Raw genomic sequence first — 115343 nt, 5'->3', positions numbered from 1 at the left:
ACCGACGAAGAGCAGGTCGGAGCCCTCTTCGACTTCGTGGAACAGTGCCACGGCCGGCTCGACATCGTCGTCAACAACGCCGGCCTCGGCGGCACCGCCGACCTCGTCGACATGACCGACGACCAATGGGACAAGGTCCTCGACGTCACCCTGGGCGGCACTTTCCGCTGCACCCGCGCCGCGCTGCGCCGGATGCGGGCCACCCCGGGGGAGACCGGAACCGGCATCGCGCCCGGGACCGGCGCGGCACCCAGGGGCAACGACGCAGCGGGCGGCGTCATCGTCAACAACGCCTCCGTCGTCGGCTGGCGCGCACAGCGCGGACAGGCCCACTACGCCGCCGCCAAAGCCGGCGTCATGGCGCTGACCCGCTGCGCCGCGGTCGAGGCCGCCGCATACGGAGTCCGGGTCAACGCCGTCTCCCCGAGCCTCGCCATGCACCCCCACCTCGCCAAGGTCACCACCGACGAGCTGCTGACCGAGCTCACCTCCCGAGAGGCGTTCGGGCGCTACGCCGAGCCCTGGGAGGTCGCCAACGTCATCGTCTTCCTGGCCAGCGACTACTCCTCCTACATGACCGGCGAGGTCGTCCCGGTCAGCAGCCAGCACGCCTGAGACCGGGCCGATGCGGAGCGACAATGGGCAGGTGCCAACCGCCAAGAAGAAGACGACGACCGTGAGCGCGCCCCCGGAGCGCCGCCGCGAACTGCTCGACACCGCGGCGGAGGTCTTCGCCGCCCAGGGCTACAACGCAACGACCGTCCGCCGCATCGCGGACGAGGCCGGCATGCTCGCCGGCAGCCTCTACTACCACTTCGATTCCAAGGAATCGATGGTGGACGAGATCCTCTCCACCTTCCTGACCGAACTGTGGGACGGCTACGACGCCGTACTCGCCGCCGGCCTCGGCCCCCGGGAGACCATCGAAGCCCTCGTCACCGAGTCCTTCCGGGAGATCGACCGGCACCGCGCGGCCGTCGCCATCTACCAGAAGGAGTCCGCGCACCTCGCCGCCCAGCCCCGCTTCGGCTACCTCACCGACTCCCAGCGGAAGTTCGAAAGGGCCTGGCTGGGCACGCTGGAGCGAGGTGTGAGCGACGGCGTCTTCCGCGCCGACCTCGACATCCGGCTCACCTACCGCTTCGTCCGCGACACCGTCTGGGTGGCGGCGAGCTGGTACCGGCCCGGAGGCCACCACAGCCCCGAGGAGATCGCCCGCCAGTACCTGTCGATGGTCCTGGACGGGATCGCCCTGCGAAATGAGACCGCCCTACGGGAATGAGCGCCCCACGGCCACGGGAGCGCTCCAGCCCAGGGAACCACCCACCCACGACCGAAGGAGCCGTCATGGCCGCGCCCTACGAGCGACGTGAGGCCTACATCGTCGACGCCCTGCGTACCCCGGTCGGCAAACGCAACGGCGGACTCGCCTCCGTGCACCCCGCCGACCTCGGCGCACACGTCCTCAAGGCACTGATGGACCGGACGGACGTGGACCCGGCGGCCGTCGAGGATGTCGTCTTCGGCTGCCTGGACACCGTCGGGCCGCAGGCCGGGGACATCGCCCGCACAGCCTGGCTCGCGGCCGGGCTGCCCGAAGAGGTGCCCGGCGTCACCATCGACCGGCAGTGCGGCTCCTCCCAGCAGGCCGTGCACTTCGCGGCGCAGGGCGTGCTCTCCGGCACCCAGGATCTGGTCGTCGCCGGCGGCACCCAGAACATGTCGATGATCCCGATCGCCTTCGCCGGCCGGCAGGCCGCCGAACCGCTCGGCCTGACCGAGGGCCCGTTCGCCGGCAGCGAGGGGTGGCGCGCACGCTACGGCGACCGCCCCGTGAACCAGTTCCACGGCGCCGAACTCATCGCGGAGAAGTGGGGCATCTCGCGCCGCGACATGGAGGAGTACGCGCTGCGCTCCCACCAGCGGGCCATCCGCGCCCTCGACGAGGGCCGCTTCACCCGTGAGACGGTCCCCTACGGAGACATCGCCCTGGACGAGGGCCCGCGCCGCGACACCTCCCTGGAGAAGATGGCCGCCCTCAAGCCACTCGTCGAGGGTGGCCGGCTGACCGCCGGCGTCTCCTCGCAGGTCTCCGACGGCGCCGCCGTGATGCTGCTGGCCGGTGAACGCGCGGTCCGCGAACACGGGCTCACCCCGCGCGCCCGCATCCACCATCTGTCCGTCCGCGGCGAGGACCCCATCAGAATGCTCTCCGCGCCCATCCCCGCCACCGCGCACGCGCTGAAGAAGACCGGTCTCACCCTCGACGCGATCGACCTGATCGAGATCAACGAGGCGTTCGCCTCGGTGGTCCTGGCCTGGATCGAGGAAACCGGCGCGGACCCGGACAAGGTCAACGTCAACGGCGGCGCCATCGCCCTCGGCCATCCCCTGGGCGCGACCGGAGTCAAACTGATGACCACGCTCCTGCACGAACTGGAACGCACCAACGGCCGCTACGGGCTGCAGACCATGTGCGAGGGCGGCGGCCAGGCCAACGTCACGATCATCGAACGCCTCTGAGCCGGCGATTTCCGGATGGGACGCCCTGTGAGACGACCGTGCCGCCCGGCTCATGGGCGGGCGGCACGGTCGGTAGGTCACGGAGGGCCGCCGCGAGGGGCGGCGGCCGATGCGGCGGCGTTCAGCAGTGGGTGTTCTTGACGTACAGGGCACGCGGACCCGACGTCTTGCCGTAGCGAACGTCCTTGGTCGCGCCCTTCGCCAGCCGGCCGCGCGGGTCGCGCTGATGCGGGATGACGATGGTGAAGCAGGAGCTGCGCTTGGCGCACAGATTGGTCAGCCGCACATAACGGTGGTCGCCCTTGTCGAAGTACTTGCGCACCTTGACGCACTGCGGCGACCGGCCGGCCGCCGCCGCTTCCGAGCTTGTGGCAACCGTCAATGAGGCGCCGCACGCCACCGCCGCCATCACTATGGCCATGATCTTCCGCACGTGATCTCTCCCCCGGCGTAAATCCCCCTGCGAAGGCCGTCCGGCATTCGCACGTTCATGCCCCATTCTCCATACCGGCCCCGGGAAATTCAGCCCCGGGGCACCCCGCAGCCGCGCCACGGAGACCGTTCAAGATCAAAGCCGTGGTCGATTTCCCCGGAAGCCGCAGGTGGGCGCAGGCAGCCCCGGGTGGACGCCCGGTGGCGCGGGCGGGGCTTGAACCTGCCGCGACGGGAGGTTCTGGCGTTGCGGACATGACCGGGAGACACGACGCCGGCCGCCGGTGGAGCATCGGCGAGGTGGCACAGGCGAGTGGGATGACCGTGCGCGCGCTGCACCACTACGACGAGATCGGCCTGCTGCGCGCGAGCGAACGCACCGCATCGGGGCACCGCCGCTACACCGAACGCGATGTGCGGCGGCTGTACAGGGTGCGGGCCCTGCGCTCGCTCGGGGTGTCCCTGGAGGAGATCACGAACGTACTGACGGACTCCTCCGACGATCTCGGGGCCATGCGCGACCTGCTCACAGCCCAGCTCCGCGGGCTGGAGGACCACGCCGGTCGGATCCAGCAGCTCACACTCCGGATCCGCGGACTGGTGGGCCAACTGGACAAGACGTCGATGCCCGATCCTGACCAGTTCATGACCACCTTGGAGATGATGTCGGTGTTCGAGACCTCCTTCACGCCGGAGCAGAGGGAACAGCTCGATGGCCTCCGAGCCGCACTCGGCCCGGAGGCCATCGAGGTGGCCAAGACCGAATGGGCCGGACTCGTCGAGCGGCTTCTGCGGCACGTGCAGGACGGCACTCCCGTCGATGACCCGCGGGTGCAGGACCTCACCGGCCGGTGGGACGCGCTGGCGGACCGCTTTCACGCCGAAGGCGCCGACGGTGAGCGGACCAAGGCCGCTGCGCAGCGGATGTGGGACAAGAACAGCGAAGAGATCGGCAACACTCTGCCGCGGCCCGCCGACCGGATGCGCGAACTGGTCCACTACCAGGAGCGAGCCCGGGAGGCCCGATAGCCGCCGCGGCCCCAGCAGCGAGAGGCGGTGAGGGCTGGTGTGCCACGACGACGCGAGGACCAGGGTGCTGCCCCTGCGGCGGTCCACCGGAGTGTGGGAGCTCATGGCGGCCCCCCTCCCGCACCACGACCCTCACCCGCCACCCGGCGCACCGACGACCGGCCTCCCCGGTGCTCCGGCCACGGGGAGGCCGGCCAGCGTCCCGTACGCCTCGGTCATGATCCGGTCCACCAGCTCGGCGCACGATGGCAGATCCTCGATCAGCCCGGCGATCTGCCCCGAGGCCATCACCCCCAGATCCGGCCTGCCCTCGACCATGGCGGCCCGCAGCAGCATCGGCGTATTGGCCGCCAGAAGGACCTGCCCCCACGTCAGATCCTTGCCCCGCTTCATGGCGAGCGCGTCGCGCAGCAGCTGCGACCAGCTCGTTCCCGACTGCTCGCGGAAGGCCACGGCATGCCGGAGAGCCCGTAGTAGGCCAGCCGAACGACCGCTTCGCTCAAGCGAGTTGACGAGTTCCGTGCGCAACATCCGGTGCGGGAGGCCGTCCACCTTCGTGGTGACGACGATGTCCTTGACCGACGCCGCCAGATAGCGCTCCTTGACCGCGTCAGGGACCGTGCTGTCCGAGGTGAGCAGAAACCGGGTGCCCATGGCGACCCCGGACGCGCCGAAAGCGAGCGCGGCAATCAGCCCCCGGCCGTCGCGAAAGCCGCCCGCCGCGATCACGGGAATACCGACCGCGTCCACGACCTGCGGCAGCAGCACACTCGTGGCCACCTCACCGGTGTGCCCACCGCCCTCACCACCCTGCACGAGGACCGCGTCGGCGCCCCACGCGGCCACCTTCTCGGCATGCCGACGCGCCCCGATCGACGGCATCACGACGACTCCCGCCTCCTTGAGCCGTGTGATCAGCTCGCGGGACGGAGCCAGCGCGAACGAGGCCACCCGCACCCCCTCCTCGATGATCACGCGCACCCGCTCCGCCGCGTCGCCCGCATCCGCCCGCAGATTCACGCCGAACGGTGCCTCGGTGCGGGACGCGACCTCGCGGATGGCCGCCCGCAACTCCGGGACGGTCATCGTGGCGGACGCCAGGATCCCCAGCGCCCCGGCGTTCGCGGTGGCCGAGACCAACCGCGGCCCGGCCACCCAGCCCATTCCGGTCTGGACGAGCGGATGCCGCACACCGACAAGATCGGTGAACGCGGTCCGCAGGCACGGCGACGGCCCAGGGGCACCCTGCCCTGACCCGGAGGGAGCGGGGGGTTCGCCGCCGACTGTGGAGGAAACGGCGGGTTCGAATGAGGCGGGGGATGCACCCGAGGTGAGGGGAGCGCCGGTGTCGGACCCGTCGGCCGTCATGCGCGCACCTCGCTGTCGCGCAGCCCACGAGGGTCGATCACCTCGCGGATCAGCCGCAGCTCCGCAGCCGTCGGCTCACGGGTGAGGGGCACCTCCGACGCGTCAGCCGGCACCGTCAGAGCGAACCCGGTGGCCTCCCTCACCTGCCCCATGCTCACTCCGGGATGCAGGGACCGCAGCCGCATGGAACGGTCCGGAGTGGCGAAGTCGAACACTCCCAGGTCGCTGATGACTTCAGGGATGCGGTGATACCGGGACGCGGCGGGGCCGGCGGACGCGGCCCGGTCGTAACCGACACCGCAGACCATGTCGACCCGTTCCACGAAGGTCCTTGGGGAGTGCCGTGGAACCCAGTAACTCGTCGGGTTGTTGGCGGTGTTGACGGGCGCACCGCGCACCCCGAGCAGCTGGCGGTCCGGCCGGGACCACTCGCCGATGCAGGAGATGTTCTGATTGCCGAACCGGTCGATCTGGCTCGCGCCCATCATGACGTGCCGGCGGCCGGTCGCCACCAGGGCCAAATGCTGCCGGTACGGCAGCCAGCCCTCGACCACCTGGGCCTCGGCGCCGATCGCCGGTACGTCGCCGATCAGCAGCGCGGCACCATCGGTCAGCAACAGGTCGGGGGAGAAGGTCAGGCGGGCCAGCCGCGCGCCGATCGAAGGGACGGTGCCCATCGGGCTGGCGAGCACCTCGCCGGCGTCCCGCCACGCCTCCGCACAGGCCAGCACGCAGTACTCGGCGCGGGTGACCGCAGGACCCTCCGCGGGCCCGGAAACCGGGGTGGCATTCATGCGCTCATCCCCTTCCCGTTCTTCTTCCGCTCGGTCACAGTCGCCGACCTCTCGCCGTCGTTCCCTCCGCCGTTCCCTTCTTCCTCCTCCTCGCCCTTCTCCTCGCCGTGGAAGGCGGCGACGGCGGCCTGGTACGCACCCTCGTCACCATCGAGGTAGCGCTTGACGAACGCCGCCCACCGCTCGGGATCCGCCGCCTCCGACGCGTACGCCCTCTGGAATGCCTCGTCCCTCCCGTAGTCGGGATCACACGAGGTGAAGTGCGCACCGTTCGGCGCGGCCACAACCCCGGTGACGAACGCCCGCTTGACCAGCAACGTCTGCGGACCGCCCGCGGACAGCAACTCCTCGCCTCCCACCACCCGTTCACACGAGACGTACGCGGCGTCCGCGGCCTCGCAGAACAGATCGTCGAAGTACGGATCGGGCCCCAGATACTGGCCGTTGCCCCGGACGTCCGCCCGGTGCATGTGGACCAGCGCCGCGTCCAGGCGCAGTGCGGGGACCGCGACCAGCTCCTCCCCGTCCCCGTACGGCGATATGACCGTCCGGAGTTCGGGGTTGACCCGCAGCACGTCCGACCCCAGCCCGGCGCGCACCGGCAGGAACGGCAATCGCTGACCGGCCGCGATCAGCCCCCACATGAACATGGCCTCGTCGAGTTCGGTCAGCTGCAAGGTGCCGTTCTGGCGGGCGGCACGGAAGTGCGGTTCGAGGGGGATGGAATCGAGGGTGGCGAAGGGGGCGATCAGACGCCGGATCTTGCCCGCGGCAGCCAGCAGCCCCACATCCGGGCCGCCGTAGGCGACGACCGTCAGATCGGTCAGTTCGGACCGCAGCAGGGCCCGCACCAGCGCCATCGGCTTACGGCGGGACCCCCAGCCGCCGATCCCGATCGTCATGCCGCTCGCCAGCCGGCCGACAACGTCGTCGGCGGTCATGGTCTTGTCGCTCAACTCTCCTCCAGCGGAACATTGTTGGCGGACGACTGCTCCTGGCGGCCGGGCTGGACGGACCCGGATGGGCCCGCCTGCGGAGGCCCGTTCGACTGCGAAGACCCGTTCGACTGCGCAGGCGGGCACGGCTGTGGAGGTTCGGGCGGCTGCGGGGGCTCGTGCTGCTGCGGTGGCGCGTACGACTGCGGATCCGTGGGGGCGGGCGGTCCGACAACCGGGGGAGTGCGGCCCGCCGGCTCCTCGCGGGCGTCGGCCCCGGCCCCCTTGCGTGTGCCGCCCCCGCTGGACCCCTCGCCTGCGCCCACGGCAGATCCCTCGCGTGAGCGGGAGGTCTCGCCGACGAAGGCTTCGCGGTGCCGGTCGGCGATACCGCTCAGATTCGCCTCGTACGTGAAGCCCTGCTCGAAGCGGTAACTGCGACGCACGTCGACCGGATCGATCCCGTTGATCGCCGCTTTCGCCAGCCGGATCAACTGCCCGTCCTTCGCGGCGATTTCATGCGCGAGCGCCAACGCCGCGTCCCGCACGCGCTCCCGCGGCACCACCTCCCACACCGCCCCGTGATGCTGGAGCTCGCGCGCGGTGACGGTGCGCGAGGTGTAGTAGAGCGTGCGCATCAGGTGCGGCGGCACGAGCCGGGCGAGATGGGTGGCCGCGCCCAAAGCGCCACGATCCAGCTCGGGCAGCCCGAACGTCGCGTCATCACTCGCCACGATCGCGTCCGCGTTGCCCACCAGCCCGATGCCACCGCCCAGACAGAAGCCGTGCACCGCCGCCACGACCGGAACCTCGCAGTCGTAGACCGCCGCGAACGCCTCGTAGCAACCGCGGTTGGCGCCGATCAACGCCGAGTGGCCCTCGGCCCGTTGCATTTCCTTGATGTCGACACCGGCGTTGAATCCGCGCCCCTCGGCGGCGAGCACCACGCACCGGACCGCGGCATCCCGACCGGCGGCCCGCACGGCCTCGGCCAGGTCGTACCACCCCTGCACAGGAAGCGCGTTGACCGGCGGGAAGTCGACCGTCACCAGCGCGACGCCGGCCGAGACGCCACCGTCGCCCGAGGCATGGACGGGGTGAGAGGTGGAGACACCCATCAGCAGATCAGCTACCTTTCCACCAAACGTTTGTTAGGTGCTGTGATGGAGAAGGTAGCAGCGCAGTGCGCGCTGCGGGAGGTGTCGGATGGCGCTCACGATCGACCTGGCGGGCCGCGTCGCGGTCGTCACGGGAGGCACACGCGGTGTCGGCGCAGGCATCACCACCACGCTGCTCGCGGCCGGCGCGCAGGTCATCGCCTGTGCACGCAGACCCCCCGACCGGCCGCTGGAGGCCGCTGGCCGGACCGCGGACCACGCGAAACTGGACCTGCGGGACCCCGACGCGGTCAGTACATTTTTCCGGCAGGTACGCGACGAACGCGGCCGCCTCGACGTCCTCGTCAACAACGCCGGCGGCACGCCGTACCGCCCTCTCGCCCAATCGACGCCCCAACAAGCCGCCAGGGCAATTGAGTTGAACCTCACCACCGCGGTGACGGCCTCACTCGCGGCACGCGAGGTGATGGCGGACCAGCAGAGCGGCGGCTCCATCATCATGATCGGCAGCGTCAGCGGGTCCCGCCCTTCGCCCGGCACCGCCGCTTACGGGGCGGCCAAAGCCGGCCTGGACCACCTCGCCCGCTCCATGGCGGTCGAATGGGCTCCGGCGATCCGCGTCAACACCCTCGTGCTCGGCATGGTCCGTACCGAACGGTCCCACCTCCACTACGGCGACGAAGAGGGTCTCGCCGCCGTGGCCCGCACCGTGCCGCTCGGCAGGCTGGCCACGCCGGCCGAGGTCGGCGAGGCCTGCGCATTCCTCGCCTCCGACCTGGCGCGCTACGTCAGCGGCGCGAGCCTGCTCGTCCACGGCGGCGGTGAACGCCCGGCATTCCTCGACGCCGCGCAGACCAACCCCCAACCTCCAGCCGACCCGGGCTTCCAGCTGCCCCCTACATCACCCGACCCCGGCGCGACCTGACTCCGGCGCGACCTGACCTCGGCGTCGCTCGACTCCGGCGTCGCCTGACCCCGGCACCAACCGGCCCCGCCCGCTCCCTTCCAGCCACTGCCCACACACGCCTGTTCCAGGCCCGACCACTGTCCCCTTCCCCGCCCGCCCCACCCTCACGACTGGCCAACTGCCGTGCGTCTCATGAGCTATGGACCACCACCTCGCCGTACCCCCCGCCGACCCCTCGCGCCTCCCAATGTCCCCGTCGCGTTTCCCTGCCCCGCTGGCCGCCCTCCCCCCTCCCCCTCCGCCCCTCCCTTCCCTCCTCCCTCCCTATGTCCCATGTCTCCCACTGTCTGACCTCGTCGATTAGCCACAAGGAGAGCTGAGATGAGCCGAACCAGCGGTAGCGGTAGCGGTAGTGATGGCGGTAGCGGTGGCCGTGGCGGTATCTGCGACGGGCGCGTTGTGGTCGTCACGGGCGCAGGACGGGGGTTGGGCCGCGCACACGCCCTTGCCTTCGCCGCTGAGGGCGCCCGAGTGGTGGTCAACGACCTCGGCGTGGGCCTGGACGGCACGCGGGACGACGACACGCCCGCAGCCCGCGTCGTCGCGGAGATCCGTGCCGCGGGCGGCGACGCCGTTGCGCACGGCGGCGATATCGCCACGAGCCAAGGCGCCGCATCCCTCATCTCCACCGCACTCGACACCTACGGGCGCCTGGACACGCTGGTGAACAACGCCGGCTTCCTGCGTGACCGCATGCTCGTCAACCTGGAGGAAGACGAGTGGGACGCCGTACTGCGGGTCCACCTCAAGGGCCACTTCCTCCCGCTGAAGCATGCCGCGACCCACTGGCGGGCGGAGGCGAAGGAGGGCCGGATGCCGCAGGCCAAGGTCATCAACACCAGCTCAGGCGCCGGCCTGTCCGGCAGCGTGGGGCAGGGCAACTACTCTGCCGCCAAGGCCGGAATCCTCGGCCTGACCCTGGTAGCCGCAGCAGAGCTACGCCGCTACGGCATCCAGGTCAACGCCATCGCGCCGGCCGCTCGCACCCGAATGACCGAGCAAGCCTTCGCCGAGACCATGGCCGCACCGGAGGCGGAAGCCTTCGACGCGATGGCCCCCGAGAACGTCTCGCCCCTGGTGGTATGGCTCGGGTCGGCTGCTTCCGAGGGGGTGACGGGGCAGGTCTTCGAGGCGGAGGGCGGCCGGATCACCGTGATGGAGGGCTGGCGGCCTGGCCCGACCCTCGACAAGGCCGCCCGCTGGACCCCGGCCCAGGCAGGCCGAACCGCCCGCGAACTCCTCGCCGCTGCCCGTCCTCCGCAGCCGGTCTATGGCGCCCAGCCGACTGAAGGGGCCTGACAGAGCCCGGGAGAGGGAGCCCGGGGGAGGGAGCGCGGGAGAGAGGAGGTGAGGGACGTGCGCCGTGCTCCCTCGGGCCGATCGTCCTCGGGCCGACTGTCCTCAGATCAATCGTTCGCAGCTCAGGCGCCCTCAGGTCAGGTGCCCTCAGCTCAGACGCCCTCAGGTCAGGCGCCCTCAGGTCAGGTGCCCTCAGCTCAGGCGCCCTCAGGTCAGCTGTCCGCAAGTCATTTGTCGGCGCCGGCCGGGTGTGCCGTTACGACCTTCAGCCCACGATCCGCGAACTCGCGGCGGGTTGCCTCCTTCGCGCCGTTGTCCGTGATGAAGGTGTCGAAGACGTCCGCGTCACCGACCCGGGCGAAGCAACGTTCGCCGATCTTCGAGGAGTCGGCGACGACCACGGCCCGTCGGGCGCGTTCGGCCATGAGTCGGTTGACCCGAGCCTCGGCTTCATCGTGCACCGTCGCGCCCATCACCGGGTCCATACCGTTGGCGCCGATGAAGGCGGTATCGATGGAGATCTGCTGGAGCACCAACTCGCTGAACGGTCCGACCAGTTCGAACGACCGTGAATGCGCGACACCGCCGGTGAGCACGATCTTGATCTGCGGCCGCACGGCCAGCTCGTTGGCGATGTTGAGGGAGTTGGTGACGATCGTCAGATGGGGCTGAGGCCCTGCCTCCGCGAAATCCGGGCGGGTGGCGAGCACGCGGGCGATGGCGGTGGTCGTCGTGCCGCCGCTCAGCCCGACCACGTCTCCGCGCTCGACCAGCTTTGCCGCGGCCTTCGCGACGGCCTCCTTCTCGCCGGACCGATGTGCGTGCTTGTAGCGAATCGGCAGGTCGTACGCCACGGAGCTGAGCACTGCGCCACCCCGCGTTCGGGTCAGCAACTGCTGTTCGGCCAGGGCGTCCATGTCGCGCCGCATCGTCGCGGCCGAGACCTCCAGCTCGGTCGCTGCCTCCTCGACATCCACTCGGCCTCTTTCCCCGAGCAGCTCGAGCAGTGCGTTCATCCGTTCATGGCGCTTCATGCCGAGAGCCTAATTCGTCCCGGCGTGACCCGGCACGGCCTGGTGGCCACCAAAGGCCTCAGCAATTCATCGGCCCCTTTGACCTCCCCCCGGGCCCCTCCCCCCCCGCCCCACCCCACTCCACCCATCCCCGCTCCCGTCGACGCGGTGGGTCGCCCCACGTCCACCTCGCATCGCCCGCCACCGGGCAGCCCCTCATCATCCCCACGACGGAGCCCACCAGCCCAACGGGCCCCAAAGTCCAACGGAGCCCACCAGCCCCGGGCAGCCCGCAGCAACCCGAGGGTGCCAAGCTCACCACCCAGCCCGGCTGCGGCCTCGGCACCCCGACAGCGCCCTTCAGCAAACGCTCCGTCGCCGGCTCTCCCTCGACGCGGCCTTCGCCGGCGCCCGCCCGACGGAGCCCGGTGCCGCACCTCCGCCCCTACTCCCCGCCGACAGAGCCCAGTGCCACACCGCCACCCCTACTCCCCGCTCGACAGGGCCGACGTCCCACGCCCCGTGCCACAGCTCCCGCTGACAGCGCGCCCACACCCGTCGTGGGGCACGCGCCCAAGAGCACCCTCACTGCCCGCCCCGCCCACGACAGCTTCCTCGCCACACGCTCCCTCGCCGGGCCGCCCGCGTGACAGCTCGCATGCCCCACGTTCCCCGCTCGGCAGCTCCTCCCCGCCGGCGTACGCCGGCGCCCCGCCCGAGCTCGAACCGACTCCCCGCCCACCTCGCACCCGGTGCCCCGCCCCCGGACAGGGCGGGACAGGGCACCGCGGCGTCGTCCTACCCCCGGGCCGGAGCCTGGGCGGTGAGCTGGTCCGGGACCGTCGCCGGGGTGGTCAGTACGCCCAAGAGCCTCGCCGCCTCCTCGGCCACTGCCTCGCGGGCCGGTTTGACGTACTTCCGGGAATCGACGAGTGAGGGGTTCTCCGTCAACGTCTCTCTGATGGAGTGGGTGAACACCGAGACCAGGTGCGTCGAGATGTTGATCTTCGTCATGCCGGCGGCGATCGCGCGGCCCAGCTCGTCGTCCGGCACCCCCGAGGAGCCGTGCAGCACCAGCGGCACCGGAAGCGCTGCCCGCAGTGCCGCGATCAAGTCCTTGTCCAGGACCGCGGTGCGCCGGTGCATGGCGTGCGAGGAGCCGACGGCCACGGCGAGAGCGTCCACCCCCGTCGACCGGACGAAGGCGAGCGCCTCGTCCGGGCCCGTGCGCACTCCCGGCGCGTGTACGCCGTCCTTGCCGCCGACCTCGCCGAGTTCCGCCTCCACATAGACATCCCGCTCATGGCACCAGGCCGTGAGATCGGCGGTGGCGGCGACGTTCTCCGTGTAGGGGAGGGCCGAGGCGTCCACCATGACCGAACCCACCCCCGCTGCGACGCCCTGGTGTACGAGCGTGGCATCGGTGATGTGGTCGAGATGGACGGCGATCGGGGCGCTGGAGATCTCGGCGAGGGCCAACGTCGCCCGGGTGATGGGCAGCAGGCTGCCGTGGTAGCGGATGCAGTTCTCGCTGAGCTGCAGGATCAGTGGGGTGTCCGTGCGCTCCGCGGCGGTGACCAGTGCCTCGGCGGTTTCCAGGTGGATGACGTTGAAGGCCGCGGCACCGATCCGCGCCTCACGCGCGGCATCGACGATCGATGAGGTCGAAACGAGGGGCATGGGGTCCTGACTCCCTTGCGAGCGGGGCGGGTTGGCGTAGGGGGAGTGGGCGCCTCACGTCGCCGCCGGCTCCTTGAGCATCACCGAGCGGGTCAGGCTGCGGGGGTTGTCCGGGTCGAGGCCGCGCGCACGGGCCCGCTCCAGAGCCACCCGCTGCACCAGGATGAGATCGGCCAGCGGGTCGCGCGCATGGCACACGAATCGCGCGCCGGTCCGCGCCACGTCGGCCTCCAGCCCCTCAGGCGCCGGTCCGAACACCCACGTCACCCGGCCCGGTGCCGCTATCGCGATCGGGCCGTGGCGGTACTCCATCGCCGGGTAGGACTCCGTCCAACTCTGCGAAGCCTCCCGCATCTTGAGGGCCGCCTCATTGGCCAGCCCGTACGTCCAGCCCGTGCCGAGGAAGGAGAACTGCTCCGCCTCCACCCACGCCGGCTCCAGGTGCGCCGACAGGGCCTCCTGCGCGTCCCGCACCGACCCGGTGACGTCCTCGCCCAGGTGTGCGCGCAGCAGCGTCAGGGCCGTCGTCGCGAACCGCGTCTGGACCACCGACTTCTCGTCGGCGAACGGCAGTGCCACCGTCTCGTCGGAGAGCTCCACGGCAGGTGTCCCGGGATCACCGATGATCGTCACGGTCGGGATGCGCCCCTTGACCGCGTCCAGCACCCGCAGTACCTCGGTCGTGGTGCCGGAGCGGGTGATCGCCACTACCGCGTCATAGCCCCGGTCACTGCCCAGGAACGCCTCGGAGGCGGCGAACGGGTCCGTCACACCGAGCCCGGCGCCCTCGCGCAGCGCCGCATACGACTGGGCCATGAACCACGAGGTGCCGCAGCCGACGACGGCCACGCGCGCCCCGGCCTTGGGCAGCGGTCCGCCCGCGGCCCCGATCCTGGCCGCCTCCTGCCAGGTCTCCGGCTGACTGTGCAGCTCCTGCTCCATGTATGAGGTCCCGGTCATGGCACACCCTCCCGTGAGGCGTCACTCCGATGCGCGGCCCCGATGCCTGGTGGCCGGGTGCGCGTGAACTGGTCTGCGTGTATCTGCAAGATTGCGCTTTGTTGCATACGACTCTACGCAGTTTTGCGCAGCGCATCCATCCCTCGTGGGAGTGGATGCGGCAGAGGGGAGAGGCGGTTTGGGTGCGTTGAGCCGTACGGGGGAGGGGGTTGCGGTGATCGAGGGGTGTGCAAGCGAAGTGTTGACACCTGCGTGAAAGAGGCCGAATACTCGCAAGATCAGTCATGAGGCAAGGCCGCTCGCCGCACAAAGGACCCCCATGTCCACTGCCACGCTCTCCACGACGCCCCCCACACCGCCGTCCAAGACGTCACGCCACACCGGCAAGCTGTTCGCGCTCACCGGTGCCGTGGTCGGCGTCATCTATGGCTACGACACCGGCAGCATCTCCGGTGCGCTGGTGTTCCTGAGCCAGGACTTCCACCTCACCGAGGCGGAAAAGGGCCTGGTCAACAGCATTCTGGTGGGCGGTTCCATCCTCGGCGCGCTGATCGGCGGCAAGCTCGCTGACGCGCTCGGACGCAAGGCGGCGATGCTGATCGTCGCCGCTTCCTACGCCGTCTTCGTCGCGCTGTCCGCGCTCGCCCCCAACGTCGTGGTGCTGGACGCCGTCCGATTCCTGCTCGGTGTCGCCATCGGCATCTCGATCGTCGCCGCGCCGCTCTACATCGCCGAATCGACCCCGGCACGCATCCGCGGCGCCTCCGTCGCCGCCTATCAGGTGGCCACGGTCGCCGGCATCGTCCTCACCTACTTCGTCAACTGGGGCCTGTCCGACGGCGGCCACTGGCGCTGGATGCTGGGCCTCTCGGCGATCCCCGCCGCCCTCGTCCTGATCCCGCTGTTCCGCCTGCCCGACACACCCCGCTGGTACGTCCTCAAAGGCCGTACGGAACGCGCCGTGGAGGTCATGGCGATGACCGACCCGGATGTCGATCCGCGTGCCGAGGTCGCGGCCGTGAGCGCCGCACTGGCCCAGGAGAGCGGGGGCGCCGGTCGCACGCTGCTGCACAAGCCCTACGTCCGCGCCACGCTCTTCGTCGTCGGCCTGGGCTTCTTCTGCCAGATCACCGGCATCAACGCCGTGACGTACTACAGTCCGCAGATCTTCGAGGAGATGGGCTTCACCGGGGACGGGCAGAACTTCCTGCTGCCGTCCTTCGTCCAGCTGGCCTCACTGGCCGCGACCGTCCTCGCCATCCTCATCATCGACCGGCTCGGGCGGCGAGCCGTTCTGCTGTCCGGCATCGGCACGATGGTGGTGATGCTCGCCGTCCTGACCGTCGTCTTCGGCCGCGGCGAGCTGAGCGGTGCCACGATCTGGGTGGGCTTCGGGGCGATCCTGCTGTTCACCGCGGCATTCAATTTCGGCTTCGGCTCGCTGATCTGGGTCTACGCCGGCGAGGCGTTCCCCGCCCAGCTGCGCTCCACGGGGGCTTCGGTGATGCTCACCGCCGACCTCGTCGCCAATCTGCTCATCGCCCAGTTCTTCCCGTCCCTGATGGCCTGGGCGGGTGCTGCCTGGACGTTCGCCGGCCTCGGGGCCCTCGCTCTCGCCGCCCTGGTCTTCGCCTCCGTCACGGCGCCCGAGACCAAGGGCCGCCACCTGGAAGAGATCCAGGGCTACTGGCGCAATGGGGGCCGGTGGCCCACCCCGGCGCCGCAGACCGCCCCTTAAAGCCGCACGCCGACGCCCCGGCGGAGCGCGAGGTCACCTGCCCGACCGCCCACGGCAACGGCCCGGGCCGCCCTGTCACTGCGGCCCGGGCCCTGCATCGCCACTTCAGGGCTGGGGCGTCTCCCGGTACGCCTCCAGCGGCGGCGCGGTCGTGGTGGCCGCGAACTCGGTAATCCGGTAGGTGCACACCCCCGCCACACTGAACGGGTCCTCGGCCACGAGCTGCTCAACGGTTGCCCGGTCCGAACCGGTAGCCAGGATGACGCCGCCGTCCCGCGGCACCTTGCGCCCGGCGACGATGAAAGTCCCCGCGGCGAACTCCTTTTTCAGCCACTCCACGTGCTCCTGAAGGGCGGCTTCGACGCGTTCAATGGGCGCGGTGTAGGTCAGCTCCAGTACGAACATAAAGGCAATATAGAGGAGCCCGCAGTGTTCGCCGGTTCGCCCCGGCGCCGGGAAGTCGCAGGCCAGAGTGGTTGCGGTGCCCTGCGGACGGCCATGTTCCGCGCACCGCGCCGGACTTGTCAGACGACGGCACGATCCGCCGGAACGCTTGGTTCCGCCGACTGCAGCGGCGCCTCCGCCGGAGCCCGCCGGCGACGCACGCGCAGCAGAGCCTGCGCGCCGAACGTGACGACGAGGTTGGGGACCAGGGCGATGAGCCCCGTGTCGACGGTGCCGACGTTCGAACCGCCGAAGGTCAGCCAGGTGAGCGTGCCGACCCCTGTCAGGATGCCGAGCAGCGCCGGACCGGCGGCGAGGCGGTTACGTGCGGCGAGTGCCATGACCGTCGCCGGGGCCAGTTGCGACAGGCCCCCGTAGGTGAGCAGCAGCAGATTGGCGAGGATGTCGGGGCGCGCCAGGCCGAGGACGAGCGCCAGCCCCGAGGCGAGCACGACACACACATGGTTCACCCGCAGCCGGGCGCGCTCCCCCCCCCGGGCCGGTACGAGATTGTGCGACACGAGCGTGGAGATGCCCATGACGATCGCCGCGGACAGCACCATGGCCGCCGCCGCGGCGGCGACCGCCACCAGCCCCACGAGCCAGCCGGGAAGCGAGTGGTGGGCGAGGGTGAGGAGCACGCTGTTCCCGGCGGCGCCGGCGGAGAGGGCCAGAACTCCGGCGAAGCCGACGATGATCGGCACCGCCAGGGCAACCTGGTAGAGCGGCAGCCATACGTAGTTCGAACGCAACGCCCGGCTGCCGCGCGCGGACAGTACCGCCGGCCACAGATGCGGCATGGTGTTGAAGCCCGCGCCGATGCCGCTGATGAGCATCGCGGTGGTGAACCACGTCCGGTCGAAATCGCCGTGGTGCAGCGTCAGCAGGTCCGGATGAAGGTCCTGGACGACGCTGAAGAGGTGACCGATGCCGCCGCCCGCGGCCGCCGGGACCGCGATGACCAGCACGATCAGGGCGAGCACCATCAGGACGTCCTTGAGGTAGGCGGCGCGGGCGATACCGCGGATGCCGGACCACAGGACGAAGGCGACGGTCAGCGCGGTCGCAAGGATCATGCTCAGGTCGGCGCCGGCGCTGCTCCCGGTGGCGAGCTGGACGATCAGACCCAGGCCGGTGATCTGCAACTGCAGATAGGGAAGGAGGAACACCGCGCCGATCACCGCCACCACCTTCCCGAGCAGCGGGCTGCCGAAGCGGTGCGCGAACATGTCGGCCTGCGTCAGATAGCCGTGGTCCCGGCCCAGCCGCCAGATCCGCGGCCCCGTGAAGTACTGCCCGATCAGGGACAGCGCCAGATAGCCGAGCGCGTACGTGGCGCCGACGCCGCCGCTGAAGGCGAGCCCCGCGAGCCCGAGAAAGCTGAAGGTGGTGAAGGCCTCGCCGGCCTGCAGGAACCATGAGGTGGCGGTGGAGAAGCGCCGCTCGCCTACGGTCCACTCGCCGAGCTCGGCGCGGTTAGTTCCGGCGGCGGCCACTGATGCCGACTCCCGCCACGGCGAGCATGCCGAGAAGCGTGACGAGCATGGGCATGGTCGTGGTCATCGGACGTCCTCCTCGGATTCGTCGTGATGGGGGGCCAGGTGTTCCACGGCTGCCAGCGCGGCGGTGGTGCCGACCGTCCACAGGACGGTCCAGACCAGGACGGACGGCAGGCCGAACCACAGATACGGGCCGTTGACGAACGGCAGGAAGGGAGTCGAGAGGAATCCGGCCACCGGCAGGGCGGCCCATGCCGTATGCCGTTTGTGCGGGACGCGCGCGGATCTGATGAGACTCATGGGTGCTCCGGTCATGAGGCGTCGGCGAAGTCAGGACGTCGGAAGGTCCGGGCGACGCCGCCCGTGACGCGTCGCGGCCTCGTAGACGTGACCGGCTCGCAGGACGGCGAGATCCGCCCGCGGCGGGCCGATGATCTGCAGGCCCACCGGCAGGCCCCCCGCGGTGAATCCCGCGGGCACCGAGAGCGCGGGCACGCCGAGGACGGAGATCAGGTAGGCGGAGCGCATCCAGTCGAGATACGTCCGGGTGGGCTGCCCGGCGACCGACCGCGGATACTCCCACTCCGCGTCGAACGGCGTGACCTGGCTGACCGGCGCGAGGAGGAGGTCGTAGCGGGCGAAGTAGTCGAGCGCGGCGAGGTGGAGCCGGCCGCGTGCCGCGGTGGCCCGGTGGAGGTCGTCGGTGGTCAGCCGGCGGCCCTGCTCGATGTTCCAGCGGAGGCTGGGCTTGAGGGCTTCGCGGTCGGTCTCCAGCAGGCCGCCGAAGGCCAGGTCGAAGCTGTGCGCCCGCAGGGTGCGGAAGGTTTCGTCGGCGTCGGTGAGGTCCGGGCAGGCCGCCTCGACGTGGCAGCCGAGCTCCTCGAAGACCTTCAGCTGCGGTTCGAGCACTGCCGTCACGTCCGCGTCGGCCGGCGCGTGACCGCCCAGGTCGGGCGCCCATCCGACACGCAGCCCGCGCAGGTCACGGTCGAGCGGGACGCGGAACGCGGCGCCAGGGGTCTCCAGGCCGACGGGACAGCGGGGGTCCGGGCCGGCCATCGCCGACAGCAGCAGCGCGGTGTCGGCGACAGTGCGCCCCATGGGCCCCGGAACGGACAGCGTGTCCCAGAGGTCGCCGGCGCCAGGCGCGGGGACACGTCCGGGAGTCGGTCGCAGCCCGACCACATTGCAGAAGGACGCGGGATTGCGCAGCGAGCCACCCATGTCGCTGCCGTCGGCGAGGGGTTGCATCCCGGCCGCGAGCGCGGCGGCGGCCCCGCCGCTGCTGCCGCCCGCCGAGCGCGTGGTGTCGTAGGGATTGCGGGTGGTGCCGAAGACGGTGTTGAAGGTGTGTGAGCCGGCGGCGAACTCGGGGACGTTGGTCTTGCCCAGGCGAATGGCACCGGCCTTCTGCACCCGGTCGACCAGCAGGTCGTCCTCGTCGGGGATGTGGTCGGCGAAGAGGGGCGAGCCGTGGGTGGTGCGCATGCCACGGGTGAGGTGGGTGTCCTTGAAGGCGATCGGCAGGCCGTGCAGCGGCGGGACGTCGGCGCCCCGCGCGAGACGTTCGTCGGCGAGCGCGGCGTCGGCGAGAGCGCCCTCGGGGTCGAGGGTCACGATGGCGTTCAGTGCCGGATTGACCTGGTCGATGCGATCCAGGTGGGCCTGCACCACTTCCCTCGCGGAGATCTCGCGGGCGCGCAGCCGGGCCGCGAGGTCGGTGGCGTCGAGCTGATGGAGGGCGTCGGTCATGAGGGCCTCGGGTGGTGTCAGGGAGTGCGAGCGGCCTCATCCTGAGGTTGCTGACGAAAAACGTCAAGGGTGACGCTCGTGTTGACGAATGTGGACATGGGTTCCCGTGCCGCTGACCGGCATGCTGATCTGGGCTTTTGCTCTGACGGAAAACTTTGAAGAGTGTGAGGCGTAGACGGATGTACGCCTGACGTGCTCTGCTGATGACGGATTCAGACGCCTAGGGCGCGTGGAGTGTCATGCCAGGGGACGCCCGGGTCGGGCTCGCCGACGGGGCATCTCGTACCGGACGTGTCGGGACTCCTGGCCGCAGGCGCGAGCTCCGACCGCATGCGCCCGGAACGCACACGCGAGCCCTGGCAGCCCGCCGGGATGACGTGCGGCCCGAGGGGGCGCAGGTGCGAGGGCCGGACGACCGGCGCCCGGTGCCGCGCCGCCGCTCAGACGGCCGGGTCCAACTCGCCGCCGTCGATCCCCTGTTCGTCGAGGATTTCACGCAGCACCGGGGCCGCGGCGGCACTTCGCTTGAGCGCCTCGACAACGAGGTGGGACTGGACCGCCTCCGCGCGCGCCACCCACGCCGAGGACGTCAAGAACGCGTGCAGCGCGTCCTTGGACGGCTGGGTGACGTCCACCAGCAGCTGATACTCCCCCATCACCACCGCCACATACCGCACCAGTGGCGACTCCAGGAGCAACCGCCCGACCTCCTCCACCTCGTCGGGCCGGGTCCTGATCCACAGCAGCGCCTCCACCGGGAGCCCCAGAACCGCGGGCTCCACGGAGGCGCGGATGCTCACCATCCCCGAACGCGACAGGGCATCGACCCGCCGGCGGGCGGTCGCCTCCGACACCCCGGCGAGGGCGGCCAACTCCTCGTGCGTACGCCGGCCGTCCTCGGCCAGCGCCTGCAGAATGCTCTGCTCCTCGGGCCCCAACTCGGTCTCCGGCGCCGCAACGGGCCCGACCGGAGCGGGAAAACGGTCCAGTGCGGCGGTCTCGTCCGCGTCCAGAATGCCCGGGTGCCACTCGTGCACCGTGCGGAAGTACCGCAACACCGGCGACACATGCTGCGAGACCACCCCCGGAAGCGCGGGCAGCTCCTCAAGCATCAAAGACGCCAGCCGCTCCGGCGGGCACTGCACCTCGGCCACCACATCGAGCGGCCCCGCAAGGACATAGCTGAAGACGGCGTGCTCCAACCGCGCCACCGCCGCCGCCGTCCTGCGCACCATCTTCGGCCGGCACCGCAGCCGCACGATCACCGTGTCCCCGCGCGCCACCAGGCCGGTCACCGTGACCAGCCCGCTGCCGAGCAGCCGCTGCGCTCGACGCGCGACCGTGCGCTCGCGCTCCCCGAGCACCGAGGCGATCCGGCGCCACGAAGCGCGCCCGTCGACCTGGAGGGCGGCGATAATGCGGCGGTCGAGAGCGTCCACGTCAACAGCGGCTGGATTCACGCCTCCACCGTACCGAGTGCCACCGACAGCGACCGGGTGCCGAAGCGGGCCGGGGCCCGACGGGCGGACCGTCCGCTCACGGGTTCGGTAGCGTGACGCCCACCATGGACACTCCCACGACGATCTCCCGCGACGACGAACTGCGGCACTGGCCTGCCGACGAAGCCCAGGCCCGTGCCGTCCAGGACCGGTTGCGGCCCCACGTGCGCCTCGACGAGTCCGGCCCGGAGCCGGGCTTCGACGGCACCGTCGTGGGCGTGGACGTCGCCTACGACGACGAGCGGGACGTCGTCGCCGCGGCCGCCGTCGCCCTGGACGCCCGCACGCTTGCTGTCGTCGACGAAGCCACCGCAGTCGGCCGGGTCTCCTTCCCCTACGTGCCCGGCCTGCTCGCCTTCCGGGAGATTCCGACCGTCCTCGACGCCCTCGCCCGCCTCACCCGCACCCCCGGCCTCGTCGTCTGCGACGGCTACGGGCTCGCGCACCCGCGACGCTTCGGGCTCGCCAGCCACCTGGGCGTGCTCACCGGCCTGCCCTCCATCGGTGTCGCCAAGAACCCCTTCACCTTCCGCTACGCGGCCCCGGGCGGGGAGCGTGGCGCGACCTCCCCGCTCCTGGACGACACCGGAGCGGCCGCGCCGGGCGGCGCCGAGGAGGTGGGCCGCGCCCTGCGCACCCAGAAGGGCGTCAAACCCGTCTTCGTCTCCGTGGGCCACCGCGTCGACCTGGAGCGGGCCTGCGCGCACACCCTCCACCTGGCGCCCCGCTACCGCCTCCCGGAGACGACCCGGGCGGCCGACGCGCTCTGCCGCAGGGCGCTCGCGGCAGCCTGAGCGTCCCGAGGGCGGGCTACTCCCCGACGACCCGGAAGGACATGCCCGCCTTCTGCAGACGCGCCGTCAGGGCGTCGCCCATCGCGACGGCGGTCGTCAGCTGACCCGACCGCTCCGGCAGATCGTCGAAGGCCAGGCTCAGCGCCGACTCGGCGAGCATCTTCGCCGTCTCGTCGTATCCGGGGTCGCCGCCGGACACCTCGGTGACCAGCTTCCTGCCGCCTCCCGTGGCCACGAAGCGCACCGAGAACCAGCTCTTCGCCCGCCGCTCCTGGCTCGGCCCGTCACCCGGCTCCAGCCGCCCCGACACCCAGCGGCGCGCCGGCGGCACCTGCGCGATCGCCGCCAGCGCCCCGGCACCCAACGCCCCGCCCACCGCGATCGGCAGCCACCGCACCCCCGCGAAGTGGCGGTAGCGGAAGTCCGGGCCGTAGGCGTCCAGCGCTGCGGCCGAGCGGGCGACGACCTGCGGATCGAGGGTCGGCAGCGGCACTCCCCAGACCTTCGCCTCCGCGCTCCTGACGGGCGGCCCGAACGGCGCCCGCACCGTACGCCCTTCCGGTCCCGGCTCGGCCCGACGCCGCTCCCGAGCGGCCCGCGCCATGGCCACCGGGCGCGACGCGACGGTCAGCGCGGACGCCAGAGTGCCGCCGGAGAACGTCGCGTTGGTCCGCACGAAACCGTCGATGCGCAGCGGCACGTCCGAGGGCAGCAGGCCCACCGTGAAGTGCACACCCAGGTCGGGTGGTACGGAGTCGAAGCCGCAGGCGTGCACCAGGCGCGCCCCCGAAGCCCGGGCCTTGGCGTCGTACCGCAGAAACATGCGGTCGATGAACTCCGGCTCGCCGGTCAGATCGACGTAGTCCGTACCCGCTTCGGCGCAGGCGGCGACCAGCGGCTCACCGTGCAGCAGATACGGGCCGACGGTCGTGGCCAGCACACGGGTGTCCTCGGCCAGCGCGCGCAGCGACTCCGCGTCGGCGCTGTCCGCCCGCAGCAGCGGAAGGTCGGCACAGGCGGGATCGATCGCGGCCAGCCGGTCGCGCAGCCGCCCCAGCTTCTCGGTGTTGCGGCCCGCCAGCGCCCAGCGGCAGTCCGCGGGAGCGTGCCGGGCCAGATACTCGGCGGTGAGCGCCCCGGCGAAGCCGGTGGCGCCGTAGAGGACGAGGTCATGAGCTCGTCCTGAGGTGTCCTGCCGTCGCATTGCGCGTCCTCTCGACCTGGAGTCGGGACCTTAGGCAGTGGCTGTCGCCCCGTCAATGACGGAACCCGTACGTCGGTTGGTCCCGGAGGGCTGCGGACACCCTTGACGCCGCGTCGGCGCGGCGCCACATTCACCGCAGACATAGGACGTCCAATGTCCGGATTGCCGGACCGACTGCCCCAGGGGCACGGCCCGGCACGGCAGAAAGCCGGCCCGCATGCCCTTTCCCGCGTGGCTCCCCGCCGAAGCCGCGCTTCCCGTGTCCGGCGTCATCGGAAGACCGGCCGGCGCTGCCCCGCAGCCGCCTTCGACGACGCCGCACGCCGCACCGTACGCCGAGCGATCGAGGAGGCAGGACTGCTGTGACGACACGCCCCACGGCCACCCCCGCCAAAGGCGCCCCCTGGTACCGGGAGGCCACCCCGCGCCAGTGGAAGGCCATGTTCGCCGCCTGGATCGGCTACCTCCTGGACGGCTTCGACTTCGTCCTGATCACCCTCGTCCTCACCGAGATCGCCGACGAGTTCCGGCTCGACACCGCCACCGCCGCCTCACTCATCTCGGGCGCCTTCATCACCCGCTGGCTGGGCGGCGCGGTCCTGGGCGCCCTGGGCGACCGCTACGGCCGCAAGGCCGCCATGATCACCAGCATCCTGCTGTACTCCCTGGGCACCTTCGCCTGCGGGTTCGCCTGGGGGTACAGCAGTCTGTTCGTCGCCCGCCTGGTGATCGGCCTGGGCATGGCGGGGGAGTACAGCGCCGGCGTGACGTATGTGCTGGAGAGCTGGCCCACCCGGCTGCGCAACCGCGCCTCCGGATTCCTGATCTCCGGCTACGCGGGCGGCACCGTCCTCGCGGCCGAGCTCTACGAATGGGTGGTCCCGAACTGGGGCTGGCGCTGGATGTTCTGGATCGGCGTGCTGCCCGTCCTGGTCGCCCTCTGGGTGCGCAGGGCACTGCCGGAAGCCGGCGACTGGCAGACCGAGATCGCCGCGGCCGACGGCACGCAACGCCCCCACCCCTTCCGCCCCTTGTTCACCGGCCGGCTCCGCCCCTGGCTCAACGCCGCCCTCGCCGCGGCCGCCTCGGCCGCCCTGTTCTGCGTCTTCACCCCGGTCGGCGCGGGCCACGTCCCCTGGCTGTCCGCCGCCGCGGCGCTGTGCCTGACCGCCTTCGCCGTCCAACTCGGCGGCCGCCGCGGATGGCTGCTGTACGTGTCCCTGATGGCCACGGTGTTCTGCGCCTTCCTCTACAGCTGGCCCATCCAGGCCCTGCTGCCCACCTACCTCAAGACCGAGCTGGGCTACGCGCCCGCGCAGGTCACCGACGTGATGTTCTACGCGGGCTTCGGCACCATGGCGGGCTGCTGCCTGGCGGGATTCGTCGGCGACCGGTTCGGTACCCGCCGCGCCTACGCCTGCACCCTGCTGGCCTCGCTGGCCTTCGTCTTCCCCGTCTTCGCGGTACGGGACAACCTCGTCGGACTGGGGGTGCTCCTCTTCGGGCTGCTCGCACTCGGCCAGGGCATCTCGGGAATCCTGCCGAAGTACATCGCGAGCCACTTCCCGACCGCGACCCGCGCCGCCTCCCTGGGGTTCGTCTACAACGCCGGGGCGCTCGGCGGCGCCGTGGCCCCCGTCCTCGGCGCCCGGCTGGCCGAGGGGATGCCCCTGGGGCAGGCGCTGGCCGCCCTCACCTTCGGCCTGACGCTGCTCGTCATCCTCCTGGTGGGCGGCAACGTCCCCCGGCGTCTGGCGCGGCTGCTCGACCCCGAGCTGCCGGAGGACCACCTCGTGCCGGCGGCCGCAGGGCCCGGCCCGCCGGGGCCACCGGACACCGGGGCCCGGCCCACCGGGGCACGGGACGGAGCGAGTGGGGCGCCGGGCTCGTGAGGAAGCTTTCCCGCCATCGCCGAGCGCCTCGGGGCGGCCCGCCCGGCCGGTGTCCCTCACTCGGTCCTGTCGTCGTGCCGTCCCAGGGACACCCCGCGCACGCCGTCCAGTTCCGTCAGCGCCTCCACCAAGGGATGCGCCGAACCGGCCCCTTCCAGACGGAGCAGAACCTCCGCCGAGACCCGCTCGCCGCCGCCCGTCTGCACCTGTACGTCGGTCACCCGAAAACCGCTGCTGGTGCACATCTGCAATATGCGCCCCAGCAGTCCGTGTTGGGCGCGGTAGGTCAGACGCAGCTCCACTTCCACGAAGGACGGCACCGACGACATCCGCTCCGACACCTTCGAGAAGCCGCGGACGATCAGGAAGTGCACCGCCGTCGCGCCGGCCGCGAGCAGTGGCAGGCCGCCGCCGCACGCCATGCCGATGGCACAGGTCAGCCAGATGGTGGCGGCCGTGGTCAGTCCGCGGACGGCGTCCTTCTTGACGAAGATCAGGCCACCGCCGATGAAGCCGATGCCCGACACCACCTGGGCGGCGACCCGGGACGGGTCGAGGGAGACGTCGTCCATGCCCATCAGCGCGCCGAAGCCGTGGATCGACACCTCCATGAACAGCGCGCTGCCCACCCCGACGAGCGTGTGCGTGCGCAGCCCGGCGCTCTTCTGCCGGGCCTCGCGCTCCAGCCCGATGAGCGAGGACAGCAGCAGCGCGATCCCCAGCTCGGTGAACTGACGCAGTCCCTGACCGTGCTGGAAATCGAACAGTGCGGCGGCGAGTTGCGGAGGTGACATGGGCGCATTGTCCCTCCGTCGGCCCGTTATCCCGCGCTGCGGGGGCCGTTGTCGGTGGTCGCCGTTAGCGTGGGGTGCGAGGGAGCCGGTGTGCGGCGGGAGCAGCGCGCGGCGCACGGTGTGCCGTACGGGGGACGGACGTGGAGGAGCTCATGGCCAAGGCAACGGGTCCGGCGGCGGTGCGCGAGCGCGTGCGGACGTTCGCGCTGGGACTTCCGGGAGCTGCCGAGGAGTTCCCCTGGGGGGAGAGCGTCATCAAGGTCAACAAGAAGGTCTTCGTCTTCCTCGGCGTCGGTGACGGCAGCTATCCGCTGGGGATCACCATGAAACTCGTGGGCCCGGAGGCGCACGCCCATGCGCTGTCCTCGCCCGGGGCCGAGCCGGCCGGATACGGCCTGGGCAGGTCGGGGTGGGTGCGGATTCCGCTGGAGGTGGCGGACGCCCCGCGGTCGGACCTGCTCTGCGACTGGACCGAGGAGTCCTACCGCGTCATAGCCCCGAAGAAGCTCGTCGCCGAACTCGACGGGAGGTAGGGCGCCCGGCAGGACGCCCGCAGGCGCACCGGCAGCGAGGTGCGCGAAGGCCCGTGACGGCGATGGCAATTGCGCATCGCCGGCACGGGCCTTTTCCGGTGGCCGTCACTTGGCGAGGGGGGCTTGTGGAAAGTGGAACACGTTCTTAACATCACGAGTGTTACATCAGAAGTGTCACAGTGTGGCGACCGCAGGGGGCGCGATGGCAGAGTCAGGGAACGGCCCGCTGAGCGGTGTGCGCGTCGTGGAGCTCGCGGGGATCGGTCCCGGCCCCTTCGCCGCCATGCTGCTGGCCGATCTCGGCGCCGATGTCGTCCGCGTCGACCGGCCAGGGGGCGCCGGTCTGGGCATCGACCCGGACCACGACGTCACCAACCGCAACAAGCGCTCGGTGCTGGTGGACCTCAAGAGCCCCCACGGCGTGGCCCAGGTCCTCGATCTGGCCGCGCGGGCGGACGTGCTGATCGAGGGGTACCGGCCCGGTGTGGCCGAACGGCTCGGCGTCGGCCCCGAGGAGTGCCTGGCGCGCAACCCCCGGCTGGTCTACGGCCGGATGACCGGCTGGGGGCAGCAGGGACCGCTCGCCGACACCGCCGGACACGACATCGGCTACATCGCCATCACGGGCGCGCTGGGCATGATCGGTCCGGCGGACGGCCCGCCCGCCATCCCCGCCAACCTCCTCGGCGACTACGCCGGCGGCTCGCTCTACCTCGTCATCGGCGTCCTCGCCGCGCTCCAGCACGCCCGCACCGACGGCGGCCGGGGCCAGGTCGTGGACGCCGCGATCGTCGACGGCACGGCCCATCTGACGGCGATGATCCACGGCATGCTGTCGGCCGGCGGCTGGCAGGACCGGCGCGGCGCCAACCTCCTGGACGGCGGCGCACCGTTCTACGGCACCTACGAGACCGCCGACGGCGGCCATATGGCGGTCGGCGCGCTGGAGCAGCGCTTCTACGCCGCATTCATCCGGTTGCTCGGGATCGACGGCGAGGTCCCGGCCCGCGACGACCTCGCCGCCTGGGGCGACCTGCGCACCGCCATCGCCGCCCGCTTCAAGACCCGTACCCGCGAGGAGTGGACGGCGGTCTTCCAGGACTCCGACGCCTGCGTCGCCCCCGTCCTCTCCCTGCGCGAGGCGCCCGCGCACCCCCATCTCGCGGCCCGCGGCACCTTCGTCGACCACGGGGGAATCACCCAGCCCGCCCCGGCGCCCCGCTTCTCGCTCACCCCCGGCGCGGTGCGCACACCGCCCGCACAGCCCGGAGCCGACACCGCCGAGGTCGCACGCGACTGGCAGGTCCCCGCTCTCACCGCCGAGCCCGGCCACCGGAAGGACGCAGGAAGCTGATGGAACTCGCCACGACACTGCAGTACGCGGCGGACCCGCGCGAGGCGGCACTCCAGGTGGCGGCCCTGGAAGGGGCCGGCCTCGACGCCATCTGGGTCGCCGAGGCCTATGGCTTCGACTCACCGACGATCATGGGATTCCTCGCCGCCAGGACCGAGCGCGCCAAGATCGGCTCGGCGATCCTCAACGTCTACTCCCGCACACCCGCACTGATCGCACAGACCGCCGCCGGGCTGGACGCGGTCTCCGGCGGCCGGGCCCTGCTGGGCCTGGGCGCCTCCGGCCCGCAGGTGGTCGAGGGCTGGCACGGCAAGCCCTATGACAAACCGCTGGGCCGCACCCGCGAGACCATCGAGCTGTGCCGCCGCATCTGGCGTCGCGAGGTCATCGACCACCACGGCATCACGGACATGCCGCTGCCGGCGGAGAAGGGCGGCCGGCTCGGCAAGCCGCTGAAGATCCTCACCCGGCCGGTGCGCCCCGACATCCCGGTGTACGTCGCCGCACTCGGGCCCGCCAACGTCCGGATGACGGCCGAGGTCGCCGACGGCTGGCTGCCCACCCTCTTCATTCCGGAGAAGGCCGCCGAGGTGTGGGGCGGTCCCCTCGCCGAGGGCGCGGCCCGGCGCGATCCGGCACTCGGGCCCCTGCAGACCGTCGCCGGCGGGCTGCTGGCCATCGGGGAGGACGCCGCTGCCGCGCGGGACCTCGCCCGTCCGACCATCGCGCTGTACGTCGGCGGCATGGGCGCCAAGGGCAAGAACTTCTACCACGACCTGGCCGCCGCCTACGGCTACGAGCGCGCCGCGGACACCATCCAGGAGCTCTACCTCGCCGGGAAGAAGCGGGAGGCCGAGGCCGCCGTACCGGACGAGCTCTGTGAGCTGATGTCGCTGTGCGGGCCCGAGGGCTACGTCCGTGACCGCATCGCCGCCTTCCGGGAGGCGGGCGTGACGATGCTCAACGTCCACCCGGTCGGGCCCGAGCCCGCGAAGCTGATCGAGACCGTCAAGAACTGGCTCTGAGGAGGGCCCGTACCCATGAAGCGCCAGATCTTCACCGAGGACCACGCGGCCTTCCGTGAAACCGTACGCACCTTCCTCGCCAAGGAGGTGACGCCGCACTACGACCAGTGGGAGAAGGACGGCATCGTCAGCCGGGACGCCTGGCGGGCGGCCGGCCGGCAGGGGCTGCTGGGCCTGGCCGTGCCCGAGGAGTACGGCGGCGGCGGGGAGAGCGACTTCCGCTACAGCGCCGTGCTCGCCGAGGAGTTCACCCGGGCCGGCGCCGCGGGACTCGCCGTCGGCCTGCACAACGACATCATCGGCCCGTATCTGACGACCCTCGGGACCGAGGAGCAAAAGCGCCGCTGGCTGCCCGGTTTCTGCAGCGGCGAGATCGTCACCGCCATCGCGATGACCGAACCGGGCGCCGGCTCCGACCTCCAGGGCATTCGCACGGCCGCCGAGGACCGCGGCGACCACTGGCTGCTCAACGGCTCCAAGACCTTCATATCCAACGGCATCCTCGCCGACCTCGTCATCGTCGTCGCCAGGACGACGCCGGAGGGCGGGGCCCACGGCCTGAGCCTGCTGGTCGTGGAGCGCGGCATGGAGGGCTTCGAGCGGGGCCGCAACCTCGACAAGATCGGTCAGAAGTCGCAGGACACCGCCGAGCTGTTCTTCCAGGACGTGCGGGTCCCCAAGGAGAATCTGCTCGGTGAGCTCAACGGCGCTTTCGTCCATCTGATGACCCATCTCGCGCAGGAGCGGATGGGCATCGCGGTGGCCGCCATCGCCGGCGCGGAGCACCTCCTGGAGATCACCAGCGCATACGTCAAGGAGCGCGAGGCGTTCGGGCGGCCACTGGCCAAGCTCCAGCACATCCGGTTCGAGATAGCCGAGATGGCCACCGAATGCGCCGTCACCCGAGCCTTTCTCGACCGCTGCATCGCCGACCACTCCGCCGGCGAACTGGACGCGGTGCACGCCTCGATGGCCAAGTGGTGGGCCACCGAACTGCAAAAGCGCGTCGCCGACCGGTGCCTGCAACTCCACGGCGGCTACGGCTACATGGCCGAGTACCGCGTGGCCAGGGCCTTCACCGACGGCCGCATCCAGACGATCTACGGCGGGACGACCGAGATCATGAAGGAGATCATCGGCCGCTCGCTCCTCGGCTGACCCGCCCAGGCCGGCCCCACCCGCTGCGAATGCCCCACCCTCATGCGAAAGGCTGCTTGACTTGAGTACCGAAGCGTACGTATACGACGCGATCCGCACCCCTCGCGGCCGCGGCAAGGCCAATGGCGCGCTGCACGGCACCAAGCCCGTCGACCTCGTCGTCGGCCTCATCCACGAACTCCGCCGCCGCTTCCCCGAGCTGGACCCGGCCGCCATCGACGACGTCGTGCTCGGTGTGGTCAGCCCGGTCGGGGACCAGGGCTCGGACATCGCCAAGGTCGCCGCGATCGCCGCCGGCCTGCCCGACACCGTCGCAGGCGTCCAGGAGAACCGCTTCTGTGCCTCGGGCCTCGAAGCCGTCAACATGGCCGCGGCCAAGGTCCGTTCCGGCTGGGAGGACCTCGTTCTGGCGGGCGGCGTCGAGTCGATGTCCCGTGTCGCGATGGCCTCCGACGGCGGCGCCTGGGCGATGGACCCGATGACCAACTTCGAGACCAACTTCGTCCCGCAGGGCATCGGCGCCGACCTCATCGCCACCATCGAGGGTTTCTCCCGGCACGACGTCGACTCCTTCGCCGCGCTCTCCCAGGAGCGAGCCGTCGAGGCGTGGAAGGACAACCGCTTCGAGCGCTCGGTCGTGCCCGTGCGCGACCGCAACGGTCTGGTCGTCCTCGACCGCGACGAGCACATCAGGCCCGGCACCACCGCGGAATCGCTGGCCGGCCTCAAGCCGTCCTTCGCGATGATCGGCGAGGCCGGCGGCTTCGACGCGGTCGCCCTGCAGAAGTACCACTGGGTCGAGAAGATCGACCACGTCCACCACGCCGGCAACTCCTCCGGCATCGTGGACGGTTCCGCCCTCGTCGCCATCGGCAACGCCGAGGTCGGCAAGCGCTACGGCCTCGCCCCCCGGGCCAGGATCGCCGCGGCCGCCGTCTCCGGCTCCGACCCGACGATCATGCTCACCGGGCCCGCGCCGGCCGCCCGCAAGGCCCTGGCCAAGGCTGGCCTGACCGTCGACGACATCGACCTGGTCGAGATCAACGAAGCCTTCGCCGCGGTCGTGCTGCGCTTCGCCAAGGACATGGGGCTCCCGCTCGACAAGATCAACGTCAACGGCGGCGCCATCGCCATGGGCCACCCCCTCGGCGCCACCGGCGCGATGATCCTCGGCACCCTCATCGACGAGCTGGAGCGGCAGGACAAGCGCTACGGCCTGGCCACGCTCTGCGTCGGCGGCGGCATGGGTATCGCCACCGTCATCGAGCGCCTCTGACCGCCCCGCCCCACCCCCTTACGGAGAAGCCACAGTGAGCGAGCCCACTGCACCGTCGACCATTCGCTGGGAACAGGACGAGACCGGCGTCGTCACCCTGGTCCTGGACGACCCCGACCAGTCCGCCAACACCATGAACAGCGCCTTCAAGGCATCCCTCACCGCGGTCGCCGACCGCCTGGAGGCCGAGAAGGACAGCGTCCGCGGCGTCATCTTCACCTCCGCCAAGAAGACCTTCTTCGCCGGCGGCGACCTGCGCGACCTGATCGCCGTCACCCCCGCACAGGCCCAGCAGGTATTCGAGGCGGGCAACGGCATCAAGCGCGACCTGCGCCGCATCGAGACCCTCGGAGTGCCGGTCGTCGCCGCCATCAACGGCGCGGCGCTGGGCGGCGGTTACGAGATCGCCCTGGCCTGCCACCACCGCGTCGCCCTCGACACCCCGGCCACCAAGATCGGCCTGCCCGAGGTCACCCTCGGGTTGCTGCCCGCGAGCGGTGGCGTCACCCGCACCGTCCGGCTGCTGGGCATCGCCGACGCGCTGCTGAAGGTGCTCCTCCAGGGCACGCAGTACAACGCCACCCGCGCCAAGGATGCCGGCCTCGTCCACGAGGTCGCGGCCACCCCGGAAGAACTGCTCGCCAAGGCCCGCGCCTTCGTCGACGAGCACCCCGAGTCCCAGCAGCCCTGGGACGTCAAGGGCTACCGCATCCCCGGCGGCACCCCCGCCCAGCCGAAGTTCGCAGCCAACCTCCCGGCGTTCCCCGCCAACCTCAAGAAGCAGGTCAACGGCGCGCCGTACCCCGCGCCGCGCAACATCCTCGCCGCGGCCGTCGAGGGCTCCCAGGTCGACTTCGAGAACGCCCAGATCATCGAGGCGCGCTACTTCGTCGAGCTGGTGACCGGCCAGATCTCCAAGAACATGATCCAGGCGTTCTTCTTCGACCTCCAGGCCGTCAACTCCGGGGCCAATCGCCCCAAGGGCATCGAGCCCCGCCCGGTCGAGAAGGTCGCCGTCCTCGGCGCGGGCATGATGGGCGCGGGCATCGCCTACTCCTGCGCCAAGGCCGGGATGCAGGTCGTCCTCAAGGACGTCACCGCCGAGGCGGCGCAGAAGGGCAAGGCGTATTCGGAGGGCATCCTCGCCAAGGCACTTGCCCGGGGGCGCACGACCGAGCAGAAGCGTGACGAGCTGCTGGCGCGCATCACGCCCACCGCCGACCCGCAGGACCTCGCCGGCTGTGACGCCGTCATCGAGGCGGTCTTCGAGGACGTCTCCCTCAAGCACAAGGTGTTCCAGGAGATCGAGCAGATCGTCGCCCCCGACGCCCTGCTGTGCTCCAACACCTCCACCCTGCCCATCACCGCGCTCGCCGAGGGGGTCGAGCGCCAGGACGACTTCATCGGGCTGCACTTCTTCTCGCCGGTCGACAAGATGCCGCTTGTGGAGATCATCAAGGGCGAGCGGACCGGCGACGCGGCGCTGGCCCGGGCCTTCGACCTGGTCCGCCAGATCCGCAAGACGCCGATCGTCGTCAACGACTCGCGCGGCTTCTTCACCTCCCGCGTCATCGGCCACTTCATCAACGAAGGTGTGGCGATGATCGGCGAGGGCCTCGACCCCGTCTCCGTCGAGCAGGCCGCCGCCCAGGCCGGCTACCCCGCCAAGGTGCTGTCCCTGATGGACGAACTCACCCTCACCCTGCCGCGCAAGATCCGCCGGGAGAGCCGGCGGGCGGTCGAGGAGGCCGGCGGCAGCTGGCAGGCGCATCCGGCCGACTCCGTCATCGACCGCATGGTGGACGAGTTCGAGCGCCCCGGCCGCAGTGGCGGCGCCGGGTTCTACGAGTACGACGAGGACGGCAAGCGTGCCGGCCTGTGGCCGGGCCTGCGCGAGCACTTCACCCGGCCCGACGCCACCATCCCGTTCCGCGACATGCAGGAGCGGATGCTGTTCTCCGAGGCGCTGGACACCGTCCGCTGCTTCGAGGAGGGCGTCCTCACCTCCGTCGCCGACGCCAACATCGGCTCCATCTTCGGTATCGGCTTCCCCGGCTGGACCGGCGGCGTGATCCAGTACATCAACGGCTACGAAGGCGGGCTGCCCGGCTTCGTCGCGCGCGCCCGTGAGCTGCAGGCGGCCTACGGCGATCGCTTCGCGCCGTCCGCGCTGCTGGTGGAGAAGGCCGAGAAGGGCGAGAAGTTCAGCGACTGACCGTGTGCGGGGGCGGGTCGTCGCGGCCCGCCCCGCTCACCCTTCCCCGGTGCCGAACCACTCGCGCAGCTCCTCCTTCATCGAGCGCTGGAATGCCGTGACCAGCGCCTGCACCACCATCGGCTGCATGTCGGCGGACAGCGACTTCATCCGCGCCCTCTCCTCCGCGTCCGGAGCGCCGTCACGGGACGGCTCCCACACCTCGTCCTTGAAGAGCCGGCCCAGCTCGCGCGCGGCGGAGCGGGTGTGCTCGATGACCACGGTGCGTGCGGCGAGGATCGTCTCCAGCGCGATGGGCACGTCCAGCAGCCGCGTCCCCAGGTGCAGCAGCCCCGGATCGACCCGGAAGACCTGCGGGTCATCGGTCCGTACGAGCACACTCATGGCCGCCAGCCGGTCCAGGTCCTCCTCGGTCAGCTCCCGGCCGACCCGCCGCTCCAGCTGGTCGAGGGTGGCGTCCTCCGCCTTGTCCGGGATCCAGCAGGCCACCAGCGCGCGATGGATGGCCAGGTCCTGCGCGCTCAGGTCGGGCGGCAGCTGCTGCACATAGCGCTCGATCGCCGAAAGCGTCATGCCCTGGTGCTGGAGTTCCTCGATGAGCGCGAGGCGGGAGAGGTGGTCGGCGCCGTAGCGGCCGACGCGCCGCGGGCCGATCTCGGGCGGCGGCAGCAGCCCGCGCGTGCTGTAGAAGCGGATGGTGCGGACGGTGACGCCGGCGCGGGCGGCCAGTTCGTCGACCGTCAGGTCGGTGGCGGACTCCATCATGTTCAACAGTATTGCTGTCTCACCACTCCTGTGAAACCTTCCGCGCCGCCCCGGCGGGGGCGAATCGCGGTATACGGACATGCTGTGATCTTTCCGGCAACCGACACCGATCTGCGGATCAAATAGGGACAAACGCACTCACCTCACAACGGGGATAGGTGACCTGTGATCTTGCCCACAGACGGGGGAGCGCTCTTCGGGGAAGGTGTGCCGTCGGCCGACTTCGCGCGATCCGCGAAATCCGGTCCTGGCACCAGCGCCTGCCCGAAAGCGAGATGAACCAGCAGTGAGCACAGAAACCCTCACGGAGGAAGCCCACAGGCCACCGGACGGGGGGAACGGGTCGCAGGATGCGGGCGACGCGGGCTACAGCAAGGGCCTCAAGGGTCGGCACGTCAACATGATCGCCATCGGCGGCGCGATCGGAACCGGCCTGTTCCTCGGCGCCGGCGGCCGTCTGCACTCCGCCGGTCCGGCGCTGGCCGTCGCCTACGCGGTCTGCGGCCTCTTCGCCTTCTTCGTCGTGCGGGCCCTGGGCGAGCTGGTACTGCACCGCCCGTCCTCCGGATCCTTCGTCTCCTACGCCCGTGAGTTCCTGGGGGAGAAGGGCGCCTACGTCGCCGGCTGGATGTACGTGGTCAACTGGTCGACCACCGGTATCGCCGACATCACCGCGATCGCGCTCTACACCCACTACTGGAGCCTGTTCACCGACATCCCGCAGTGGGTGATGGCGCTGATCGCCCTGGCGGTCGTGCTCACGGTGAACCTGATCTCGGTGAAGATCTTCGGCGAGCTGGAGTTCTGGTTCGCGATCATCAAGGTCGCGGCACTGGTCGTCTTCATGTTCATCGGCATCTTCCTTCTCGCGACCCAGCACCCGGTCGGCGGACACACGCCGGGGCTGGATCTGCTGACCGACAACGGCGGCATCTTCCCGACCGGTCTGCTGCCGGTGGTGATCGTGCTCCAAGGCGTGGTCTTCGCCTACTCCGCCGTCGAGCTGGTCGGTGTGACCGCGGGCGAGACCAGCGAGCCGGAGAAGGTCGTGCCGAAGGCCGTCAACTCCATCATGTGGCGGGTCGGCGTCTTCTACGTCGGTTCGGTGCTGCTGCTGACGCTGCTGCTGCCCTGGAACAAGTACGTCGACGGCCAGAGCCCCTTCGTCACCGTGCTGTCCAATGTCGGTGTGCCGGCGGCGGGCGACGTGATGAACCTCGTCGTGCTGACCGCGGCGATGTCGAGCCTGAACTCGGGTCTGTACTCGACGGGCCGCATCCTGCGCTCGATGTCGATGGCGGGCTCGGCGCCCAAGTTCGCCGGACTGATGAACCGCAGCCAGGTGCCGTACGGCGGCATCATGCTCACCTCCGCGGTGTGCGTGCTGGGCGTCGGGCTCAACTACGTCGTCCCGGGCAAGGCGTTCGAGATCGTCCTGAACATCGCGGCGCTCGGCATCATCAGTACCTGGTGCACGATCATGATCTGTCACATGGTCTTCGTGCGACGCTCGAAGGAAGGCCGGGTCGAGCGCCCGCGCTTCCGGCTCCCGGGCACCCCGGTCACCGACATCGCCACCATCGCGTTCCTGCTCGGTGTGATCGTGCTGATGTGGTTCGACGACGGCGTCGGCCGGCAGACCGTGCTGCTGATCCCGGTCCTCGCGCTGGCGCTGATCGGCGGCTGGTTCGCGGTGCGCGGCCGGGTGAGCCGCATCGCCGAGGAACGCCGCCTGACGAAGTAGCCGCACACCGGCGGACGCCTTGAGTCACCAGGGCGGCCGCGGATGCCCACCGGGGCGTCCGCGGCCGCCCTTCGGCATACCGACGGGCGATGCGGGTCCGGCAGTCTGCTCCGTGTGGAAGCGCACACGTATGAGGGGGACGGTTCGCCGTCCGTGACGGTTGACAGGTGGTGCGAGCGGGTCGAGGAGAGGGACCGCGCCCTCCACGCCTTCGTCGCGGAATCGGAGACGAGTGCCGCCCGGCGGGAGCGCGTTCGCCGGGAACTCGGCGCGGTCCACGAGCGGTGGCCGGCCGTCGCGTCGCGACCGCCGCTGTTCGGTGTCCCGGTCGCCGTGAAGGACATCGTGCGTGTGGACGGTCTGCCGACCCGGGCCGGCTCCCTGTTGCCCCCGGAGGAGTTCGAGGGCCGGCAGGCCGCAGTGGTGGACCGGCTTCGTGAGGCCGGGGCCCTGATCGCGGGGAAGACCGTGACGGCGGAGTTCGCCATGAGCGCGCCGGGTCCGACGCGTAATCCCCATGCCCTCGACCACACGCCCGGGGGCTCGAGCAGCGGGTCGGCAGCGGCCGTGGCGGCGGGGATGGTGCCGCTGGCGGTCGGGACGCAGACGGTCGGATCGGTGATCCGCCCCGCGGCGTACTGCGGTGTTGTGGGCTTCAAGCCGACCGCCCGTCGGATTCCGGTCGACGGCGTGATCCCTAATGCGCCGTCTTTCGACACCCTCGGGGTCTTCGCCGCGACGATCTCCACGGCGGCGACGGCAGCGGCGGTGCTGTGCGACGGGTGGCGACCGGTAGGGGAAACCCGGTGCGGGAGTCCGGTGTTCGGTGTACCCGACGGGCCCTACCTGCAACGAGCCGGACGGGAGGCGCGTGCGGCATTCGAACGGCAGGTGGCACGCCTGTCGGCGGCCGGGTTGCCCGTACGCCGGGTGCCCATGTTCGCGGATTTTGCCCGTACGGCCGACGACCTGTTCACCGTGAACCGCTACGAGGCCGCCCGGAGCCACGGTGAGTGGTTTCCCCGGCACGGCAGGCTCTACCGGGAGAAGTCCGCGGCCACGGTCCGCCAAGGACAGTCGATCTCCCGGGAGCGGTACGAGCACGGCCTGCGGCGAAGGGAGGAGTTCCGTACCCGCCTGCTGCGGGCGACCGACGCAGCGGAGGTCGATGTGTGGATGTGCCCCGCTGCCACGGGGCCGGCTCCCCTCGGCCTGGACGGTACGGGCGACTCCGTCATGTGTCTGCCCTGGAGCTACGCGGGCTGGCCCTCCCTGTCCCTCCCCGCGGGGCGGGCCGAGAACGGTCTGCAGTGCGTCGGCCGGGCAGGAAGCGACGAGCGGTTGATGGACTGGGCCCAGGTCATCGAAGGGCTGATGCCCCCGGTTGCCACCGCCCTCGCCCTCGGGGACCGGTGATCCGGACAGTGGTCGGCGGGGAGGCTTGTGGGTCTGCCGCCGACCGCGCGCCCCTTGGCGGTGGGGCGCGCGGTGGACCGACGGTTGGTCAGCCGCCGATCAGCCGCCGATCAGCGGGTAGTGGTCGGACAGGTTGGTGTAGGTGTAGTCCTTGCCCCAGCTGGAGACCGTCCAGGGCGCGGATTCCTCCTTGACCACGTCGTTCTGCCAAGAGGCGGGCCGGGCATGGCCGTTGCGGTGCAGGACGTAGTCGAGGTCCTCGCGCGGGTCCGTCGGGTAGCGGTCCTTCGCGATCGAGTTGTCCTGGGTGTCGAAGGAGTACGGGTGGCCCGTGCGGGTGTCGGCCGGAGCCAGGTCGGCATTGGCCAGCAGCGCGTCGTACTCGCCGCTGCGGGAGTCGATGTTCAGGTCGCCGGCGACCATGACCTCCTCGTCCGCCGGGATGTTCTTGGCGTCGAGGAAGGCGTCCACCTCCTTGAGCTGCTTGGCGCGGTCCGCGGCCGCCTCGCCCGATGCGCACCCCGAGTCGGTGGACTGGGTGTGTGTGCCGACCACGTGCACCTTGGTGCCGTGCACGTCCAACACGGCATAGACGAAGCCCTTGTTGGAGTAGGAGTCCGATCCGCAGGCGTCCTTGTAGATGTACTGCTCCTTGCGCAGGACCGGCCACTTGCTCAGCAGGGTCACCCCGCCGTCCTCGGGGGTGAGGGCGGAGTAGGCGCCGCCGGTGGCGTCCCAGCCGTCCTTGCTCCGGCCCACCACCGGGGTCTGGTGCGGGTACTGCGCCGCGGCCCGGGACTTCAGTGCCTCGGAGGAGGAGTTGTCGAACGCCTCCTGGAGCACGACGACGTCGTTGCCCTGGAAGAAGTCCGCGGCGGCAATCGCCTGCGCGCGGTGGTCCTGGCCCCAGTTGGGGTAGAGGTTCTTGCTCATGAGGAAGGCGTTGTACGTCAGCACCTTCAGGTGGGGGGCCGTGGCGGCCGAAGCGGTGGGGCACCCGGCGAGGGTGACGGCGGCGAGTGCCGCGGCTATCCCGGCGGCCCGGGTCGTGCGCGACGCGGAGAGCGACACTGAATCTCCCTATGGGGGTTGGGTGTGATCCGGCGACGCTCATCAAACCAGCTGTGGTTACCTCAGGGTAACCACCGGGTGGTGGCGGGATGGACGACGCGGCTCCTCTCGCACCGTCCGGGCCCCGAGCACGCCGCACGGGGTACGCCGCAACGACCTGGAGCGGTCGTATCATTGCTTATGTCATGAAAGTGGTGCGAAGCGGATCGATACCCCGGACCCCGGAGCCGGTTCCCCCGCCGCCCGGCGGCGTGCTCTGGTCCCTGGTCGGGGACATCCGCATCCTGCTGACCCTGCCCGCCGCGCTGACGATGCAGGTCGCGCATCCGGCGGTGAGTGCGGGGGTGGACGAGCACTCCGTGTTCCGCACGGACCCGTGGGGCCGCGGTGAGCGTTCGCTGCTCTCGCTCCAGCTGTGGGTGTACGGCGGCCCGGGCGCCGCCGAGGAGGGCCGGCGGCTGCGGCGCCTGCACAAGGTGATCCAGGGGACCGACGCGCACGGCAGGAAATACCACGCGCTCACCCCGGCCCACTACGCCTGGGTCCACGCCACCGGCTACCCCGTCTTCCTGCACGCCCAGAACTACCTGGGCCGCCCCTTCACCCAGGCGCAGGAGCGGCAGCTGTACGCGGAGTGGCTCCGGGTCGGCAGGGTGCTCGGGATTCACGACCGCGACATGCCGCAGACGATCGAGGCGTTCTGGCCGTACTACCGGGGTGTCCTGGACGGCGAACTCGAAAAGACCGTCGTGGTACGGGAGTTGACCGCAACGGACCTGCGGCTGCCGGTCCCGGACCGCGGTCCGGCGGTCCTGCGGACGCTGCTGCGGACCATCTGGCCGGTGCTCCTGCCGCTGCTGGTCCGCTTCCGGCGCTTCGTCACGATCGGCCTGATGCCGCCGGACGCACGCGACGCGATCGGCCTGGAGTGGAGTGAGAGCCAGGAGCGCAGGCTGCGTCGCCTCGGCCGGGTCGTGCGCGCCGTGGTCCCCGTACTGCCGGAGCGGCTGCGGTTCCTGCCTGTGGCGCGCCGGGCCCGTCGGGCGGCGCGGCGGGAGCGCGACGCCGCGCGATGACCGCCTCCCGGGGCCGCTCCACACGACGACCGCCGCCGCGGAGGAGCGAATCCTCCGCGGCGGCGGGTGGGCACCCGGTGGCGCCGCGCGCCTGCTATCGGGTCAGTGGCCGTGGGCGTGGATGTCGTGCGTGGCCGCGATCTTCCGCCAGGACGCGGGCTCGGCGACCTGCTTCGCCTGCGTACCGAACGCCTGCTTCGCCGCCCCCGCGGACGGCTTCGACGGCTGGAACAGCCAGGTGTCGAAGAACGCGGTCAGCGACGTGCCGGACTTCTTCTCCGCGAACCGGACGAAGTCGGCCACCGAGGCGTTGCCGTACTTGTTCTCCGTCGGCCAGGACTTCAGGAGGTCGAAGAAGACCTGGTCACCGACCTTGTTGCGGAGAGCCTGGAGCGTCAGCGCGCCACGGTCGTAGACCGCGCCGTCGAACTGGTTCTCCGCACCGGGGTCGCCCGGCTTGACCTTCCAGAAGGCGTCATCGGCCGGGTGCTGGGCGTAGACGTAGTCGGCGAGTTCCTGAGCGGTGCCCTCGCCCTCCTTCTCCGACCACAGCCACTGGCTGTAGGCGGCGAAGCCCTCGTTGATCCAGATGTCCTTCCAGTCCTTGAGGGACACGCTGTCGCCGTACCACTGGTGCGCCAGCTCGTGGACCACGACGGAGACGTTCGTGCCCCGGTCGAAGGCCTTCTTCCCGTAGAAGGGGCGGGTCTGGGTCTCCAGGGCGTACCCGGCCGGCACGTTCGGCACATAGCCGCCCACCGCGTTGAACGGATAGGCGCCGAAGACGCTCTCCAGCCACTCGGTGATCTCGGTGGTGCGCTCGATGCTCGCCCACGCCGACCCCGTGTTGGCGCCCAGGTCCTTGCTGACGGCGTTGATCACCGGCAGGCCGTTCGCGGTCTTGTCGGTGGTGACGTCGAACTTGCCGACCGCGAGCGTGGTCAGATACGTCGCCTGCGGCTTGTCGGAGCGCCAGTTGTAGCGCGTCCAGCCGAGCTTGGAGGACTGCGAGGCCAGCACGCCGTTGCTGAGCGCCTGGGTGCCGTCGGGGACGGCGACCGAGATGTCGTACGTCGCCTTGTCGGTGGGGTGGTCGTTGCTGGGGAACCACCACACGGCGGCGTCCGGCTCCTGCGCCACCACGCCGCCGTCCGGCGTACGGGCCCAGGCGCTGTAGCCGTCGATCTTCAGCTCCGAGGGCTTGCCGGCGTAGCGCACGACGACGCTGATCTGCGCGCCCTTCGCCAGCGGCGTGGCAGGGGTGACCTCCAGCTCGTGCTTGCCCGAGGTGGTGAAGGCCGCCTTCTTGCCGTTGACCCGGATCTCGCTGACCTTCAGGCCGAAGTCCAGGTTGAAGCGGGAGAGGTCCTGGGTGGTGCGGGCGAGCAGCGTCGCCGTGCCTTCCAGGAGGTCCGTCTTCGGCTGGTACTTCAGACGCAGGTCGTAGTGGGAAACGTCGTATCCGCCGTTTCCGCTCTCGGGGTAGTAGGTGTCGCCCACACCCGGAGCGCCGGGCGTGCTGTGCAGATCAGCATGGCCGGCCGCCGATGCCGGGATCGCCAGCAGCAGGCTGAGCGCGGCCGCGCCCGGGACGAGGAGTCTGTGACGCACGAGTCCTCCAACTCGTAGGGGAGATGGATCGCTTCAGACCCTATGTACTCAGTGGGTCACCGTCATGCACATGGCCACATCTGACACATGACCGACATGAAGCGTCCGACGTCGCCGGTGCCCCTCCCGCCCCATCCCCCGCCGACTGTCACCGCCCGCACATTCCTCGTCACACGCACCCTTACGCACGGGAGTTGAGCCGCGCTACCGTCCGCCCGTGACGATTCGTGCGCGGGTTCCCCGCATCCCTTGGAAGGCCCTCGCGGTGGCGGCGGTCGTCGGCCTGCTGTCCGCTCTGGTGAGCCCGAGCGGCGCACAGGCGGCCCCCGGCGAAAGCACGCCGGTCTACTCCTACGACGGCGCGATACGCGAGTCGGTCTGGGTGGACACCCGGCTCGACGGCGACGCGGACGGGAGGACCGACCGGGTCGCCGTCGACATAGTGCGCCCGGCAGAACCCGCGCAGCAGGGCCGCAAAATACCCGTGATCATGGACGCCAGCCCCTACTACTCCTGCTGCGGGCGCGGCAACGAGAGCCAGAAGAAAACCTACGACGACCGCGGCAGGCCGGTCGGCTTCCCGCTCTACTACGACAACTACTTCGTGCCGCGCGGCTATGCGACGGTCCTCGTCGACCTCGCGGGTACCAACCGCTCGGACGGCTGCGTCGACGTCGGCGGCCGCTCCGACATCCGCTCGGCGAAGGCCGTCATCGACTGGCTGAACGGCAGGGGCCGAGCCTACGACGCCCGCACCGCCGGACATCCGGTGGCCGCCGACTGGTCCAACGGCCGTACCGGCATGATCGGCAAGAGCTGGGACGCCACCATCGCCAACGGCGTCGCCGCCACCGGCGTCAAAGGGCTGAAAACCATCGTCCCGATCGCCGGGATCTCCTCCTGGTACGACTACTACTTCGCCAAGGGAGCCCCGCTCTACGACTCCGGCCCGGACGGTCTCGCGGACTACGTCGACAGCCCCGAAGCCCGCGAACGCTGCGCCGCCGTACAGCAGCGGCTCGCCGACGGCGCACCGCGCACCGGCGACTGGACCGGCCTGTGGACCGAGCGCGACTACGTCCCCGACGCGGGCAAGGTGCGCGCGAGCGTCTTCCTCGTCCACGGGATGCAGGACCTCAACGTGCGTACCCGGCACGCCGGCCGGTGGTGGGACGCCCTCGCCCGGCACGGCGTCGAGCGCAAGATCTGGCTCTCCCGGACCGGGCACGTCGACCCCTTCGACTTCCGCCGTACGGACTGGGTGCGCACCCTCCACCAGTGGTTCGACCACTACCTGATGGGCTACGACAACGGCATCGACCGCGCCCCGATGGCGGACGTCGAGCGCGCCCCCGACAGCTGGACGACCGATGCCCGGTGGCCCGCGGCGGGCACCACGGCCACGACCCTGCGGCCGCGCAACGGCACCACGCCCGGCGTCGGCGTCCTGGGCACCGAGCCCGCGCCGCACGGGTCGACCGCGCAGTTCACCGACGACCCGGAGCTGAGCGAGGCCGACTGGGCGGCGCATATCGACGAATCGACACCCGCCAAGGCGGGGTTCGCCACCGGCCCCCTGCGCGCGCCCCTGCGACTTTCCGGCGCCGGCAAGGTCACGGTGACCGCCACCCCCAGCACCTCGACCGCCCACCTCTCCGCCGTCCTGGTGGACGTCGGCCCCGACACGATCCGCAACTACGCCGCGGAGGGGGAGGGCATCACCACCCTCGGCACGCGCACCTGTTGGGGCGCCGGCACCACCGGCGACACCGGCTGCTTCAAGGACACCGCGGCCGACACGCGGAAGGTGGCGCACACCGTCTTCAGTCGCGGCTGGGCCGACCTCGGCAACCACGCCGACGACCACAAGGGCCGACCGCTCACCCCCGGCAAGCGGTACACGATCACCCTGGACCTCGCCGCGAGCGATCACATCGTGCCCGCGGGGCACCGTCTCGCCCTCATCGTGGCCGGCACCGACGCGGGACTGATCGACCCGCCGCCCTCCAGGCCGCGGCTCACCCTCGACCTGTCCCGCACCACAGCGGAACTGCCACTGACCGGCGGGGCGCCCGCTTTCGCCAAGGCCACGGCAGGCGCCCGGCACCCCGCCCCGGAGCCGGCCCCGCCGCTCCGCGGAATCGCCCCGCCACGGACGGCCACCCCGCTGCCGTCCGCCCGATGACCGGCCGGGCCGCCCCGCCCAGCGGGCCGGCCCGGTGAGCACCTCCGCCCGTGCTCGTGCCGGAACATCCCCCCACCGCTCCACGCAAGGGAGGCACCACCCCGTGATACGTCGCTCCCGAAGCCTCGCCCTCGGCGCCCTGGCCGTCGGTCTGACGGCCACGCTCGCCGCCACGCTGCCGGCCTCGCCCGCCGACGCGACCGGCTCCCGGCCGCCGCGCACCGGATTCGAGGAAAGCCACGGCGCCCGCTGGACCACCCAGCCGGAGGAACAACGCTTCCTCGCCGCCGTCGACCGCGCCGGACCGCGGGCGAGGGTCGACCGGATCGGCACCACGCAGCAGGGCCGCCCCGTCCAGCTGGTACGCCTCGGCGCACCGGCCCCGAAGAGCTCCCGGGACGTACGCCGCGGCAACTCCGTCCTGCTGATCTGCTCGCAGCACGGCGACGAGCCCTCCGGCCGCGAGGCGTGCTTGAGCACCGTCCGTGACCTCGCCTTCGCCGAGGACCGGGCGACCGAACGCTTCCTGGAGCACACCAGCGTGCTGGTCGTCCCGACCGCCAACCCCGACGGCCGGGCAGCGGACACCCGCGGCAATTCCGACGGAGTGGACATCAACCGCGACCATCTCGCCCTGAAAACCGCCGAAGGCCGTGCGATGGCCGCCGTCATCCGCGACTACCGCCCCGACACCATCCACGACCTGCACGAGTACGGACCCACCGTGCCGTACTACATGAAGGACCTGCTCTCGCTCTGGCCGCGCAACCCCAACACGGCCGACGCGGTGCACCGCGAAGCCATGTCGCTGTCCGAGGACTTCGTCGAGCCCGCCGTGCAGCGGGCGGGCTTCAGCACCGGCGTCTACGGCATCTGGACCGACCCCGAGACCGGAGAGCCCCTCAAGCAGGTGGCGGGCGACGGCCAGGAGCGCATACTGCGCAACACCGCAGGCGTCAAGGGTTCTGTCGGTCTGCTCGTGGAAACCCGCGTCGACGCGCTCACCGACGCGGAGCAGGCCGACCCGGCCCTCAACAACCGGCGCCGGGTGACATCGCAGCTGGCCGCCCTGGACGGGGCGTTCTCCTTCCTCGACCGGCACCGCGGCCGTGTGGAGGCGGCCACCACCGCCGCCCGGCTTGCCGGATACGCCGACCATGGCCCGGTCTATCTCGGTGGTGCGGACAACGACCCGGCCACCGACGCGCAGATCCTGGCCGACCCGCCCTGCGCCTACCGCCTCGACGCGACACAGTTCGCACAGGTCAAGGATGAATTGGCGCTGCACGGAGTGAATTGGCGGAAGCTGGGTAGCGGGGCCGTCGTACCTTTGCGCCAGCCGCTGCGGACGCTCGTTCCGCTACTGCTTGACGAAAGGGCCGATTATCACCTTACGGTCGCGGCGCACATGAATGGCTGCCGCGGTGTGGTAGGGGGTAACCCGTAGGGAAAATATGCCCAATTGAAAGGTCGACTCGTGTCGGAAAGAGACAAGGAAGAGGGAGACGGGGCCGGTACGCCGCTCCTGGCGGATCTCCCCGGCGACCCGCATCTCACAGGGCCCCCGCAGACCGACCGCGTGGTCTTCGGCGTGACCGCGCTGCTCACCCTCGCGTTCATCGTCTGGGGGGCGAGCAGCACCGAATCGCTCAAGAGCGTTTCGACGTCGATGCTGAACTGGGTCATCGACAACCTCGGCTGGGCCTTCGTGCTGTCGGCCTCCGCCTTCGTGATCTTCGCGATCTGGCTGGCGATCAGCAAGTACGGCCGCATCACCCTCGGCAAGGAGGGCGAGGACCCCGAATTCCGGACGGTGTCCTGGGTCGCGATGATGTTCAGCGCGGGCATGGGCATCGGCCTGATGTTCTACGGTGTCAGTGAGCCGCTGGGGCACTTCATGACGCCGCCGCCGGGCACCGACCCCAAGGACGCCGCCCAAGCGATGGACACGGCGATGGCCACCACGCTGTTCCACTGGACTCTGCATCCCTGGGCCATCTACGCGGTGGTGGGCCTGGCCATTGCCTACAGTTGCTTCCGGCGGGGGAGGCGGCAAACGATCAGCGCGGTGTTCACGCCTTTGATCGGCAAGCGGCGGGCGAACGGCTGGGGCGGCCGGGTCATCGACATCCTGGCCATCTTCGCCACCCTCTTCGGCTCCGCGGCCTCGCTCGGCCTCGGCGCGCTGCAGATCGGCAGCGGCATCAAGGTGCTGGGCTGGATGGACAGCGTCAGCACCACGCTGCTGGTCCTTGTCATCACCGTACTGACCATCGCGTTCATTCTGTCCGCGGTGTCCGGTATCGCCAAGGGCGTCCAGATGCTGTCCAACATCAATATGGTGCTGGCGCTGATCCTGGCGGTCTTCGTCTTCGTGGTGGGGCCGACCATCCTCATCCTCGACCTGATCCCGACCTCCATCGGGTCCTACATCGGGGAGCTGCCGCAGCTGGCCGGCCGGACGGAGGCCAGCAGCGGTGACGACCTCGGCGGTTGGCTGCGCAGCTGGACGGTCTTCTACTGGGCGTGGTGGATCTCCTGGACGCCCTTCGTCGGCATGTTCATCGCCCGCATCAGCCGTGGCCGCACCATCCGGCAGTTCATCGGCGGCGTCATCCTCGTCCCGAGCGTGGTCAGCCTCGTGTGGTTCGCGGTGTTCGGCGGCTCGGCCATGAAGCTGCAGGACTCCAAGAAGCTCAGCGGCTCCAGCACCCCGGAGGGGCAGCTCTTCGACGTGCTGCACCAGTACCCGGTGGCGACCGTCACCAGCGTCCTGGTCATGGTCCTGGTCGGCATCTTCTTCGTCTCCGGCGCCGATGCCGCGTCCATCGTCATGGGCACCCTGTCGCAGAAGGGGTCCTTCGAGCCGACCCGGCCCGTGGTCATCTTCTGGGGTGTGGTGACCGGCGCGGTGGCCGCCATCATGCTGCTGATCGGAGGCGGTTCGGGCGACGCCCTGACCGGATTGCAGAATCTGACGATCCTGGTCGCGGTGCCGTTCCTGATCGTGATGATCGCCATGTGTTGGGCTCTCATGCGGGACCTGCGCAGCGATCCGCTCATCGTGCGTGGACAGATGGGTGAGGAGGCCGTCGAGATGGCCGTCATCGCCGGGCACGAACAGTACGACGGTGACTTCGAGTTCCGTATCGGCCCCACCGAGGAGAGTTCGGGCGCCACGGCCGAGGGCAGCGGCCCTCGGGACACCGCGGCCGGGAAGCGCGGTGAATCGACCGACTGAGGGACCGGGCAGCTGAGGAACCCTCGCGCGGAGGGCCGGAGCCACCGGCCCTCCGCGGCGCGTTTTCGCCCCTGGAAGGACCGGCGCGGCCGCCGCCCGCCTCGTCGTCGTGACGAACACGTGAACGTTCCACCGGGCAGCTATGTGGGGATACTCGGGATATGTCTGCCGAGCCCGCGCCCTACGTGTCCTTCGGGTTGGCCCCCGCCATACGTCCCGGTGGCGTGCTGACCGACGGCGTGTACCAACAGCACCGGGAGTTCTGGGACTTCAGCATCGACGGCAGACCGCTGCTGCTCCGCCTGGCCGACCTCGACGCGGTCTCCCCGCTCGCCGCCGACGTCGGCCCGTCCCTTTTCGCGGCACGGGTGCGGCGCCTGCTCCTGGAGGCCGAACCACCGCTCGGCGGCGGGCGGCGGATCATCTACGGCTGCCCCGAGTGCGAGGGACTGGGCTGCGGAGCGGTCACCGCGTTCATCGCACGCGACGGAGCCGACTTCATCTGGCGTGATTTCGCCTGGCAGACCGACGAGGCCGTGGATCTCCGGCTCAGCGGCTATCCCGGCATCGGGCCGTTCCGGTTCGAGGGCGGGCAGTACCGCGCGGTCCTGGGACGGCTGCTGGCGTCCGGCGCCCGGCACGCATCGCCGCCCGGCCGCCGGGTGCTGCTCATCGGCCGGCGGGCCGCCGCTCTGGCGAAACCGGCCGAGACGCTGCGGAGCATCGGCCTCGGGGTGGACGTCGCCCGCGATGCCGGCGCAGCGGTGCCCGGTGACCTGCGCTCCTACGGCGTGGTCGTGGTCGGGCGGGCGCTGGGGGAAGGGGGACGCGCGGCCGTGCGGAAGGCTTTCGCGGCAGCCGGGTCCGCGGCGGTCTTCGTCGACGCCCCGGCGCCCACCGTTCCGCTGCTCGTCGCGCAGGTCGAACAGGCACTTGACCGCAGCCCGCAGGGCGAGCGCCGGCTGCTGCGGATCACGGCGGAGGGCGGCGAGGTCACCCTCGTCGTCGCCCACCCCTGCCGGGTCCGGCTGACGGGATACTGCGTCGACAGGCTCCGCCGTACCCGCACTGCCGTGCTGCACGACGGTCAACTCCCCCCAGGTGCACACACGGTGCGGATGGACAGCGCCATGGAGGCCGGGGAGACGTTCGTGGTGGCGCGCACGACGGGTGGGGTGCTGGTGACGCGCATGACACGGCCGGGCAGGCGGGGCGCGCGCGGAAAAGGCGACGACGGCAAGCCGGGCGACGTCCTGGCATGAGGCGCCCGCGTCGGGACGGGCGACGGCGCCGCATAACGAGGGCCGGGCGCGCCGCGACGCGTCACCCCCGATGGCCCGGCGCGGAGCGAAGCACCGTGGATGCTGCAGAAGACTTTGCAGTACCGGCAGCACGCTTCGGAGAGTCGCCTCCGCCCGCCGGTGAGCCGCCGCCCGCGGCGGCCCCGAGGCGTTCCCTGAAGAGCCGGTCACGGGCTGCGGGGACTCGGCCGAGGGGGTGCGCCCGTCGCCCTTCCGCTGTCTTCGTGTGATCCGTGCGTAACCCTCACGCAGCCACCCGGACAAACCCGGACCTTAGGCTGGAGTCAGCTCCGTTGGCCGATGACGCCCCTCGGATGTTCCATCCGCTTCTGCCGTCGTCCGAGGAGGCTCATGCCCCGCGCGCCCCGCGCCGTGCCCGCCTGGCTCGCCCACCCCTTCCGCTGGCAGCGTCTGCCCGTGCCGTGGGCGGGCGTTGCACGTGGCGCCCTCTGCGCCGGACCGCTGCTCGCCGCGGGGACCGCCGTCGGGCATCCCGAGGCAGGCGTCCTCGCGGGCCTCGGTTCGATGCTGGCGGGGGTCAACGATCGTCCGGGCACCCGCCGCACCGGCATCGTCCACATCGGTCTGCCCGCCCTCGGCTCCGCCCTGGGCATGCTGCTGGGCGCCTCGCTGCAGACCACCGGCGCGGGGTGGTGGCTGGTCCCGGCGCTCTTCGCCGTCGGCTTCGTCTCCGGCGCGGGCAGTGTCGCGGGGCCCGTGCGCTCCAGCGCCGGCATGCAGATGCTGGCAACCACCATCCTCGGTGCGGGAATGCCGCTGCCCGGAACGCCCGTGGTGAAGGCGTTCTACGTCCTCGCCGGTTGCCTGTGGCTCCTGCTGCTGCGCCTCGCGCTGCGTCCACCACGCCCCGCGGGTGGTGCGCTCGGCGGTGAGCGTGCGGCGGTGGCCAAGGTCTTCGACGCGCTCGCCGACGCCTTGGGCGCGGCCGGCGGACCCGGCGCCGAGCCCGCCAGGCGCCGGCTCACCGCCGCTCTCGACCGCGCCGACGAGGCCCTGCGGCTGCGCCACCTGACCGGCAGGCTGCTGTTGCGCCGTACCCGTACCGAAGAGCTGCTCCTGACCGAGCGGTTCGCCGCGGCGACAGCCCTGTGCGAGGCCAGCGTCGCGCTGCTGTGGGAGGCGCGACCGCTGCCGTCGCGGGTCGCGGCGAGCCCCCGGCAGTTCGCCGACGCCCTGCGCACGGGGCGACCGCCGGGGCGGCTGTCCGCCCCGGAGTCCAGTTCGGCCGCGCGCGGCGCCTTCGACCGCGCGCTGCTCGACGCCGCCGTCACCTTCGCCCGTCCCTGGCCCTCGGCGCAGCCGTCGCCGGGCAGCGCACCGGCAGCGGACTCTGCGGACGGCGGTCCGGTCGAGGACGCGGCGACCACCGGTCCCGCGCCCACCTGGGCAGCCACGGTCTCGTCCGCCGTCGGCCGTCCAAGGGGCGGGACCGCGGCGCGTCGGGCGCTGGGTGTCATCAGCGGGCGGACGCGGCGGGGCCGCAGTCTCCTCGGGCCCGCCGGCCGTGACTACGGGCTGCGGGTCGCGGTCTGCATCGCGGCGAGCACCGCGGTTGCCCTGCTGCTGAACCCCCACCACTGGTACTGGCTTCCGGTGACCGTCACCTTCCTCGTCAAGCCCGACCTGGGGCCGCTCTTCTCCCGCACGGTCAACCGCTTCGCCGGCACGGTCGCCGGCGTCCTGGTCTTCGCCGGGGCGGGCCTGTTGCTGCCCGGCTGGACGTGGCCCCTGCTGATGACCGGCCTGGGCGGGGCGCTACTGCCTTTCGCCACCCGTCACTTCGCACTGCAGACCGGCGCCATCACGCTCATGGTGCTGTCCTTCGTGTACGTCGGCGGCGACCCACGGGCGGCCGGCGAGCGGATCGTCGACACCTCCATCGCCTGCGGCATCGTCCTCGTCGTCGGACATCTGCCGCGGCTGGCGGACCCACGCCGCCGGGTCGGCCAGCGGGTCACCGCCGCGCTGCGCGCCACCGAGCGGTTCCTCGGACACGTCCTGGCGTCGGAGCCGGGGCAGGACACCGGCGAGCGTCCGAAGCTGCGCCGGGCCGCCTACCGTGCGCTGGGCGAGGCCCGTGCGGCGGCGGATACCACCGCTGCCGAGCTCCTCGCGGCGCGCGACCGCAACCCCGACTGGCCCGCCTTGGTGACGGCCGCCGAACGCATCGCGGACGCCGCGACGGCCTGCGCGGTACGCCTCGACCACGGCGCCCGCCGCCCGAGCGCCGACGAGGCGTGGCGGCTGTGCCAGGCGCTGTCCGCGATGGCCGACGCCCTGGAGGACCCGAGCGCGCGTCCCCGCACACCGGCTCCGCGTCCACGGCCGGTTCCTGACTGCGCGACGCTCACGGACGTGGCCGCCGAGCTGGAGCAGATGCGCGGTTACGCGGGCGCGGTCTGAGACGGGGACGACGACGGCGGCGCCGGAACGGGGACGAACGCCCTCGGGGGCAGCAGGCGTTGGCCCGCTGCCCCCGAGGCGTCGTCCGCAGAGCGGGCGGTCAGCGGCCGCCGCGCTCCTTGCCCAGAAGTCCGGCGCGCCGCAGGGCGTCGGCCATCGCGTCGTTGGCCGGCGCGGCGTCGCGGCCGCCGCGGCGCTCTCCGCCACGGGCCGCGCCGCCCTGCCGCTGCCGAGGCGCACCGCCACGGCCGCCGGGACGCTGCTGCCCTTCGCCGCCGCGTCGCTCGCCGCCCGCGCCGCCCCGGCGCTCGCCGCCACCTGCCGACGCACCCTTGCCGTGCTCGTCGTCCAGCCGCAGCGTCAGCGAGATCCGCTTGCGCGGAATGTCCACGTCGAGCACCTTGACGCGCACGATGTCGCCGGGCTTCACCACGTCACGCGGGTCCTTGACGAAGGTCTTCGACATCGCCGACACATGGACCAGACCGTCCTGGTGGACGCCCACGTCCACGAACGCCCCGAAGGCGGCGACATTCGTCACCACACCCTCCAGCAGCATCCCCGGCTGCAGATCGCCGATCTTCTCCACGCCCTCCTTGAAGGTCGCGGTCTTGAACACCGGACGCGGGTCACGGCCCGGCTTCTCCAGCTCCTGGAGGATGTCGGTGACCGTCGGCAGACCGAAGGAGTCGTCGACGAAGTCCTCGGCCCGCAGCGACCGCAGCACCGTGGCGTTACCGATCAGCGTGGCCACCTCACTGCCCGCGGACGCACCCATCCGGCGAACCACCGGGTAGGCCTCCGGGTGCACGCTGGAGGCGTCCAGCGGATCGTCGCCGCCCCGGATCCGCAGGAAGCCCGCGCACTGCTCGTACGCCTTCGGGCCGAGCCGCGCCACGTCCTTGAGGGCCTTGCGGGAGCGGAAGGGGCCGTTGCCGTCGCGGTGCGCGACGATGTTCTCCGCCAGTCCTGACCCGATGCCCGAGACGCGTGAAAGCAGCGGCGCGGAGGCGGTGTTGACGTTCACACCGACGCCGTTCACACAGTCCTCGACCACCGCGTCAAGGGAGCGCGACAGCTTCACCTCGGACAGGTCGTGCTGGTACTGGCCCACCCCGATCGACTTCGGGTCGATCTTGACCAGCTCGGCCAGCGGGTCCTGCAGCCGCCGTGCGATGGACACCGCGCCGCGCAGGGACACGTCCAGCTCGGGCAGCTCCTGGGAGGCGAACGCGGAGGCGGAGTACACCGAGGCGCCGGCCTCGGACACCATCACCTTCGTCAGCTTCAGCTCCGGCTGAGCGGCGATCAGATCGGCCGCCAGCTTGTCGGTCTCGCGGGAGGCGGTGCCGTTGCCGATCGCGATCAGCTCGACGTCGTGCTCGCGCGCCAGTCGGGCCAGGGTCGCCAGCGAGGCGTCCCACTTCTGCTGAGGGACGTGCGGGTAGATCGTCTCGGTGGCGGCCACCTTGCCCGTCGCGTCCACGACCGCGACCTTCACGCCGGTACGGAAGCCGGGGTCGAGGCCCATCGTCGCGCGCGTCCCGGCGGGCGCCGCAAGCAGCAGATCGCGCAGGTTCGACGCGAAGACCCGCACCGCCTCGTCCTCGGCCGCCTGCCGCAGCCGCAACCGCAGATCGATCCCGAGGTGCACCTGCACCCGGGTGCGCCACGCCCAGCGCACCGTGTCCTGAAGCCATTTGTCGCCGGGCCTGCCGCGGTCGGCGATGCCGAAGCGGTGCGCGATCGCCTGCTCGTAGGCGCTCGGCCCCTCGGTCACCGAGGACGGGTCCTCCGGCTCCAGCGCGAGGTCGAGGATTTCCTCCTTCTCGCCGCGGAACATCGCCAGCACCCGGTGCGAGGGCAGTTCGGTGAACGGCTCGGCGAAGTCGAAGTAGTCGGCGAACTTCGCGCCGGCCTCCTCCTTGCCCTCGCGCACCTTCGCCGCGACCCGCCCGCGCGACCACATCCGCTCGCGCAGCTCGCCGATCAGGTCGGCGTCCTCCCCGAACCGCTCGGTGAGGATCGCCCGCGCGCCCTCCAGGGCCGCGGCCGGGTCGGCCACCCCCTTGTCCGCGTCCACGAACGCGGCGGCGGCCACGGCCGGCTCCACCGTGGGATCGCCCAGCAGCCCCTCGGCCAGCGGCGCAAGGCCCGCCTCCCGGGCGATCTGCGCCTTGGTGCGGCGCTTGGGCTTGTAGGGGAGGTAGATGTCCTCCAGCCGGGCCTTGGAGTCCGCGCCGCGGATCTGCGCCTCCAGCGCCGCGTCCAGCTTCCCCTGGGACCGTACGGACTCCAGGATCGAGGTCCGCCGCTCCTCCAGCTCCCGCAGATAGCGCAGCCGTTCCTCGAGCGCGCGCAGCTGCGCGTCGTCGAGCATTTCGGTGGCTTCCTTGCGGTAGCGCGCGATGAAGGGCACCGTCGAGCCGCCGTCGAGCAGTTCGACCGCGGCCTTCACCTGCCGCTCCCTGACGCCGAGCTCCTCGGCGATCCTCGCTTCGAGGGACCCGAGAGACCCGGTGGACACAGTGGATGCCGTCACGTTGATCCTGACCCGCCTTCCAGCGCTTGCTTGAGCCTTGCATTGTGCCGGGTGGCGGGCCGGGCTGTCGCGCCGCCCAGCCGGGGGGCCGGGGTGTGAGACGGCGCACCCACACCCCGGCGGAAGGCTCAGCCCTTGCCGAACATCGACGCGGGGAAGGCTCCGGCGTTCATGGCGGTGGTGGCGAAACCGGCCGCCAGGTCGGTCAGCCGTGCCACGCCCTCGGCGCCCAGGTGCTCGTAGGGGGCACGGTCCAGGCGGTCGGTTGCGTGCTCCAGGTCCTTGCGCAGCTGCACGCCGGCCTCGGTCAACTCGCCCTCGGCGTCCAGGAGTCCGCGTGCACGCAGCCGTTCCTGTGCCTGCGTCCACTCCTCCTGCGACCAGCCGCGGGTCTGCATGACGCCCTTGTAGCTCATCCCGCGGCCGCTGGCGTTGTGCGTGACCAGGGCTTCGAGGCCGTCCAGTTCGGCGTCCAGCAGCGCCATCAGGTGGCCGTCGCCGCGGTGCTCGCGCAGCAGCGTGGCGGCGTGCCAGTAGGCGAGGTGCGGGGCGTCCGGCACCGGCAGATCGGCGTGTGCGGCGAACAGCGGCCGGGCGTGGCGGCTGCCCGCCTCGGCGGCGCGCAGCGCCAGCTTCGCGGCCTCGGCCATCTCGGGCGACTCCAGGGCTTCCGGGCCGAGGAGCCGGCGCAGCGTGCTGTCGGCCGCGCGCAGCCGGGCCTCCAGCACGGCCTCCGGGGAGGCCGCCGACCAGACCTGCGGGACGTGCTGCGCGACGAGCTCGTGCTTGAAGTTGTAGAAGGTCGCCGTGATGGTGCCGGGGCCCACAGCGCCCATGGCCGCGCCGCGCGCCGCGAAGTAGGCGGCACTGCGGTTGTCGATCCCCAGCTTGGCCAGTTCGGCGGGCAGGTCCGGCGAGAAGTAGTGGGTGGAGTGCAGCGGGTTGATGACGTTGTGGCAGTGACGGCCGGCGTGCTCGGGCAGTGCGCTCAAGGAGGTCATGCCAGCAGGTTACCGACCCGTCGGTATGGGCGGTACGTGAGGTCGCGCACCGCCCGGATCCCGGCGCGATCCAGGCCGCTCGGGCGACGCCGGGTGGCAGGAAAGGTGGGTTATTCGTCATTGCCGCCATCACCTCCGACGCCCAGGATGGAGGCATGGAGCAACGCGATGTGCTGGTCGTTCTCTTCGACGGCCTCCAGAGCCTCGACGTCAGCGGGCCGGTCGAGGTCTTCGCCGGCGCGAGCCGCGGCGTCCCCGGCGCCTACCGGATCCGCACGGCGGGGCTCGACGGCCGCCCCGTCCGCACCTCCAGCGGCCTGACGCTCACCCCCGACCTGCCGCTCGACGACGCCGAGGCGCCGCACACCCTCCTCGTCCCCGGCGGCGAGGGCACCCGTGCCCCCGACCCGCGGCTGATCGACTGGCTGCGCACGCACGCACCGCGCGCCCGCCGGAAGGTGTCGGTGTGCAGCGGTGCCCTGCTGCTGGCCGAGGCAGGGCTGCTGGACGGCCGCCGGGCGACGACGCACTGGGCCCTGTGCGGCACCCTCGCCGAGCGCTTCCCCGCCGTCCGGGTCGAGCCGGAGCCGATCTACGTGCGCGACGGTGACCTGGCGACCTCCGCCGGCGTCACGGCCGGGATCGACCTCGCGCTCGCGTTGGTGGAGGAGGACCTCGGCCGGGACCTCGCGCTGACCGTCGCCCGGCATCTGGTCGTCTTCCTGCGCCGTCCGGGCAATCAGACGCAGTTCAGCGCCCAGCTCGCCGCCCAGACGGCCGACCGGCTCCCGCTGCGCGACGTCCAGCAGTGGATCACCGAGAACCCGGCGGCGGACCTCTCCGTCGAAGCCCTCGCCGGCCGCGCGCGGCTCTCGGCACGGCACTTCGCCCGTGCCTTCCGCGACGAGGTCGGCATGACGCCGGGACGCTACGTCGACCGGGTCCGCCTCGAAGCCGCCCGTCGGCGCCTGGAGGACACCGCCGACGGCATCGAGCAGGTCTCCCGCCACTGCGGCTACGGCACCCCGGAGGCGATGCGCCGCGCCTTCCTCCGCGTCCTCGGCGCGTCCCCGGCCGAGTACCGACGCCGCTTCCAGCCCGCACATCAGGCCCGGTGAGCGGCTTGCGAGCCGACCTCCCTGGCCACCGCGCACCCACATCATCACCGTCCAGCCGACAGGAGCACGCCATGCAGATCGCGATCCTTCTCTACGACCGCTTCACCGCCCTCGACGCCGTCGGACCCTACGAGATCCTCGGCCGGATCCCGGGCGCGCAGGCGCTGTTCGCCGGCGAGCGCACCGGTCCCTACCGCAACGACTCCGGCTCCCTCGCGCTCGTGGCGGACGCCGAGCTGAGCGACGTACCGGCCCCCGACGTCCTCGTCGTGCCGGGCGGCCCCGGCCAGATCGCCCTCATGGAGGACGGCCCGCTGCACGAGTGGATCCGCGCGGTGGACGCCGGCACCACCTGGACCACCTCGGTGTGCACCGGCTCGCTGATCCTCGCCGCCGCCGGCCTTCTCAAGGGCCGCCGGGCGACGTCCCACTGGCTCGCCCTGGACCAGCTCCCCGCCCTCGGCGCCGAGCCCACCGGGGAGCGGGTGGTCTTCGACGGCAAGTACGTCACCGCGGCCGGCGTCTCCTCCGGCATCGACATGGGCCTGGCCCTGGCGGGCCGGATCGCCGGGGACACGGTGGCCCAGGCCATTCAGCTCGGTGTGGAGTACGACCCCCGGCCGCCCTACGACGCGGGCTCCCCGGACAAGGCACCGGCCGAGGTCACCGCGCTGCTGCGGGAGCGCAGCCGCTTCGTGCTGACCGGGGAGGAGTAGGAGCGCCGGGGGTCGTCCGGACCGAGCGCCCGACGGCCCCCGACCGCGGCGTCAGCTCGCGGGCCAGGTGAAACGCGGAGTCCTGCGCTCCAGGAAGGCGGCGGCACCCTCCGCGGCGTCGCCGCTCCCGCGGCCCTGCTCGATCCAGTACGCACCGCGCTCCTCCGCCTCGGACGGCGGCACGTCCCACGTCCCGTCGGCCAGCTCCTTCGCCGCGGTCTGGGTCAGCAGCGACCGGCTCGCCAGCACCGCCGTGAACTCCGCGACCCGCTTTTCCAGCTCGCCCCCGGCGAGCACCTCGTCCACCAGACCGGTACGCAACGCCCGCGCGGAGTCGATCAACTCCCCGGAGAACAGCAGGTACTTCGCCGCCGCCGGGCCGACCAGCCGGACCAGCCGCCGGGTCGAGGACGCCGGGTAGACCAGGGCCAGCTTCGCGGGCGTCACGCCGAACAGCGTGCCCTCCTCCGCGAACCGCAGATCGCACGCGGCCGCCAACTGGCAGCCGCCGCCCACGCAGTACCCGCGTATCGCTGCCAGCGTCGGCCCGGGGAACGCCGCCAGCGCCTCCTCGGCCGCCACCGCGAGCCCCTGCGACTCCGCGGCCCCGGCCCGCAGCGCCCCGATGTCCGCGCCGGCGCAGAACGTCCCGCCCTCGCCGGTCAGGACCAGTGACCGCACCGAGCGGTCCGCCGCCAGCCGCTCCAGCAGCGGTGGCAGATCCCGCCACATCTGCACGGTCATGGCGTTCCGCTTGTCGGGGTTGCTGATCACGACGGTCGCTGTGCCGTTGCTGACATGCGTATTCAGAGCCGGTTCCATGCCCCGGATATTAGAGCGACGCCCCCGGGAGGGCCCGATACGATCGGCGGCCTGATGTCAGCCACCCTTGTCGCCAAAGACCTCGCCGCCGGCCACGGCGAGCGCGTCCTGTTCTCCGGCCTCGATCTGGTCGTCGCCCCGGGGGATGTGATCGGTCTCGTCGGCGCCAACGGCGCGGGCAAGTCCACCCTGCTGCGCCTGCTGGCCGGCCTCGACACCCCCGAGGAGGGCAACCTCGCGCTCGGCCCGCCCACCGCGACCGTCGGCCACCTCCCGCAGGAGCCCGACCGGCGCCCCGGCGAGTCCGTACGCGCCTTCCTCGCCCGCCGCACGGGCGTCGCCGACGCCCAGCTCGCCCTCGACGCCACCACCCAGGCGCTGGCCGAGGAGCGGCCGGGCGCCGACGACGCCTACGCCACCGCCCTGGAGCGGTGGCTCGCCCTGGGCGCCGCCGACCTCGACGAGCGCGCCGAGGAGACCGCCGCCCAGCTCGGCCTGACCGTCGGCCTCGACCAGCCGATGACGTCGCTGTCCGGCGGCCAGGCGGCCCGCGCCTCCCTCGCCTCGCTGCTGCTCTCCCGCTACGACATCTTCCTGCTGGACGAGCCGACCAACGACCTCGACCTGGACGGTCTGCACCGGCTGGAGGCCTTCGTCACCGGCCTGCGCGCCGGTACGGTCCTGGTCAGCCACGACCGCGAGTTCCTGACCCGCACGGTCAACCGCGTCGTCGAACTCGACCTCGCCCAGCAGCAGGTCAACGCCTTCGGCGGCGGCTACGCCTCCTACCTGGAGGAGCGCGAGCGGGCCCGCCGCCACGCCCGCGAGGAGTTCGAGGAGTACGCCGACACCAAGGCCGCCCTGGAGAGCCGCGGCCACAGGCAGCGCAACTGGATGGAGAAGGGCGTCAAGAACGCCCGCCGCAAGGCGCCCGACAACGACAAGATCGGCCGCAAGGCGCGGGTGGAGTCGACCGAGAAGCAGGCCGCCAAGGCCAAGCAGACGCAGCGTCTCATCGAGCGTCTCGAAGTCGTCGAGGAGCCCCGCAAGGAGTGGGAGCTGCGGATGGAGATCGCCGCGGCGCCTCGGGCCGGCGCGGTGGTGGCGACCCTTCGCGGCGCCGAGGTACGCCGGGGCGACTTCCGGTTCGGGCCGGTGGACCTTCAGATCGACTGGGCGGACCGGGTAGCCATCACCGGTCCCAACGGCTCCGGCAAGTCCACCCTGCTCGCCGCCCTCCTGGGCAGGCTCCCGCTGGACACCGGGCAGGCGTCGCTCGGACCGGGTGTGGTCGTCGGCGAGGTCGACCAGGCGCGCGGCCTGTTCGTCGGCGACGAACCGCTGATGGACGCCTTCCGGGCGTCGGTACCGGACCTGTCGCCCGCCGACGTGCGCACGCTGCTGGCCAAGTTCGGCCTGAAGGCGGCGCATGTGCTGCGCCCGGCCGGGACGCTGTCGCCGGGGGAGCGGACCCGCGCCGCGCTGGCGCTCCTGCAGGGTCGCGGGGTGAACCTCCTCGTCCTGGACGAGCCCACCAACCACCTCGACCTGCCGGCCATCGAGCAGCTGGAGTCCGCGCTCGCCTCGTACGCGGGCACGCTGCTGCTGGTCACGCACGACCGCCGGATGCTGGACGCGGTCCACACCACGCGCCGCGTCGAGGTCGACGGCGGACGGATCGCCGACCGGACGGTGTGAGGCCCCGGAGCCCGTGCCCGCGGCCGAGGACCGGCTGCGGGGTCCGCGGGCCCCGGCCCGGAAAGCGATTTGGCTCCGGAGCGGGCGACCCGTAGTGTGGGGTTCACCGACGCGGGGTGGAGCAGCTCGGTAGCTCGCTGGGCTCATAACCCAGAGGTCGCAGGTTCAAATCCTGTCCCCGCTACTCTCACAGCAGGCCCGGTGCCCCAGGCGCCGGGCCTGCTGCGGTGTTGTCGGGTCCCCCGCTCCCGGGACCGGCGAATGGCGTGGACCGTACGGTGCCCTTTTCCTCGAAGTCCGCGAACCGGGAACAAAAGGAAAAAGACCGATCGCCGGGCCGATCAGGCATCGCCGAATCGGTCAAAAGTCGTCGATAGACGCTGACTTGTGTTCAGCTGGCCGGTCCGGACCAGTACATTCTCAACACTCTTCCTGTGAGGATGCCTTCCGGACCCCCCGCAGAACCCCCCGAGGAGCTGACCTCCCCGCTCGCGTACGAAGGTGTGTGGCGGTTCACCGCCCCGGCACTGGAGTCGTCGGTGCCGCAGGCGCGCCACGCGGTACGGGATCTGCTCGACGAACAGCGCGTGCCCGTGGCCGCCGACATCATGGACGGTCTGCTCCTGATCGTCTCCGAGCTGGTCACCAACGCCGTGCAGCACGCCGCGCTGCTCTCGCCGCAGATCGCCGTGCAGGTGACCATCGGCGCGAACTGGCTGCGGGTCGCGGTCGAGGACAACCACCCCTACCGCCCCAAGGCACTGGTGGCGGACGAGAGCGACCTCGGCGGCCGCGGGCTGTGGCTGGTCAAGACGCTCACCGCGGAAGCGGGCGGCAAATGCGATGTCGAGCACACCGCGAGCGGCGGCAAGGCCATCTGGGCCGAGCTGCCGCTCGCGCCGCTCGCTACCAGCCCGCCGCGTTCCCTGTGAGTTCGCGGACCGCCGGGCGCGCCGCGTCCAGCACGGTCATGAACCACGCCGAGAACGGCGCCTGGGCGTGCCGCTCGGCCAGTTCCTGCGCCGTGACATACGCGATCTCGCCGATCTCCTCGGGGTCCGGCGCGGGCTCGGCCCGCACCAGCCCGACGAACAGGTGGTTGAACTCCTGCTCCACCAGGCCGGAGGCCGGGTCGGGGTGGTTGTAGCGCACGGTGCCCGCCTCGGCCAGCAGCGCGGGCGCCAGGCCCAGCTCCTCGGCGGTGCGGCGGGCCGCCGCTGCGAACGGCGTCTCGCCCGGGTAGGGGTGGCCGCAACAGGTGTTGGACCACACACCGGGGGAGTGGTACTTCGACAGTGCCCGGCGCTGGAGCAGCAGCCGGCCCGTCTCGTCGAAGAGGAAGACCGAGAAGGCCCGGTGCAGCTGCCCCGGGGGCTGATGGGCCGCGAGCTTCTCCGCTGTGCCGATCGTCGTACCGTCCTCGTCGACCAGCTCCAGCATGATCGGCTCGGCGGCGCCGTCCGGTGTGCTCACCGCCGAGAGCCCGGCGGTCTGTCCGTTGGCAGGTGTGATCGGCATGCCCATCCTTGTCGTCGGTCTTCGACGCCAAGTCTGCCCTAGCCGGGTGCGCATCAGTCGCAGAGTGGTGCAAGGTGGTGCGCGGCGTTGCTGTGTTCGACAGCGAAACGATCATCGCGTCACGGGAGTGCGCGGGTCGGGTGCCGCGCGCACCGTCCGTAGCACTGCGGACACGCGCCCTGCCGGCCGTCGCCGGATCCACAGCCTGCGGTCCGTGAGATGGTCCACACCTCTTGCCGCCCGGAGCACACCCTGCCGAGGCGGTGGCGGGGCCGCAGCACCGGGTCCGCAGCGGGCCGGCGCGGGGCCGCCGGGGCCCGCCGAACGGATCTCGCCACCACACCCCCGGGCGCAACCCGCCCACCTGTGACCAGCCCTCTCATAACCGGCACCGGATCGGCCGTGGTGGCCGGCGGCAGTTGTTCATGGGCCGTCCGATCCACCATGATGATCGCGGCAGGCGCAGCCGTCGGTCACTCGATCGTGCGGTGAATGCGCGGTGAACGGCCGCATCCGGCGATCCGATAGCCTCTGCCGACGTGCCACCCACCCCTCCCCGGGGCGAGGTGTGCCACGCCCGCTGCCCGGGTAGTTCGTATCGAATGCGGACGGCCTGCGCTGCCTTGTCAGCATCCAAGGAGTGAGTTCGTCTGTCGACCGCCATCCTCACCGGTCCGCCGGTCGCCGGGTCGCCGCTCGAAGGCGACCTGCGCACACTGGGCTTCGACGTGCGCACGGCCCATGACGCCGCGTCGACGGCCGAGCTGATCGCCGCGGTCCCCGCCCAGGAGCGGGTGGCCGTGGTGGACCCCCGCTTCGTCGGACACCTGCACAGCCTGCGGCTGGCACTGACCGATCCCCGCTTCGCAGCCGCGGCCGTGCCCGGGGCGGTCACCGCCAAGCCCGAGGCGCGGTCCGTGCTCGCCCGCGCGGCCGCCTCGATTCCGGTCGGGGCCGGCACCGCCCACCTCACCGACGTGCTGACCGACACCCTGACCGATTTCCTCGACCGCGAGGACATCGGCCTGCACCGCGTCGAGCTGGGCAGCCTCGTCGCCGTCATCCCGCTGACCCCCGCCCAGCGTGAGGACGCGCAGGACGCCGTCGCGGCCGTCGACGACGAGGCCGTCCGGCTGCGCACCGCCGTGAAGTCCCGCGACGGCTTCTTCACGACCTACTGCATCAGCCCGTACTCCCGCTACCTCGCCCGCTGGTGCGCGCGCCGGGGGCTCACCCCCAACCAGGTCACCACCGCGTCCCTGCTCACCGCGCTCATCGCGGCCGGCTGCGCGGCCACCGGCACCCGTGGCGGCTTCATCGCCGCCGGCGCCCTGCTGCTGTTCTCCTTCGTCCTGGACTGCACCGACGGGCAGCTGGCCCGTTACTCCCTGCAGTACTCGACGATGGGCGCCTGGCTCGACGCGACCTTCGACCGGGCCAAGGAGTACGCCTACTACGCGGGCCTCGCCCTGGGAGCGTCCCGAGGCGGCGGCACCGACGACGTCTGGGCGCTGGCGCTCGGCGCGATGGTGCTGCAGACCTGCCGCCACATCGTCGACTTCTCCTTCAACGAGGCGAACCACGACGCCACCGCGAACACCAGCCCCACCGCTGCGCTCTCCGACAGGCTCGACAGCGTCGGCTGGACGGTCTGGGTACGCCGGATGATCGTGCTGCCGATCGGCGAACGCTGGGCCCTGATCGCGGTCCTCACCGCCCTCACCACCCCGCGGATCGTCTTCTACGTCCTGCTCATCGGCTGTGCGCTGGCCGCCTGCTACACCACGGCCGGCCGGGTCCTGCGCTCGCTGACCCGCCGTGCGCGGCGCACCGACCGCGCTGCCCGGGCACTGGCCGACCTGGCGGACTCCGGCCCGCTCGCCGAGCTGATCGCCGGCAGGGCGCACGGCCGCAGCCGCGCCGGCTCGTTCCTGGCCCCGGTCATGGCGTTCCTGTCCGCCGCCGTGCTGCTGGTCTGGGTGATCTTCCAGGACGACCCCGCGTCCTGGCTGACGGTCGGCGTCGCGGTCTGTTCCGCACTGCTGTCCGGCGCGGCCGTGGCCCGCCCGCTCAAGGGTGTGCTCGACTGGCTGGTGCCGCCCCTCTTCCGGGTCGGCGAATACACCACGATCCTGGTGCTGGCGGCCCGTACCGACGACCCCGGTGCGCTGCCCGCGGCATTCGGGCTGGTCGCTGCGGTCGCCTACCATCACTACGACACGGTCTACCGCATCCGCGGTGGCACCGGAGCCCCTCCGCGGTGGCTCGTCCGGGCGGCCGGCGGACATGAAGGACGGATCCTCGTGATCACGGTCCTCGCCGCCCTGCTGTCGCCCGCAGGTTTCACAATCGCGCTGACGGCCCTTGCCGGGGCCCTGGCGCTGCTGGTGCTCATCGAGAGCATCCGCTTCTGGGTGACCGCTCATAACCACGGTGCACCCGCCGTACACGATGAAGGAGAACCCGCATGATCGGCCTCGTGCTGGCAGCCGGCGCCGGACGGCGTCTGCGCCCCTACACCGACACCCTGCCCAAGGCTCTGGTGCCGGTCGATGGGGACACGACCATCCTGGACCTGACCCTCGGCAACTTCGCCGAGATCGGCCTGACCGAGGTCGCCATCATCGTCGGCTACCGCAAGGAAGCCGTGTACGACCGCAAGGCGGCCCTGGAGGCGAAGTACGGCCTCAAGCTCACGCTGATCGACAACGACAAGGCCGAGGAGTGGAACAACGCCTACTCCCTGTGGTGCGGCCGTGACTCGATCAAGCACACCGTGATCCTCGCCAACGGCGACACCGTGCACCCGGTCTCCGTCGAGAAGACGCTGCTCGCCGCCCGCGGCGACGGCAAGAAGATCATCCTCGCCCTCGACACGGTGAAGAACCTCGCCGACGAGGAGATGAAGGTCATCGTGGACCCCGACAAGGGCGTCCAGAAGATCACGAAGCTGATGGACCCGGCGACCGCCACCGGCGAGTACATCGGCGTCACGCTCATCGAGGGCGAGGCCGCCGACGAGCTGGCCGACGCCCTCAAGACCACCTTCGAGCGGGACCCCGACCTCTACTACGAGGACGGCTACCAGGAGCTCGTCAACCGCGGCTTCAAGGTGGATGTGGCCCCGATCGGCGACGTCAAGTGGGTCGAGATCGACAACCACGACGACCTGGCGAAGGGCCGTGACATCGCATGCCAGTACTGACCCGCCTCATCCCGTCCCCGGTCGTCGTCGACATCAACGCCGGCGCCCTGGACGACTTGGCGGGCCTGCTGGCCGATCAGCGCATCTCCGCGTCCGGCAAGCTCGCCATCGCGATCAGCGGGGGCTCGGGGGCACGGCTGCGCGAGCGGCTGTCCCCCGCGCTGCCCGGCGCCGACTGGTACGAGGTCGGCGGCGGCACCCTGGACGACGCGATCAAGCTCGGTGACGCCATGAAGAAGGGGCACTACGACGCGGTCGTGGGCCTCGGCGGTGGCAAGATCATCGACTGTGCGAAGTACGCCGCCGCGCGCATCGGGCTGCCGCTCGTCGCCGTCGCGACGAACCTCTCGCACGACGGCCTGTGCTCGCCGGTCGCGACCCTCGACAACGACGCGGGCCGCGGCTCCTACGGCGTGCCGAACCCGATCGCCGTGGTGATCGACCTCGACATCATCCGTGAGGCCCCGGTCCGCTTCGTCCGCTCGGGCATCGGTGACGCGATCTCCAACATCTCCGCGGTCGCGGACTGGGAGCTCTCGCACCGCGAGCGGGGCGAGGACATCGACGGGCTGGCGGCCGCCATGGCCCGCCAGGCCGGCGAGGCCGTGCTGCGTCACCCCGGTGGCGTGGGCGACGACGCCTTCCTGCAGGTGCTGGCCGAGGGCCTGGTCCTCACCGGCATCTCGATGTCGGTCGCGGGCGACAGCCGCCCGGCCTCCGGCGCCTGCCACGAGATCAACCACGCCTTCGACATCCTCTTCCCCAAGCGGGCGGCGAGCCATGGCGAGCAGTGCGGCCTCGGTGCCGCCTTCGCCACGTACCTGCGCGGGGACAAGGAAATGTCCGCGCTGATGGTCCAGGTCCTCCAGCGGCACGGACTGCCGGTCACGCCGGGTGAGATCGGCTTCACGGACGAGGAGTTCGTGCAGGTCGTCGAGTTCGCCCCGAAGACCCGCCCCGGTCGCTACACGATCCTGGAGCACCTGGACCTGTCCGCCGACGAGATCAGGGACGCATACGCTGACTATGCCAAAACCATCGGTAGCTGAACTCCGCCCGGTCGTTCACCCCGAGGGCGTGAAGGACCGGCGCAGCGGTGAGCACTGGGCCGGTCGCCTCTACATGCGGGAAATCTCGCTGCGCTGCGACCGGTACCTGGTGAATACCAGGATCACGCCCAACCAGCTCACGTACCTGATGACCGTCGCGGGTGTCCTGGCCGCCCCGGCCCTCCTGGTGCCGGGGATCTGGGGCGCCGTCCTCGGTGTGGTGATGGTTCAGCTCTACCTGCTGTTGGACTGCGTCGACGGCGAGATCGCCCGCTGGCGGAAGCAGTTCTCGCTCGGCGGCGTGTATCTGGACCGCGTCGGCGCCTACCTGTGCGACGCCGCGGTCCTGGTCGGCTTCGGTCTGCGCGCGGCCGACCTGTGGGGCACCGGGCGGATCGACTGGCTGTGGGCCTTCCTCGGTACGCTCGCCGCGCTCGGCGCCATCCTGATCAAGGCGGAGACCGATCTCGTCGGGGTCGCCCGTCACCAGGGCGGACTGCCGCCGGTCAAGGAGGCCGCGTCGGAGCCGCGCTCGTCCGGTGTGGCGCTGGCCCGCAAGGCCGCCGCGGCGCTGAAGTTCCACCGCCTGGTGCTCGGCATCGAGGCGTCCCTGCTGATCCTGGGCCTGGCGGTCCTCGACCAGATTCGGGGCGACCTCTTCTTCACCCGCCTGGGCGTCGCCGTGCTCGCCGGCATCGCGATCCTCCAGACGCTGCTCCACCTCGTGTCCATCCTCGCCTCCAGCAGGCTCAAGTGACGGGGGCGCCCGGCATGCAGCAGTCTCCAGCGGGGCGAGCCCCGTACCCCGGCAAGGTCGGCGCGGTTGTCCTGACCATGGGCAACCGCCCCGAGGAGCTGCGCGCGCTGCTCGACTCGGTCGCCAAGCAGGACGGCGACCCGGTCGAGGTGGTCGTCGTCGGCAACGGCTCGCCGCTGCCCGAGCTCCCCCAGGGCGTGCGGACCGTCGAGCTGCCGGAGAACGTCGGCATCCCGGCGGGACGCAACGTCGGCATCGAGGCGTTCGGGCCCGGCGGCCGCGAGGTCGACATCCTGCTCTTCCTCGACGACGACGGTCTGCTCGCCACGGAGGACACCGCGGAGCTGTGCCGGGAGGCCTTCGCCAAGGATCCAGAGCTCGGCATCATCAGTTTCCGGATCGCCGACCCGGACACCGGTGAGACCCAGCGCCGGCACGTGCCGCGGCTGCGTGCCGCGGACCCGATGCGGTCCTCCCGGGTCACGACCTTCCTCGGCGGCGCCAACGCGGTCCGCACCAAGGTCCTCGAAGAGGTCGGCGGGCTGCCCGACGACTTCTTCTACGCCCACGAGGAGACGGACCTGGCCTGGCGGGCCCTGGACGCCGGCTGGATGATCGACTACCGGTCGGACATGCTGCTGCTGCACCCGACCATGGCCCCCAGCAGGCACGCGGTCTACCACCGCATGGTGGCCCGCAACCGGGTCTGGCTGGCCCGCCGCAACCTCCCCGCGCCGCTGGTTCCGGTCTATCTCGGTGTCTGGTTCCTGCTCACCCTCGCCCGGCGCCCCTCGTGGCCCGCGCTGCGGGTCTGGCTGGGCGGCTTCAAGGAGGGCTGGGCCACACCGTGCGGTCCCAGGCGCCCCATGAAGTGGGCTACCGTTTGGCGACTGACCCGACTGGGCCGCCCTCCCGTCATCTGACAAGCTCGTATCTGAGAGCATCAGCCGCGAACCGGGGCGTGGCCCCGGCAGCGCACCTTGAGGACGAAAGTGTCAACTGTGAGCGAGACCACGCACGACAGTGCGGTCGCCATGAGTGCCCCGCCAGCTTCCGACGAGGGGCTCACCCCTGCCCAGCGGGCCCAGAAGTACGGGCTCTCGCAGAGCGGTGCCCGCCCCAGCCTCCCGCAGTACGTCCGGGAGCTGTGGGACCGGCGGCATTTCATCTCCGCCTTCGCCAGCGCCAAGATGACGGCGCAGTACAGCCAGGCGAAGCTGGGCCAGGTCTGGCAGGTGGCGACGCCGCTGCTGAACGCGCTCGTCTACTACCTCATCTTCGGCCTGCTGATCGGCACCCGCAACGGTGTTCCGGACTTCGTCCCGTTCCTGGTCACCGGCGTCTTCATCTTCACCTTCACGCAGAGCTCGGTGATGGCGGGCACGAAGTCGATCTCGGGCAACCTCGGGCTGGTGCGCGCGCTGCACTTCCCGCGCGCCTGCCTGCCGGTCTCCTTCTGCCTGATGCAGTTGCAGCAGCTGGTGTTCTCCATGGGTGTGCTGCTGGTCATCCTGCTCGGGTTCGGGCAGATGCCCACCTGGTCGTGGCTGCTGGTCATCCCGGCACTGCTGCTGCAGTTCACGTTCAACACGGGCCTGGCGATGGTCATGGCCCGGCTGGGCAGCAAGACGCCCGACCTGGCGCAGCTGATGCCGTTCATCATGCGGACGTGGATGTACGCGTCCGGCGTGATGTTCAGCATCGACGTGATCCTCAAGGGCAAGAACGTCCCCGGCTTCGTGGAGTGGCTGCTCAACGCCAATCCGGCCGCCATCTACATCGACCTGATGCGGTTCGCGCTGATCGACAGCTTCACGGCGGACAAGCTCCCGCACGACGTGTGGGTGACCTGGGCCTGGGCCGGTGGCTGGGCGCTGGTGATGGGCGTCGTCGGCTTTGTGTACTTCTGGAAGGCTGAGGAGCGGTACGGACGTGGCTGAGAAAGAGAACGGCGTCCAGCCGACCAAGGCGGCGGAGGCCCGCATCCCGACGGTGATCGCGGACGATCTGCACATCGTCTACCGCGTGTACGGCACCGGCGCGGGCAAGGGCGGCGCCACGGCGGCGCTGAACCGCATCATCCGGCGCAAGCCGTCGGCCGGTGTGCGCGAGGTGCACGCGGTCAAGGGCGTCTCCTTCACCGCGTACCGGGGTGAGTCGATCGGCCTGATCGGTTCGAACGGCTCCGGCAAGTCGACGCTGCTCAAGGCGGTCGCCGGCCTGCTCCCGGCCGAGCGCGGCAAGGTCTACACGCACGGCCAGCCCTCTCTGCTCGGCGTCAACGCGGCCCTGATGAACGACCTGACCGGCGAGCGGAACGTCATCCTCGGCGGCCTGGCGATGGGCATGTCCCGCGACCAGGTGCGCGAGCGCTACGACGGCATCGTCGACTTCTCGGGCATCAACGAGAAGGGCGACTTCATCTCGCTGCCGATGCGGACCTACTCCTCCGGGATGGCGGCCCGTCTGCGGTTCTCCATCGCGGCGGCCAAGGACCACGACGTGCTGATGATCGACGAGGCGCTGGCCACGGGTGACCGCAGCTTCCAGAAGCGCTCCGAGGCCCGCATCCGGGAGCTGCGCAAGGAGGCCGGTACGGTCTTCCTGGTCAGCCACAACAACAAGTCGATCAGGGACACCTGTGACCGGGTGCTGTGGCTGGAGCGGGGCGAGCTGCTGATGGACGGCCCGACGGATGAAGTGATCAAGGCGTACGAGAAGGAGACGGGCAAGTAGTCCCGCGCGCTCTGCGAAGGCCTCCGCGAGTCCGCCTCGCGGGGGCCTTCGACTGTGCGGGACGGGTCAACTCCTGGGGCGCGCACCATAGTTGAACGCCGCTCACAATTGACCGGAAGTTTGCCCGCCGGCCCCGGTACCCCCTCGTACGCGGGCGAGCTGTACGGCGTAAGCTGTACGGGTACTGAACAGCACAAGTGGTATAAGTCGGGCAAAAGTTACCTCATGGGTCTGGGTGGCGCGATCGGGCGTGTCGCGTGCTGCGGCGTGTCCGAAATGGGATGTTTTGACTTGGCGGTGTAGAACGGGAGACGTGACGGCAATGGCTACTGGTTCGCTCCGGCTCCCCAACGCGCCGGGCAGCCCCCGATGAGCGGACGGGAGGCGACGCCCGGCGTCACACCGCGGACGGTGGCCTCCGGCGGGCCGGCCGACGCACAGTCGCGCACCGTCCTGGACCAGGCCGCCCACGAGAACTTCCCGGTGGCGCCGTTCTTCCTGCCCCGCGCCTGGCGCACCGACCTGATGGCCGTCTACGGCTTCGCCCGGCTCGTCGACGACATCGGCGACGGTGACCTCGCCCCCGGCGGCGGCGACGCCGTGCTGCTCGGCCTCGACCGCGAGCAGAGCGACGACCGCCCCGCGATGCTGGACGCACTCCAGGCCGACCTCGACCGCGTCTTCAGCGACCGGGCCCCCGGCCCCCGCCATCCGCTGATGCGGCGGCTCGGCCCGACGGTGCGCCGCTGCGATCTGACCCTCGAGCCCTTCCTCGGCCTGATCGAGGCGAACCGGCAGGACCAGCGGGTGGCCCGCTACGGCACCTACGACGATCTGCTCGCCTACTGCGAACTGTCCGCCAACCCCGTCGGCCGGCTCGTCCTCGGCATCACCGGCACCACCACCCCCGAACGCGTCCGGCGATCCGACGCCGTCTGCACCGCCCTGCAGATCGTCGAGCACCTTCAGGACGTCGCCGAGGATCTCGGCCGCGACCGCATCTATCTCCCCGCCGAGGACCTGAAACGTTTTGCCGTCACGGAAGACGATCTGCGGGCTCCCAGAGGGGGCGCATCGGTGCGCGCACTGATCGCCTACGAGGCCGAACGCGCCCGTGAGCTGCTGAATGAAGGCGCCCCGCTGGTGGGTAGCGTCCACGGCAGACTCAAGCTGCTGCTGGCCGGTTTCGTGGCCGGCGGCCGCGCCGCACTCCGGGCGGTGGCCGCCGCCGATCACGACGTACTCCCTGGACCACCCAAGCCGACCAAGCTCAGCCTGCTGCGCGAGGTGGGGGCGACATTGCGAAGAGAGGGGTGAGTCGGACCGTGGAGGCAACCGCACACGCGTCCGCGCCGGTGCTCGCTGCATACCGTTACTGCGAGACCGTCACCGGGCAGCAGGCACGAAACTTCGCTTACGGCATCCGGCTGCTGCCGAACGACAAACGGCAGGCGATGTCGGCGCTCTACGCCTTTTCGCGACGGGTCGACGACATCGGCGACGGCACCCTGGAGCCCGCCGCCAAGCACCAGCGGCTGGAGGACACCCGGGCCCTGCTGGCACGCATCAAGGACGGCCGGGTCGACGAGGACGACACCGATCCGGTGGCCGTCGCGCTCGCCGACGCCGCCCGCCGCTTCCCGCTGCCGTTGGAAGGTCTCGACGAGCTCATCGACGGTGTCCTGATGGACGTGCACGGCCAGACCTACGAGACCTGGGACGACCTCAAGGACTACTGCCGCTGTGTCGCCGGAGCCATCGGCCGGCTCTCGCTGGGCGTGTTCGGCACCGTGCCCGGAGCGCAGGACGCCGAACGCGCCGCCGAGTACGCCGACACGCTGGGGCTCGCCCTGCAACTGACCAATATTCTCAGGGACGTTCGGGAGGACGCCGGCAACGGCCGTACCTACCTGCCCGCCGAGGACCTCGCCAAGTTCGGCTGTGCGGAAGGGTTTCACGGTCCGGTCCCGCCACCCGGCGCCGACTTCACCGGCCTGGTGCACTTCGAGGTCAGTCGCGCCCGCGCCCTGTTCGCCGACGGCTTCCAGCTGCTGCCGATGCTCGACCGGCGCAGCGGCGCCTGCGTGGCCGCGATGGCGGGTATCTACCACCGGCTGTTGTCGCGGATCGCCGCCGATCCCGAGGCGGTGCTGCGTGGCCGGGTCTCGCTGCCCGGCCGGGAGAAGGCGTTCGTCGCCGTACGCGGTCTGTCCGGGCTCGACGCCCGCGCCATCGGGCGCCGGCAGGCGGTCAGGAGGCGCGGATGACGTGCCCGGCCACGAACGAGAGCGGCGACCCCGCGTCAGCGCGGCGCGCAACCCTTCCCGGGGCGGCTGCGTCCCTGGCAGGTGTGAGGGGGGAGTACGCATGACATCGGGAGCCACGCATTCCGACCTGCGCCGCGTCCGGTCGTCGGACGGTTCAGGGCGGACCGCGGTCGTCGTCGGGGGCGGCCTCGCGGGCACCACTGCCGCGCTCGCGCTGGCCGACGCCGGGCTGCGGGTCACCCTCGTGGAGGGCCGGCCCAGGCTGGGCGGGCTGGTCTTCTCCTTCCGCCGGAACTCCGCCGCGGGCGAGCTGAGCGTCGACAACGGCCAGCACGTCTACCTGCGCTGCTGCAGGGCCTACCGCGGCTTCCTCGAACGGCTCGACGCCGACCACCTGGTTCCCCTCCAGGACCGTATGGACGTCCCCGTCCTCGACCCCGGAGGTACCCCCCGGTCGAAGCGCGGCGGAGGGATGCGACTCGGCCGGCTGCGGCGTACGGCCCTGCCGGTCCCGCTGCACCTGGCCGCGAGCCTGGCCGGCTACCCGCACCTCTCGCCCGCCGAGCGGGCCGGCGTCGTGCGCGCCACCCTCGCCCTGAAGGGGCTCGATCCGGCCGACCCCGCCCTGGACGGCGTGGACTTCGGCAGCTGGCTGCGCCGGCACGGCCAGTCGGCCCGCACCGTCGAGGCCCTGTGGGACCTCGTCGGAGTCGCCACCCTCAACGCCACCGCCGACGAAGCCTCGATGGGTCTTGCCGCCAAGGTCTTCAAGACCGGCCTGCTCTCCGCTCCCGGCGCCGCCGACATCGGCTGGTCCCGTGTGCCGCTCGGCGACGTCCACGACACCCTCGCCCGCACCGCACTGGACAAGGCCGGGGTGCGCGTCGCCCTGCGCACCCGCGCCGGCGCAGTGACCCGCACCGAAGCGGGCGGCTGGCAGGTCACCGTGGAGAGCGGCCCGCACGGCGGGGAACAGCTGACCGCGGACACCGTCGTCCTCGCCGTACCGCAGCGCGAGACGCACGCGCTGCTCCCGGACGGCACCCTGGCCGACAAGGACCGGCTGCTGGGGATCGGCACCGCGCCGATCCTCAACCTCCACGTCGTCTACGACCGCAAGGTGCTGCGCCGCCCCTTCTTCGCCGCCGTCGGCTCCCCGGTCCAGTGGGTCTTCGACCGTACGGACACCTCGGGTCTCGCGCGCGTCCCCGGCGGCGAGGCAAGCCAGTATCTGGCCGTCTCGCAGTCCGCCGCGCAGGAGGAGATCGACCAGCCGGTCGCCGCGCTCCGGGCCCGCTATCTGCCCGAGCTGGAGCGGCTGCTGCCCGCCGCCCGGGGAGCGGGCGTCCGCGACTTCTTCGTCACCCGCGAGCGCACCGCGACCTTCGCGCCCGCACCGGGCGTCGGCAGGCTCCGCCCCGCCGCCCGCACTCAAGCCCCCGGCCTGTTCCTGGCCGGTGCGTGGACCGCCACCGGGTGGCCCGCGACCATGGAAAGCGCTGTTCGCAGCGGCACTGCCGCCGCTCGCGAGGCACTCAACGAACTCGGCTTGCCTCAGGGCCGGTTGCCCAAGGAGGCGGCATGACTACGAGTACGAGCACTCGCACGAGCACGAGTATCGGAAACAGAGGAGAAACCGTGAATCCGGCTTCCCCAGCTATCGACACCGAGAGCGTCACCGCGCTGCTGGAGCGCGGGCGGACGCTTGCCACTCCCGTGCTGCGTGCCGCCGTGGACCGGCTCGCTCCCCCCATGGACACCGTCGCCGCCTACCACTTCGGCTGGATCGACGCCGAGGGCCGCCCCACCACGGGCGACAGCGGCAAGGCCGTACGGCCCGCGCTCGCCCTGCTGTCCGCGGAGGCCGCGGGGCAGGCTCCCGAGGTCGGTATCCCGGGCGCGGTCGCCGTCGAGCTGGTGCACAACTTCTCGCTGCTGCACGACGACCTGATGGACGGCGACGAGCAGCGCAGGCACCGTGACACCGTCTGGAAGGTGCACGGTCCCGCGCAGGCCATCCTCGTCGGCGACGCGCTGTTCGCCCTCGCCAACGAAATACTGCTGGAGCTCGGCACGGTCGAGGCCGGCCGGGCGACCCGCCGACTCACCCTGGCCACCCGCAAGCTGATCGACGGTCAGGCCCAGGACATCTCCTACGAGCACCGCGAGCGGGTCACCGTCGAGGAGTGCCTGGAGATGGAGGGCAACAAGACGGGCGCGCTGCTCGCCTGCGCCGTCTCCATCGGTGCGGTCCTCGGCGGCGCCGACGACCACACCGCCGACGTCCTGGAGAAGTACGGCTACCACCTCGGCCTCGCCTTCCAGGCCATCGACGACCTGCTGGGCATCTGGGGCGACCCGGACTCCACCGGCAAGCAGACGTGGAGCGATCTGCGGCAGCGCAAGAAGTCGCTGCCGGTCGTCGCCGCCCTGGCCGAGGGCGGCACCGCCTCCGAGCGCCTCGCCCGGATCCTCGCAGCGGACGCCAAGAAGAGCGAGACCGAGATCGCGGACTTCACCGAGGAGGAGTTCGCCTCCCGCGCCGCCCTGATCGAGGAAGCCGGCGGCCGGGACTGGACCTCCCAGGAGGCCCGCCGCCAGCACGCCACCGCCATCGCCGCGCTGGACGAGGTCGAGATGCCCGAGCGCATCCGCGCGCAGCTCGTCGCCCTCGCGGACTTCGTCGTCGTACGAGAGAGATGATCACGATCGTGACGTATTAGATCGCAGTCGCCGGCCGGTGCCAGCCGGGCGCCGGCCGACGCTATCCCTGAGCACGCTTCACAGTTCACTGCAGAAGGGGAAGCCATGACAGCGACGACCGACGGAAGCACCGGGGCGCTGCCGCCCCGGCCCCCTTCGGCCAGCGATGCCACCGCTGAGACAACCGAACACCCGCAGGGCGCCGCGGCGCACGACACGGCTTTACGGGACACGGCGACCGCCGCACGGCGCGCGACCGCCCGCGCCACCGATTTCCTGCTCTCCCAGCAGGATCCCGCCGGTTGGTGGAAGGGCGACCTCGACACGAATGTGACGATGGACGCCGAGGACCTGCTGCTCCGTCAGTTCCTGGGGATCCAGGACCCCGAACTGACCGAGGCCGCGGCCCGCTTCATTCGAGGTGAGCAGCGCGCGGACGGCACCTGGGCCACCTTCTACGGCGGGCCCGGCGAACTCTCCACGACCATCGAGGGCTATGTGGCCCTGCGCCTCGCGGGCGACGCCCCGGACGCACCGCACATGGCCCGTGCCTCGGCCTGGGTGCGCGAGCGCGGTGGGATCGCCGCCGCCAGGGTCTTCACCCGTATCTGGCTGGCCCTCTTCGGCTGGTGGAAGTGGGACGACCTCCCCGAGCTGCCGCCCGAACTGATCTTTTTCCCCAAGTGGTTCCCGCTCAACATCTACGACTTCGGCTGCTGGGCGCGCCAGACGATCGTGCCCCTGACCATCGTCTCGGCCAAGCGCCCGGTGCGCCCGGCGCCCTTCGCCCTCGACGAGCTGCACACCGACCCACGCCGCCCCAACCCACCGCAGCCGCTCGCTCCGGCGACCAGCTGGGACGGCGCCTTCCAGCGCCTGGACAAGGCCCTGCACCTCTACCGCAAGGTCGCGGTGCGCAAGCTGCGCGGCGCCGCGATGCGCGCCGCAGCCCGCTGGATCATCGAACGCCAGGAGAACGACGGCTGCTGGGGCGGCATCCAGCCACCCGCGGTCTACTCCGTCATCGCCCTGCACCTCCTGGGCTACGACCTCGACCACCCCGTGCTGCGCACCGGCCTGAAGTCACTGGACCGCTTCACCGTCTGGCGCAAGGACGAGCCCGACGGCGCACCCGTGCGGATGATCGAGGCGTGCCAGTCCCCGGTATGGGACACCTGCCTCGCCACCATCGCCCTCGCCGACGCCGGACTGCCGCCCGACCACCCGCAGTTGGTCAAGGCGGCCGACTGGATACTGGCCGAGGAGATCGACCGCCCCGGGGACTGGCAGGTGCGCCGCCCCCGGCTCCGCCCCGGTGGCTGGGCGTTCGAGTTCGAGAACGACAACTACCCGGACATCGACGACACCGCCGAAGTGGTGCTGGCGCTGCGCCGCGTCGCCCATCCCGACCCCCGGCGCGTCGAGGCCGCGGTCCGCAGGGCGGTGCACTGGACCTTCGGCATGCAGTCCAGGAACGGAGCCTGGGGCGCTTTCGACGCCGACAACACCAGCCCGCTCCCCGACCGCCTGCCGTTCTGCGACTTCGGTGAGGTCATCGACCCGCCTTCGGCTGACGTCACCGCCCATGTCGTCGAAATGTTCGCAGATGTCGGCAGGACGCACGATCCGCGCACCCGGCGCGGAATCGACTGGCTGCTGGCCGAACAGGAGCCCAGCGGCGCCTGGTTCGGCCGCTGGGGCACCAACTACGTCTACGGCACGGGATCGGTGCTGCCCGCGCTCGCCGCGGCCGGCATCCCCGGCTCGCATCCCGCGGTCCGACGGGCCGTCGGCTGGCTGCGGCGCGTCCAGAACGACGACGGCGGATGGGGCGAGGACCAGCGGTCCTACCAGGACAAGGAGTGGGCGGGACGCGGTGCCTCGACCGCCTCGCAGACCGGGTGGGCGCTGATGGCGCTGCTCGCGGCCGGCGAGCGGGACAGCGAGGCCGTACGGCGCGGGGTGCGCTGGCTGGCCGACACCCAGCGCGAGGACGGCTCATGGGACGAGCCGTACTTCACCGGCACCGGCTTCCCCTGGGACTTCTCCATCAACTATCACCTGTACCGCCAGGTCTTCCCGCTGACGGCCCTTGGCCGCTACGTCAACGGCGGACCGGCCGGTGCGCCCTTGGGGGCCTGATGCCGGGACGCCACCCGACGGACGTGGATCCCCCGCTGCTGGTCGCCTGCGCGCTCGGCATCGAGCGGTTCGCGCTGCGGAGTGGCAACCGTACCGGTGCGGGCCCGCAGCTGGTCACGCTCCGCACGGGCATGGGCCCCCAGGCGGCGGAGCGGGCGGTCACGAAGGCCCTGCGCGACGGATCCGCCACCGCGCGGTCACCGGTCGTCGCCAGCGGCTTCTGCGCCGGGCTGGCCCCGGGCATGCGGCCCGGGGACATCGTCGTCGCCGGAGCCACCCGCGACCACCGGCCGGACGCACCGGAGGTGCTCTGCCGCGACAACGGTCCGCTGCTGCGGGCCCTGCGGCAGCGCGGGCTGACCGTGCACACCGGGATGCTGAGCGGCTCCGACCACGTCGTCCGCGGAGCCGAGCGGGCCGAGCTGCACGCCGCGGGTGCCGTCGCTGTGGACATGGAATCCGCCGCCACGCTCGGCGCTGCGGTGCGCTCCGGAATCCGTCCGGTTGCGGCCGTCCGGGTGGTCGTGGACGCTCCAGAACATGAACTCATGCGCATCGGCACCGTGCGCGGTGGAATATCGGCCTTCCGTGTGCTGCGCTCCGTTCTTCCTGTTCTCTTCGAATGGCACCGTTCTTTGCTGCTCCCCAGGAGGTGAGCTAGATGGCTATGCCGCTCCGCCAGACCATCCGGGTCGGGACTTACCTTTTTGAACAGAAAGTGCTCCGGAAGCGCGAGAAGTTTCCGCTCATCGTCGAGCTCGAACCGCTCTTCGCGTGCAATCTCGCCTGCGAGGGATGCGGGAAGATCCAGCATCCGGCGGGGGTGCTGAAGCAGCGCATGCCGGTGGCGCAGGCGGTGGGCGCGGTACTGGAGTCCGGCGCCCCGATGGTGTCCATCGCCGGTGGCGAACCGTTGATGCACCCGCAGATCGACGAGATCGTCCGCCAGCTCGTCGCCAAGCGGAAATATGTCTTCCTGTGCACCAACGCGATGCTGCTGCGCAAGAAGATGGAGAAGTTCACGCCGTCGCGGTATTTCGCTTTCGCGGTGCACATCGACGGAATGCGTGAGCGGCACGACGAATCCGTCGCGAAGGAGGGCGTCTTCGACGAGGCGGTGGCGGCGATCAAGGAAGCCAAACGCCGCGGATTCCGGGTCACCACGAACTCCACCTTCTTCAACACCGACACCCCGCAGACCATCATCGAGGTCCTCAACTTCCTCAATGACGACCTCCAGGTCGACGAGATGATGCTGTCGCCCGCCTACGCCTACGAAAAGGCCCCCGACCAGGAACACTTCCTGGGTGTCGAGCAGACCCGGGAGCTGTTCAAGAAGGCGTTCGCCGGCGGAAACCGGCGCCGCTGGCGCCTCAACCACAGCCCGCTCTTCCTCGACTTCCTGGAGGGCAAGGCGGACTTCCCGTGCACGGCCTGGGCGATCCCCAACTACTCGCTCTTCGGCTGGCAGCGGCCCTGCTACCTGATGAGTGACGGGTACGTCCCGACGTACAAGGAACTCATCGAGGAGACGGACTGGAGCAAGTACGGCCGGGGCAAGGACCCGCGCTGCGCCAACTGCATGGCGCACTGCGGCTACGAGCCGACCGCCGTGCTGGCCACGATGGGTTCCCTGAAGGAGTCCCTGCGGGCCGCACGGGACACCGTCGGGGGAAACCGCACATGAGGTGAGAAACGGGTGGGCTCCGGTGGCGGACCCACCGGCGCCCCGGGCCTGCCGGTGGCGACGCGGCGGCGATCGCGTCGCCCCGGCCGGGCGGGGCGCTGTCGTCAGCTGAACCAGTAGAGGGGGAGTGATCCATGACGATGCTGGAGCACATCCGGCAGCCGCGTGACCTCAAGGCGCTCGCGACGGACCGGCTGGATGAACTGGCCCAGGAGGTCCGGACGTTCCTGGTGCAAGCGGTCGCGCGTACCGGTGGTCATCTGGGCCCCAATCTGGGTGTGGTCGAGCTGACCATCGCCCTGCACCGTGTCTTCGACTCGCCGGCCGACCGCATCCTCTGGGACACCGGTCACCAGTCGTATGTGCACAAGCTGCTCACGGGGCGTCAGGACTTCTCGAAGCTGCGGGCGAAGGGCGGACTGTCCGGCTACCCGTCGCGGGCGGAGTCCGAGCACGACGTCATCGAGAACAGCCATGCCTCGACGGTGCTGGGCTGGGCCGACGGTCTGGCCAAGGCCAACCAGGTGCGCGGCAAGGACGACCATGTCGTGGCGGTGATCGGTGACGGTGCGCTGACCGGCGGTATGGCCTGGGAGGCGCTGAACAACATCGCCGTCGCCAAGGACCGCCCGCTGATCATCGTTGTCAACGACAACGAGCGCTCCTACGCGCCGACCATCGGCGGCCTGGCCGACCACCTCGCCACGCTGCGCACCACCGACGGCTACGAGCGTTTCCTGGCCCGTGGCAAGGACATCCTGGAGCGCACCCCGGTCGTCGGCAAGCCGCTCTACGGGAGCCTGCACGGCGCCAAGAAGGGGCTGAAGGACTTCATCGCTCCGCAGGGGATGTTCGAGGACCTCGGGCTGAAGTACGTCGGTCCGATCGACGGTCACGACCTGGAGGCGCTGGAGTCCGCGTTGCAGCGCGCCAAGCGCTTCGGCGGCCCGGTCATCGTGCACTGCCTCACCGAGAAGGGCCGCGGCTACCGCCCGGCCCTTGAGGACGAGGCGGACCGCTTCCACACCGTCGGCAGGATGGACCCGCTGACCTGCGAGCCCGTCGCGCCGCCCGCGGCACCCACCTGGACCTCCGTCTTCGGTGACGAGATGGTCCGCATCGGCGCCGAGCGTGCCGATGTCGTCGCACTGACCGCGGCGATGTTGCAGCCGGTCGGCCTCGGGAAGTTCGCCGCGGCGTACCCGGACCGGGTGTGGGACGTCGGCATTGCCGAACAGCACGCCGCGGTGTCCGCGGCGGGGCTGGCCACCGGCGGGCTGCACCCCGTCGTCGCGGTCTACGCCACCTTCCTCAACCGCGCCTTCGACCAGGTCCTGATGGATGTCGCGCTGCACCGGTGCGGTGTCACCTTCGTCCTGGACCGGGCCGGTGTCACGGGCACCGACGGCGCCTCCCACAACGGCATGTGGGACATGTCGATGCTGGGCGTCGTCCCCGGACTGCGGATCGCCGCGCCCCGTGACGCCGAGCAGCTCCGCGCCGAGCTGCGGGAATCCCTGGACGTCGACGACGCGCCGACCGTCATCCGGTTCCCCAAGGAGTCGGTGGGGGAGCCGATCGCGGCGGTGGAGCGGATCGGGGGTGTCGATGTCCTGCGCCGCGCCGACCGGCCCGATGTGCTGCTGGTCGCCGTCGGAGTGATGGCGCCGGTCTGCCTCGACGTCGCCGAACTGCTGGCGGCGCGCGGCATCGGCGCGACGGTCATCGACCCGCGCTGGGTGAAACCCGTGGACCCGGCGATCCCCCAACTCGCCGCCACGCACACCGTGGTGGCCGTCGTGGAGGACAACAGCCGCACCGGCGGCGTGGGCTCCGCGGTCGGCAGCGCCCTGCGCGACGCCGAGCTGGACGTGCCACTGCGCACCTTCGGCATCCCCGAGCAGTTCCTGGCGCACGGCAAGCGCGGCGAACTGCTGGCCGACATCGGACTGACCCCGGCCGAGATCGCCGCCCGGATCGGCGCCGTACCGGCCCTGCACCGGATCAGCGCCGTGCCGGCCCCCAAGGAGAAGCAGCCGTGACCGGATTCGACCTCGCCGAACTGCTCGCCGCGCGCGGCGGCGAGCGCTACGACCTGCATGCCCGCCACCTCAACCACCAACTCCCGCGCATGCTGCACACCATCGGGTTCGACAAGGTCTACGAGCGCGGCGAGGGCGCCTACTTCTGGGACACCGACGGCCAGGACTACCTGGACATGCTCGCGGGCTTCGGCGTGATGGGACTCGGGCGGCACCACCCGGTCGTCCGGCAGGCGCTGCACGACGTGCTGGACGCCGGCCTGGCCGACCTCACCCGTTTCGACTGCCAGCCGCTGCCCGGCCTGCTCGCCGAGAAGCTGCTGTCCTACGCGCCGCACCTCGACCGGGTCTTCTTCGGCAACAGCGGGACCGAAGCGGTGGAGACCGCCCTGAAGTTCGCCCGCTTCGCCACGGGCAGACCACGCGTCCTCTACTGCACCCACGCCTTCCACGGCCTGACCACCGGCTCGCTCTCCGTCAACGGCGAGGACGGCTTCCGCGACGGCTTCGCCCCGCTGCTGCCGGACACCGCCGTCGAGATGGGTGACCTGGACGCGTTGGAGCGGGAGATCAGGCACGGCGATGTGGCGGCGCTGATCGTCGAGCCGATCCAGGGCAAGGGCGTGCTGCCCGCGCCCCCCGGATACCTGCGCGCCGCGCAGGAGTTGCTGCACCGGCACAAGGGCCTGCTGATCGCCGACGAGGTGCAGACCGGCCTCGGCCGCACCGGCGACTTCTTCGCCTATCAGCACGAGGACGGCGTCGAACCGGACCTGGTGTGCGTGGCGAAGGCCCTGTCCGGCGGCTACGTCCCGGTCAGCGCTACCCTCGGCAAGGACTGGATCTTCAAGAAGGTCTACTCCTCCATGGACCGGGTCCTGGTGCACTCCGCCAGCTTCGGCTCCAACGCCCAGGCCATGGCGGCCGGTCTCGCGGTGCTCAGCGTCATGGAGGACGAGGAGATCGTCGCCAACGCCCGGCACACCGGCGACCTGCTGCGCACCCGCCTGGCGGCCCTCATCGGCAAGTACGAGCTGCTGCACGACGTGCGCGGCCGCGGCCTGATGGTCGGCATCGAGTTCGGCCGGCCCTCCTCGCTGGGCCTGCGCAGCCGCTGGACAATGCTGCAGGCGGCCCGCAAGGGCCTGTTCGCGCAGATGGTCGTGGTGCCGCTGCTCCAGCGGCACCACATCCTGACCCAGGTCTCCGGCGACCATCTGGAGGTCATTAAGCTGATTCCGCCGCTGACCATCGGAGAGCGTGAAGTGGACCGGTTCGTCGAGGCGTTCACCGCCGTCATGGACGACGCCCACGGGGGCGGCGGCCTGATGTGGGACTTCGGGCGGACGCTGGTCAAGCAGGCGGTCGCCAACCGGTGACGAGGCTGCGGGGGGACGGATGGTCGCCGCGACGACGGTGCGTGCCGTCAACGACATCACGGCGCGCTGGGCGCGGGCGGCGGTGGGAGAGCGCGGCACCGTTCTGACAGCGGCCGGTGTGTGGCCGTTGCAGGCGCTGCTCGCGGGACCTGCGGCCGGACCGGCCCGCGCCGAACTCGCCGCCGCGCTCGGCATCGAGGCGGAGCACGCTCCGCGCGAAGGCCGCGACCTGCTGGCCGCGTGCCGGACGGCGCAGGGCGTCGACGCCGCGGTGGGGCTCTGGACCCGACGGTCCCTGGTGCTGCGCCCGGCTTGGCGGGCCGGACTGCCGCCGGGTACGCACGGTGAGCTGACCGGGGACGCCGGCGCGGACGAGGAAGCGATGCACGCCTGGGCGCGGCGGCACACCGACGGGCTGATCGAGCGGATGCCGGTGCGCATCGACCCTGGGACGCTGCTCGTGCCGGCGAGCGCGTTGCTGGTGCGGACGACCTGGCAGGAGCCGTTCGGCGCGCATCCGCTCAGGCTCGTCGAAGGGCCGTGGGCAGGGCGGGAGTTGATAGGACTCAGCCGCTCCGGCACGAACGCAGAGCAGGTGCGCGTCCACACCACGCCGCGCGGCCCGCTGACCGCGGTGCAGGTCGCGGGGGACAACGATCTGGACGTGCATCTTCTGCTCGGGCCTCAGGACATGCCGGGCCGTGCGGTGCTGTCCCATGGTGTGGCGGTGCTGTCCGGGGCGTACACGACGGTGTCGGGAGCCGGGCTGGCCGAAGGGGCCGGGCCGGGGCTGAGCGTGACGACCGTACCGAGTCAGGACGGCGTGGCCCGGGTGCAGTTGACCGCCGCCCGCTTCACCGTCGACGCGGAACACGATCTGCTGGAGAGGGCGGAGCTCTTCGGGCTGGTCGCCGCTTCCGACACCTCCCGGGGGCACTTCCCCGGGATCAGCGAGCAGCCGCTGGCGGTGTCGGCCGCGCGGCAGTGCGCGACCGCGACCTTCGGCCCGCTCGGCTTCCGGGCGGCCGCCGTCACGGTGCTGCCCGCCGCCGCGGGATCGGTGCCGCCGACGCCGTACCGTGCGCTGTGCGTGTCGGCCCGCTACGACAGACCCTTCGGTTTCCTCGCGGTGCACCGGGCGTCCGGGCTGGTGCTCGTCGCGGGGTGGGTGACGGAGCCCGACCTGTGGCCGGGGCGCGCGGCGGCCGGGTGACGGACCGGACACGTCCGTCGTCCCCCGGGGCTCGCCGCGCGGCTCACCCGGTCAGGAGGTCAGCGCACCGGATCAGCCGGTCAGCAGCTGGGCACGCAGTCGGTCGCGCGTCGTGGCCGTCAGCTTCAGGCCGTCGGTGAGGTACTTCTCCGTGGAGCCCCAGGTCCGGTGGATCGCGTCGAAGGCGGCCGCCAGGTAGTCGGTGTGCGCCCCGAACAGCGGCGAGAGCAGCTCCATGACCTCCGGGGACATCCCGACCGCTGAGCTGTCGGAGCGACGGATCTTGTAGCGGCGGTGGGGGTCGTTGGACTTGAGGTAGTCCGCCTCGATGGCGTCCCGCTCCACGCCGACCGCCAGCAGCGTCACGGCGACCGACAGGCCGGCGCGGTCCTTGCCGGCCGCGCAGTGCATCAGGGCGGGCAGGCTGTCCTCGGCGAGGGCGTGCAGCAGCCGACTGTGGTCCTCGGTGCGGGTGGTGATGATGTGGCGGTAGGTCTGCGCCATACGTGCCGCGGCCTTGCCGTCGCCGAGTGCGGTCCGCAGCTGGTCCAGCTCGCCGTCGCGCACCATCGTCCAGAATTCGGCGCCGTCGGCCGGGTCCGTCAGCGGAATGTTCACGTTCCGCACGCCGGGGAGGGCGACGTCGGGGCCCTCCAGCTTGATGTCCGCGGCATTGCGGAAGTCGAAGACGGTGTGCAGCCCGAGGCCGGCGAGAAACGCGGTGTCCTCTTCCGTGGCGTGTGCGAGGTGGCCGCTGCGGAACAGCCGGCCCTCGCGGATGCGACGCCCGTCCTTGGTCGGGAGCCCGCCCACGTCGCGGAAGTTGCGCACCTCCGTGAGTTCGGTCTCGGTCGACGGGACCTGCGGCGTCTGCTGCGTCACGGGCGCTCCTCGGGGTCGGCCGCCGACGCTGCTCGTCGACGAGGCGGGGCAACTTCGACGATACGACATTCATGCAATAGGCAATCAGGACACGATGGGCGCGAAATGCGACGCGTGGTCGCACCGCGACAGATTTCAGCCCGATCGGTGGGCACTCACTGATCGATCGTTATTCCGACTTGAGGAGAATTTGACCGGGTGGTATTAATCACCCCACGTCAACCCCTGGTTACGGTGGCGTAAGTCACTTCTCTGGGTGAAGTATGTCCTGACGTGGCAGACGATTCGAAGAACACCAGTAACGGCGCGCACGGCGCCATCGGGTCGTACGCAGCCGTCGGGGACAGCTTTACCGAGGGGGTCGGGGACCCCGGGCCTGACGGGGCGTACATCGGTTGGGCGGACCGGCTAGCGGTCCTGCTGTCGGACCAGCGGAACGAGGGGGACTTCCGCTACGCGAACCTCGCGGTCCGGGGGCGGCTCCTCGACCAGATAGTCGAGGAGCAGGTGCCCCGGGCGAAGGAGCTGGCTCCCGCCCTGGTGACGTTCTGTGCCGGTGGCAATGACATCCTGCGGCCCGGTTCGGACCCCGACGCGGTCGCCGAGCGCTATGAGGCCGCGGTCGCCGATCTGCGGGAGACCGTCGGCACGGTCCTGCTCTGCACCGGCTTCGACACCCGCGACATTCCTGTGCTCAAGCACCTGCGCGGCAAGATCGCGACCTACACGGCGCATGTCCGGGCCATCGCGGACCGTCACGACAGCCCGGTGCTCGACCTGTGGTCGCTGAAGTCCGTACAGGACCGGCGGGCGTGGAGCGGCGACCGGCTGCACCTGTCCGCCGACGGTCACACCCGGGTCGCGCTGCGCGCGGGTCAGGTGCTCGGCCTCCAGGTGCCCGCCGACCCGGACCAGCCCTGGCCCCCGGAGGCGGAGCGGTCGCCCGCCGCGGCGCGGCGCGACAACATCCACTGGGCGCGGGAGTATCTCGTGCCGTGGATCGGGCGCCGGCTGCGTGGCGTGTCCTCCGGCGACGATGTGGAGCCCAAGCGGCCCGATCTGCTGCCGCTCTAGGGCGGCCGCGGGGCAGCGTCGCGGGGTTGCGGGGCGATGGGTGAGCTGAGGCTGCCCGGCTTCCTCGGCTGTTCGGACGAGGTGACGACGGGGCCGCTGGGTTCTCCGGTGCGGTCGTCCGGCGAACCTGACGAAGCGAAGATCGTTGCGTACCTGGACGTCGGCCTCATCTCACGCATTCATGCGGGCGGGGGTCGACGTCCCCACGGGCGAGGCGCACCGGCAGACGTCCGGCTTCTCGACGAGATCGTCGCAGGGTTCGGAAGGACCGGGGCGGGCCCGTGGGATCCGGAGTCGGTCCCGCGGCCTGAACCGAACGAAAGGCCCTGGCCTTCGCGAGGCGTGCGCAGTTCGTGGCGAGGATCCGTTCAGAGCGGCCCCGCCGGCCCGTGGGTGAAGTCTCCACCCAAGCCTCGCAGGGGCAAGGCGTGGTCAGTCCGCTGCTGAGGTGTAGGGCAGGTCGGCCCAGACCACCCGGCCGGGACCTGTCGCGTCGAGCCGGGTCCCCCAGTGCTCGGACAGTGCGCCGACGAGGAAGAGGCCGCGCCCGCACTCCTTGTCCACGCTGCCGGGCTGGGCGTGCGGCGCCGACGCCTGCGGGCCGCCCTGGTCGGTGATCTCTATGCGTATGTGCGCCCCGGCCAGCCTCAGTTCACATCCGACCTTCTCGCTGTCGGTGTGCCGTATCGCATTGGTGATCAGCTCCGAAACCACCAACTCCACATCGTCACGGACCTGTTGGCACGCGCCCCAGGCGCGCAACAGGGCCGTGACGCGTCTGCGCGCCTCGGGTACGGACGTGCGTCGCGCCGGGAGATGGAACGCGTCCTGGGGGTGCTCGGCGACGGAGCCGCCACAGCGCCCTAACGAAGAAGCGTTGTCGGAGGAAGCCACTCCGTAACTATGTGCGATGTCGGTCGCCGATGGCAAGGATCATTCTGTAATTTGCAGAATCGAAGAATGCAGTCTGTCGCCGGTGCTGACGACATGACACACTGCTGATTCCTGAAGCTGGTTGGAGGAGATCGGACGTGGCGGATCCACGGTCGGCGGGTGCGCCGACCGTCCTGCGGGTGGTGCTCGGGAAGCGACTGCAGGACCTGCGCGAAAAGGCGGGACTGTCCTTCGAACGGGCCGCGGAAGCTCTCGATGTCACCCACGCCACGATTCGGCGCATGGAGAAGGCCGAGGTCGGCCTCAAGCTTCCGTACGTCGAGAAGCTGCTTGCGACCTACGGCGTTCGCGACGAGGAGGAGATCGAGGGCTTCCTCTCCCTCGCGCGGGAGGCCAACCGCCCCGGCTGGTGGCACAACTTCCGGGACGTCCTGCCCGAGTGGTTCAGTGCGTTCGTCAGCCTGGAGAGCGAGGCCAATCTCATTCGGGCCTACCAACCCCACTACGTACCTGGCCTGTTGCAGACCGAGGACTACGCCGCCGCCGTGCTGCGGGCCGGCATGCCGCACGCTCCCGCCGCAGACATCGACCGCATCGTCGCGCTGCGCCTTGAGCGGCAGGCCCTGCTCACCCGCGAGAACGCGCCGATGCTGTGGGTGGTCATGGACGAGACCGTCCTGCGGCGTCCCATCGGCGGCTCCGCGGTCATGCGCGACCAGATCACCCGGCTGATGGAGGCCACGGCCCTGCCCAACGTCCGGTTGCAGATCGTGCCGTTCGCCGCCGGCCCGCACCCCGCCATGTACGGGCCCTTCCACCTCTTCCGTTTCCCGATCCCGGAGCTCCCGGACATCGCGTACGCGGAAAGCCTCGTCGGAGCCGTGTACTTCGACCAGCGCAACGACGTCTCGCAGTTTCTGGAGGCCCTGGACCGGATGTGTGCGCAGGCCGCGCCGGCACACACCACCGAGGCCCTTCTGGGTGGCTTTCGCAAGGAGATCTGAACCATGGATCGCATACGCATCTACAACGGCATGCCCGCCAAGGAACTGGGCAACGACGGCTGGCACAAGCCGTGGAGCGGGGGGAACGGCGGCGAATGCGTCGAGGCCATGAGGCTGGGTGACGGCCGGGTGGCGCTGCGGCAGTCGACCGACCCGGACGGCCCGGCGCTGATCTACACCCACCGCGAAATCGTGAGTTTCATCGAGGGCGCGAAGGCCGGCGAAGCCGACTTCCTGCTCTCCGCGCCGTGTCGGCGCCCCGAACGGAGGACGGCGTGAGCGAACAGGACATAGCCCCGGAGGCGCGCGGCCCGCAGGGCTCACCGGGACCGGAGAACTCGGGGTTCTCCGCGGGGGACATCGACACCAGCAGGCCGCACCCGGCCCGGATGTACGACTACTACCTCGACGGCTGGGACAACTACGAGGTCGACCGGGTGGCCGCCGAGCGTGTCATCGAGGTCCACCCCCAGATACGCCTCAGCGCCCGCGCCAACCGCGCCTTCCTGCAGCGGGCCGTGCGTTCCCTGGTCGCCGGCGGCATCCGCCAGATCATCGACATCGGCACCGGCATCCCGACCTCGCCCAACACCCATGAGGTGGCCCGCGAGATCGCGCCCGACACCCGCGTGGTCTACGTCGACAACGACCCGATCGTGGCCACCCACGCCGGGGCGCGGCTCACCAACACCGAAGGCACCGGATTCGTGCTCGGTGACGCCCGCGACCCGAAGGCGATCCTCGACCACCCGGTCGTCCGGGAACTGATCGACTTCGATCAGCCGGTGGCCCTGCTGCTCGTCGCCGTCCTGCACTTCGTCCGGGACGACGAGGACCCCGCGGCCATCGTCGCCACCCTCGCCGACGCGCTGCCCGCGGGCAGCCACATCGTCCTGTCGCACGCCACCGGCGAGCCCTACGAGGACTACGCCCCGGGCCGGACCGACGTCCAGGCGCGCGACGGCGTGGTGAACGTCTACCGCAGCGCCACCGCCAGCCTCAACCTGCGGTCGAAAGCCGAGATCGAGCCGCTCCTCGGGCCGTTCACGCTGTTGGACCCGGGGATCGTACGAGTGTCGCTGTGGCGGCCGGACGGCGAGGTGCCCGGCGCGAAGGAACTCAACGACACCATCTTCTACGGCGCGGTGGGTCGCAAGGACTGACCACCCGTCGCCCGCCGACGGGCACCTCAGGAGGCCGGCTCGGCGATCTGCGCGTCCAGGGCTGCGCAGAGCCAGTCGTGGGCCGCGCCGGCGGTCGGCTCCGACGGGTCGGTCAGTTCGGCGGTGAGGTGCCAGTAGCGGTCGATTCGCGGGTCGGCGGCGAGCACCCCGCTGAGCCGGCGCCGGAAGGCCGGGGTGTCGCGCGTGCCGGAGGCGTGGGCATAGGCGGCGACGAAGCAGTCGAGCGCCTGCCCCTCGTGAGGTGCCCGCTGCGTGAGGAGTGGGGGCGAGGCCAGTGCGTACGCCTCGATGAGACCGTCGTAGAGCACGGCCGGCCGGTAGCCCTCGTCGCGCCTGTGTGCCGCGGGCTGGTGTTGCCCGCGGCCGCCGTGGCAGGGGCCGGAGACGAAGGCGTGCAGCTGGGCGAAGGTCAGTACCTGTGCCGGGGTCGGGTCCGAGGGGGGCTGCGGCACGGCGTGTTCGATGATCGTGGAGGTCAGTCGGGCCGGGAGCCGCGGGGGCAGCCACTGCCTCCAGAACCGGGCCAGCGCGGCCGTGGTGGGGGGAGTCGACATGCCGCCGATGAGGCGCAGCCGCGCGGCGCGGTCCTCGGGGGCGCAGTCCTGGAGGAGGTGGAGGGCGGCCTCCCGCCATCGCAGGGCAGCCATCCGCGTGCCGAGTTCCCGCAGTTGTCCCGCGATGGCGTCCTCCAAGGCTCCCTCCTGGTCGAGGATCCGGCCCACCTCCGGGACGGGCAGGTCGAGAGTGCGCAGGGAGCGGATCGTGCGGAGCCGGTCGAGCGCTTCGGGGCCGTACCGCCGGTGGCCACCAGCGCTGCGCGCGGCTTCGGGCAGCAGACCGCGGTCGGAGTAGAAACGGACCGTCTTGACGGTGACGCCCGCCTGCGCGGCGAGCTCCCCGATGCTCCACATGCTGTCAGCGGGCACTACTTGAACCTCCCTCAGGGGGAGTTCCTAGCGTATCGGCGAGCGCGAAGGTCCGGTGCGTCCGGTCTCGCGGACCATGACATGCGAGGAGAGCTGCATGACGGCATTCGTATTGGTGGCGGGGGCCCACACCGGCGGCTGGGTATGGCGGGAAGTGGCCGCCGGGCTGCGGGAGTCGGGCGCCGAGGCGTATCCGGTGACACTCTCCGGTATGGGTGACGGCGGTGGTCCGGCGGGCCCGGACACCGACCTGGAGAAGCATGTCGCGGACCTGGTGCGGCTGATCGACGAGCTGGAGGCCCCGGAGGTGGTGCTCGTCGGACACTGCTACGGCATCCACCCGGTGCTCGGTGCCGCCGACCGGCGCCCGCAGCGGATTGCCCGGGTCGTCCATCTCGATGTCGGGGTGCCCCAGGACGGTGACCCGGCCCTCGACCTGGTGCCCGACCAGGAACTCCGCGACCGGCTGCGGGCACAGGCCGACCCAGCCGGGGGTGACTGGAGGATCCCCCCGCCCTCGCCGGACGAGTGGGAGCGTTGGGGCAGCACCGTCGGCGTCCCGGCAGAGTCCCTGGCGGAGCTGGCCCGCCGCGCCGTGCCGCAGCCGCGGGCGACACTCACCCAGCCACTCCAACTCAAGGACGCCGCAGCTGAGTTCCCGGTGACAGGTGTTCTCTGCACCGCCAACGGGTCGAGCATCGCCCTGGTCCAGACCCTGGTGGGGCTGGGCGGTCCCCGCCTCAAGGCGCTCACCGACCCCAGGGTGAGCTTCTTCGATCTCGCCACCGGGCACTGGCCGATGCTCTCCGCACCGGACGAACTGGCCGACGTACTCCTGCGGGCCGCCGCGGGAGAGGGGCACCATCTGTCCGCTGCGGCGAGCGAGCAGCCCGCGCACCTCCGGCCCTTCCTCATGGACGTCCCGGAGCGGCCCCGTGAGCGGGTGGGGCAGATCGATCTCTACCTGCCGGACGCCGACCGGCCCCGTCCCGCGGTGGTGTTCGTCCACGGCGGCCCCGTTCCCGCCGGCGTGCGGCCGACGCCGCGGGACTGGCCGGCCTTCGTCGGTTACGGCCGCTACCTCGCGCATCGGGGAGTGGTGGGCGTGACGCTGGACCACCGGCTGCACGATCTCGCAGACTACGGGCGCGCTGCCGAGGACCTCGCCGAAGCGGTCGAGCGCGTACGCGCCGATCCGCGCGTCGACGAAGACCGCGTGGCACTCTGGTTCTTCTCCGGCGGCGGCCTGTTGTCGGCGGACTGGCTCGCGGCGCCCCTACCCTGGCTGCGCTGTGTGGCGGCGAACTATCCCATCCTGGCGCCCCTGCCGAACTGGGGCCTTTCCGCCTCCCGGTTCCGCCCCGCGGCGGCGGTGAGTACCGCGGGGCGGTTGCCGATCGTGCTGACCCGCGTGGGGCAGGAGCTCGCCGAAATCGCGGCGACCGTCGAGGAGTTCCTGACCGTCGCCGAGGAGTGCCGCGCCGATGTGGAGGTGATCGATCTGCCGCTCGGCCACCACGGCTTCGAAACGATCGACCACATCGAGGAGGCGCGCCACGCCGTGGAGCACGCGGTGCGGTCCGTCCTTGGGCATCTGAGCGCCTGACCCTCCGTGGCGGCCCGCCCTCCCGGGAGCGGGCCGCCGGGGCGGCTCGGGGGCCACGCCCTAGGTCACGGCGTGGGAGACCTCGGCGTCCGGTGGGCCGGGAAGGGCTTCGATGGGCGGTTCGTCGACGGCCGGGGTGAGGGGGCGGAGCATCTCCGGGTCGGCGAGGGCGGTGTGGGTGCCCGGCGAGGTGCAGGCGTACGCGCCCGCCACGGCGCCGAGCCGCGCACACTCCTCCAGGTCCAGGCCCGCCCGCCGGCCGTAGAGGAAACCACTGGTGAAGGCGTCGCCGGCGCCGTTGCTGTCGACGACGGGGCCGGGCGGGACCGCGGCGGGGACATGCCGGGGAGTGCGGTCGTCGGGGGTGAGGAGGTAGGCGCCGCCCGCGCCGGCCGTCGCGATGACCACCTCGGCCCGGCCCTCCCGGAGGATCTCCCGCATGACGGGGCCGATCCGTTCGCCCGCCCCGGCCGTGCTGAGGAAGACCAGGTCCGAGCGGAGCGCGAAGTCCCGGTGATGGCCGGCCAGGCCGTCCCAGTCGTGCAGGTCCGTGGAGACGGGGATGCCGAGGGCCTCGATGTCGTCGTACAGAAAGCGCGCGAAGTGCGTGATCGACAGATGGACGTGGCGGGCGCGGCGCAGCGCCGGAAGGTAGTGCTCGGGCGGCATCCGCAGGTCGAGGGGGTCGCGGGCGTCGTAGAAGGACATCCGGCGGCCGTCGGGGGAGACGAGGTTGACGGCCCGTCGGGTGCCGTGCGGAGAGATCAGCGGCCGGAAGTCGACGCCGGTACCGGCGAGCCGCTCCCGGACCAGGGTGCCTTGGTGGTCGTCGCCGATGAAGTCCACGAATCCGGTGGTGAGTCCGAGTGCCGCGCAGCCGAGCGCGACCCCGGTGCCGGTGTGCCCCGCCCCTTCGCGGATGGGCGGCACCGGATACGCGTCGACGGCCGGCACGGGGAGCGCGCCGACCTGCACGGTGGTGTCCACGCCCGATCCGCCGATGACGAGGACGTCGTACGGCTCAGTTACCTGCTGGAATGTCACAAGCGTCCTTGAATCCCTTGCTGGTGAGACCGTTTGCGGACGTTCCCGTCCGCTGACGGGAGTGTAGACGCAGGGCCACCACATAACGGGATGTCAGGGACTGCCGTGACGCGCGGGAGGAAAGAGCAGCTGAGAAGCGGTTCCGGGGCGATTCGGCCGACGGCGGCGCCCCGGGCGCGGGGCGGCGGGGACGCGATCCGGCCTACCGGAACGAGCGTTGACATCGCTGTGCGCGCGATGAAGTCTGGGGCGCCAGTGATCGGTTGGTGCGCGCCGGGCGTGCCGGGTGGGGAGCGGAAACGCATGGCAGCGCACGCCGGGAGCGGACACACCGCGATCGTGATCGGCGGAGGGCTCGCCGGGATGCTCGCCGTCACCGCCCTACTGGGACACGTCGAGACGATCACCGTCGTCGAACGCGACCGCTACCCCGCCGCCCCGGCCTTCCGCAAGGGCGTCCCGCAGGCCCGTCACCTGCACATTCTCCTCAGCGGCGGGCAACGCGCGCTGGATGACCTGCTGCCGGGTACGGTCGCGGCGCTCACCGAAGCGGGGGCGCGCAGCCTGTACCTCCCACGCGATCTGCTGACCCGCACGCCCACCGGATGGCAGCGCCGCTTCGACGAGCGACGGCACCCGACGCTGAGCGTCACCCGGCCCCTGCTCGACGCGGTCGTACGGGAGCGCACGCTCCTGGCGGCCGCGGCTTCGCCCACCCGCGTCGAGGTGCTGGAGGCCACCGAGGCGGTGGGCCTGACGGGTGACGCGGGGCGGGTGACCGGGGTGCGCGTGCGATCCCGGGGAGGCGAACCGGCCGACCGCTCCGCACGCGAGCTGTCCGCCACGCTCGTCGTGGACGCGTCCGGCCGCGGCTCCAGGGCCCCGCAGTGGTACGCCGAACTCGGCCGGCCCGCGCCGCACGAGGAGACCGTCGACGCCGGAATCGCCTACGCCACCCGGGAGTACCGGCCCAGCGACCCGGACACCGCGCCGGACGTGGGGGTGAACATCCCCGGCTGGCCGCAGTGCCCGCGCGGCGGCGCGTACGTACCGGTCGAGGACGGTAAGTGGCTGCTGACGCTTTCGGGTGTGCGCGGGCACCACCCGCCCACCGACGCGCAGGGATTCCTCGGCTTCAGCGCCACCATCGGCGACCCGTACGTCCATGAACTCCTCGCCCGTGCCGAGCCGGTCTCGCCGGTGCACGGATTCCGGGACACCTGCAACCGCCGTCGGCACTTCGAACGCACCGACGCGGCGCCCGAGGGCTTCCTCGCACTGGGGGACGCCTACTGCACCTTCAACCCCGTCTACGGGCAGGGCATGTCGGTGGCCGCGCTCGCCGCGCTCGCCGTGCGCGGCACCCTGGAGAGAACCGGCGGCCCGGTCCCGGGGTTCACCGCCGAGGCACAGCGGGCGGTGTCCCGCGCGGTGGATCCGGCATGGGTGGCGGCCGTCGGCGCGGACCGCCCGTACACGACCGACGGCGACGCCGGAGCGGGCCGCGGGGAGCGGCTGGCCGCCTGGTACTTCGACCGGCTGGTCGCCCGGGCAGCCATCGACCCCGTTGTCGGGGCGGCCTACCGGGACGTCTTCTGCCTGACCGCGCCACTTTCCCGGCTCGTCGCGCCGCGCATCGTCCTGCGCACCGTCTTCCTGCCGCGCCGGCCGGGGCTCGCCGCCCCGCCGGAGGCCGTCGAGACGGTGTGACGCCCGGGGGCCGGTGCACTCCGGCCCCCGGACGCGGAAATCGGATGCGTCCGCCGGATCCCCCGCGGGAAGGTGGGGCATGACGTGGACGCTGACAGGCGATATCGACCGTTTCGAGGAGGCCGCCGGCGCGTTCCTCCGGGCGCGGCCCACGGAGCACACCGTGCTGCTGTCCGTGCTGCTGTCCGTCGCGGCCTCGCTGCGCGCCATCGGGCCGGACGCCTACGGCGACCGCGCCCCGTGGTTCGGGTGGTGGCAGCCGGCAGGGCGGCCGGTGGAGGCCGCCGTGGTGCGGACCCCGCCGCGCCCGGCCCTGCTCTCGCCGATGGGGGACGACGCCGCGACGGCGCTGGTGGACGCGCTGGCCCGCCGAGCCCTGGCGGTACCCGGGGTGAACGCCTGCCGGCCCGCGGCCGAGGCGTACGCGTCCGCCTGGCGGCGCAGGCACGGTGGCATGGTCGCAACCGCCGCACGCCGGCGCCTCTACCGCCTCGGCACGCTCACCCCGCCCGAGCCCGCGCCGCCGGGCGCGGCCCGCCCCGCCACCTTCGCCGACCGGGACCTGCTGCTCGACTGGTTCGCCGCCTTCGCCGCGGACATCGGCAGTCCGGAGCCCCGGGGCGCCGGCGCGGTCGACGATCGGCTCGCCGACGGCCGCTGCACCCTGTGGGAGGTCGAAGGGCGCCCCGTCTCGCTCGCCGGGATCACCCGCACGGTGGCCGGCTCGGCCCGGGTGGCTCCTGTCTACACCCCGCCCGAGCTGCGCGGGCGGGGATACGCGGCAGGCGTGACCAGTGCCCTCTCGCGTGCCGCACGGGACTCCGGCGCCCAGGAGGTACTGCTCTTCACCGACCTCGCCAACGCGACCAGCAACGCCCTCTACCGGCGAATCGGCTACCGGCCCGTCGAGGACCACGTCGACCTGGAGTTCCTCCCAGCCGGGCAGGACTGACACCGAACCGGCGGCCTGAGCCGGTCGCGCCCGGGGTCGGTCGGACCCGGACGCGGCCCGGTGGCCGGAAACGGCCGCACCGGGAGCTCCCCGCACCCCGCCGGCCGGCCGCCGGGCCGTCGGCTGAGCGACCGTGACGGCAACGTCACACCGCCCCCCGGAATGGCACGGCCGGTCGCGCCGTTTGTGTCTGCGGGTGATGGTGTTCACGTCAGGGTGTCGTGGTGCCGCAGCAGGGCGGCGCCGCGAGGCCCGGTGCGCCGGAACCTGCCGCTCGCGCAGCCCGTTCACTTCGCGACTGCCCCGACCCTGGAGGTACCGTGACCGGTTCCCGACCCCGCCGCGCTGGGCTCAGCGCGCTTCGCCCCGCGAGTTTCGGCGCTGAGCCCACCGGGGAGCGGCTGGCCAGAATGCGTAGGTCGCCGCAGTTCGTGGACGGTCAGTTCCGCAATCCGATAGCGACCAGTCAGCTGCTCAACGGATCCGCGCTGCCCATGGCCCGTACGCAGCTGAGCCGTGACGGGCGGCTGCGCCGGGCGCCGGTGGGCCGCATCCCGGTGCACCGGCCCACCGCCGAGGAGTGGGGCCGGCCGCCGGCCTCCGGTCTGCGGCTCACCTGGATGGGGCATTCGAGCGTGCTGGCCGAGATCGACGGCCGGCGGGTGCTCTTCGACCCGGTCTGGGGCGAGCGGTGCTCACCGTTCACCTGGGTGGGCCCCAAGCGGATGCACCCCGTGCCGGTCGAGCTGGCGGAGCTGGCCCCGGTCGACGTCGTGGTGATCTCGCACGACCACTACGACCACTTGGACATGGAGACGATCCAGGGCCTCATCGGCTCCGGCGCCGCCTTCGTGGTGCCGCTGGGCATCGGCGCCGACCTGGAGTTCTGGGGCGTGCCCGAGGAGCGGATCACCGAACTCGACTGGCACGAATCCACCCACCTCGGGGGGCTGACCCTCACCGCCACCCCCGCCCAGCATTTCTGCGGGCGCGGGCTGCGCGGCCCGCAGCACACCCTGTGGGCGTCCTGGGTGGTCGCGGGGCCGGAGCACCGGATCTTCCACAGCGGCGACACCGGGTACTTCTCCGGCTTCGCGGAGATCGGCGCACAGCACGGACCGTTCGACGCGACGATGATCCAGATCGGCGCGTACAGCGAGTTCTGGCCGGACATCCACATGACGCCGGAGGAGGGGATGCAGGCACACACCGACCTCTCCGGCGGCAGCCCCGTCGGCGCCATGCTGCCGATCCACTGGGGCACCTTCAACCTGGCCCCGCACCCCTGGGCAGAGCCCGTGGAGCGCACGGTCGCGGCGGCGCGCGAGGCGGGGGCGGCGGTGGTCGCGCCGCTACCGGGCAAGCCGTTCGAGCCCGCGGCGGAGCCGGTGTTGGAGCCGTGGTGGCGAGCGGTCGCGGTGCCGCCGGTGCACGGCTGGCCGAGCTGGCCGCCGGTGCGCGTCACCATGCCGAGCACGGTCGAGGAGGCATCAACTCCCTCCGCTTGAACGGAGGTTCGGATTGACTCGTACGACAGTGCGGGTGGCGCCCACCCAAGGAGGTGGCGAGGGGTAGCGAAACCTCGAAGTGGGTCCGAATACCACCCGGGCAACAACTAGCGTGCGTGCTCCGCGACTGCCAACGGCCGATCCGGAGGGCGCCGATGCCTACCGCATTTCCCCAGGGGACCCAGCTGTCCCAGGAGACTCAGAGGTCCCACGGAGCTCAGGGTTCCCCGGGGGCCGTTCCCGTCCCCACTTCGCCGCGGCGACGGGAGCGTGAAGGCGGACGGCACGGCCGGGCGTCCTTCCCCGAGTCGGCCGCCGACTCGGCGATACGGTCCCGTCTGATCCGGCTCGCCGCCGTCCCCGGCCTCCTGGTCGCCGCCACCTGCACCGCCGTCACCGCATTCGTCGTGCAGGCCGGCGGCGCCACGCTGACCAGCCGTGAGTGGGCGGTGCTGCTCGGCGGACTGGCAATGATCTGCGTCATCGTGCTCACCGCCGGCGCCGCCGCCAACTCCGAGGCGCGCGCCACCGTCGCGCGCTACGCCCGGCTGCGGCAGGTCTGCGCCCGCAGCCAGGCCGACCTGTACGAGCTCCTGGACCGGGTACGCCAGGGCGAATGGCTCCAGCACCGCGAGCCGGACGCGACGCTCGCACCCACCGGTGACACCCTCGACCTGCTCGCGCACGAGGTGGCCGCCGCGGGCCGGGCGGCCGAGTCCGCGGTGATCGACGCCGTCGCCATCGCGCGCAACAACGCCACCGGCAGCGAGCAGAAGGTCGAGGTCTTCGTGAACCTCGCCAGGCGGCTGCAATCCCTGGTGCACCGCGAGATCGAGCTGCTTGACGAGCTGGAGAACCAGGTCGAGGACCCGGACCTGCTCAAGGGCCTCTTCCATGTCGACCACCTCGCCACCCGCATCCGACGGCACGCGGAGAACCTCGCGGTCCTCGGCGGCGCCATCTCCCGGCGCCAGTGGAGCCGCCCGGTCACCATGACCGAGGTGCTGCGCTCCGCGATCGCCGAGGTCGAGCAGTACCCGCGGATCAAGCTCGTGCCGCCGATCGAGGGCACCCTGCGCGGGCACGCCGTCGCCGACGTCATCCACCTGCTCGCCGAACTCGTCGAGAACGCGTCCCTCTACTCCGCCCCGCAGACCCCCGTACTGCTGCGCGCGCAACTGGTCACCGCCGGCCTCGCGGTAGAGGTCGAGGACCGCGGCCTCGGCATGTCAGCGGAGGAACAGGCGCGCATGAACGCGCTGCTCGCCGACCCCGAACACGTCGACGTCGCCGAGCTGTTGAGCGACGGGCGGATCGGCCTCTTCGTGGTCTCCTCCCTCGCCCGCCGACACGGCATCGTGGTGCGCCTGCAGAGCAACATCTACGGCGGGGTGCAGGCCGTGCTGATCCTTCCCTCGGGCCTGCTCGGCACGGAGTCGGCGGATCTGGAGCCGTTCCGTGCGGGGTCGCCGGACTCCGACCCGGTCCGCGAGCACGACGGCGGGTACCAGGAGGCGTACGGCCTCCGTCACGAGGTGAGCCGGGACCGGGACGCGCTCTTGGGTCCGGCCCCCGATCCGTCGCTCGAAGGGCCGCCGCGCGACTTCGGCGCCCCTGCCGACGGTGGGCCCGAGAGCGCACCCACCCGGCGCCGGCTGGTGAGCGCGGCCTCCCCTGCCGCGGCACCGGCCCCGTCGACCGAACCGGCCCCCGATCGGTACGCCCCCGAGCAGCCGCCACCGCCGCTGCCCACCCGCTCCGTCGACCGCACGGCGGCCCACGCCCACACCGGGAGCACCGGACACACCACGGGGAGCCACGCCAGGACACCCGCCGCACCTCACCAGGAGCCCTACCTCCGCGATGCCGCCGAGGCGGCCTCCGCTCCCGCCCACCCGGCTGCGGGCACCGCCCACCCCGCCCAGGACGACCGCCCCGCCGACCCCGGCCCGGTGCTGCTCCCGCCCGCGCCCCCGGCGGACAACGCGGCCCGGCCGCTGCTGCCGCGCCGGCGCAAGCAGGAGCACCTCGTCCCGGAGCTGCGCGGCGATCCGATCCTGCCGTCCGCGGAGCGCCGCTCGGGGCCGGAGCCCGAGCACGACCCCGGTCTGATGGCCGCCTTCCGGCGCGGTGTGAGCCTCGCCGACGAAACCTATGAAGCCGGAAACACCGCAGGCCAGGGCGTTGACTTCAGCAGCCTTGGCGGCAACGACCTGCTCTATGACCGTGACCGAGACGCCCCGATGGCCCGCCCACGAGGAGACGACCACAACCATGGTGAGTGATGTGCACACGCAGCCCCAGGCGCAGCTGCCGGGAAGCCAGCACACGGACCTGTCCTGGCTGCTGACCGGACTCGTGCAGCGCGTGCCGCATGCCCGCAGTGCGCTCCTGCTGTCGTCCGACGGCCTGGTCAAGGCCGCCCATGGCTTCGACCAGGACAGCGCCGACCACATGGCGGCCCTCTCCTCCGGCCTTTACTCCCTCGCCCGCAGTGCCGGAGCGCGCTTCGGGGAGGGCGATGACGTCCTGCAGGTGGTCGTCGAGCTGGAGACGACGTTCCTGTTCGTCTCCACCGCGGGCTCGGGTGCCTGTCTGGCCGTGCTCGCCGGGCGGGAGGCCGACGTGGCGGTGCTGGGCTACGAGATGGGAATGCTCGTCAAGAGCGTCCGGCCGTACTTGTCCACCCCCGCGCGACACCAGGCATCGGCGGGCGGTCGCTGACCATGGGGTTGCGTCGCCGACGGCGGCAAGGGGGCCAGGAGTCACCGTGGTACGACGACGCGGCGGGCCGGCTGGTCCGCCCGTACACCATCAGCAACGGCCGGACCCGCCCCACGGCGCACTTCGATCTGCTGACCATGGTGATGGCCACCGGACGACGGCCCGCCACCTGCCAGGGGCCGGACTACGCACAGGTGTTGGGGCTGTGCGGCGGTCCGGTCTCGGTCGCCGAGATCGCCGCACACATACGGCTGCCCGCCGTGGTCACCAAGGTGCTCCTCGCCGACCTCGTCGACTGCGGAGCGCTCACCGCGCGGGCTCCCGCGGCCGTTTCGGCAGGGCCCGCGTCCCGGACCGACCGAGCCCTCCTGGAGGCGGTGCTGAATGGACTTCGCAAACGACTGTGACCCCGTGACCCCGGGGGACACCACGCACGACCCGTTCCCGACCGCACTCAAGATCCTCATCGCGGGCGGCTTCGGGGTCGGCAAGACGACCTTCGTCGGAGCGGTGAGCGAGATCGAACCGCTCAGCACGGAGGAACTCCTCACCCAGATCAGCGTCGGCACCGACGATCTGGCCGGTATCGAGGGAAAGAACACCACGACCGTCGCCATGGACTTCGGGCGGATCACCCTCAGCCCCGAGCACGTCCTCTATCTCTTCGGGACGCCGGGACAGGAACGCTTCTGGTTCATGTGGGACGAGCTGTCCAACGGTGCGCTCGGCGCGGTCATCCTCGCCGACACCCGCCGCCTGGACCAGTGCTTCGCGGCCGTCGACTTCTTCGAGCGCCGCGGCATCCAATTCATCGTCGCGGTCAACGAGTTCGACGGCTCCTACCACTACGAACCCGACGAGGTCCGCAGCGCGATGGACCTCTCCCCGGACGTCCCCGTCGTGATCTGCGACGCCCGCCAGTGCAGCTCGGCCACGCACATCCTGGTCTCGCTCGTCCAGCATCTGCTCACTCCCGTCCTCGCCGCGACCCCGGAGCTGCCATGAACCACCCCGCCTCCCGCGCCTCGTACACCGCCTACGACCCGACGCGCCATCTGCTGCTGACGCCGCAGGACGACGAGGCGCCGGCGCGTGTGGCGCGGCTGCGCGCGCTGGGGATCGGTGAGTCGCCGCTGCCCGCGTTCGACGAGTTCGCGCGCAAGCTCGCGCGCACCACCCGGGCGCCGTACTCCATGGTCAACTTCATCGACGAGGAGCGGCAGTACTTCGCCGGGCTCTATACGCCCGCACAGGACCAGGCCATCGAACTGGGGCCGGCGCCCGCCAGTGCGCAGCCGGGCCGGGTGATGGCCCGCGACCACGGCTACTGCCCGCATGTCGTCGTCCGGCGCAAGGCGCTGGTGCTGGAGGACGTCTGCGACTACCCGCGGTTCGCGGGCAATCCCGTCGTGGACGAGATCGGTATCCGCTCCTACCTGGGCGCCCCGCTCATCGACCGTACGGGCATGGCGCTGGGCACCGTCTGCGTCGTGGACCTCGAACCGCGCCCGTGGGGGCGGGAGGGGCTGGAGACCATCAAGTCGATGGCCGCCGAACTCGTCGAGCAGATCCATCACATGGAGCGGCAGCAGGCCGACGCGCCCTGACGGCTCGGCCCGCGCCGCGAGGGCGCGGAACCGGGCCGGGTGGCCGGACCCCGCAGGCCGTCGGCTCGATGCCGGCGGCCTGCGAGCTGTTGCGGGCCGGTTCGCTCATCTCAGGCGGGCGAACCACGAACTCTTCTGCGTCGGCGCGGTGCGCTGGGCGGGCACCGTGGCCGGGGGTTCCTCCTCGGGGCGCTCCGACGGCTCCAGACGCAGCACATCCGCCAGGCGACTCGACCACTCGCCCTTCGCACGGCCGAGCGCCAGCTCGCCCAGCCGCAGCAACTGGATGTCGGAGGTGCCGGCCGGCGCGAAGATGTGGTGCGCGTCGCGGAGGAAGCGCTCCACGGGCCGGTCGGTGAACAGGCCGCACGCGGCATGGATGTCCATCGCGTCCTGCGCCGACTCCAGCGCCGACTCCACATTGACCAGCTTGGCATTCATCAACTCGGCGTCGCACGGCTCGCCCCGGTCCAGCAGATGGACGGCGTGGTACGCGGCGAGGCGGGCGAGCAGCAGCCGCGACTGGATACGCCCGAGCTTGAGCTTGATGGTGCCGAGGTCGGCGAGCGGCTTGTCGTAGCGCTGCCGCTCGGTGCAGAATCGCGTCGTCTCCTCCAGCACCGCTTGGTGGATCCCGAGCGACACGGCGGTCAGGTTCGGCCGGCCGTACAGCACGCTGGAGGAGTAGGCGACGGAGAGACCGTCGCCCTCCCTGCCCAGCAGATTGGCGGCGGGGACACGGCAGTTGTCGAAGAACAGCTCACCGAAGCTGAAGCCGTGCAGCCCCATCGCCGGCCGCTGCTCCCCGACGCGGAAACCCGGGCGGTCGGACTCCACGAGGAAGGCCGACAGCCCGTTGGACCCCTCGCCGGTGCGGACGACCACGCCGTGCAGATCGCCGACATGGCTGTTGCCGACGTAGATCTTGCGGCCGTCGATGACGTAGTCGTCGCCGTCGCGGACCGCGGTGGTCGTCATGCCCAGCACATGGCCGCCGGACTGCGGTTCGGTCACGGCGATGGTCGGCAGGCAGTCGCCGGACGCCACGGCCGGCAGCCAGGTCTTCTTCTGCTCCTCGGTCCCGAAGTGGACGATCTTGGCGACGCCCAGCTGGGATGCCTGCACCATGGCGCCCATCGCGGCGCTGACCCGCGAGATCTCCTCGATGATGAGCGTCTTGGCGACGTGTCCCGCACCCATCCCGCCGTAGGCGCGGTGCACGGTCGCGCCGATCCACCCCTGACGCGCGATGCGGCGCGAAAGGTCATGGCAAACGGTTCGGCTCGCCTCCATCTCCGCAATGCGGGGGCGGACCTCGCTCTCGGCGAAGTCCCTCACCCGCTGCCGGAGCGCTTCATGCCGCCGGTCGGTGAAATAGCGATGCAAGACGAGCCCTCCTCCGCGTTCCTCCCGCGCCGGTCGCTCCCGCCCTCGGGGCGGCACCACCGGTGGTGCCGCCCGAAGCCCTTTCCGTTCCGTGATCCGGTGCTCACCGTGCGCAATACCCGTTGGCATACCTACTGCGCGACGCATAAAACATCAACTGGTGGCATTGGTACGCGGAGTTGAAGCGTGCGGCACATGCGCACCACCCCCCTGCTCAGCGAGGGTGGAGAGCGCTTCCGGAAGGGCCCGAAGTCGCGCCACCCCACGCCTCCCCGGCGGTCCACGGAGCGCCCTCGACATCAGTGCGCGGCGTCGCAGCAGGTCTCCCTGCGCTGCTGCCGTCCCACCTCCAGCCAGTCGACGGACGCCTCCGGGCGCCCGGCAGCCCTGGTGGACCTCGGTGTCTCCCGGCGGCCTGCGGGCAGGGGGAAGGTGCCGACCAACTCCCGCTGCGAGAAGAGCCGTCCGCCTCGCAGCACCGCCGAGGTGCGCACCAGCGAGTCGAAGTCGGTGAACGGATCGCCGTCGACCAGGGTCATATCGCCGAGCTTGCCGACCTCGAGCGTGCCGAGATCCCGTTCCGCACCGAACATCCTGGCGGGCAGCGTGGTCGCGGTGCGCAGCGTCGCCGGCACGCTGAGGCCGCCCCGGTGCAGCGCCCGCAGGCACAGGTGCAGCCCGAGGCCCACGGGCGACAGGGGCTGGTCCGTGCCCAGCGCGACCACTCCGCCGCGGGAGAGCACTCGCCGGTAGACGGCCACTTCCGTCGTGATGTCGGCCAGTTGCGCGGGGGTCGGCCGGTGTCCGGCGCCCTCCTTCACGAAGGCGGCGTCCCAGGGCGGCATCAGGGTCCCCACCCGGTCGTCATCGGCCAGTGCCGGATCGTCGCCGAGCAGGGCGGCAGCCGAGAACGGGGTGGCGACCAGGCTGAAGTCGGTCGCCGCGTAGACCTCCTCCACGTCCTGGTACGCGTGCCCCGCCGAGGACACCGCGTGCCCGAACTCGGCCCGTTGCGTCGCCTGTAGATGGGTCGTCAGGTCCTGTCCCAACTGGACGCCCGGGGTGAGCAGATGGCTGCCGGCCCGCACCCCCAGCTCGTGGTGGGCGAAACGTGCGGCCTCCTCCATCACCCAGCCCGGAGCGCGGACGTAGGTCTTGACGAAGTCCCAGTCCAGCGCCGCGCCACGCTCCAGCGAACGCCGCAGTCCGGCGCGGGTGCGGTGGGCGCGTCCCATGCTGTACGCGACCCGTCCGCCGTCCAGCAGCTCCCCGCAGGTCAGCAGTCGCGGCCCGGCGAGCGCACCGGCCGCCACGGCCTCGCGGACGCGGGCCTGTTCATAGGAGAAGCCGCCGCAGGAGATCGCGGTGGTGATGCCGTACGCCAGCTGCAGGGCGGTCTGCCGCCCGCCGTAAGTCGTCTGCCAGGGGTGGGTGTGCGCGTCCCAAAGGCCAGGCAGCACGGTCTGCCCGGAGGCGTCCACCCGGCGGGCCGTCCCGGCGCCGGACCGGCCGGCCCGGTGCGGGGTGACCGCGGTGATCCGCCCGTCCCGCACCACCACGTCGACGTCCTCGCGCACCGCGTCTCCGGTGCCGTCCCAGAACCGTCCGGCGTGGACGACGACGTCCCGGGCGCGGGTCCTGCGGTGGTCGAGGGTCACCGGCACCGTGCGTGTCGCGCCGTCGGACAGTTCGATCAGCCGCAGCTTCCCCGCCGAGAGGTACAGCAGCGTCCGGGAGTCGCCCGACCAGGACGGGTGGTCGGCGCTCTCGTCGGTCAGCCGGCGCGGAGCACCGTCCGGTGTGCCGTCGGCCCGAACCGGCAGCACCCACAGCGCCGACTCGGCGATCACCGCCATCCAGCGACCGTCGGGCGACCAGACGGGCCCGGAGTCGTAGCGGTCGGCCAGGGAGACATGCTCGGCGAGTGCGTGCAGCCGGCCCTTGCCGGTCTCGCTGTCCACGACCCGGATGACGTTGTAGCCCTCGCGGAAGCGGTGGTTGAGCCGATTGCGGTCGCAGAACGCGAGGTGGTGTCCGTCGGGCGACCAGCTCGGGCGACCGGGCAGGCCGCCGCTGCCCAGCGGTGTGGCCAGTACCTTCTCGGTCCCTGTGGCCACATTCCGTACGACGAGATTGCCCGACATGTCGAGCGCGGCCAGCCGCCCGCCGTCGGGCGACAGCGCCGGCTGCACCCGGCCGCCGGTGGCCAGCACCGTCTCCTCGCCCGAAGCCATGTCGCGTCGTCGGACCGCGAACAGCCCGTCCCGGTCGTCCGAATACAGCAGCGACCGGCCATCGCGCGACCAGCTCGGCGCGAGGACATAGCGGGTGGCGTCGGCCCGGACGATCCTGCGTGGCGCGCCGCCACCCGAAGTGGGTTGTACCCAGAGCGAGTTGAGGGCAGCGAAGGCTACCGTGCGGCCGTCCGGGGAGAGCGCAGGCAGATGGACACCGCGCACCGGCCGGACCGCCGTGCCTTCGAAGTCGTAGTCCTTGACGCGGTAGCGGGGCCGCTCCAGCGGCAGCCGGGCCGAGAACGGGATCGTCTCGATCCTGTCCGGTGCGTTCACCCGCACCACCGAGAACTGTCCGCCGACCGTCAGCAGCAGCTCGTCCCGGGACACCCAGCGCGGCGGCACCGGCTCCACGTCGCCGTCGACCGCGACGCGCTCACCGTCCACCACGAGGGTGCAGGTGGGGCTCGGGTAGTCGGTGGTGCGCAGGTAGGCGAGCCGCCCGGTGGGGGAGAGGGCCGGCACCATCACCTTTGCGGCGGCCGCCTCGGTGTGCTCGGTGCGCACCGGGCCGGAGCCGTCGGCGGGCACGGACGCGACGGTCCGCGAGACCAGCGCGGCGGGTGCGCCGGCTGCGGCTGTCGCCTTTCCCCTGACGAAGGTGATGCGGGTGCCGTCCGGTGACCAGCAGGGGTCGAAGTCCTCCCAGGCACCGTCCTGGTGGGGCCCGTCCTGACCGGGCAGCCCGGTCACCCGCGTCAGCCTTGAGGTCCGCAGTTCCAGTACCCAGATCCGGTACGGACTGCCGGTCACTGCGTCGCCACCCCGCTCGGAGGCGAACGCGAGACGGGTGCCGTCGGGCGACCACGCGGGCCCGCGGTCGTCCCACGGGCCGTCGGTCAGTTGCCGGAGCCCGGAGCCGTCGGGGCGCAGCGTCCACAGGTGGAAGCCGCCCCCGCGGTAGGCGCAGACCGCGATCAGGCGGCCGTCGGGGGAGTGCACCGGACGGGTGGGCTCCAGGTCGGGCGGGGTGAGTGCCACTGCCTCGCCACCGGTGCGCGGCGTCGACCACAGCACGTTCTGGATCTCCGCGACCAGCCGGTCACCCGCCGGGGAGAGCGACCCCGCGCCGTTGGTGGCGGCGGTGAAGGACAGGGCGGCACCGGGTTTCCCGACCGGTTGCGCGGACGCGGTGGGAGCGGAGATACCGGCCAGCCCCGCGGCGGCCGCGGCCGAGGCCGTGCCTTGGAGGAAGCTGCGGCGGGACAGCGGCGACGGGATGCGGGACGAGGGGGAGCGGTCCGTGGAGTCCAACGATCCTCCTGCGACAGGGGGTTGTGGCTTTGGCGCCGGGAGTGAGCGGCCCGATCGTGTCATGTCGGGCGCCGGCCGGGGCGGACATCGCCAAGCGCGCCCCTTGGCGCACCGTCACCGCGAGGGAGAGAGTGGGCGCGGACCGCTATCGACGACCAGTCAGCCACGCCCGGCAGTCAGGAGACCGACGCCATGCAGGCCATGCAGCAGGACTTCCACCACGCCCCCGACGGGGCCGGCATCGCCACCTACACCTGGCTTCCGGAATCCGGCCGGCCGCGCGCCCTGGTGCAGATCGCCCACGGCGCCGCGGAGCACGGCAGGCGCTACGACCGCTTCGCGCGCTTCCTGGCCGGTCACGGCTACGGCGTGATCGCCTCCGACCACCGTGGCCACGGAGCCACCGCGGCATCCACCGGGGGCCGCGGTGTGGTCGGAGCGGACGCCTGGCGTGCGATCGTCGCCGACCTCAAGGCCATCGGCGACCACGCGGCCGCCGCACACCCCGGCGTGCCGCTCGTCCTCCTCGGCCACAGCATGGGCTCGATGCTGGCCCGCGACTACGCGCAGGAGTACGGCGCCGACCTCGCCGGACTCATCCTCACCGGCACCTTCCGCACGCTGCCCGGCACGGAGATCGACACGGCCGTCGCCGAGCTGGAGGCGGAGATCGCCGAGCGGGGCCGCACCGCCCTGTCCGGCTTCATTCCGCGCACCTTCAGCTCCTTCAACGACGCGTTCCCCCATCGCACCGGCTTCGAATGGCTCTCCCGCGATCCGGCCGAGGTGGACCGCTACGCCGCCGACGACGACTGCGGCTTCCCGTTCTGCGCGGGCCTCGTCATCGACTGGGTGCGCGCCATCCGCAAGCTCAACGACCCCGCCCACCTCGCCCGCATCCCCCGTGGGCTGCCCGTCCACATCGCCGTGGGCGACCAGGATCCCTGCCACCAGGGGATGACCCTGGTCTTCGAACTGCTGGAGGATTTCCGCTACCTCGGCACCCGCGACCTGACCTGGAAGGGCTACCCGGAGGCCCGCCACGAGATCCTCAACGAGACCAATCGGGACGAGGTCCAGGAGGATCTTCGCGCCTGGCTCGACAAGCACGTCTGAAGCACCGCCGTACGGCCGCCGTCCCGGGGGCGGGGCCTCTCGCGGCGGGGTCCGGGGGCCGGGCGGAGCTCGGGGGCACACGCCTGGCGGTGCATGGCCCCGAAGTGCGCCGTCCTCCCGGCCCGCCGCGGTCAGATCTGGCCGGGCTTGAAGACGTCCTGTTCGATGAGGATCTTGTCGATACGGGCCTTGTCGACCCGGTTGGTCACCTCTTCGACCTCCTGCCGGTCGCGTACGCACTTGGCCAGCGTGAACGCCGAGGACACCACGAAGACCAGACCCAGCGCGAGGAACCCGCGCTCCCAGGGACCCACCGGAAGCTTCATGATCCCGATCATCAGGGCCGCCAGCGACAGCCCGAAGGAGATCGCGGCCTGGACGAAGAAGGCCGTGGTCGTCGGCCGCTGAATCGATGGAGTAGTCATGCGCGTAGCGTGGCGGGGCGGTGACTGCGCCGCATGAGTACAGGTACTCATCCTCGCCGGCCCCCGACGCCGCGCTCCGTCCGGATATGGCAGCACCCACCCTCTGACATGCGGTATTGTTCTCGTGCGCGGTCGGTCCGGGATTTCCCGGCCGGAGCGAGGCAACGGGACGTGGCGCAGCTTGGTAGCGCACTTGACTGGGGGTCAAGGGGTCGCAGGTTCAAATCCTGTCGTCCCGACGTTGTTTCTGTAGGTCAAAGGCCGTTTCCCATTATGGGAAGCGGCCTTTGACGTAGGTTGATCGCTCCCTGTGGGGAGTGGCCGTTGTTCGTACCTCAAGGCGCCACTCGCCCCCGATGCGCTCTTCGCCCGAACCGGCCGACGTGGCCGGGCGACGCCGTCGCCTCGCCCTGCTTGCCTCCCCTGCCGACGCATGGCCCGGCCCGAGGGGCCGGAAGCGCAGGGATTCGGCCACCGTTTTCGTGGCGTGTTCGCGACAAACCCGACCATGGGGACTGCCTGCGCCACCGGCCCTGCCGGGGTGGCGACGCCCATGACGCCGATGCGCCCGAGCCGCAGGCGAAGGTGGTCGAGTGCGCCACCTTCGGCAATTCCGCCGCGACCGTGCGACGTTCCGCACCCAGCCGGCCCTGGTCCGCCGGGCTCGCATTCCGCCCTTCGGCGGCTGCCGTTGGGTCGTACGGCCGTCCGTGCGGTGCTCAACTCCCGGTTAAGTTCGCCCCCTCTCACTGTCCGTATGTGGACTGGTGCAGCGTGTTCCTCACATGAAAGGATGAGTGAGGCGGTTCCGGTTGCCTTAACTGCGCGTTGGGCGCGACCGACGGGACCGCCATCCCGGCGAGTGCTCTGGGGACCAGGGGTGCGGCGTCGGTTCGAAGCGTGGGAGTCCGAGGGACGGTGGGCATGACTGTGGGGGGCGAGGGCGGGCCCGGGACGACGGGCAGCGCGCTCGCGGAACGGCTCAATCATCTCTTCGCGAACATGCACCCGCCCGGCGCTCCGTATACCAACGCCTTTGTGGCCGAGGAGATCAGCGGCGGGACGCAGGAGTACGGCGGGGCCAGGGTGACCGAGCAGTATCTGTCGATGCTGCGCAACGGCCGGCGGACGAACCCGAGTCCGGAGCTGCTGCGCGCGCTCGCCAAGTTCTTCGCGGTACCGGTCGGTTACCTGCTGGGGGACCTCTCGCAGCCGCAGGCGGCCCGGGTGGAGGAGGAGGTCCGCTTCCTCGCCGCCATGCGGGACTCGCGGGTGCGCGCCATCGCGCTGCGCTCGGTCGGGCTGCCGCCGGAGGTGCAGGACAGTCTGACGACGATCATCTCCCAGTTCCGGCAGCAGATGAACCTGCCGGCCGAGCTGCCGGAGCACGGTGGTGATCAGAGTGGCGAGTGAGCTGGTGGGGACCGCCGAGCGCGATCAGATCTTCTACGCGTGGCGGCGGAACGGAGACGAGGGCGGAACGAGCATGCGAGTGGGGCAGATACGCAGGCGGTGCAAGCAGCTCATCAAGGAACTGGAGCTGCCCGCCTCGACCGATCTGCGGGGGATGTGCGACATCGTCGCGACGCGCGTCGAACGGCCCGTCCACATGGTGCCGATGAGCCTGGGCGGCGTGGTCTCCGGAATGACGGCGGCCACCGACGACGCCTACTGGGTCTTCTTCGAACTGCGGACCTCTCCGTGGCACCAGGCGCACATCGTGCTGCACGAGTTGAGTCACCTGCTGCTCGGACACGGCCAGGACCCGGCCGTCACCGAGGACGCGCTGCGGATGTGGACGCCGTCGGTCGATGTCGCCACCGCGATGCGGCGGATGGGCCTGACGATGGGCTTCGCCCGCCACCACGGCTACGACAAGCTCGCCGAGCGGGAGACCGAGGTGCTGGGCACGCTGCTGATGGAGCGGGTGGTGCCGTCGGCCGGGGAACGCGAGCTCCCCCTGGAGGGGCAGGCGGCCGAGCTTGCGGCTGCCCTCGGCCCCGCACTGCAGCACATCCGGCGCCGGCAGGACGGTCCGGACGTCCCGGCGGACGCGGAAAGCGCCGGCGGCGCAGTGGACGCCGTCGCGGAGGGTGACGGCAGCGCTGACCTCGGCCCGGCCGAGGACGGGGGACCGCGTGTTTGACCTCATCTATCTCGGCTTCGGGGCGGCCGCGTGGGCGATCGTCGCGTACAAGGCCGTCGCGTGGTTCAAGGACCGCGGCAACGCCGACCTGGGGCTCGCCTGTGTGATGACAGCCGGAGTCGCGACGGTCTTCCTCTTCTCCGCGCCCAGCCTCTACCGCGGGTTCGACCGGCTGGTCGGCGTGGCCAACCTCGCCATGGTCTTCCTCTACTCCTCCGTCGTGGTGTTCGCCGCCGGAGCCCTGGTGCTGCTGCTGCGCTGGACGGCCGGCGACGGCGAGGCCGCGCGCGCCCGCGCCCGCTCCCGGGCACGCGCCGCCGTCGGCGGGGTCGCCGTCCTGTGGGCGGTGGCCGTCACCGGCTTCGCGGTCGGGCGACCGGACGCCGTCGAACACCCCCGCGACTTCAGCACCGCCTACACCGACTCACCCGGAGTCATGCTCTTCCTGGTGCTGTATGTGGCCATCTTCGGCTCCAGCCTGGCGGGCCTCGGCACTCTGTGCCCCCGCTACGCCGCCCGGCTCGGCGGCTCGTGGCTGGCGCGCGGCCTGCGGATCCTGGCGGCGGGCTGCTGGCTCGGTCTGGTCTACTGCGCCTGCAAGGTGATCGGCTTCGCGCTGTCCTGGGCGGGCCACGAAGCACTCTGGCTCTCCAACGGTGTGGCCCCGTTGAGCGCCTCGGTGGCGGCGCTGCTGGTCCTCGCCGGCTTCGCGCTGCCGGCCGCCGGGCCCCGCGCCGCGGCCTGGCGGCGGCTGCGCCGGCTCTCCCCGCTCTGGCGGACCGTCACCGCCCAGAGCCCCGAGGTCACCATGGAGAGCTCGGCGTGGTCGGTGCGGTGGCCGTTCGCCGACCTGGAGTGGCGGGCCAACCGGCAGATGGCGGAGATCCGCGACGTCCAGCGCGGTATCCGCAGCTTCGTGGAGACCGACGCCGTCGACGTCGCCCGGGAGCGGGCCCGCACCGTCTCGCTGGACGACCGCCAGCTGGCGGCCGTCGCCGAGGCCGCCGCGCTGCGGCGCGGGCTGGAGAACCGCTCGGTGGGCCATGTTCCCGCCCTCGGCGCCGACAGCGTGGTGGTCGACAAGGGCGGCGAGCCGGTCGAACCGGCCGACGAATACGAGCACTTGGCGCTGGTGGCGGACGTCTACCACTCGCCGCTGGTGGAAACGGTGCTCACCGAGCTGCGGCAGCGCAGCGCCATGGTCCGCGGCTGAACAGCCGCTGCACGGACGGGGGTGGCCCGGCACGGGGGTCCGGGCCACCCGCGTTATCCGGGGCGGCGCCTGCCCTTACGGGTGGGCGCCGCCCCGTTCCGAACGTCCCTCCCCGCACCGATCCGGGCCCGGCCCCGCGCACCCGGGCAGGTGCGGGCCGCGTCTAGAGTCGGACCTCATGCAGAACACCGCCGAGTCCGGCACCGACGCCCCCATCGACGTGACGCCCCTCCTCGACGATCCCCACAGCGCGTACGCGGAGCTCCGCGAGGCCGGCCCCGTCCACCGCATCACCGGCCCCGACGGGCAGCCCGCCTGGCTGGTCACCCGCTACGACGACGTCCGCAGTGCCTTCGCCGATCCACGGCTCTCACTGGACAAGCGCCATGCGGCGCAGGGGAGTTACCGCGGTTTCTCCCTGCCGCCCGCGCTGGAGGCCAACCTGCTGAACATGGACCCGCCGGACCACACGAGGGTACGGCGCCTGGTGGCCAGGGCCTTCACACCGAGACGGGTGGAGGCCCTGCGTGGGCCTGTCGGGCGTATCGCCGACGAACTGCTGGACGCCATGCAGGCGCGGGGCCGCGCCGATGTGATCGCCGCCTACGCGGGGCCGCTGCCGATCGCGGTGATCTGCGATCTGCTCGGTGTCCCGGAGCGCGACCGGCGCGACTTCCGGGCCTGGACGGACGCCCTCATCACTCCCGACCCCACCCGGCCGCACCTGATGAAGGAGGCGATCGGGGCCATGCTGGCGTTCTTCACCGCACTGATCGCCACCAAGCGCGCCGAGCCGGGCAACGACCTGCTCTCGGATCTGATCGCGGTGCGTGAGGAATCGGCAGCGGAGCGGGAGGGAATGGATCAAGACTTCTCCGGAGCGGCCGGGCCCGGTGACCGGCTCACCGAGGACGAGCTGACCTCCCTGGCATTCCTCATCCTGTTCGCGGGATACGAGAACTCCGTCCACCTCATCGGCAACGCCACGCTCGCCCTGCTCGACCAGCCGGAGCTGTGCGACCGACTGCGCCGCGATGCGAACGAACTCCCCTCTTTCATCGAGGAGTTCATGCGTCACGACGGCCCGGCGCCGCTCGCCATCCGCCGTTTCCCCACCGAGGATCTGACCATCGGCGGCGTACGCATCCCGGCCGGGGAGACCGTGCTGCTTTCGATCGCTTCCGCGAACCGTGACCCGGAACGCTTCCCCGAGCCGGGCGCTCTGGACCCCGGCCGGGACGTCTCCGGGCACCTCGCGCTGGGTCACGGCATCCACCGCTGCCTCGGTGCGGCGCTGGCCCGGATGGAGACCGAGATCGCGCTCGGCGCCCTCATCAGGCGCTTCCCCGGCCTGCGGCTGGACGTCCCACGAGCGGATCTGCGGCATCGGCGGACCCTGCGCGCGCGTGGCCTGATTTCGCTCCCCGTGGCCTGGTAATCCGAAAACGAACAAAGATTTGAGGCATAACCGTTCCCTGATGCGGTAGAAAGGTCATTGAGCCCGCCCGGTGTGCATCCCCCGTCGCACCGGGCGGGTCCTTCTTTGCAGACGCGACACGCCGGGGCGGAGCGAGGCGCTTCGTCCGTCTGGCGCACCTGCGCTGCGGGCGGCGGTCGCCCTTCTTAGCGTGACGGCATGGCAATTGACGCTCTCTCGTCCAAGAAGGCCGGTGCGCTCGCCCTGATCGCCACCGCCGCTGTCTCCCTGACCTCCATACCAGCCGTGGCCCAGCCGGAAGGGCGGGCGGCCCGTCAGGCCACCCCGGTCCGGGCCGAGGTGCAGATCACCCCCGACGCCCCCGACCTTCCCCAGGGCCTGTCCGCCCGGGCCTGGACCGTGGCCGACGCCGACAGCGGCGATGTGCTGGCGGCCAAGGACGCCCACCGCAAGCTGGCCCCCGCCAGCACTCTCAAGACGCTGTTCGCGCTCACCGTGCTGCCGAAGTTCGCGGCCGGTTCGGTCCGTCAGGTCAGCGCGGGTGACCTGGAGGGCATCGGCGCGGGCAGCAGTCTGGTCGGTATCCGCAAGGGCAAGCGCTACAAGGTCGCCGACCTGTGGCAGGGAGTCTTCCTGCGCTCCGGCAATGACGCGGTGCACGTACTGGCCGCGATGAACGGCGGCTGGGACGCCACCGCCCGGGAAATGCAGCGGACCGCCCGCAAACTGGGCGCCCGGGACACCACCGTGAAGTCGCCGGACGGCTACGACGCCCCGGGCCAGGTGTCCTCGGCGCACGACCTGACCATCTTCGCGCGGGCAGGGCTCGCCAACGAGGACTTCGCCACCTACTGCTCCACCGCACGTGCTCAATTCCCGGGCCCGAACGGCACCACCGAGATCGAGAACACCAACCGTCTGCTGGTCGGCTCGCACGGCCTGACCCGCTACCCCGGCATCATCGGCGTCAAGAACGGCTACACCACCAACGCCGGCAACACGCTGATCGCGGCCGCCCGCAGAGGCGGCCGCACGCTCGTGGTGACCGTCCTCAATCCGCAGTCCAAGGCGACCAACGCCGTCTACACCGAAGCCCGTTCGCTGCTCGACTGGGGCTTCAGCAGCGCAAAGAAGGCGCGTCCCGTCGACTCGCTGCACATCGTGCACGCCCAGCACGCCGCCTACGCCCACGGCGCCGGCCCCGGCCAGGTGAACGCCGGGGCCACCGACATCGGCTCCCGAGGCACCTGGTACTCGGCCCTCGCACCGTGGGCCTACGGAGCGGGCTCCGCGGCACTGGCGGCGGGTGCCGTGTTCCTCCTGCGGCTCCGCGGTCGCGGCCGCACCACACCGCCGGGAGGAACCTCGTAGGCGTCCGGCTCCGCGGGCGCGGAGCCGGACGTCATCCGCGGGCGCGGAGCCGGACGTCATCCGCGGGTGTCGGGGCCGGCCCCGGCCCCGCCGCCCGCGGGGCGCAGGCGTGGCGCCGTCTCGGCCGCCGGTACCGGACCGCTCAGGCGTCCGGTCAATTCGCTCGCCCAGGAGATCAGTTCGCCGATGCCGATGCCGTACGGCGGTTCCTCGGCATAGGGTCTGATCGCCGACGCGCCCCGGTCGAGCAGGGCCGCGGCGCCGGAGACATTGCCGCGCGCCGCATGGGTGAGGCCCACCGCTAGCTGCGCGAGCCCGCGCCACAGCTCGCGCTCTTCCTCGGGCGCCGCCTTCCAGGCGTCTTCCAGCACTTCGTGCGCGTGGAACGGCATTCCCGCGTCGAGCAGCCGCTGCGCCTCGGTCAGCGATTCCCCGGGCGTACGCGGCACACCCTCCGGCTGCCGTGCCACGCCGGGGGAGCCGTACGGCAGTGGGCGGCCGAGTCCGTCACGCGGACGGGCGTTGCGGGCCCGCCCCTCCTCGTCACGGTCCCTGCCGCCCGCGGGTCGGCCGGGGCCGCCGCGGGTGGGAGCGGACTCGGGTCCGGCCTCCTCGCCGGTGGCCACGGCTTGGCCGCCTTCGTCGGTGCCCGCGCCACAGTGCTCGCACACCTCGCTGTCGGGCCGCTCGCGGATCTTGCCGCAGGCATCACACACCTGGTCCAGCCAACAGGCCGGATCGCCGCCCTCCTCCCGGCCCGGCGCCATCGGGGGGCGCTGCGTGTCGTCCGCCGCTGCGTCGTGCGCACCGGCCTTGCCCTGGGCTTCCTCCGCGTCGCTCACCCTTCGATTGTGCGCCGCGGGCCGTGCCCGCGTCGTAAGGGGGGCCGATTCGGACACGCCCTAGGGGAGGCGAACCGGCGAGGAGGCGTCCGGGACGCGCAGGGACGGGGCGCCGCCGCCGTCCGCCGGGACGGTCCAGATGTCGGAGGCCCTGCCGTCGCGTCCCGGCAGGGCGTAGGCAAGGGTGCGGTCGTCCAGCCAGGCCGCCTGGTCGTCGACGCTGCGGGTCTCGGCGAGCGGGCGCTCGCGCAGGGTGCGCAGGTCCAGGACGTACAGCCGCCAGGGAGCGGTGGCGCCACCGCGGACCCGCTTCTTGAACGCGAGGCGGGTGTTGTCGGGGGAGAGGGACGGACACTCGACGTTCTCGCGGACGGTGTGCGCCGACCAGGTCCGCATATCGCCCTCGACGAGATAGGTCTTCCTCTTCGTCGAGACGGTCGCGTAGAAGCGGTTGTCGTCGCGGGCGAAGCTGACGCCCCAGTAGTTGACGTCGGGCGAGTGGTAGCGCCGGCCGCCGAGGGTCAGCGGGATCTCCTCCATGTTCTTGACGAGGTAGCCGGTACGGGTGTCCAGGATCGAGGTGCGGGTGGAGAAGGCGGTCGTGGCGTAGGAGTCGCCGGTGGCGAACATCGTCCAGGACACCATCCGGCCGGAGGCCGAGACCCGGGCCCGGTTGGGGATGCCGGTGAGGGCGATGCGCCGCTTCTCGCGCAGCCGCCGGTCCAGGACGACGGCGTACGACTTCGGCGGGATGCCGGGGCGGCGCTGCAGACACAGACCCGTGCCGCCCGCCGCGTGGAATCGCTCGCAGACGGGGCCGCCGGTGGTCCGGCGGACCGCCCCGGGAGCGTCGGCAGGAGCCTGGTGCCCGCCGGCCGGTGCCGGCAGCCGCGCCACCTTGCCCGATCCGGCGCCGGTGCTGCGGAAGTACAGCGCGCCGTGGTCGAGTCCGAAGGCGGAGGCGGAGGCGGAGGCGGTGTCGGCGGGCTCGGCGTGCCGGGCGGCGCGCATGGTGTAGCCGACGGCGACGGTGGTCAGGACCACGGCGGCGACGGCCACGGCGGCGATCCGGGCGCGCAGCGACAGCCTGGCCGGCCGGGGCGGCCCCGGTGCCTCGTCGGGCTGCGTCGGAGCGGGAAGGCCGGGGCGGGTCGGTCCGGTCGGCGGATTCATTTGCGGGCGGGCGCCCTTTCCGTGCGGGGGAGGAGGACGACGGCGGCGGTCAGCGCCGAGGCCAGGGCGACGATGGCCGCGATCAACGCCGGGCGGGCGTCCCAGAGCGTCCAGGCGGCGCCGAAGCCGGCGGCCGCCAGCAGCCGGCACAGCGCCTGGCCCGTCTGGAGCAGCGCCATGCCGCTCGCGCGTCGCGCGGCGGGCAGTACCGGTCCGGCGAGCGCCATCAGCACGCCGTCGGTGGCCGCGTAGAACACCCCGAGCAACACCAGGACGCCCACCAGGAGGACGGGGCCCGCGCCGGTCGTCGCCAGCAGGAGGTAGCCGGTCAGCAGAGCCGCGTGCCCGCACAGGAAGGGCACCCGGCGGCCGATGCGGTCACCGAGCCGCCCGGCGGGCACCGCGAGCAGCAGATAGACCGCGGCGGCGCCGAGCGGGAGCAGCGGGAACCAGCTCACCGCGAAGTCCAGCCGGCGTTGCAGCAGCAGATAGAGGAAGGCGTCGCCGATGGTCGCCGAGCCGAGCAGCGCCGCCGCGGTGAAGACGCGGCGGAACGCGGGGTCGCGCAGCGGCGCGAGCAGCCGTACCCGCTGGCCGGGCGCGGGTGGTACCGGCTGGTGGACGGGGAGCGCGGCCCGGCCGGGCACGAAGGCGATCAGCAGCAGGACGCCGAGCAGCCCGACGCAGAAGCTCACGACGAACACCGCGTCGTAGGCGTCCGCGGTGAGCCACAGCAGGGCGAAGGCGGCGAGCGGCCCGAGCAGGGCGCCCGTGGTGTCCATGGCGCGGTGCACGCCGAAGGCCCGGCCGAGCGCGTCCGGTGGTGCGCTGAGCGAGATGAGCGCGTCGCGCGGGGCGGTGCGCACGCCCTTGCCGATACGGTCCGCGGCGAGCGAGGCGCCGATGCCGACGGTGCCGCCGCCCGCGAGCAGCAGGCCGAGGCGGGACAGTGCGGAAAGCGCGTAGCCGGACCCGGCGACGAGTTTGTGCCGTCCGCCGCGGTCCGCCGCATGCCCGCCCAGCAGTCGTACCAGCGCGGTGACGCCGTTGTACAGGCCGTCGAGGAAGCCGAACTGGAGTGGTGAGAGGCCGAGTTGGAGGACGAAGTAGAGCGGGAGCACGGCGGTGACCATCTCCGAGGAGATGTCGGTGACGAGGCTGACCGCGCCGAGGGCCAGTACCGGCCCGCCGACGCGGCCGCGCGCCACCCGTGTCGCCGTCGCGGCCGCGTCCGTGGTCGCGAGATACATCGGTCAGGCCCGTGGGTCCCGTTCCGCCGGGCTCAGTGGCACTCGTAGGACGGGCTGCTGTCCTTCGTGTCGCCGTCGACCCCCACCAGGTCCCAGGAGAAGCCGGTGTCGGTGAAGTTCAGCTTCACCACGCCGAAGGTGTCGGTCAGCCTCTTCTCACTGTGCGGCTGCACCTCTTCGATCTTGTACGGGTTGGCGCCGCCCATGCCGCCGAGGAGTTCGACCAGACCTGCCGGGTCGGCGTCGCCGTCCGGGTCCTGCGGCGCGAAGCGCTCGTAGTGGTGGTCGTGGCCGTTGAGGACGAGCTCGGCCTTGGCGTCGTACAGGATCTTCCAGACCGGACGGCTGACGGGGTCGTTGCCGTGCTCGCCGGAGGAGAACAGGGGGTGGTGCCAGTAGGCGGCGACGCACTTCCCGGAGTTGGCGGCGAGGTCGGCCTTGAGCCAGTTGAGCTGCGTGCTGTCCAGGGAGTTGGAGTCCAGCGCGACGAAGTGCCAGTTGTCCTGGTCGAAGCTGTAGTAGCTCTTGCCGTCGGGGAAGGCGACGGAGCCGAAGTACGCCTTGTAGCCCGCGAGTTCGCCGGCCGGGTCGTAGGTCTCGTGGTTGCCCGGGGCGGGGTGCGTCTTGCTCTTGAACGTGCCCCAGCTCGTGTCGTAGTACCTCGTGAAGTCCTTGAGCCGGGCGTCGTCGTACTGGTTGTCGCCCATGGTCAGGACGAACGCGGGGTTGATCTGCCGCACCAGCGCAGCCGTTCGGGGGTGCTCGCACTCGCTGTCGTCGGCGGTGCACCGCTCGGCGATGTCGCCCGCGGCCACGACGGTGAATCCGGCGCCGCGTGCGCGGTCGGAGGCGGCGTCCGCGCGGCCGGCCGGCGACCAGAGCAGCACGCCGCCGACGAGCGCGAGGGCCGCACCCGCGGCGGGTACCCCTGAGCGGGGGTTGAGCAGAGCCTTCTTGGCGCGGGGGGTGGGCGTCATATCCGTCTCCTGGGTCGGCGTGGGGAGCCGTCCCGAGGAATCCTGACGGGCGATCATGTACGCGTCAAGAACATCTCGTGTCATGGTTAGGAAGCTTTCCTAACCTGACGCCCCGCCCTGTCGTGCCGCCGGGCTTCTACGCCTCGGGGGCGGTGTGGAAGCAGAAGTGATCCTTGATCTGCGCCACCTCGGGATGCGGCTCAGGGTAGGCCCACGCGATGTCCTGCGGGCCGCCGGCGAGTGACCAGTAGGAGGCGGTGCCCTTGAAGGGGCAGAACGTGTGCGTCTCGGACGGCGTCAGCAGCTCGGTCCTCACGTCCTGCGGTGGCAGGTAGTACCGCACCGGATAGCCGGTCTCGGTCAGCAGGAGCGGGCGGGAGCTCTCCGCCAGCAGCCGGCCCTCGATCTCGATGCGGAGGTGGTCGGTGCCTTGCGTGATCTCGATGCGGTGTCCTCGTCCGGCTGCCACGATCGTCGCTCCTCGCTCGGCGGTGAAAGGCTTGCTTCCCAGGATCGCACCGGGCGGGGGGGGGGGGGGGGGGGGGGGGGGGGCCCCCCCCCCCCCCCCCCCCCCCCCCCCCCCCCCGCCACCCGCCCCGCCCCCCCCCGCCCCCGCGCG

The 115343-nt window shown here is 71.5% G+C and carries 96 protein-coding genes, 2 tRNA genes and 1 pseudogene (1 of these 99 only partly in view); 65 read left to right on the top strand and 34 right to left on the bottom strand.

Annotated features, from left to right (window positions below):
- From ACGFZW_RS05170 to ACGFZW_RS05160, 3 genes are all read left to right on the top strand, one after another.
- Nucleotides 1–615, top strand: partial view of an SDR family oxidoreductase gene (locus ACGFZW_RS05170; RefSeq protein ID WP_393891649.1) — the 3' portion only. Its footprint begins 234 nt before the window's first position; 615 of the gene's 849 nt are visible here — the last part of the coding sequence; its start codon lies off the left edge, out of view; the stop codon is at nucleotides 613–615.
- A 31-nt stretch (nucleotides 616–646) separates the two neighbouring features.
- Complete coding sequence (locus tag ACGFZW_RS05165) at nucleotides 647–1282, top strand: TetR/AcrR family transcriptional regulator (RefSeq protein WP_393891648.1); 636 nt, start codon at nucleotides 647–649, stop codon at nucleotides 1280–1282.
- A 65-nt stretch (nucleotides 1283–1347) separates the two neighbouring features.
- Nucleotides 1348–2523: an acetyl-CoA C-acetyltransferase gene (locus tag ACGFZW_RS05160; protein WP_393891647.1), complete on the top strand. Its 1176-nt coding sequence runs from the start codon at nucleotides 1348–1350 to the stop codon at nucleotides 2521–2523.
- A gap of 121 nt (nucleotides 2524–2644) precedes the next feature.
- Here the strand turns inward: ACGFZW_RS05160 and ACGFZW_RS05155 are convergent, their stop codons facing one another.
- Complete coding sequence (locus ACGFZW_RS05155; RefSeq protein WP_393891646.1) at nucleotides 2645–2956, bottom strand: hypothetical protein; 312 nt, start codon at nucleotides 2954–2956, stop codon at nucleotides 2645–2647.
- A gap of 254 nt (nucleotides 2957–3210) precedes the next feature.
- Between ACGFZW_RS05155 and ACGFZW_RS05150 the strand changes: the two genes are divergently transcribed.
- On the top strand, nucleotides 3211–3984 hold the full coding sequence (locus tag ACGFZW_RS05150) for a MerR family transcriptional regulator (protein WP_393891645.1): 774 nt from the start codon (nucleotides 3211–3213) through the stop codon (nucleotides 3982–3984).
- A gap of 132 nt (nucleotides 3985–4116) precedes the next feature.
- Here the strand turns inward: ACGFZW_RS05150 and ACGFZW_RS05145 are convergent, their stop codons facing one another.
- From ACGFZW_RS05145 to ACGFZW_RS05130, 4 genes and pseudogenes are all read right to left on the bottom strand, one after another.
- The gene (locus ACGFZW_RS05145; RefSeq protein ID WP_393891823.1) at nucleotides 4117–5205 is read right to left on the bottom strand and encodes an NAD(P)H-dependent flavin oxidoreductase; all 1089 of its coding nucleotides are present in this window, start codon (nucleotides 5203–5205) and stop codon (nucleotides 4117–4119) included.
- A gap of 143 nt (nucleotides 5206–5348) precedes the next feature.
- The gene (locus tag ACGFZW_RS05140) at nucleotides 5349–6146 is read right to left on the bottom strand and encodes a CoA-transferase subunit beta (RefSeq protein WP_393891644.1); all 798 of its coding nucleotides are present in this window, start codon (nucleotides 6144–6146) and stop codon (nucleotides 5349–5351) included.
- Entirely contained in the window at nucleotides 6143–7102 is a 960-nt protein-coding gene (locus tag ACGFZW_RS05135) for a CoA transferase subunit A (protein WP_393891643.1), read from the bottom strand. Before ACGFZW_RS05135 ends, ACGFZW_RS05140 begins: the two co-directional genes overlap by 4 nt.
- Before the next feature lie 311 nt (nucleotides 7103–7413).
- A pseudogene (locus ACGFZW_RS05130) lies at nucleotides 7414–8199 on the bottom strand (enoyl-CoA hydratase family protein); the annotation flags it as partial.
- Between the two features lie 88 nt (nucleotides 8200–8287).
- Here ACGFZW_RS05130 and ACGFZW_RS05125 point away from each other — a divergent pair.
- A complete protein-coding gene (locus ACGFZW_RS05125) occupies nucleotides 8288–9124 on the top strand; it encodes an SDR family oxidoreductase (RefSeq protein ID WP_393891642.1) in 837 nt (278 codons plus the stop codon).
- A 363-nt stretch (nucleotides 9125–9487) separates the two neighbouring features.
- Nucleotides 9488–10465, top strand: a complete 978-nt coding sequence (locus tag ACGFZW_RS05120; protein ID WP_393891641.1) for an SDR family oxidoreductase — start codon at nucleotides 9488–9490, stop codon at nucleotides 10463–10465.
- 227 nt (nucleotides 10466–10692) lie between these two features.
- On the opposite strand, the gene ACGFZW_RS05115 is transcribed toward ACGFZW_RS05120, so the two are convergent.
- The 3 genes from ACGFZW_RS05115 to ACGFZW_RS05105 all read right to left on the bottom strand — a co-directional run bounded on the left by ACGFZW_RS05115 (nucleotide 10693) and on the right by ACGFZW_RS05105 (nucleotide 14118).
- Nucleotides 10693–11499, bottom strand: coding sequence for a DeoR/GlpR family DNA-binding transcription regulator (locus ACGFZW_RS05115; RefSeq protein ID WP_393891640.1), 807 nt, complete (start codon nucleotides 11497–11499; stop codon nucleotides 10693–10695).
- Nucleotides 11500–12276: 777 nt separating this feature from the next.
- Nucleotides 12277–13158 (bottom strand): ketose-bisphosphate aldolase, encoded by an 882-nt coding sequence (locus ACGFZW_RS05110; RefSeq protein WP_393891639.1) that lies wholly within the window; start codon nucleotides 13156–13158, stop codon nucleotides 12277–12279.
- A 54-nt stretch (nucleotides 13159–13212) separates the two neighbouring features.
- Nucleotides 13213–14118 (bottom strand): SIS domain-containing protein, encoded by a 906-nt coding sequence (locus ACGFZW_RS05105; protein ID WP_393891638.1) that lies wholly within the window; start codon nucleotides 14116–14118, stop codon nucleotides 13213–13215.
- Between the two features lie 319 nt (nucleotides 14119–14437).
- On the opposite strand from ACGFZW_RS05105, the gene ACGFZW_RS05100 reads away from it, so the two are divergent.
- Nucleotides 14438–15856 (top strand): sugar porter family MFS transporter, encoded by a 1419-nt coding sequence (locus ACGFZW_RS05100; protein ID WP_393891637.1) that lies wholly within the window; start codon nucleotides 14438–14440, stop codon nucleotides 15854–15856.
- Nucleotides 15857–15961: 105 nt separating this feature from the next.
- Here ACGFZW_RS05100 and ACGFZW_RS05095 read toward each other — a convergent pair whose 3' ends face one another.
- The 5 genes from ACGFZW_RS05095 to ACGFZW_RS05075 form a co-directional block, all read right to left on the bottom strand.
- Nucleotides 15962–16261, bottom strand: coding sequence for a YciI family protein (locus ACGFZW_RS05095; protein ID WP_393891636.1), 300 nt, complete (start codon nucleotides 16259–16261; stop codon nucleotides 15962–15964).
- A gap of 119 nt (nucleotides 16262–16380) precedes the next feature.
- Nucleotides 16381–17796, bottom strand: a complete 1416-nt coding sequence (locus ACGFZW_RS05090; protein ID WP_393891635.1) for a sodium:solute symporter — start codon at nucleotides 17794–17796, stop codon at nucleotides 16381–16383.
- Between the two features lie 63 nt (nucleotides 17797–17859).
- Nucleotides 17860–18099 carry a hypothetical protein gene (locus ACGFZW_RS05085; RefSeq protein ID WP_393891634.1) on the bottom strand — a complete coding sequence of 80 codons (240 nt, stop codon included), beginning with the start codon at nucleotides 18097–18099 and terminating at the stop codon, nucleotides 17860–17862.
- A gap of 30 nt (nucleotides 18100–18129) precedes the next feature.
- Nucleotides 18130–19551: an amidase gene (locus ACGFZW_RS05080; protein ID WP_393891633.1), complete on the bottom strand. Its 1422-nt coding sequence runs from the start codon at nucleotides 19549–19551 to the stop codon at nucleotides 18130–18132.
- A gap of 440 nt (nucleotides 19552–19991) precedes the next feature.
- Nucleotides 19992–21011 (bottom strand): Lrp/AsnC family transcriptional regulator, encoded by a 1020-nt coding sequence (locus tag ACGFZW_RS05075; protein ID WP_393891632.1) that lies wholly within the window; start codon nucleotides 21009–21011, stop codon nucleotides 19992–19994.
- Between the two features lie 104 nt (nucleotides 21012–21115).
- On the opposite strand from ACGFZW_RS05075, the gene ACGFZW_RS05070 reads away from it, so the two are divergent.
- The gene (locus ACGFZW_RS05070) at nucleotides 21116–21844 is read left to right on the top strand and encodes an endonuclease V (RefSeq protein ID WP_393891631.1); all 729 of its coding nucleotides are present in this window, start codon (nucleotides 21116–21118) and stop codon (nucleotides 21842–21844) included.
- Nucleotides 21845–21860: 16 nt separating this feature from the next.
- On the opposite strand, the gene ACGFZW_RS05065 is transcribed toward ACGFZW_RS05070, so the two are convergent.
- Nucleotides 21861–23048: a saccharopine dehydrogenase family protein gene (locus ACGFZW_RS05065; RefSeq protein ID WP_393891630.1), complete on the bottom strand. Its 1188-nt coding sequence runs from the start codon at nucleotides 23046–23048 to the stop codon at nucleotides 21861–21863.
- A 440-nt stretch (nucleotides 23049–23488) separates the two neighbouring features.
- Here ACGFZW_RS05065 and ACGFZW_RS05060 point away from each other — a divergent pair, with 440 nt between their 5' ends.
- Entirely contained in the window at nucleotides 23489–24940 is a 1452-nt protein-coding gene (locus ACGFZW_RS05060) for a sialate:H+ symport family MFS transporter (RefSeq protein WP_393891822.1), read from the top strand.
- A gap of 56 nt (nucleotides 24941–24996) precedes the next feature.
- Here the strand turns inward: ACGFZW_RS05060 and ACGFZW_RS05055 are convergent, their stop codons facing one another.
- Nucleotides 24997–25734 (bottom strand): MgtC/SapB family protein, encoded by a 738-nt coding sequence (locus ACGFZW_RS05055; protein ID WP_393891629.1) that lies wholly within the window; start codon nucleotides 25732–25734, stop codon nucleotides 24997–24999.
- A gap of 152 nt (nucleotides 25735–25886) precedes the next feature.
- Between ACGFZW_RS05055 and ACGFZW_RS05050 the strand changes: the two genes are divergently transcribed.
- The 6 genes from ACGFZW_RS05050 to ACGFZW_RS05025 all read left to right on the top strand — a co-directional run bounded on the left by ACGFZW_RS05050 (nucleotide 25887) and on the right by ACGFZW_RS05025 (nucleotide 33295).
- A complete protein-coding gene (locus ACGFZW_RS05050) occupies nucleotides 25887–26267 on the top strand; it encodes an MmcQ/YjbR family DNA-binding protein (protein WP_393891628.1) in 381 nt (126 codons plus the stop codon).
- Between the two features lie 202 nt (nucleotides 26268–26469).
- On the top strand, nucleotides 26470–27621 hold the full coding sequence (locus ACGFZW_RS05045) for a CaiB/BaiF CoA transferase family protein (protein ID WP_393891627.1): 1152 nt from the start codon (nucleotides 26470–26472) through the stop codon (nucleotides 27619–27621).
- Nucleotides 27621–28646, top strand: coding sequence for an LLM class F420-dependent oxidoreductase (locus ACGFZW_RS05040; protein WP_393891626.1), 1026 nt, complete (start codon nucleotides 27621–27623; stop codon nucleotides 28644–28646). The genes ACGFZW_RS05045 and ACGFZW_RS05040 overlap by 1 nt, the downstream gene beginning before the upstream one ends.
- Nucleotides 28647–28661: 15 nt before the next feature.
- The gene (locus tag ACGFZW_RS05035; RefSeq protein ID WP_393891625.1) at nucleotides 28662–29804 is read left to right on the top strand and encodes an acyl-CoA dehydrogenase family protein; all 1143 of its coding nucleotides are present in this window, start codon (nucleotides 28662–28664) and stop codon (nucleotides 29802–29804) included.
- Nucleotides 29805–29865: 61 nt separating this feature from the next.
- Nucleotides 29866–31080 carry an acetyl-CoA C-acetyltransferase gene (locus ACGFZW_RS05030; protein WP_393891624.1) on the top strand — a complete coding sequence of 405 codons (1215 nt, stop codon included), beginning with the start codon at nucleotides 29866–29868 and terminating at the stop codon, nucleotides 31078–31080.
- Nucleotides 31081–31114: 34 nt separating this feature from the next.
- Nucleotides 31115–33295 (top strand): 3-hydroxyacyl-CoA dehydrogenase NAD-binding domain-containing protein, encoded by a 2181-nt coding sequence (locus ACGFZW_RS05025; protein ID WP_393891623.1) that lies wholly within the window; start codon nucleotides 31115–31117, stop codon nucleotides 33293–33295.
- 36 nt (nucleotides 33296–33331) lie between these two features.
- On the opposite strand, the gene ACGFZW_RS05020 is transcribed toward ACGFZW_RS05025, so the two are convergent.
- On the bottom strand, nucleotides 33332–34060 hold the full coding sequence (locus tag ACGFZW_RS05020) for a MerR family transcriptional regulator (RefSeq protein WP_393891622.1): 729 nt from the start codon (nucleotides 34058–34060) through the stop codon (nucleotides 33332–33334).
- Nucleotides 34061–34346: 286 nt separating this feature from the next.
- Between ACGFZW_RS05020 and ACGFZW_RS05015 the strand changes: the two genes are divergently transcribed.
- Together ACGFZW_RS05015 and ACGFZW_RS05010 are read left to right on the top strand one after the other, a co-directional pair.
- Entirely contained in the window at nucleotides 34347–35804 is a 1458-nt protein-coding gene (locus tag ACGFZW_RS05015) for an amino acid permease (protein ID WP_393891621.1), read from the top strand.
- Nucleotides 35805–35957: 153 nt separating this feature from the next.
- Nucleotides 35958–37220 carry an amidase gene (locus tag ACGFZW_RS05010; RefSeq protein ID WP_393891620.1) on the top strand — a complete coding sequence of 421 codons (1263 nt, stop codon included), beginning with the start codon at nucleotides 35958–35960 and terminating at the stop codon, nucleotides 37218–37220.
- Nucleotides 37221–37319: 99 nt separating this feature from the next.
- Here the strand turns inward: ACGFZW_RS05010 and sph are convergent, their stop codons facing one another.
- Nucleotides 37320–38291, bottom strand: a complete 972-nt coding sequence (sph, locus tag ACGFZW_RS05005; RefSeq protein WP_393891619.1) for a sphingomyelin phosphodiesterase — start codon at nucleotides 38289–38291, stop codon at nucleotides 37320–37322.
- 185 nt (nucleotides 38292–38476) lie between these two features.
- Between sph and ACGFZW_RS05000 the strand changes: the two genes are divergently transcribed.
- Nucleotides 38477–39367: an oxygenase MpaB family protein gene (locus ACGFZW_RS05000; RefSeq protein ID WP_393891618.1), complete on the top strand. Its 891-nt coding sequence runs from the start codon at nucleotides 38477–38479 to the stop codon at nucleotides 39365–39367.
- 102 nt (nucleotides 39368–39469) lie between these two features.
- Here the strand turns inward: ACGFZW_RS05000 and ACGFZW_RS04995 are convergent, their stop codons facing one another.
- Entirely contained in the window at nucleotides 39470–40978 is a 1509-nt protein-coding gene (locus ACGFZW_RS04995; protein ID WP_393891617.1) for a M1 family metallopeptidase, read from the bottom strand.
- A 217-nt stretch (nucleotides 40979–41195) separates the two neighbouring features.
- Here ACGFZW_RS04995 and ACGFZW_RS04990 point away from each other — a divergent pair, with 217 nt between their 5' ends.
- The 5 genes from ACGFZW_RS04990 to ACGFZW_RS04970 all read left to right on the top strand — a co-directional run bounded on the left by ACGFZW_RS04990 (nucleotide 41196) and on the right by ACGFZW_RS04970 (nucleotide 50129).
- Entirely contained in the window at nucleotides 41196–43163 is a 1968-nt protein-coding gene (locus ACGFZW_RS04990; protein WP_393891616.1) for a Xaa-Pro dipeptidyl-peptidase, read from the top strand.
- A 103-nt stretch (nucleotides 43164–43266) separates the two neighbouring features.
- A complete protein-coding gene (locus tag ACGFZW_RS04985) occupies nucleotides 43267–44610 on the top strand; it encodes a M14 family metallocarboxypeptidase (RefSeq protein WP_393891615.1) in 1344 nt (447 codons plus the stop codon).
- 30 nt (nucleotides 44611–44640) lie between these two features.
- Nucleotides 44641–46404, top strand: a complete 1764-nt coding sequence (locus ACGFZW_RS04980) for a BCCT family transporter (protein ID WP_393891614.1) — start codon at nucleotides 44641–44643, stop codon at nucleotides 46402–46404.
- Between the two features lie 161 nt (nucleotides 46405–46565).
- Nucleotides 46566–47666 (top strand): oxidoreductase, encoded by a 1101-nt coding sequence (locus ACGFZW_RS04975; RefSeq protein WP_393891613.1) that lies wholly within the window; start codon nucleotides 46566–46568, stop codon nucleotides 47664–47666.
- Between the two features lie 390 nt (nucleotides 47667–48056).
- The gene (locus tag ACGFZW_RS04970; protein WP_393891612.1) at nucleotides 48057–50129 is read left to right on the top strand and encodes an FUSC family protein; all 2073 of its coding nucleotides are present in this window, start codon (nucleotides 48057–48059) and stop codon (nucleotides 50127–50129) included.
- Between the two features lie 100 nt (nucleotides 50130–50229).
- Here ACGFZW_RS04970 and ACGFZW_RS04965 read toward each other — a convergent pair whose 3' ends face one another.
- Both ACGFZW_RS04965 and ACGFZW_RS04960 read right to left on the bottom strand, forming a co-directional pair.
- Nucleotides 50230–52671: a Tex family protein gene (locus tag ACGFZW_RS04965; RefSeq protein ID WP_393891611.1), complete on the bottom strand. Its 2442-nt coding sequence runs from the start codon at nucleotides 52669–52671 to the stop codon at nucleotides 50230–50232.
- 128 nt (nucleotides 52672–52799) lie between these two features.
- Complete coding sequence (locus ACGFZW_RS04960) at nucleotides 52800–53672, bottom strand: hypothetical protein (RefSeq protein WP_393891610.1); 873 nt, start codon at nucleotides 53670–53672, stop codon at nucleotides 52800–52802.
- A gap of 155 nt (nucleotides 53673–53827) precedes the next feature.
- On the opposite strand from ACGFZW_RS04960, the gene ACGFZW_RS04955 reads away from it, so the two are divergent.
- Nucleotides 53828–54790, top strand: coding sequence for a GlxA family transcriptional regulator (locus tag ACGFZW_RS04955; protein ID WP_393891609.1), 963 nt, complete (start codon nucleotides 53828–53830; stop codon nucleotides 54788–54790).
- A gap of 71 nt (nucleotides 54791–54861) precedes the next feature.
- A complete protein-coding gene (locus tag ACGFZW_RS04950; RefSeq protein ID WP_393891608.1) occupies nucleotides 54862–55506 on the top strand; it encodes a DJ-1/PfpI family protein in 645 nt (214 codons plus the stop codon).
- A 51-nt stretch (nucleotides 55507–55557) separates the two neighbouring features.
- Here ACGFZW_RS04950 and ACGFZW_RS04945 read toward each other — a convergent pair whose 3' ends face one another.
- Entirely contained in the window at nucleotides 55558–56328 is a 771-nt protein-coding gene (locus ACGFZW_RS04945) for an enoyl-CoA hydratase/isomerase family protein (protein WP_393891607.1), read from the bottom strand.
- A gap of 54 nt (nucleotides 56329–56382) precedes the next feature.
- Between ACGFZW_RS04945 and ACGFZW_RS04940 the strand changes: the two genes are divergently transcribed.
- The 3 genes from ACGFZW_RS04940 (at nucleotide 56383) to ACGFZW_RS04930 (ending at nucleotide 58958) form a co-directional block, all read left to right on the top strand.
- Nucleotides 56383–58026, top strand: coding sequence for an ABC-F family ATP-binding cassette domain-containing protein (locus tag ACGFZW_RS04940; RefSeq protein ID WP_393891606.1), 1644 nt, complete (start codon nucleotides 56383–56385; stop codon nucleotides 58024–58026).
- A 110-nt stretch (nucleotides 58027–58136) separates the two neighbouring features.
- A tRNA-Met gene (locus ACGFZW_RS04935) sits at nucleotides 58137–58210 on the top strand.
- Nucleotides 58211–58466: 256 nt separating this feature from the next.
- Nucleotides 58467–58958 (top strand): ATP-binding protein, encoded by a 492-nt coding sequence (locus tag ACGFZW_RS04930; protein ID WP_393891605.1) that lies wholly within the window; start codon nucleotides 58467–58469, stop codon nucleotides 58956–58958.
- Here the strand turns inward: ACGFZW_RS04930 and idi are convergent.
- Nucleotides 58933–59544 (bottom strand): isopentenyl-diphosphate Delta-isomerase, encoded by a 612-nt coding sequence (gene idi, locus ACGFZW_RS04925; RefSeq protein ID WP_393891604.1) that lies wholly within the window; start codon nucleotides 59542–59544, stop codon nucleotides 58933–58935. The genes ACGFZW_RS04930 and idi overlap by 26 nt on opposite strands.
- Before the next feature lie 650 nt (nucleotides 59545–60194).
- Between idi and ACGFZW_RS04920 the strand changes: the two genes are divergently transcribed.
- The 17 genes from ACGFZW_RS04920 to ACGFZW_RS04840 all read left to right on the top strand — a co-directional run bounded on the left by ACGFZW_RS04920 (nucleotide 60195) and on the right by ACGFZW_RS04840 (nucleotide 80724).
- Complete coding sequence (locus tag ACGFZW_RS04920) at nucleotides 60195–62015, top strand: DUF5941 domain-containing protein (protein WP_393891821.1); 1821 nt, start codon at nucleotides 60195–60197, stop codon at nucleotides 62013–62015.
- Entirely contained in the window at nucleotides 62012–62749 is a 738-nt protein-coding gene (locus tag ACGFZW_RS04915) for a sugar phosphate nucleotidyltransferase (RefSeq protein WP_393891603.1), read from the top strand. Before ACGFZW_RS04920 ends, ACGFZW_RS04915 begins: the two co-directional genes overlap by 4 nt.
- Entirely contained in the window at nucleotides 62737–63798 is a 1062-nt protein-coding gene (locus ACGFZW_RS04910; protein ID WP_393891602.1) for an iron-containing alcohol dehydrogenase family protein, read from the top strand. Before ACGFZW_RS04915 ends, ACGFZW_RS04910 begins: the two co-directional genes overlap by 13 nt.
- Complete coding sequence (locus tag ACGFZW_RS04905) at nucleotides 63776–64555, top strand: CDP-alcohol phosphatidyltransferase family protein (protein WP_393891601.1); 780 nt, start codon at nucleotides 63776–63778, stop codon at nucleotides 64553–64555. Before ACGFZW_RS04910 ends, ACGFZW_RS04905 begins: the two co-directional genes overlap by 23 nt.
- A 14-nt stretch (nucleotides 64556–64569) precedes the next feature.
- Nucleotides 64570–65478 carry a glycosyltransferase family 2 protein gene (locus ACGFZW_RS04900; RefSeq protein ID WP_393891600.1) on the top strand — a complete coding sequence of 303 codons (909 nt, stop codon included), beginning with the start codon at nucleotides 64570–64572 and terminating at the stop codon, nucleotides 65476–65478.
- Nucleotides 65479–65556: 78 nt separating this feature from the next.
- Nucleotides 65557–66495 carry an ABC transporter permease gene (locus ACGFZW_RS04895; protein WP_393891599.1) on the top strand — a complete coding sequence of 313 codons (939 nt, stop codon included), beginning with the start codon at nucleotides 65557–65559 and terminating at the stop codon, nucleotides 66493–66495.
- Complete coding sequence (locus tag ACGFZW_RS04890; RefSeq protein WP_393891598.1) at nucleotides 66488–67291, top strand: ABC transporter ATP-binding protein; 804 nt, start codon at nucleotides 66488–66490, stop codon at nucleotides 67289–67291. The genes ACGFZW_RS04895 and ACGFZW_RS04890 overlap by 8 nt, the downstream gene beginning before the upstream one ends.
- A 369-nt stretch (nucleotides 67292–67660) precedes the next feature.
- Nucleotides 67661–68608, top strand: a complete 948-nt coding sequence (hpnC, locus tag ACGFZW_RS04885; RefSeq protein WP_393891597.1) for a squalene synthase HpnC — start codon at nucleotides 67661–67663, stop codon at nucleotides 68606–68608.
- A complete protein-coding gene (hpnD, locus tag ACGFZW_RS04880; RefSeq protein WP_393891596.1) occupies nucleotides 68605–69558 on the top strand; it encodes a presqualene diphosphate synthase HpnD in 954 nt (317 codons plus the stop codon). Before hpnC ends, hpnD begins: the two co-directional genes overlap by 4 nt.
- 100 nt (nucleotides 69559–69658) lie before the next feature.
- Nucleotides 69659–71143: a hydroxysqualene dehydroxylase HpnE gene (hpnE, locus tag ACGFZW_RS04875; protein WP_393891595.1), complete on the top strand. Its 1485-nt coding sequence runs from the start codon at nucleotides 69659–69661 to the stop codon at nucleotides 71141–71143.
- Between the two features lie 53 nt (nucleotides 71144–71196).
- The gene (locus ACGFZW_RS04870; RefSeq protein WP_393891594.1) at nucleotides 71197–72261 is read left to right on the top strand and encodes a polyprenyl synthetase family protein; all 1065 of its coding nucleotides are present in this window, start codon (nucleotides 71197–71199) and stop codon (nucleotides 72259–72261) included.
- A 105-nt stretch (nucleotides 72262–72366) separates the two neighbouring features.
- Nucleotides 72367–74403: a squalene--hopene cyclase gene (gene shc, locus ACGFZW_RS04865; RefSeq protein WP_393891593.1), complete on the top strand. Its 2037-nt coding sequence runs from the start codon at nucleotides 72367–72369 to the stop codon at nucleotides 74401–74403.
- Nucleotides 74403–75059, top strand: coding sequence for a 1-hydroxy-2-methyl-2-butenyl 4-diphosphate reductase (locus ACGFZW_RS04860; RefSeq protein WP_393891592.1), 657 nt, complete (start codon nucleotides 74403–74405; stop codon nucleotides 75057–75059). Before shc ends, ACGFZW_RS04860 begins: the two co-directional genes overlap by 1 nt.
- Before the next feature lie 5 nt (nucleotides 75060–75064).
- A complete protein-coding gene (gene hpnH, locus ACGFZW_RS04855) occupies nucleotides 75065–76090 on the top strand; it encodes an adenosyl-hopene transferase HpnH (RefSeq protein WP_393891591.1) in 1026 nt (341 codons plus the stop codon).
- A 134-nt stretch (nucleotides 76091–76224) separates the two neighbouring features.
- Nucleotides 76225–78132 carry a 1-deoxy-D-xylulose-5-phosphate synthase gene (gene dxs / locus ACGFZW_RS04850; RefSeq protein WP_393891590.1) on the top strand — a complete coding sequence of 636 codons (1908 nt, stop codon included), beginning with the start codon at nucleotides 76225–76227 and terminating at the stop codon, nucleotides 78130–78132.
- On the top strand, nucleotides 78129–79511 hold the full coding sequence (locus tag ACGFZW_RS04845) for an aspartate aminotransferase family protein (protein WP_393891589.1): 1383 nt from the start codon (nucleotides 78129–78131) through the stop codon (nucleotides 79509–79511). Before dxs ends, ACGFZW_RS04845 begins: the two co-directional genes overlap by 4 nt.
- A 19-nt stretch (nucleotides 79512–79530) precedes the next feature.
- Nucleotides 79531–80724: a hypothetical protein gene (locus ACGFZW_RS04840; protein WP_393891588.1), complete on the top strand. Its 1194-nt coding sequence runs from the start codon at nucleotides 79531–79533 to the stop codon at nucleotides 80722–80724.
- Between the two features lie 72 nt (nucleotides 80725–80796).
- Here ACGFZW_RS04840 and ACGFZW_RS04835 read toward each other — a convergent pair whose 3' ends face one another.
- On the bottom strand, nucleotides 80797–81606 hold the full coding sequence (locus ACGFZW_RS04835) for a tyrosine-protein phosphatase (RefSeq protein ID WP_393891587.1): 810 nt from the start codon (nucleotides 81604–81606) through the stop codon (nucleotides 80797–80799).
- Between the two features lie 273 nt (nucleotides 81607–81879).
- Between ACGFZW_RS04835 and ACGFZW_RS04830 the strand changes: the two genes are divergently transcribed.
- The gene (locus ACGFZW_RS04830) at nucleotides 81880–82680 is read left to right on the top strand and encodes an SGNH/GDSL hydrolase family protein (protein WP_393891586.1); all 801 of its coding nucleotides are present in this window, start codon (nucleotides 81880–81882) and stop codon (nucleotides 82678–82680) included.
- A gap of 432 nt (nucleotides 82681–83112) precedes the next feature.
- On the opposite strand, the gene ACGFZW_RS04825 is transcribed toward ACGFZW_RS04830, so the two are convergent.
- A complete protein-coding gene (locus ACGFZW_RS04825) occupies nucleotides 83113–83574 on the bottom strand; it encodes an ATP-binding protein (protein ID WP_393891585.1) in 462 nt (153 codons plus the stop codon).
- Between the two features lie 137 nt (nucleotides 83575–83711).
- Between ACGFZW_RS04825 and ACGFZW_RS04820 the strand changes: the two genes are divergently transcribed.
- From ACGFZW_RS04820 to ACGFZW_RS04810, 3 genes are read left to right on the top strand one after another with little or no spacing between them, the layout of a single operon-like run.
- Complete coding sequence (locus tag ACGFZW_RS04820; RefSeq protein WP_393891584.1) at nucleotides 83712–84578, top strand: helix-turn-helix domain-containing protein; 867 nt, start codon at nucleotides 83712–83714, stop codon at nucleotides 84576–84578.
- A gap of 3 nt (nucleotides 84579–84581) precedes the next feature.
- On the top strand, nucleotides 84582–84857 hold the full coding sequence (locus ACGFZW_RS04815; protein WP_393891583.1) for a DUF397 domain-containing protein: 276 nt from the start codon (nucleotides 84582–84584) through the stop codon (nucleotides 84855–84857).
- A complete protein-coding gene (locus tag ACGFZW_RS04810; RefSeq protein ID WP_393891582.1) occupies nucleotides 84854–85741 on the top strand; it encodes an SAM-dependent methyltransferase in 888 nt (295 codons plus the stop codon). The genes ACGFZW_RS04815 and ACGFZW_RS04810 overlap by 4 nt, the downstream gene beginning before the upstream one ends.
- A gap of 26 nt (nucleotides 85742–85767) precedes the next feature.
- Here ACGFZW_RS04810 and ACGFZW_RS04805 read toward each other — a convergent pair whose 3' ends face one another.
- Nucleotides 85768–86673, bottom strand: a complete 906-nt coding sequence (locus ACGFZW_RS04805) for a MerR family transcriptional regulator (RefSeq protein ID WP_393891820.1) — start codon at nucleotides 86671–86673, stop codon at nucleotides 85768–85770.
- Nucleotides 86674–86785: 112 nt separating this feature from the next.
- Here ACGFZW_RS04805 and ACGFZW_RS04800 point away from each other — a divergent pair, with 112 nt between their 5' ends.
- Nucleotides 86786–88294: an alpha/beta fold hydrolase gene (locus ACGFZW_RS04800; protein ID WP_393891581.1), complete on the top strand. Its 1509-nt coding sequence runs from the start codon at nucleotides 86786–86788 to the stop codon at nucleotides 88292–88294.
- A gap of 60 nt (nucleotides 88295–88354) precedes the next feature.
- Here ACGFZW_RS04800 and ACGFZW_RS04795 read toward each other — a convergent pair whose 3' ends face one another.
- A complete protein-coding gene (locus ACGFZW_RS04795) occupies nucleotides 88355–89338 on the bottom strand; it encodes a carbohydrate kinase family protein (protein ID WP_393891580.1) in 984 nt (327 codons plus the stop codon).
- 303 nt (nucleotides 89339–89641) lie between these two features.
- On the opposite strand from ACGFZW_RS04795, the gene ACGFZW_RS04790 reads away from it, so the two are divergent.
- The 8 genes from ACGFZW_RS04790 (at nucleotide 89642) to ACGFZW_RS04755 (ending at nucleotide 97839) form a co-directional block, all read left to right on the top strand.
- On the top strand, nucleotides 89642–91048 hold the full coding sequence (locus ACGFZW_RS04790; protein WP_393891579.1) for an NAD(P)/FAD-dependent oxidoreductase: 1407 nt from the start codon (nucleotides 89642–89644) through the stop codon (nucleotides 91046–91048).
- 79 nt (nucleotides 91049–91127) lie between these two features.
- A complete protein-coding gene (locus tag ACGFZW_RS04785) occupies nucleotides 91128–92000 on the top strand; it encodes a GNAT family N-acetyltransferase (RefSeq protein ID WP_393891578.1) in 873 nt (290 codons plus the stop codon).
- 320 nt (nucleotides 92001–92320) lie between these two features.
- A complete protein-coding gene (locus tag ACGFZW_RS04780) occupies nucleotides 92321–93508 on the top strand; it encodes an MBL fold metallo-hydrolase (RefSeq protein ID WP_393891577.1) in 1188 nt (395 codons plus the stop codon).
- Between the two features lie 155 nt (nucleotides 93509–93663).
- On the top strand, nucleotides 93664–95793 hold the full coding sequence (locus tag ACGFZW_RS04775) for a sensor histidine kinase (protein ID WP_393891576.1): 2130 nt from the start codon (nucleotides 93664–93666) through the stop codon (nucleotides 95791–95793).
- On the top strand, nucleotides 95783–96232 hold the full coding sequence (locus tag ACGFZW_RS04770; RefSeq protein ID WP_393891575.1) for a roadblock/LC7 domain-containing protein: 450 nt from the start codon (nucleotides 95783–95785) through the stop codon (nucleotides 96230–96232). The genes ACGFZW_RS04775 and ACGFZW_RS04770 overlap by 11 nt, the downstream gene beginning before the upstream one ends.
- Before the next feature lie 2 nt (nucleotides 96233–96234).
- Nucleotides 96235–96639, top strand: a complete 405-nt coding sequence (locus tag ACGFZW_RS04765; protein WP_393891574.1) for a DUF742 domain-containing protein — start codon at nucleotides 96235–96237, stop codon at nucleotides 96637–96639.
- Entirely contained in the window at nucleotides 96617–97237 is a 621-nt protein-coding gene (locus tag ACGFZW_RS04760; protein ID WP_393891573.1) for an ATP/GTP-binding protein, read from the top strand. Before ACGFZW_RS04765 ends, ACGFZW_RS04760 begins: the two co-directional genes overlap by 23 nt.
- A complete protein-coding gene (locus ACGFZW_RS04755; RefSeq protein WP_393891572.1) occupies nucleotides 97234–97839 on the top strand; it encodes a GAF domain-containing protein in 606 nt (201 codons plus the stop codon). Before ACGFZW_RS04760 ends, ACGFZW_RS04755 begins: the two co-directional genes overlap by 4 nt.
- A gap of 105 nt (nucleotides 97840–97944) precedes the next feature.
- Here the strand turns inward: ACGFZW_RS04755 and ACGFZW_RS04750 are convergent, their stop codons facing one another.
- Nucleotides 97945–99225, bottom strand: a complete 1281-nt coding sequence (locus ACGFZW_RS04750) for an acyl-CoA dehydrogenase family protein (protein ID WP_393891571.1) — start codon at nucleotides 99223–99225, stop codon at nucleotides 97945–97947.
- Between the two features lie 299 nt (nucleotides 99226–99524).
- Nucleotides 99525–102773 (bottom strand): amidohydrolase family protein, encoded by a 3249-nt coding sequence (locus ACGFZW_RS04745; RefSeq protein WP_393891570.1) that lies wholly within the window; start codon nucleotides 102771–102773, stop codon nucleotides 99525–99527.
- A 192-nt stretch (nucleotides 102774–102965) separates the two neighbouring features.
- Here ACGFZW_RS04745 and ACGFZW_RS04740 point away from each other — a divergent pair, with 192 nt between their 5' ends.
- Nucleotides 102966–103889, top strand: a complete 924-nt coding sequence (locus ACGFZW_RS04740) for an alpha/beta fold hydrolase (protein ID WP_393891569.1) — start codon at nucleotides 102966–102968, stop codon at nucleotides 103887–103889.
- A gap of 131 nt (nucleotides 103890–104020) precedes the next feature.
- On the opposite strand, the gene ACGFZW_RS04735 is transcribed toward ACGFZW_RS04740, so the two are convergent.
- Complete coding sequence (locus ACGFZW_RS04735) at nucleotides 104021–104314, bottom strand: YiaA/YiaB family inner membrane protein (protein WP_393891568.1); 294 nt, start codon at nucleotides 104312–104314, stop codon at nucleotides 104021–104023.
- Between the two features lie 165 nt (nucleotides 104315–104479).
- Between ACGFZW_RS04735 and ACGFZW_RS04730 the strand changes: the two genes are divergently transcribed.
- The 6 genes from ACGFZW_RS04730 (at nucleotide 104480) to ACGFZW_RS04705 (ending at nucleotide 110482) form a co-directional block, all read left to right on the top strand.
- Nucleotides 104480–104553, top strand: a tRNA-Pro gene (locus ACGFZW_RS04730).
- A 685-nt stretch (nucleotides 104554–105238) separates the two neighbouring features.
- Nucleotides 105239–105727 carry a helix-turn-helix domain-containing protein gene (locus ACGFZW_RS04725; protein ID WP_393891567.1) on the top strand — a complete coding sequence of 163 codons (489 nt, stop codon included), beginning with the start codon at nucleotides 105239–105241 and terminating at the stop codon, nucleotides 105725–105727.
- A 79-nt stretch (nucleotides 105728–105806) separates the two neighbouring features.
- Nucleotides 105807–106460, top strand: a complete 654-nt coding sequence (locus tag ACGFZW_RS04720) for a hypothetical protein (RefSeq protein WP_393891819.1) — start codon at nucleotides 105807–105809, stop codon at nucleotides 106458–106460.
- The gene (locus tag ACGFZW_RS04715) at nucleotides 106453–107673 is read left to right on the top strand and encodes an MAB_1171c family putative transporter (RefSeq protein WP_393891566.1); all 1221 of its coding nucleotides are present in this window, start codon (nucleotides 106453–106455) and stop codon (nucleotides 107671–107673) included. Before ACGFZW_RS04720 ends, ACGFZW_RS04715 begins: the two co-directional genes overlap by 8 nt.
- A 178-nt stretch (nucleotides 107674–107851) precedes the next feature.
- A complete protein-coding gene (locus ACGFZW_RS04710) occupies nucleotides 107852–109111 on the top strand; it encodes a cytochrome P450 (RefSeq protein WP_393891565.1) in 1260 nt (419 codons plus the stop codon).
- Between the two features lie 198 nt (nucleotides 109112–109309).
- A complete protein-coding gene (locus ACGFZW_RS04705; RefSeq protein WP_393891564.1) occupies nucleotides 109310–110482 on the top strand; it encodes a D-alanyl-D-alanine carboxypeptidase family protein in 1173 nt (390 codons plus the stop codon).
- 56 nt (nucleotides 110483–110538) lie between these two features.
- Here ACGFZW_RS04705 and ACGFZW_RS04700 read toward each other — a convergent pair whose 3' ends face one another.
- From ACGFZW_RS04700 to ACGFZW_RS04680, 5 genes are all read right to left on the bottom strand, one after another.
- Nucleotides 110539–111108, bottom strand: coding sequence for a DUF309 domain-containing protein (locus tag ACGFZW_RS04700; protein WP_393891818.1), 570 nt, complete (start codon nucleotides 111106–111108; stop codon nucleotides 110539–110541).
- Nucleotides 111109–111384: 276 nt separating this feature from the next.
- On the bottom strand, nucleotides 111385–112497 hold the full coding sequence (locus ACGFZW_RS04695) for a TolB family protein (RefSeq protein WP_393891563.1): 1113 nt from the start codon (nucleotides 112495–112497) through the stop codon (nucleotides 111385–111387).
- Complete coding sequence (locus ACGFZW_RS04690) at nucleotides 112494–113747, bottom strand: MFS transporter (RefSeq protein WP_393891562.1); 1254 nt, start codon at nucleotides 113745–113747, stop codon at nucleotides 112494–112496. Before ACGFZW_RS04690 ends, ACGFZW_RS04695 begins: the two co-directional genes overlap by 4 nt.
- Before the next feature lie 32 nt (nucleotides 113748–113779).
- Nucleotides 113780–114724, bottom strand: coding sequence for a metallophosphoesterase family protein (locus ACGFZW_RS04685; RefSeq protein WP_393891561.1), 945 nt, complete (start codon nucleotides 114722–114724; stop codon nucleotides 113780–113782).
- A 136-nt stretch (nucleotides 114725–114860) separates the two neighbouring features.
- Nucleotides 114861–115193, bottom strand: coding sequence for a DUF427 domain-containing protein (locus ACGFZW_RS04680; protein ID WP_393891560.1), 333 nt, complete (start codon nucleotides 115191–115193; stop codon nucleotides 114861–114863).
- Between the last annotated feature and the right edge of the window lie 150 nt (nucleotides 115194–115343).

It is taken from the genome of Streptomyces sp. NPDC048248 (genome assembly GCF_043201875.1).
Taxonomy (GTDB): Bacteria; Actinomycetota; Actinomycetes; order Streptomycetales; family Streptomycetaceae; genus Streptomyces.
The sequence above is the reverse complement of the archived record's forward strand: the minus strand, read 5'-3'. Positions and strand labels throughout refer to the sequence as shown.

What these genes read in the sequence shown, in the direction of transcription:
- ACGFZW_RS05160 (WP_393891647.1), top strand. Translation starts at nt 1,348, where the DNA reads ATGGCCGCGCCCTACGAGCGACGTGAGGCCTACATCGTCGACGCCCTG.
- ACGFZW_RS05150 (WP_393891645.1), top strand. Translation starts at nt 3,211, where the DNA reads ATGACCGGGAGACACGACGCCGGCCGCCGGTGGAGCATCGGCGAGGTG.
- ACGFZW_RS05140 (WP_393891644.1), bottom strand. Translation starts at nt 6,146, where the DNA reads ATGAATGCCACCCCGGTTTCCGGGCCCGCGGAGGGTCCTGCGGTCACC.
- ACGFZW_RS05125 (WP_393891642.1), top strand. Translation starts at nt 8,288, where the DNA reads ATGGCGCTCACGATCGACCTGGCGGGCCGCGTCGCGGTCGTCACGGGA.
- ACGFZW_RS05120 (WP_393891641.1), top strand. Translation starts at nt 9,488, where the DNA reads ATGAGCCGAACCAGCGGTAGCGGTAGCGGTAGTGATGGCGGTAGCGGT.
- ACGFZW_RS05115 (WP_393891640.1), bottom strand. Translation starts at nt 11,499, where the DNA reads ATGAAGCGCCATGAACGGATGAACGCACTGCTCGAGCTGCTCGGGGAA.
- ACGFZW_RS05110 (WP_393891639.1), bottom strand. Translation starts at nt 13,158, where the DNA reads ATGCCCCTCGTTTCGACCTCATCGATCGTCGATGCCGCGCGTGAGGCG.
- ACGFZW_RS05105 (WP_393891638.1), bottom strand. Translation starts at nt 14,118, where the DNA reads ATGACCGGGACCTCATACATGGAGCAGGAGCTGCACAGTCAGCCGGAG.
- ACGFZW_RS05100 (WP_393891637.1), top strand. Translation starts at nt 14,438, where the DNA reads ATGTCCACTGCCACGCTCTCCACGACGCCCCCCACACCGCCGTCCAAG.
- ACGFZW_RS05095 (WP_393891636.1), bottom strand. Translation starts at nt 16,261, where the DNA reads ATGTTCGTACTGGAGCTGACCTACACCGCGCCCATTGAACGCGTCGAA.
- ACGFZW_RS05085 (WP_393891634.1), bottom strand. Translation starts at nt 18,099, where the DNA reads ATGAGTCTCATCAGATCCGCGCGCGTCCCGCACAAACGGCATACGGCA.
- ACGFZW_RS05080 (WP_393891633.1), bottom strand. Translation starts at nt 19,551, where the DNA reads ATGACCGACGCCCTCCATCAGCTCGACGCCACCGACCTCGCGGCCCGG.
- ACGFZW_RS05070 (WP_393891631.1), top strand. Translation starts at nt 21,116, where the DNA reads ATGGACACTCCCACGACGATCTCCCGCGACGACGAACTGCGGCACTGG.
- ACGFZW_RS05065 (WP_393891630.1), bottom strand. Translation starts at nt 23,048, where the DNA reads ATGCGACGGCAGGACACCTCAGGACGAGCTCATGACCTCGTCCTCTAC.
- ACGFZW_RS05060 (WP_393891822.1), top strand. Translation starts at nt 23,489, where the DNA reads ATGTTCGCCGCCTGGATCGGCTACCTCCTGGACGGCTTCGACTTCGTC.
- ACGFZW_RS05055 (WP_393891629.1), bottom strand. Translation starts at nt 25,734, where the DNA reads ATGTCACCTCCGCAACTCGCCGCCGCACTGTTCGATTTCCAGCACGGT.
- ACGFZW_RS05050 (WP_393891628.1), top strand. Translation starts at nt 25,887, where the DNA reads ATGGCCAAGGCAACGGGTCCGGCGGCGGTGCGCGAGCGCGTGCGGACG.
- ACGFZW_RS05045 (WP_393891627.1), top strand. Translation starts at nt 26,470, where the DNA reads ATGGCAGAGTCAGGGAACGGCCCGCTGAGCGGTGTGCGCGTCGTGGAG.
- ACGFZW_RS05040 (WP_393891626.1), top strand. Translation starts at nt 27,621, where the DNA reads ATGGAACTCGCCACGACACTGCAGTACGCGGCGGACCCGCGCGAGGCG.
- ACGFZW_RS05035 (WP_393891625.1), top strand. Translation starts at nt 28,662, where the DNA reads ATGAAGCGCCAGATCTTCACCGAGGACCACGCGGCCTTCCGTGAAACC.
- ACGFZW_RS05020 (WP_393891622.1), bottom strand. Translation starts at nt 34,060, where the DNA reads ATGATGGAGTCCGCCACCGACCTGACGGTCGACGAACTGGCCGCCCGC.
- ACGFZW_RS05000 (WP_393891618.1), top strand. Translation starts at nt 38,477, where the DNA reads ATGAAAGTGGTGCGAAGCGGATCGATACCCCGGACCCCGGAGCCGGTT.
- ACGFZW_RS04975 (WP_393891613.1), top strand. Translation starts at nt 46,566, where the DNA reads ATGTCTGCCGAGCCCGCGCCCTACGTGTCCTTCGGGTTGGCCCCCGCC.
- ACGFZW_RS04970 (WP_393891612.1), top strand. Translation starts at nt 48,057, where the DNA reads ATGCCCCGCGCGCCCCGCGCCGTGCCCGCCTGGCTCGCCCACCCCTTC.
- ACGFZW_RS04960 (WP_393891610.1), bottom strand. Translation starts at nt 53,672, where the DNA reads ATGACCTCCTTGAGCGCACTGCCCGAGCACGCCGGCCGTCACTGCCAC.
- ACGFZW_RS04955 (WP_393891609.1), top strand. Translation starts at nt 53,828, where the DNA reads ATGGAGCAACGCGATGTGCTGGTCGTTCTCTTCGACGGCCTCCAGAGC.
- ACGFZW_RS04950 (WP_393891608.1), top strand. Translation starts at nt 54,862, where the DNA reads ATGCAGATCGCGATCCTTCTCTACGACCGCTTCACCGCCCTCGACGCC.
- ACGFZW_RS04945 (WP_393891607.1), bottom strand. Translation starts at nt 56,328, where the DNA reads ATGGAACCGGCTCTGAATACGCATGTCAGCAACGGCACAGCGACCGTC.
- ACGFZW_RS04940 (WP_393891606.1), top strand. Translation starts at nt 56,383, where the DNA reads ATGTCAGCCACCCTTGTCGCCAAAGACCTCGCCGCCGGCCACGGCGAG.
- ACGFZW_RS04930 (WP_393891605.1), top strand. Translation starts at nt 58,467, where the DNA reads ATGCCTTCCGGACCCCCCGCAGAACCCCCCGAGGAGCTGACCTCCCCG.
- idi (WP_393891604.1), bottom strand. Translation starts at nt 59,544, where the DNA reads ATGCCGATCACACCTGCCAACGGACAGACCGCCGGGCTCTCGGCGGTG.
- ACGFZW_RS04915 (WP_393891603.1), top strand. Translation starts at nt 62,012, where the DNA reads ATGATCGGCCTCGTGCTGGCAGCCGGCGCCGGACGGCGTCTGCGCCCC.
- ACGFZW_RS04910 (WP_393891602.1), top strand. Translation starts at nt 62,737, where the DNA reads ATGCCAGTACTGACCCGCCTCATCCCGTCCCCGGTCGTCGTCGACATC.
- ACGFZW_RS04905 (WP_393891601.1), top strand. Translation starts at nt 63,776, where the DNA reads ATGCCAAAACCATCGGTAGCTGAACTCCGCCCGGTCGTTCACCCCGAG.
- ACGFZW_RS04900 (WP_393891600.1), top strand. Translation starts at nt 64,570, where the DNA reads ATGCAGCAGTCTCCAGCGGGGCGAGCCCCGTACCCCGGCAAGGTCGGC.
- hpnC (WP_393891597.1), top strand. Translation starts at nt 67,661, where the DNA reads ATGAGCGGACGGGAGGCGACGCCCGGCGTCACACCGCGGACGGTGGCC.
- hpnE (WP_393891595.1), top strand. Translation starts at nt 69,659, where the DNA reads ATGACATCGGGAGCCACGCATTCCGACCTGCGCCGCGTCCGGTCGTCG.
- shc (WP_393891593.1), top strand. Translation starts at nt 72,367, where the DNA reads ATGACAGCGACGACCGACGGAAGCACCGGGGCGCTGCCGCCCCGGCCC.
- ACGFZW_RS04860 (WP_393891592.1), top strand. Translation starts at nt 74,403, where the DNA reads ATGCCGGGACGCCACCCGACGGACGTGGATCCCCCGCTGCTGGTCGCC.
- hpnH (WP_393891591.1), top strand. Translation starts at nt 75,065, where the DNA reads ATGGCTATGCCGCTCCGCCAGACCATCCGGGTCGGGACTTACCTTTTT.
- dxs (WP_393891590.1), top strand. Translation starts at nt 76,225, where the DNA reads ATGACGATGCTGGAGCACATCCGGCAGCCGCGTGACCTCAAGGCGCTC.
- ACGFZW_RS04840 (WP_393891588.1), top strand. Translation starts at nt 79,531, where the DNA reads ATGGTCGCCGCGACGACGGTGCGTGCCGTCAACGACATCACGGCGCGC.
- ACGFZW_RS04815 (WP_393891583.1), top strand. Translation starts at nt 84,582, where the DNA reads ATGGATCGCATACGCATCTACAACGGCATGCCCGCCAAGGAACTGGGC.
- ACGFZW_RS04805 (WP_393891820.1), bottom strand. Translation starts at nt 86,673, where the DNA reads ATGTGGAGCATCGGGGAGCTCGCCGCGCAGGCGGGCGTCACCGTCAAG.
- ACGFZW_RS04800 (WP_393891581.1), top strand. Translation starts at nt 86,786, where the DNA reads ATGACGGCATTCGTATTGGTGGCGGGGGCCCACACCGGCGGCTGGGTA.
- ACGFZW_RS04790 (WP_393891579.1), top strand. Translation starts at nt 89,642, where the DNA reads ATGGCAGCGCACGCCGGGAGCGGACACACCGCGATCGTGATCGGCGGA.
- ACGFZW_RS04785 (WP_393891578.1), top strand. Translation starts at nt 91,128, where the DNA reads ATGACGTGGACGCTGACAGGCGATATCGACCGTTTCGAGGAGGCCGCC.
- ACGFZW_RS04775 (WP_393891576.1), top strand. Translation starts at nt 93,664, where the DNA reads ATGCCTACCGCATTTCCCCAGGGGACCCAGCTGTCCCAGGAGACTCAG.
- ACGFZW_RS04770 (WP_393891575.1), top strand. Translation starts at nt 95,783, where the DNA reads ATGGTGAGTGATGTGCACACGCAGCCCCAGGCGCAGCTGCCGGGAAGC.
- ACGFZW_RS04765 (WP_393891574.1), top strand. Translation starts at nt 96,235, where the DNA reads ATGGGGTTGCGTCGCCGACGGCGGCAAGGGGGCCAGGAGTCACCGTGG.
- ACGFZW_RS04760 (WP_393891573.1), top strand. Translation starts at nt 96,617, where the DNA reads ATGGACTTCGCAAACGACTGTGACCCCGTGACCCCGGGGGACACCACG.
- ACGFZW_RS04755 (WP_393891572.1), top strand. Translation starts at nt 97,234, where the DNA reads ATGAACCACCCCGCCTCCCGCGCCTCGTACACCGCCTACGACCCGACG.
- ACGFZW_RS04740 (WP_393891569.1), top strand. Translation starts at nt 102,966, where the DNA reads ATGCAGGCCATGCAGCAGGACTTCCACCACGCCCCCGACGGGGCCGGC.
- ACGFZW_RS04735 (WP_393891568.1), bottom strand. Translation starts at nt 104,314, where the DNA reads ATGACTACTCCATCGATTCAGCGGCCGACGACCACGGCCTTCTTCGTC.
- ACGFZW_RS04725 (WP_393891567.1), top strand. Translation starts at nt 105,239, where the DNA reads ATGACTGTGGGGGGCGAGGGCGGGCCCGGGACGACGGGCAGCGCGCTC.
- ACGFZW_RS04710 (WP_393891565.1), top strand. Translation starts at nt 107,852, where the DNA reads ATGCAGAACACCGCCGAGTCCGGCACCGACGCCCCCATCGACGTGACG.
- ACGFZW_RS04705 (WP_393891564.1), top strand. Translation starts at nt 109,310, where the DNA reads ATGGCAATTGACGCTCTCTCGTCCAAGAAGGCCGGTGCGCTCGCCCTG.
- ACGFZW_RS04695 (WP_393891563.1), bottom strand. Translation starts at nt 112,497, where the DNA reads ATGAATCCGCCGACCGGACCGACCCGCCCCGGCCTTCCCGCTCCGACG.
- ACGFZW_RS04690 (WP_393891562.1), bottom strand. Translation starts at nt 113,747, where the DNA reads ATGTATCTCGCGACCACGGACGCGGCCGCGACGGCGACACGGGTGGCG.
- ACGFZW_RS04685 (WP_393891561.1), bottom strand. Translation starts at nt 114,724, where the DNA reads ATGACGCCCACCCCCCGCGCCAAGAAGGCTCTGCTCAACCCCCGCTCA.